The organism is Pseudomonas sp. MT3 (genome assembly GCF_054720805.1).
Map to the genome: position 1 here is coordinate 1 of NZ_JBTVPY010000016.1, position 111,990 is coordinate 111,990.

Genomic DNA, 111,990 nt, shown 5'->3' on the forward strand with positions numbered 1-111,990 from the left:
CTGAAAATAAGGGCGAAGGTGTAAACCTTATTCAGGACGGGACACTTGCTCGCGAAAGGCCTACCTCCGGGTATCAGGAACGCTTCGCGAGCAAGGACTGGGCGTCCCCCCTCGGTCCTACAAAAAGTACAGAGCCAGCCCTACTCGACAAGAAAAAACGTCCGTCGTATTCTGCACAGCGAAACATAATTCCGTTAAAACAATTCAAAACGGAGCACGACATGTCAGAAGCGGTACAGCTCGAACGCCGGGGCGAGATTGCCCTGGTGACGGTCGACAACCCACCGGTGAACGCCCTCGGACACTCCGTCCGCGCCGGGCTGCTCGCCGCCTTCCAGCAGGCCGAGGCCGATCCGCAGGTGCGTGCGGTAGTGCTAGTGTGCGCCGGACGCACCTTCATGGCCGGCGCGGATATCCGCGAGTTCGGCAAGCCGCCGCAGGCGCCGTCCCTGCCCGAGGTGGTCGACATCCTCGAAGGCGCCCGCAAGCCCAGCGTCGCCGTGATCCACGGCACCGCCCTGGGCGGCGGCCTGGAAGTCGCCCTGGCCTGCCACTACCGCATCGCCCGCCGCGACGCCCAGGTCGGCCTGCCGGAAGTGAAGCTCGGCCTGCTGCCCGGCGCCGGTGGCACCCAGCGCCTGCCGCGCCTGGTGGGTGTGGAGAAGGCCCTGGACATGATCGTCTCCGGCGCGCCGATTCGCGCGCCGCAGGCCCTGGAATGCAACGTCGTCGACGAGCTGTTCGACGGCGACCTGATCGACGCCGGCCTCGCCTTCGCCCAGCGCCTGCTGGCGGACGGCAAGGGCCCGCGGCGCACCGGCGAGCGCAACGAACGCGTGCAGGAAAGCGGCCTCGCCGAGTTGATCGCCCACAAGCGCGGCGAAGTGCAGAAGCGCCTGCCCGGCCAGTTCTCCCCGCAGCGCTGCATCGACGCGGTGGAAGCCACGACGCAATTGCCGCTGCGCGAAGGCCTGGCCCGCGAGCGCGAGCTGTTCATGCAGTGCATGGAATCGCCGCAGCGCGCCGCGCTGATCCACGCCTTCTTCGCCGAGCGCGAAGCTGCCCGGATCGACGGGTTGGCAACGGATGTACAGCCCAGGGACATCCACCGCGCCGCCGTCATCGGTGGCGGCACCATGGGCGTCGGCATCCTGCTGTGCTTCGCCAACGCCGGCATCCCGGTGCAACTGCTGGAAGTGAACGAAGACGCCCTGCAACGCGGCCTCGACCGCGCCCGCAGCCTGTACGCCGCCAGCGTGGCACGCGGCAGCCTGGGCGCTGAAGAGATGGAGCGGCGCCTGGGCCTGATCAGCGGCGTGCTCGACTACGCCGCGCTGGGCGACGCCGACGTGGTGGTCGAAGCCGTGTTCGAAAGCCTGGAGGTCAAGCGCCAGGTCTTCGAACGACTGGACGCCCACTGCAAGCCCGGCGCGATCCTCGCCAGCAACACCTCCTCGCTGGACCTCGACGAGATCGCCGCCTTCACGAAGCGTCCGCAGGACGTGGTCGGCCTGCATTTCTTCAGCCCGGCCAACGTCATGCGCCTGCTCGAAGTGGTGCGCGGCAAGGCCACCTCGGCCGCCGTGCTGGCCACCGGCATGCAACTGGGCAAGCGCTTGAAGAAGGTCCCGGTGGTGGTCGGCGTGTGCGACGGCTTCGTCGGCAACCGCATGATCTTCCAGTACGGCCGCCAGGCCGAATTCCTCCTGGAGGAGGGCGCCACCCCCGCGCAGGTGGACCGCGCGCTGCGCACCTTCGGCATGGCCATGGGACCGCTGGCGGTGCGCGACCTGTCCGGCCTCGACATCAGCCATGCGATCCGTTCGCGCCAGCGGCCGAACCTCAAGCCCGGCCAGACGCTGCCGACGGTGCTCGACCAGCTGATCGCCGCCGGCATGCTCGGGCAGAAGACCGGCACCGGCTTCTACCAGTACGGCGAGGGCGGCCGAGCCGCGCAGGACAACCCGGCACTGCCGGCCATGCTCGAACAGGCCGCCGCCGAGCGCGGCATCACCCGCGCGCCAGTGAGCGACGAAGAGATCGTCGAACGCTGCATTTACGCGCTGATCAACGAGGCCGCCAATATCCTCGACGAAGGCATCGCCCAGCGCGCCAGCGACGTCGATGTGATCTTCCTCAATGGCTACGGCTTCCCCGCCTGGCGCGGCGGCCCGCTGTTCCACGCCGACAGCGTCGGCCTTGCGCAAGTGCTCGAACGAATCCGCGCGTTCCACCAGCGCCTCGGCGCCTGGTGGCAACCCGCACCGCTGCTCGAACGCCTGGTGGCCGAAGGCCGCCGCTTCGCCGACCTCTGAGGACCCAGCATGGACATCCATTTCACCCCCGACGAACTCGCGTTCCGCGATGAAGTCCGCCACTTCCTCGACACGAAACTGCCCAAGGACATCGCCAGCAAGGTGCGCCTGGGCAAACACCTGAACAAGGGCGACCACCAGCGCTGGCAGCACGTGCTCGCCGAGCAGGGCTGGTACGCCACGCACTGGCCGGAGGCGTTCGGCGGCACCGGCTGGAACGCCGTGCAGAAGCACATCTTCGAAGAGGAATGCGCCGCTTTCGGCGCGCCGCGCACCATCCCCTTCGGCGTCAACATGGTCGCCCCGGTGATCATCAGGTTCGGCACGCCCGAGCAGCAGGCGCACTACCTGCCGCGCATCCTCGACGGCACCGACTGGTGGTGCCAGGGCTACTCCGAGCCGGGCGCCGGCTCCGACCTCGCTTCGCTGAAGACCCGCGCCGTGCGCGACGGCGACCATTATGTGGTGAACGGCCAGAAGACCTGGACCACCCTCGGCCAGCACGCCGACTGGATCTTCTGCCTGGTGCGCACCGACCCCGAGGCGCAGCAGCAGCGCGGTATCAGCTTCCTGCTGATCGACATGAAATCCCCCGGCATCACCGTGCGCCCGATCATCACCCTGGATGGCGAGCACGAGGTCAACGAAGTCTTCTTCGACAACGTGCGCGTGCCGGTGGCGAACCTGGTGGGCCGCGAGAACGAAGGCTGGACCTGCGCCAAGTACCTGCTGACCTACGAGCGCACTGGCCTCGCTGGTATCGGCGCATCCAAGGCGGTGCTCGCGCACCTGAAGCAGGTCGCCAGCCGTGAGCTGTGCGACGGCAAGCCGATGCTCGAGGACCCGCTGTTCCGCGCCCAGGTAGCGGAGGTGGAGATGCAGCTGATGGCCATCGAGATGAGCACCCTGCGCATCCTCGCCGCCGCCCGCGAAGGCGGGGTGCCGGGCGCGGAAAGCTCGATCCTGAAGGTGAAGGGCACGGAGATCCGCCAGGCCATCAGCCACCTGCTGCGCAAGGTGCTCGGCCCCTACGCGCTGCCCTTCATCGCCGAAGAGTTCGAGCTCGGCAGCGACGCACTGCACGCGGACTACGCGGCGGCGCCGGCCAGCCAGTACTTCAACCTGCGCAAGCTGTCGATCTTCGGCGGCTCCAACGAAATCCAGAAGAACATCGTCTCCAAGATGATTCTCGAGCTGTGAGGCCCCGATCATGGACTTCAAACTGAGCGAAGAGCAGCAGATGCTGCAGGACACCGCGGCCCGCCTGGTTCGCGACGCATACCCGTTCGACCAGCGCGAGGGCTTCGGCAGGAGCGAGCTTGGCTACAGCGCCGACTTCTGGCGCCAGCTGGGCGAGCTGGGGCTGACGGCGGTGTCGCTGCCCGAAGCCTACGGCGGCTTCGGCGGCGGCGTGGAAAGCCTGCTGGTGCTCACCGAGCTGGGTCGCGGCCTGTGCCTGGAACCCTACCTGCAATCGGTGGTGCACGGCGGCGGACTGATCGCCCAGCTGGGCAGCGAGACGCAGAAGGAGCACTGGCTGCCGCGCATCGCCAGCGGCGAAGCGCAACTGGCGGTCGCACTGGAAGAACCGCAGAGCCATTACCAGTTGCACGACGTGCAGACCCGCGCTGAGCAGGGCGCTGATGGCTGGAAGCTGAGCGGACGCAAGGCAGTGGTGATCGGCGGGCAGAGCGCCACGGCGATCCTGGTCTCGGCGCGGGTGTCCGGCCACGCGCGGGACGAGGCGGGGATCGGCCTGTTCCTCATCGATCCGCAGCAGGCCGGCGTGAGCCGCCGCGACTACCCGACGGTGGACGGCCAGCGCGCCTGCGAGCTGTTCCTCGACGGAGCCATCGGTGAGGCCATCGGTACTCCGGGCGAGGCGCTACCGGCGCTGCGTTACCAGCAGGGCCGTGCCATCGCCGCGCAGTGCGCCGAAGCCCTCGGCAGCCTGCAGGAAGCCTGCGCGCTGACCCTCGACTACCTGAAGACGCGCAAGCAGTTCGGCATCCCGATCGGCAAGTTCCAGGTGCTGCAGCACCGCATGGTGGACATGCGCAGCGAGCTGGAACAGGCCACCAGCATGGCGATCCTCGCCGCCTGCGTCGCCGACCGGCCCGACAGCGCCGAGCGCAGCCGCACCCTGGCGGCGGCCAAGTTCATCGTCACCCGCGCCGCGCGCTACGTCGCCGAGCAGGCGATCCAGCTGCATGGCGGCATCGGCATGACCTGGGAATACGTGCTGGCGCACCACGCCAAGCGGCTGGTGATGCTCAGCCATCAGCTGGGTGACGACGATCATCACCTGAAGGTTTATGCGGGGTTGATGGAAGTCGTCTGAGGCGCACCGCCGTCTCTTTGCAGGATCGAGCTTGCTCGCGAACGGATGTTCCGGTGACTCCGGCGCTGGGCGGTTCGCGAGCAAGCTCGCTCCTACGAACAGCCCTATCGCTCCAACCCCGGCTTTGGCTCTGACTCCCAAAAGGCTTCCAGAGAAATATCCGCACGCGCCGAATGCCCCGTTCAGGAGGCCTCGTTGAAGCGGAGTTTCAGGGGTTGAGCGACATGGATGTCGCGAGAGCGGCGATGGGCCAGGGATGGCCCTTCGACGCGTGCCCCTGAAACTTCGGTTCAACGAGGGAATTTTTCGCCTAAGCGAAAAACCGGATGATTGGGGCAAGACCTTTGCCTTCTTTGGGGCGTTTGCCAAAGAAGGTCGCCCGAGGGGGCGAAACAAGAAGCCCGCGCGCACGCCGAAGCGACGCGGGAAACAAGGCTTGAGGCTGACACATCGCGGACGGAGTCCGCTCCTACAAAAGCTCGAGGACGATCAGGCCCCGAGGCTCTCGATATCCCGCGCCAGGATTTCCAGCTCGTGGGCCAGCGACCCGCGCAGGGTCTCTTCACTGAGCTGGAACGACGGCGCCCCGCAGGTCAGCGCCATCAGCCCGCCGTCGGCCAGGCGCAGCGGCACGCCGGCGGCGCGCACGTTGCGGTCCCAGTCGCCGAGGGACAGGCAGAACCCATGCTGGCGGTACTCCTCGAAGGACGCCTCCAGCGATTCGCGCATCTCCTGCCAGTCGCCCTCATGGCGCGCCTCCAGCGCCGACAGCAGGTGCTCGCGCTCCTGCTCCGGGGTCGCGGCAAGGTAGGCGCGGCCGGCGGCGGTAGTCGCCAGCGGCAGGCGCACGCCGGCGCCCATGCGCAGGGACGTGGCGTCGGGCGGAAGGCAGTTCTCCACGTAGATCATCGACAGCCAGTCGCGGCAGGTCAGGCCGACCGTGGTGTTGGTGCGGCGGGCGAAGGCATCCATGTACGGCTTGGCCAGTTGGCGCACGCGCAGGTTGGAAACGTAGGCGTAGCCCAGCGCCAGCACGCCGGAATCCAGCTGGTACTTCTCGTGCTGCTGCGAGTAGCAGAGGTAACCGAGCCGGGTCAGGGTGTAGGTCATGCGCGACACGGTCGGCTTGGGCAGCCCGGTGATCCGCGCGATGTCCTGGTTGCCGAGCACCACCGAGCCGTGGGTGAAGGCCCGCAGCACGTCCAGCCCGCGGGCGAGAGCCTCGACGAACTTGCGGTCCTTGGGGGTGCTGCTGTCTTCGACGTCGTCGCTCATGAGGCCTCGGCAGGGAATCTGGTGGACAGGCGCCGCGGGCGGCGCGGGCGAACGATAGCAGATCGGCCCGCCGCCCCGCAGCGGTCCGAGCGTGCCCGTTGCAGGAAAATAGCCTATCGCATACCATCGATTTCGACACGCTGTTTCGCTGTGCAGAACAATAATTCAAGGCTCAGAGAAAAAGTACGGAGAAGTCGATGCCCGCTCAACCGACCGGTCACGTGGCCCGCGAGATCACCCGTCACGACTACCAGAACCTCCACGACCTGCTGCGCGACGCCTGTCGCGAATTCCCCGAGCGCCTCGCGTTCTCCTGCGGCGACAGCCACCTGAGCTTCGCCGAGCTGGAGCGCCAGGCCGATGCCTTCGCCCGCTACCTGCGCCACCGCGCCGGCCTGCAACCCGGCGACCGCCTGGCGCTGATGCTGCCCAACTCGCTGCAATACCCCATCGCCACCTTCGGCGCGCTGAAGGCCGGCGTGGTGCTGGTGAACACCAACCCGCAGTACACCGCCAGCGAACTGCACCACCAGCTGGCCGACTCCGGCGCCAGCGCCGTGCTCCTGCTCGACCGCCTGCTGCCGCTGCTGCGCGGGGTGCAGGCGCACAGCGCGGTGCGGCAGATCCTGCTGACCTCGGTGGACGACATCGAACGTCCGCAGTTCGACAGCGACGAGGCCGACTGCACGCGCTTTCAGCAGGCCCTGCGCCTGGGCGCCGAAGCGCCGCCGGTATGCGCCGAACCGGGCCTGGATCGCCTCGCGCTGCTGCAGTACACCGGCGGCACCACGGGCGTCTCCAAGGGCGCGATGCTCAGCCACCGCTGCCTGCTCGCCAACGTCATCCAGACCCTGGAACTGTTCCTGCGCCCCGGCCTGCTGGAGCCGGCCACCGACGTGCGTATCGCGCCGCTGCCGCTCTACCACATCATGGCCTTCGCCACGAACTGCCTGTCCTCGGTGGGCATGGGCCTGCACACCGTATTCATCCGCGACGGCCGCAACCTCGACGAGATCATCGGCGCGATGCGCCGCTATCCCTTCACCCTGATGAGCGGGATCAACACCCTGTTCGTCGGCCTGATGAACCACCCGGATTTCCCCGCCATCGACTTCAGCCACCTGAAGTGGGTGACCTCCGGCGGCGCACCGCTGAACCGCGAAGTGGGCCGGCGCTGGGAGGAACTGACCGGCGCGCCGGTGCGCGAAGGCTTCGGTCTCACCGAGGCCTCGCCGGTGGTCTCCACCGGCACGCTGCAGAGTCCGTACCGCGAGGGCTACGTCGGCCAGGCGCTGGTGGATACCGAACTGCGCACCGTGGACGAGGAGGGCAACGACACCGGCCCCGACCAGCCGGGCGAGCTGTGGTTGCGCGGCCCGCAGGTGATGCAGGGCTACTGGCGGCGCCCGGAGGAGAGCGCCCAGGTACTGACCGAAGACGGCTGGCTGAAGACCGGCGACATCGCCGAGCTGGACGCCGACGGCATGCTGAGGATCGTCGACCGCAAGAAGGACATGATCCTGGTCTCGGGCTTCAACGTGTTCCCCAACGAAGTGGAGGACGCGGTGATGCGCCACCCCGGTGTGCGCGAGTGCGTGGCCATCGGCGTGCCGGACGCGCGCAAGGGCGAGGCGGTGAAGCTGTTCGTCAGCCTCAGGGACGTCGCGCTGGAACCGGCGGCGATCATCGCCCACTGCCGCGAACACCTCACCGGCTACAAGGTGCCGAGCTTCGTCGAGGTGCTCGACGAGTTGCCCAAGACCAGCGTCGGCAAGCTGTTGCGGCGCCAACTGCGCGATCTCGAACTGGCCAGAAGGACCGCCCCGTGAACACAGCGTCTATGGTTGAAGCAGGTTCGCACGATGAGATCCGCAGCATGACCGAGTCCTTCACCCGCATCGGCGTGGTCGGCGCCGGGGCAATGGGCCGTGGCATCGCCCAGTTGTTCGCCACGGCCGGCCTGCCGGTGCGCCTGTACGACAGCAACCCGCAGACCGTGGAGCAGGCGCTGGCCTTCAACCGCGAGCTGCTGGAGCGCTCGGTGGCCAAGGGCAAGCTCAGCCCCGAGGCGCTGGCCGGGACGATGCAGCGCCTGCTGCCGACCCACAGCCTCGACGAGCTGGCCGACTGCGACCTGCTGATCGAAGCCATCATCGAGGACCTGGGCGCCAAGCAGGCGCTGCTGGCCGAGCTGGAAAAGCGCGTGGCGCCGGACGCCGTGCTGGCGAGCAATACCTCGTCGCTCTCGGTGACCCGCATCGCCGCGCGCTGCCAGCACCCACAGCGGGTCGCCGGCTTCCATTTCTTCAACCCGGTGCCGCTGATGCGTATCGTCGAGGTGGTGCGCGGCCAGCGTACCGACGAATCGGTGGTACGCCGCCTGGGCCGGCTGGCGGAGCAGGCCGGCCACTTCCCGGCGGTGTCGCCGGACAGCCCCGGTTTCATCGTCAACCATGCCGGCCGCGCCTTCGGCACCGAGGCGCTGCGCATCCTCGGCGAAGGCATCGCCACGCCGGCGCAGATCGACCGCATCCTGCGCGACGGTCCGGGCTTCCGCATGGGACCCTTCGAGTTGTTCGACCTGACCGGCCTGGACGTCTCCCACGCGGTGATGGAGTCGCTCTACCAGCAGTTCTACCAGGACCCGCGCTACACGCCCTCGCCGCTGGCCGCGCAGCGCGTCGCCGGTGGCCTGCTCGGGCGCAAGAGCGGCGAAGGCTTCTACCGCTACCGCGACGGCCAGGTGCTGCGCGAGGTGGAAGCGCAACCGGAACCGGTGCTGCTGAACCGCCCGTACTGGCTCGACAGCCAGGACCCGGAATTGCGCCACCGCATCGCCGCGATCCTCACCCAGGGCGGCGTGGTGCTGGAAACCAGCGAAGCGCCGTCATCCCGCGCCATCTGCCTGGTCACCCCGCTGGGGGTGGACGCCAGCACCTGCATCGATGCCCTGGGCCTGCCGCCCGAACGCAGCCTGGCGCTGGAAACCTTCACCGACCTGGACCGCCGCCGCGTGCTGATGCGCCAGCCGGCGCTCGATCCGGCGCTGGAAATCCAGGCACGGCAAGCGCTGGGCAGCGACGGGGTGCCGGTGGAAGTGATCAACGACTCGCCCGGCTTCATCAGCCAGCGGTTGATCGCCGGGATCGTCAACCTCGGTTGCGAGATCGCCCAGCGCGGCATCGCCAGCCCGGTGACGCTGGACCGCGCGGTGCAACTGGCGCTGGGGTATCCCTTCGGCCCGCTGGCCTTCGGCGAGCACTACGGTGCGGCGCGCATCCTCACCATTCTCCAGGGCCTGCAGGCCTGCTACGGCGAAGCGCGCTACCGGCCAAGCCCCTGGCTGCGTCGACGGGTACAGTTGGATTTGCCGCTGCACAGTCCCGATCGGGCGGAGTGATTCCGTGGGAACGATGCCCGAAATCGACGCCGGCGGCGGCCTGTAGGAGCGAGCTTGCTCGCGAACCGCCCAACACTGGAGCTGCCGGGCAGTCCGTTCGCGAGCGAGTTCGCTCCTACGAAAAGCGGCGGCGTCGTCAGAACGCCACGCGCTGCCCCGCCAGCAGCTTCTCCAGCGCCGCCGTGCGCTGCGCCTGTGGCATCGCCCCGAGCTTCTCCACCCGCGCATAGAACGCCGGCCAGTTGCCGCCGACCTGGGCGAACAGCGTGGCAAAGGCGGGCACCCACTGGTCGTAGAGGCCGAAGGGCAGCAGCTTGGCGTTGTTCAGCGGGCCGTTGATCCAGGCGTCGAAGGGCGCCTTGCCGCCCCAGTCGCGGTCGCACAGCTCGCGGTACTCGCGGCGCAGGCGCTCGAACTCGGCCGCCTTCCCGGCACGTTTCTCGGCATCGCTGCGCGGGCTGGCGTAGAGGGTCTGCAGCCGCTCACGGGTATCGAGCACCAGTTGGGTGAAGCGCTTGCGTTGCTCGGCCAGCAGCGGCGCCTCATCCGCCAGGCCGCGCGCGCTGCGCCAGCGACGGCCGCCCTCGGCTTCGACGAAGGAGGCGAAGGATTCGTTGAAGGCCGTGTCGCCGGGCAGGTAGAACTTCTGGTGCGCCAGCTCGTGGAAAAGGGTTTCCGCCAGGCGCTGGTCGCCCCAGCGCAGCATGCTGCTGAGGATCGGGTCGTTGAACCAGCCGAGGGTCGAGTAGGCCTCCACGCCACCGACGTAGACGTCCAGCCCATCCTCCTTCAGGCGCTTCGCCTCGGCCTGCGCGCCCGCCTCGCCGTAGTAGCCGCGGTAGGCCACGCAGCCGGCGATGGGGAAGCAGTGGGTCAGCGGCTGCAGCGACAGCTCCGGGGTGGCGAAGACGTTCCACACCACATTGGGCCGGTGGATATCCGCGTAGAGGCGGTAGCTCTGGTTGTCCGGCAGGCCCAGCTCGGCGCTGGCGAAGGCGCGCGCCTGCTGGGACAGCTCCAGGCGCTGGCGCAGGGCAGGGTCGCGGGCAGGGTCGGACACCACCTCGGACACCGGTTCGCGGGCGGCCAGCAGGCGCAGTTGCCCGTCGGCCAGTTGCCCGTAATAGCCCACCGTGGAACAACCGCTCAGCGCCCAGATCGCCAGGCAGGGAACCCAGCGGCACAGGCGGCGGTCGAGTGTCGGGATAAGAAGGCGGAAGGGCATGCGCGGAACATAGCACAGCGCCTGGTCCGCCCGCTGGCACGACGCAAACTACCCCAGGAGTCCCCCCGATGCGCGCCGTTCTCACAGCCATCAGCCTGCTCGCCCTGAGCGGCTGCTCCCTGCTGATGCCACAACCCGACCCGAACCGCGCGTGGATCGATCTGGACACCAACAGCCAGAGCGATCTTGCCGCCATGAAGGTGGATGACAAGGAGTGGCCCAGCTCGCGCTACTTCGAGGTCGATCCGGGGCAGCATGAGCTGCGCGTGCGCTTCCAGTTCCAGGTCGAGCCGGTGGATATCGGCCCGGTGAACGAAGCCCTCTGGCGCGATTGCGAGATGACGGTGAGGTACAAGGACTTCGCCGCCGGCCAGCGCTATCGCCTGGAAACCGGCAGCATCGGTTTCCGCCCGTGGGCCAAGCTGTACGACGCGCAATCCAACGAAATCGCGCGGGGCCGCGAACGCGGTTGCGATCGCGCCTGACGGCAGCGAGCCGGCGCGGGGTTATGCTGTGGCTATGGATCCTTTCGCCACGGTGAACCCTCATGCGCCTGTGTCTGCTCTTCGCGCTCGCCCTGCTGGGCGGCTGCGCCGGCCCGCTGCCCGCCCACGACCCGCAGATGGCCTGGGTCGATCTCTACACCACGCCCGGCAAGACTCTGATGGCTGAGCGCCTGGACGGCAAGTCGGTCAATGACGGCCGCTATTTCCAGGTGAGCCCGGGACGGCACGAGCTGCTGGTGCGCTTCCAGTACGAAGTGCCCAGCGGCGGCGGCATGGGCGCGCTGAGCGACCCGTCGGAGCTGACCTGCCGGGTCAAGGTGGTCTACGACCAGTTCGCCGCCGGCCAGCGCTATCAGCTGGAGCTGCGGCCGCAACTGCGCAGCGCCCTGGCGCTGCTGACCGACGCCGGCGGAACGCTGCTGGCGAAGACGGATTTCCAGGGGCCGGTGAGCTGCGGGTTGTTCTGAGGGAAGATCGGAAGGCTCTCGGGGACGACTCGTACTGCCGCCCCCTCGCGGCCCCATACCGATACACCTGTAGGAGCGAGCTTGCTCGCGAACCCTGCCAGCGCTGGCGTGGCCGGCTCATTCCGTTCGCGAGCAAGCTCGCTCCTGCAAGGAAAAGCGATCCGGCATTCGTCAGCTGTCGTTCTTCTGGTAGATGATCCGCCGCTTGCCGTTATCGCAGGTGCCGACCACCATGTTCGGGTCCTTCACCTCGGACTTGTCCACGATCTCCAGGGTGTAGGACGTCACCCCGGCGGCCTGGATCTTGGCCTCGATCTCCGCCTTGAGCTCCTCGCACGGCTTGGGCGCCGCCCAGCCCACCGGCGCCGCCAGCAGCAACGCAACGCTTGTCGCCACGGTCCATTTCATCGTCATCGCCGTCCCTCGTCATACCCCCATGCGGGGCACCCTATCCTAACGGTGGACCGCCTCCGGACGGCAGAGTGCCCAGCCCGGTTCTCCCCCGGCATGAAAAAGGCCGGGGCCCTTGCGGGCTCCCGGCCGGGTCATCCGCTGCGAAGCGCTTACTTCGAGTAGACGATTTCCTTGGTACCGCCGTCGCAGGTGCCCACGACCTTCTTGTCGGTGGCAGTGCCCTTGTCGACGATCTCCAGGGTGAACGAGGCGACGCCCTTGGCCTTGAGCTTCGCGTCGATCTCCGCCTTCAGCTCTTCGCACGGCTTGCCGGCAGCCAGGACATTGCCCGCCAGCGCGAAGACCCCCACGGCCAACAGAAACTTCTTCATCGTTAACGCTCCCTCGTCATGCTCAGGAAAAGGCCCAGCCGGGCCGAAAACCGGGCAGGCCCGGTGCACCGCTCACGGCGCGCCGCGAGCATCGCAGGCGCGCATGACAAACGTCCGAGGGTCGCTCGAGGTGGCCGCCGACCCTTAGCTGTCGGTGATCCGGAAACCGACCTTGATGGTCACCTGGTAGTGGCCGACCGCGCCGTTCTCGATATGCCCACGGGTTTCCAGCACCTCGAACCAGTCCAGGTGCTTGATGCTCTTGGACGCTTCGGCCAGGGCGTTGTTGATGGCGTCCTCGATGCTGGTGCGCGAGGAACCGACCAGCTCGATCTTCTTGTAGGTGTGATGGTTCGACATGCCCGCTCTCCTTCGTTCGCCGCGCCGCACAGGCAGAGTGCCAGCGCCTCCTAGGACACTAGTAGAGGGGTGGACTCAGGGCAAACGCGTCCGGTTCAGACTTTCGCCTCAGACGTTCAGCTCGCCCCGCAGCCAGTCCGCCAATTGCACGGCACGCCGGTCCGGCAGTCGCGCGGGTACCCACAGCGCCAGCCGCGCGCGGGTTTCGACGAAACCCCAGGGCGCGGCCAGACGGCCGGCAGCGAGGTCGTCGGCCACCACCTGCTGCGGCGCGATGGCCACTCCCAGACCGGCCACCGCCGCCTCCAGCAGGTAGTAGAGGTGCTCGAAGCCCTGCCCGAGCCGCAGCGCGCCGGCATCCAGGCCGCTGTTGGTCGCCCACGCCGGCCAGGCCTGCGGGCGCGAGGCGGTGTACAGCAGCGACTCGCCGAGCAGGACGGTGGCGGGCGCCGCACAGAGTTCGGCGAAACGCGCGTAGCGCGGGCTGAGCACCGGGCCGACGCGCTCCACCGCCAGTTCGTGCACCTGCATGTCGGCCGGCCAGGGCGGTTCGGCGAAGTACAGGGTGGCGTCGAGGCCGGCGCGGCGCGGGTCGAGTTCGCCCTCGCTGGCCGACAATTGCAGGCGCAGGCCGGGCAGGTCACGGTTCAGCCGGTCCAGCCGGGGGATGAACCAGCGCGCCAGCAGACTGCCCGGACAACCGAGCACGAAGGGCGCGTTGCCGTCGGCCTGGCGCTGCAGCTCGGCGCAGACGTTGCGCAGGCGCTCGAACGAGTCGCTGGCAACCTCGCTCAGGCGCTGGCCGGCATCGGTGAGTTTTACGCCACGTCCGTCCTTGACGAAGAGGGTGACGCCCAGTGCCTCCTCCAACTGCCGCACCTGCCGGCTTACCGCGCCGTGGGTGACATTCAGCTCGTCGGCCGCCGGACTCACGCCACGTAGACGCGCGGCCGCCTCGAAGGCGCGCAGGGCATTGAGTGGCGGAAGGTCTCGGCTCATGGCGTTCTATCCGTGAGTTTTTCTGACAGGTTGTGGCGATCTTATCGCTTTTCCCCGTCATCACACAGCCGTATCCTGAGCAGCATCTACAGGAGCGGGCCATGCCCGCGACCGCGCCCATCGGGCGCCCTGCGCCACGACACCCAAGGAGCCTTCCCATGTCCACACTGCGCACCGGTCCAGACGCCAAGGGCCTGTTCGGCCACTTCGGCGGCCAGTACGTCGCCGAGACCCTGATGCCGCTGATCCACGACCTGGCCCGCGAGTACGAGAAGGCCAAGGAAGATCCGCAGTTCCAGCAGGAGCTCGCCTACTTCCAGAGCGACTACGTCGGCCGTCCGAGCCCGCTGTACTTCGCCGAGCGCCTGACCGAGCACTGCGGCGGCGCGAAGATCTACCTGAAGCGCGAAGAGCTGAACCACACCGGCGCGCACAAGATCAACAACTGCATCGGCCAGATCCTGCTGGCCAAGCGCATGGGCAAGAAACGCATCATCGCCGAGACCGGCGCCGGCATGCACGGCGTGGCGACCGCCACCGTGGCCGCGCGCTTCGGCATGGAATGCGTAATCTTCATGGGCACCACCGACATCGATCGCCAGCAGGCCAACGTGTTCCGCATGAAGCTGCTGGGTGCCGAGGTGATCCCGGTCACCGCCGGCACCGGCACCCTGAAGGACGCGATGAACGAAGCGCTGCGCGACTGGGTCACCAACGTGCACAACACCTTCTACCTGATCGGCACCGTGGCCGGCCCGCACCCGTACCCGGCGATGGTCCGCGACTTCCAGGCCGTCATCGGCAAGGAAACCCGCGAACAGCTGGCCGAGAAGGAAGGGCGCCTGCCCGATTCGCTGGTCGCCTGCATCGGCGGCGGCTCCAACGCCATGGGCCTGTTCCACCCGTTCCTCGATGACGCCAGCGTGCAGATCATCGGCGTCGAAGCCGCCGGCCACGGCATCGAGACCGGCAAGCACGCGGCCAGCCTGAACGGCGGCGTGCCGGGCGTGCTGCACGGCAACCGCACCTTCCTGCTGCAGGACGAAGACGGCCAGATCATCGACGCGCACTCCATCTCCGCCGGCCTGGACTACCCCGGCATCGGCCCGGAACACGCCTGGCTGCACGACATCGGTCGCGTCGAGTACACCTCGATCACCGACCACGAGGCGCTGGAAGCCTTCCACCAGTGCTGCCGCCTGGAAGGCATCATTCCCGCGCTGGAGTCCTCCCACGCGCTGGCCGAGGTCTTCAAGCGCGCGCCGAACCTGCCCAAGGACCACATCATGGTGGTGAACCTGTCCGGTCGTGGCGACAAGGACATGCAGACCGTCATGCACCACATGCAACAGGAGCCGCAAGCATGAGCCGCCTGCAGACCCGCTTCGCCGAACTCAAGGAACAGAACCGCGCCGCCCTGGTGACCTTCATCACCGCTGGCGATCCGGGCTACTCGACCTCGCTGGACATTCTCAAGGGCCTGCCCGAAGCCGGCGCCGACGTGATCGAGCTGGGCATGCCGTTCACCGACCCGATGGCCGACGGCCCGGCGATCCAGCTGGCCAACATCCGCGCCCTGGGCAACGGCCAGAACCTGGTCAAGACGCTGAAGATGGTCCGCGAATTCCGCCAGGACAACAGCACCACGCCGCTGGTGCTGATGGGCTACTTCAACCCGATCCACTACTACGGCGTGGACAAGTTCATCGCCGACGCGAAAGAGGCCGGCGTCGACGGCCTGATCGTGGTGGACCTGCCGCCGGAGCACAACGAAGACCTCTGCGACCCGGCCCAGGCCGCCGGCCTGGACTTCATCCGCCTGACCACCCCGACCACCGATGATCAGCGCCTGCCGACCGTGCTCAACGGCAGCTCGGGCTTCGTCTACTACGTCTCGGTGGCCGGCGTGACCGGCGCGGGCGCGGCGACCCTGGACCACGTCGAGGAAGCCGTGGCGCGCCTGCGTCGCCACACCGACCTGCCGGTCTCCATCGGCTTCGGCATCCGCACCCCGGAGCATGCGGCAAGCATCGCGCGTCTCGCCGACGGCGTGGTGGTGGGCTCGGCGCTGGTGGACAAGATCGCCAACGCGGAAAGCTCCGCCGCTGCTGTGCAAGGCGTGCTCGGCCTGTGCCGCGAACTGGCCGACGGCGTCCGCAACGCTCGCTGATTGCGGCTCTACCGTAGGAGCGAGCTTGCTCGCGAACCCGCCCAGCCACGGAACTGCCGGGCAACTCTGTTCGCGAGCAAGCTCGCTCCTACAAGGTCCGCACCCGGCAAAAAGCCCGGCGAATGCCGGGGCTTTTTCGTTTCAGGCGAGGCTTACTCCACGCTCTCTTCCTGCGGCTCTTCTTCCGCGCCAGCGGCAGCCCCAGCGCCCAGCCCCAGCCCCTGCGCGGAGCCCACGGCAAAGGCGACGAACTCCTGGGAGGTCATGTCCTTGCCGTTGAACTTCACCTTGTCGTCGGCATAGGCCAGCGAGCTGCTCAGGCTGTTGCCGTCCAGTACCGCCCACTCCGATTGCAACGCCATGCCGCTGAACAGGTCGGTCATGGCGTCAGTCTGCTGCTTGAGCGCCACCGGGTCGATACCGCCGGCGTCCTCACCGCCCAGCGCAGCCTGCAACGCGACGACATCGCCGATCACCGCCTTGTCCACCTTCAGGTTGGCCGTCAGCGACGCCAGCACGCTGCGGGCGATCTCGTCCGGCGTCCGGGCGCTCTGGTCGGGCTTGCGCAGGTCCACGGCGACGGAGACCTTCGCCACGCCGTTGGCGGTCTGCAGCGACAGCTCATCCAGCGCCAGCTTCGGCGAACTGTCGAGCAGGCGCAGGAACTGGCCCTTGAGCGCGGCCTCCTGCTCCGGGGTCAGTTCCCCGGTATCGCCGACGCTGCTCATGCCGTACTGGCTGTAGGTTTCCTTGATGGACTGGAGGGTGCCTTCGTCCAGGTTGCGCAGGCTGGTGTCGAGCTTCAGGCCGCCGACTTCCTGCCCCTGCACCAGCAATTGGCCGACGCGGTAGGACAGCGTCTGGTCCAGGCCCTTCTCGCCCTGCGTGAGCACTTCCTCGCCAACGGTCTGGCGCAGCTCCACCTCCGGGCTGCCCGGTGCCTTCACGCGCAGGCTCCTGAGGCTGACCGAGCTGGGGCCGAGGGCGAAGCCGTTGGCGTTTTCCCTCTTGTCGCCCGCGATATCCAGGTCGCGCAGTTGAACCTGCACCGGCTGGCCGCTCTGCGGGTCGAAGAACACCAGGTCGGCCTCGGCCATCCGGCCGTCGGCGCGCACGTCCTTGCGGTCGCCGGACACACTGAAGTTCACCTTGGCCGGCGAGACGCGCAGGCTTTCACCGTCCTGGGCGAACTGCAGGGCGGCGCTCTCGAAGACGCCGTCCTGCCGCTGGTCGTAATGAATGGCCAACTCGCCGCTGATCGGCGTCTTGCCGCCGGCGGCGGCGAACAGCGGCGCGCTGGAATCGTTCTGCTCCAGGGCGAAATGACTCTGCGCCATGACCGGCGCCAGCTTGCCGGCGGCCAGGCGCGACAGCGGGAACGGGCCGTGCTCGAGGCGGTCGGTGAACACCAGGGTGGTGGGCGCCTCGCCTTCGTCGCCGGTGATGGTCACCTGGTAGCGCGCGCTGCTGGAGAGCAGGCCGCGCTCCATACCGAGCAGGGCGACGGTCATGCCCAGGTCGGGCGCGTCGGCCTGGAGGAGGGTGTTGGCCTGTTCGATGCCACGGGTGACTTCCTGCTCGACGCGCGAGCCGGTGTACCAGGCGCCGGCAACGGCAATGCCGACGACGGCCAGGGGGATGGCGATGGCCAGGGCGGTCTTCTTCATGGGGCTTCCTTTCGTGTGCGGCCGTACGGGGACATCCTGTCGACCGTTCAGGTGGGCGGCGCGATGCTAGCAGGCACAATGCCTACACTCCAGCCGACAGATTCACACAGCCCGCATTGACCCATGCAGTACCGCTGGCAGGATAGACCCGACCGACCACCCTCGGAAGCCGACCACCATGCCCCTGCTGCACAGCGTCCACCACATCGCCCTGATCTGCTCGGATTACCCACGTTCCAGGCACTTCTACACCGAGGTGCTGGGCCTGCGGGTGATCGCCGAGACCTACCGCGAAGCGCGCAACTCCTGGAAGCTCGACCTGGCGCTGGGCGATGCGCAACTGGAGCTGTTCTCCTTTCCCGGCGCGCCGCCGCGGCCGTCCTACCCCGAGGCGCAGGGGCTGCGCCACCTCGCCTTCGCCGTGGATGACCTGGACAGCGCCGTGGCCCACCTGCAGAGCCACGGCGTGGCCTGCGAAGCGATCCGCACTGATGAGCTGACCGGCAAGCGCTTCACCTTCTTCGCCGACCCGGACGACCTGCCGCTGGAGCTTTACCAGCGCTGATGCCGCGGCCTGGCATCTGCCGGATAGCCAACCCCCTGTAGGAGCGAGCTTGCTCGCGAACCCACCCAGCACCGGAGCTGCCGGCGAAAAAACTTTTCGCGAGCAAGCTCGCTCCTACAAATTCAGGCCGGCACGGCCTCGCTGCCCAGCGCCCCGCGCAGGCTCGCCAGGTCGCGCAGTGGCGGCGCACCGAACAGGCGGCTGTATTCGCGACTGAACTGCGAAGGGCTCTCATAGCCCACGCGGTGCCCGGCCACCGCCACTTCCAGCCCCTCCGACAGCATCAGCCGCCGCGCCTCCTGCAGGCGCAATTGCTTCTGGTACTGCAGCGGGCTCAGCGCGGTCACTTCCTTGAAGCGGTGGTGCAGGGTGGACACGCTGAGGTTCACCTCGCGGGCCAGTTCCTCGATGCGCAGTGACTTGTCGTAGTTGCGGTTGAGCCATTCGATGGCGCGGGTGACGCGGTGGGTCTGGCTGTCGGTCATCGCCAGGTCGTGCAGCAGATGGCCCTGGGGGCCACGCAGCAGGCGGTATAGGATTTCACGGACGAACAGCGGCGCCAGCATCGGGATATCGCGCGGCGTGTCGAGCAGGCGCATGAGCCGCAGCAGGGCGTCGAGCACGGTGCAATCCACGCGTTGCAGGTAGATGCCGCGGCCGGCCGGCCGTGGCGTGCTGCCGGCAAGGCCCGCTTCGGCGATCAGCCGGGTGAGTTCGCCCGGGTCGATGTCCAGGCGGATCGACAGGTAGGGCTTTTCTTCCGAGGCCTCGATCACCTGGCCGGACACCGGCAGGGTCACCGACACCACCAGCAGGTTGAGCTCGTCGTAGCGGTACACCTCGCTGCCCAGGCGAATTTCCTTGCTGCCCTGGGCGATGACGCACAGGGCAGGGCGGTAGAGGGTCGGCATCCGCCCCTCGCTGGGACAATCGCTGCGCGCCAGCAGCAGCGAATCGACGGCGGTTTCGAAGACGCCTTCAGCCTGGCAGTGGCGCTGGATGATGTCGGCCAGCTCCTGGCGGCCGGCGGCGACGGGATCGTAGGGCTGGGACATGCGGGACCTCCAGTGGCGGCGCTCGCAGCTTACGCCCGCGACGCCCGCGCGAGTGTGACAGTAAGGCAGCCGCTGGAGGATCAGGCAAGCAATCGGCAGGAATGGACAAGCCACGCCGGCTTCGGCTCGCGCACCGTGGCGGTGCAGGGGCTGGAAACACCCTGTTTCAGAACACGGCGAATGTTACGCAGGATCAGGCAAGAAGGCGGCAGCATCCGGATAACGTCCGGCCCTGGCCAGGCCGTAATCTTCCTGTCAGTCGTCCGAGGAGCCACCCCGGACTTCTTCGGCGTAATGCGGAGGGCAGGACATGCACTGGCAAACCCCCATCGAACACGAATTGCAGATCCACCCCCGGCTGGGGCACGAGGCGGAACTGGGCGCCCTGATCGACAACCTGGTCGACGGCGCACGCCGCGCGCCGGGGTGCCTGCGCTGCCAGCTGGTCGTCCGGGAGAACGGCCAGCCGTGGCTGCTGCAGGGCAGTTGGAAGGACGAGGAGGCGCTGCTGGACTACTTCGCCGAGCCCTCGTTGCAGCTGCTCGGCGAAGTGCTCTTGTGCCACTGCCGAAGCCTTGGCGGCGGCATAGTGGAAACCCTCGATCAGGCCACCGGAAAGGTGGCCTGAATCTTTTCAGCTCCTCAATACTCCAGGCTCCAGCCCAGGGTGAAGGTACGCCCGCGGCCCTGGTAGTCGTAGAGGTAGGCCGGCCCGTAGGTCGGCGAATAGAACAGCGCGGCGCGCTGGCCCCAGACGGTGCTGTACTGCTTGTCCAGCAGGTTCTGGATACCGGCGCTGAAGGTGCCGAAACCGGTCTTCTGCTCGCCCATCAGGTCGAAGGTGGTGTAGCCGTCGATCTCGTGGTCCGCATCATCCTTCAGGTTGAACGCGTGCTGGGCCTGCAGGCGGGCACTGCGCTCGCCATCGCCCCAGCCAACGAAGGCGGTGAATTTGGACAGCGACGCATAGCGCGCATCGCGCTTGATCCAGTCGCCGTCGGCATCTTCCTCTTCCGAACGCACCAGGTGCAGCGTGGTGCCGCCCTGCCAGCCATTCTCGAAGTAGCGGGTGACCGCGCCCTCGAAGCCGAAGTCGCGGCTCTTCTGGTCCTGCACGTCGATGGTCAGGGTCGCCTGGTCGGTGGTGATGATCTTGTCCGACCAGATGTAATAGACCGCCGCCTGAGCCTGCCACTGCAGGTCGCTGTAGCGCCAGCCGGTCTCGACCTGGCGGCTCTTGATGCCGGCCAGCGGGTTGTCGTCCACCGACAGGCCGGGCTTGCCGTAGTACTTGGCCGGGTCGGGCAGGTCGAAGCCTTCGCTGTAGTTGGTCCAGACCTGGTGGCCATTGCTGAAGTCGTAGATCGCGCCGAGGTTGAACAGGTTGACCTGGTAGTCGTTGCTGCCGCCGGGCACGCCTTTGAAGTCGTCCACCTCGACGTCCATCTTCTGGTGGCGCGCGCCGCCGGAAATGGTCAGGTGGTCGGTCACCTTCCAGTCCAGTTGGCCGTACACCGACAGGCCGTCGACGATGTAGCTGGGGTAGCGCGGCGCGCTGCTGGCGGTTTCCAGGTCCAGGCCGCCGCTCTCGGAGGACAGCCGCTGGTCGAAGACCTTCTGCTCGGCGTTGAAGCGCTCGTGGTCGAAGTCCACGCCGTAGGTGAACTTCAGCGAATCCCACTGCTTGCTGAAGAGGCCCTTCAGGCCGCTGACCTCGAAGTTCTGCTGCGAGGCGGCGAAGTACACGCCCTTGGAGCCGGTTGGCTTGCCGGGGTTGTAGTAGGGGAAGGGATAGAAGTTGTCGTCTTCCTTGCGGTAGTAAGCCTGCAGGTAGAAGTCCTGGTCCAGCAGGTTGCTGTGGTGGTAGTTGGCGTTGAGCAGCACGCGGCGGGTGCGCGGCTCGAGGTCGGTGTCCATGCCGCTGCGGATCTGCGCATCCTCCAGGTCCGACGGCGCCTGGTACTTCAGGTTGGGAAAGTAGATGCCGGTGCTGCCGTCGTTGCCCGAGTCGTAGTACTGCGCCAGCAGGTCGAGGCTCTGCTCGTCGGTGAACTGCGCGGTGAGGTTGCCCATCACGTCGACGGTGCGGTTGTACTGCAGGTCGGTCTGGGTGTTGTCGATGAAGATCTGGTTGCCGGCGCCGTCGTAGAAAGCCTCGTTCTTCTCCGCCGACACGCCCAGGCGGCCGACCACGCGATCGTTGCCGCCGCTGATGGACTGTGCGGCGCGGGTGGAGAGGTCGTCGCTGTTGTTGAAGCCGCTGCTGGCACCCAGTTGCGTCTCGAAGCGCGCATCGCCGGCCGCGCCCTTCTTGGTGATGATGTTGATGATGCCGCCGGTGGCGCCGCCGCCGTAGATGGCGCTGGCGCCGGAGAGCACTTCGATGCGCTCGACGTTGAACGGCGAGATGCTGTCGAACTGGCGCGACAGGCCGCGCGAGCTGTTCTGGCTGACGCCGTCGATCATCACCAGCACGTTGCGCCCGCGCATGTTCTGGCCGTAGTTGGTGCGGCCCTCGGGCGCCAGGTCGAGGCCGGGCACCAGCTTGCCCACGGCCTCCTTCAGGCTCACGCCGGTATCCAATTGCTCGCGCAGCTGGGTCTGCTCGACGACCCAGACGGTGCCGGGAATCGAGCTGATCTCGGTGGGCGTACGCGCCGCCACGCTGATCTGCATCGGCGCCAGGCTCAAGGCGGCGGAATCGTCCTGCTCGCGCTTGAGCAGCACGGTGCGCTCGTCGGTGAAACGCCAGCTCACGCCGCTGCCGGAGAGCAGCTGGTTGAGCGCTTCCTCGGTGCTGTAGGTACCGTCCAGCCCTTCGCTCTGCAGGCCCTGGATGTCCTCGGAGTTGAACAGCAGGTGCAGCCCGGCCTGATCGGCGAACTGGGTCAGCGCGCTGTCCAGGCTGCGCGGGGCGATGTGCAGCTCGACGGCGGCGGAGCCGGCCGCATGGGCCAGGGGCGCGGCGCCGAGCAGGGAAGCCAGCAACAGCGCGCGGTGCAGCGGGGAAGGACGGTAATGCATGCGGGTGAAATCCGTTCTTGTGTGGGCAGGGTCGCGTAGTGAGAATTCTTCGCGTTCCTGCCTACGACGAAACGGCCAGGCAAACCTTGCAGTGGCAAATGCAAAAAATTTTCATTTTCTTGTGTGAGAGGGCGGGAATCGCTTTCGTAGGGCGAATAACGCCGGGGGCGTTATTCGCCCTACGGCTCCACCGGCACAGGGCAGAGGTCCCTTGTAGGAGCGAGCTTGCTCGCGAACGGATTTCCCGGCCGCTCAGGAGTTGGGCGGCGGTTCGCGAGCAAGCTCGCTCCTACGAAGAGCTATCCAGCTTTGGCGCGGGGCGAATCAGCACCAGCCAGGGAATATGGGTGACGGTCACCGGCTGCAACCGCTCCAGGGTCTTGAGCAGAGCGCCGGGATCCTGCAGGTCGAACACGCCGCTGACCTTGTGCTGGCGCAGCGCGCTGTCGGTCAGCACGATGCGGCCGGGGACGTAGCGCTCCAGTTCATCGAGGACTTCGCCCAGCGGGCGCTGGTTGAAGATCAGCTTGCCGCGCTGCCAGGCGCTGGCGCTGGACAGGTCCAGCGACTGCACCGGCTCGGGCGCGGCGCTCTCTTGATAGCTCAGGCGCTCGCCAGCGGACAAACGCACCGGCTCGCTGCCGGCGCTGTTCACCTGCACGATGCCCTCGGTCACGTCCACGCGCACCTGCGGCCCGCGGCTGTCGACATCGAAGCGCGTACCCACGGCGCGCACTTCGCCGCCCCTGGCTTCGACGATGAACGGCCGTGCCGGGTCCTTGGCCACCTCGAACAACGCCTCGCCGCCATGCAGGCGCAGGCGCCGCTGCTGCGGGCTGAAGTCCACCGACAGCGCACTGTCGCTGTTGAGCCACACGCGGCTGCCGTCGGCCAGCTCCAGCATCCGCCGCTCGCCGGTGCGGGTGGCGTAATCGGCATACAGCCCGGCCAGCGGCTCGGGCAGGGCGAGCGTCACCGCGATAGCGGCAACGCACGCAGCCGCCGCCAGCGCCAGCAGGCGACGGGGACGCCGCGCGCGCTGGCGATAGCTTTCAGCACTGCGCGTTTCCGGCAGCGCACCCCACAGGGCTTCGGCCTCGCAGGCGGCGCGTTCGTGCTCGGCGCTCTGCCCGCGCCAGCGCAGGAAATCCATGCGCTCGGCGGGGCCGGCGCTGCCCGAATGCAGCTGCACCAGGCGCTCGATGGCCTCGTCCGAAAGGTCCACGCGGCTCATGGCGTGCCCTCCTGGCGCTGCGCCCAGTCACGGCAATGGCGCATGGCCTGGACGATGTACTTGCCCACCATGCTCTCGGACACGCCCAGGCGCAGGGCGATCTGCGCGTGGGTGAGGCCGTCGAGGCGGTTCATCAGCAGCGCCTCGCGGGCGTTCGCCGGCAACTGGTCGAGGGCGGCGTCCAGATGCTCCAGCGCCTCATGGGCGAGCAGGCGGTGCTCCAGCCCGGATGCGGGATCGCTCAGGTCGTTGGCGGCAGTTTCGTCGACGTGCAGCTCCGCCAGCCGGCCCTCGCGGCGCAGGTTGTCGATGGCGATGTTGCCGGCGACGCGGAACAGGTAGGCGCGCGGGTCCTGCACCTCGGCTTCGGCGGGGTGGTCGGCCAGGCGCAGCCAGGTGTCCTGGGCGACGTCGGCGGCGCGCTGGTGGTCCCCCAGCCTGCGGGCGAGGAAGCGCATCAGGTCCGCGTAGTGCGCCTGGAAGCTCTGCAGCAGGGAGGAGGAGGCGAAGCGCCGCATGATGGCCGAAATACCCCGAAAAACCGGCCAATGTCTGTCGAGCCGATGCGAAGGGCGGGCAGCATACACCGAATCGAGAATTATTATCGAATGCAAAAAAGTGTCAGCTCGTGAACTGCGAGAGGTCCAGCGGCCGCACTTCGCCCAGCCACATGGCGTAGTCGCGGTGATCGCGCAGATCGTTGCCGGTATTGGGGTGGACTAGGATCGCCAGGCCGTCGCGGTTCAGCGCCAGCCAGGGCACCAGGGTGGCGAAGGTGGCGTTGTCGAAGGCCAACTGGCAGCTCCAGTCCGGGTGCGGGCCGACCGGCCGTTCGTGGACGCGGCCCATCTTCGCGCCGAAGCGGCGCGCCGCCTCCTCGCACAGCGCGCGGGCGCGCTCGATGCTGCTCGCGTCGAAATAGACGTGGGCATGGAAGTCCTTGATCGCGGTATCAGTCATCGGTCCTGCTCCAGTTCCGCCTGCAGCCAGTCGACGAAACGCTGCACCAGGCGCATCCGCCGCTTGCGCTCGGGCAGCACGGCGTAATAGCCGAAGCGCGATTGCAGCGATCCGGCGAGGGGCCGGCACAGTAACCCCTGTTCCAGCAGTTCGTCGACCAGGTGCCGCCAGCCGATGGCCACGCCCTGCCCGGCGATGGCCGCCTGCACCAGCAGGGTGTAGTTGTCGAAGCGCAACCCGGCCGGTGCCGGTGCACCGTCGATACCCAGCGCGCGGTATACGCCGCCCCAGTCGAACCAGCGGCTGGAGGCCTCCGGCTTGAGGTGCAGCAGCGGCAGCTCGCTGAGCGCCTGCGGCGACAGCGGCAGCTCGCGGCCTTCGAGCAGGCGCGGGCTGCACACCGGGAAGACTTCCTCGCTGAACAGGCGCAACGCCTCGCCATGCTTGAAGCGCCCGTCGCCGAAGGCGATGGCCACGTCGATGTCGCTGCGCAGGGCAATCGGGCTGCGGTCGCTGCTGATCAGGCCGACGTCCAGCTCAGGATACGCCTGGCGGAAGCGCGGCAGGCGCGGCATCAGCCAGTACGCGGCGAAGGCGAAATCGGTGGCGACCTGCAGCACTTCGTGGGGATGTTTCGCGGTGACCGCGGCGATGCCGGCGTCGATGCTCTCCAAACCGGTCTGAACGTGCTGCTGCAGCACCTGTCCACTTTCGGTGAGCGCGATGCCCCGGTGGATGCGGTCGAACAGGCGCACGGCGAGGAGTTTCTCCAGGCGCTTGATCTGCTGGCTGACCGCCGGCTGGGTGGTACCCAGCTCGCCGGCCGCAGCGGTGAAGCTGAGCAGCCGGGCAGCGGATTCGAACACGCGCAGCAGTTCCAGCGGCACGCTCATGGCTTGCTCTCGCATAAGCAGGCGTTATCCGAAGCATGCTGCGCCATGCGCTTTACCCCTAATTCAGCAGCCAACAGACTCGTACCGCACAGCATCCCATAACAGCGCCAACAGGATAAACCCAACGCCATGAAGCGCCAGCGCCCGAATATTCTCTTCATCATGGCCGACCAGATGGCCGCGCCGCTCCTGCCCTTCTACGACGCCCAGTCGCCAATCAAGCTGCCCCACCTCTCGCGCCTCGCCGGTGAAGGCGTGGTCTTCGACTCGGCCTACTGCAACAGCCCGCTCTGCGCGCCCTCGCGCTTCACCCTGGTGAGCGGCCAGTTGCCGACGAAGATCGGCGCCTGGGACAACGCCGCCGACTTTGCCGCCGACGTCCCCACCTACGCGCACTACCTGCGCCGCCTCGGCTACCGCACCGCGCTGTCGGGCAAGATGCACTTCTGCGGCCCGGACCAGCTGCATGGCTACGAGGAACGCCTGACCAGCGACATCTACCCCGCCGACTACGGCTGGGCGGTGAACTGGGACGAGCCGGACGTACGCCCGAGCTGGTACCACAACATGTCTTCGGTGCTGCAGGCCGGCCCGTGCGTGCGCACCAACCAGCTGGATTTCGACGAGGAAGTGGTGTTCAAGGCGCGCCAGTACCTCTATGACCACGTGCGCGAACACGCCGGGCAGCCGTTCTGCCTGACCGTGTCCATGACCCACCCGCACGACCCCTACACCATTCCGCGCGAGTACTGGGACCTGTACCGCGACGAGGACATCCCGCTGCCCTCGGTACAGATCGCCCAGGACGAGCAGGACCCGCACTCCCGGCGGCTGCTCAAGGTGATCGACCTGTGGGGCCAGGAGATGCCCGAAGAGAAGGTGCGCGCCGCCCGCCGCGCCTACTTCGGCGCGTGCAGCTATGTCGACGCGCAGATCGGCGCGCTGCTGCGCACCCTGGAAGATTGCGGCCTGGCCGATGACACGCTGGTGGTGTTCTCCGGCGACCACGGCGACATGCTGGGCGAGCGCGGCCTCTGGTACAAGATGCACTGGTTCGAGATGGCCGCCCGCGTGCCGCTGCTGGTGCACGCGCCCAAGCGTTTCGCCGCGCATCGGGTCAGCCAGTCGGTGTCCACCGTCGACCTGCTGCCGACCCTCGTCGAGCTGGCCGGCGGGCAGGTCGAGCCCGGCGTCGATCTCGATGGCCGCTCGCTGCTGCCGCACCTGCAAGGCGTCGGCGGCCACGACGAAGTGATCGGCGAATACACCGCCGAAGGCACCGTCAGCCCGCTGATGATGATCCGTCGCGGCGACTTCAAGTTCATCTACTCCGAGCAGGACCCGTGCCTGCTGTTCGACGTCGCCAACGATCCGCGCGAGCTGCGGAACCTCATGGCGTCGCCGGCCCACGCCAACCTGGTACGCGACCTGCTGGGTGAAGCCCGCGCGCGCTGGGATGTGCCAGCCATCACCCGGCAAGTACTGGCCAGCCAGCGCCGCCGCCGACTGGTGGCCGACGCGCTGGCTCACGGCACGCTGAAAAGCTGGGATCACCAGCCCCTGGTCGACGCCAGCCAGCAGTACATGCGCAACCACATCGACCTCGACGATCTGGAGCGCCGCGCCCGCTATCCGCAACCGTAACGACAACCACAACACGCCGAAGGGGATGGGAGCATGAAGAAGCTAATCACCGTACGACGCTTCACCACACAAGAAGCAGCCGCATTATTGCTGGCCGGCGCGCTCGCGCTGGGCAACTCGCAGGCATGGGCCGAGGATGAAGCCTGCAGTACGGTGAAGCTGGCCGATCCGGGCTGGACCGACATCGCCGTGACCAACGGCGTGGCCGCCTTCCTGCTCGAAGGCCTGGGCTACACCGTGAAGATCGACACCCTCTCGGTGCCCATCACCTACGGCGGCCTGCGCGATGGCCAGGTGGATGCCTTCCTCGGCAACTGGATGCCGGCGCAGCAGGGCTTTTACGACCAGTTCATCGCCAGCAAACAGGTCACCCAACTGGCGAAGAACCTCCAGGGCACCGAGTTCACCCTGGCCGTGCCGACCTACGTGTGGAACGCCGGGGTGAAGACCTTCGCCGACCTCGACCAGCACGCCGAGCAGTTCAACAGGAAGGTCTACGGCATCGGCTCCGGCGCGCCGGCCAACCAGTCGATCCAGAAGATGATCGACGGCGACGAGTTCGGCCTGGGCGACTGGAAGCTGGTGGAGTCCAGCGAACAGGCGATGCTCGCCGAGGTCGGCCGCGCGGTGAAGCGCGAGCGCTGGGTGGTGTTCCTCGGCTGGACGCCGCACCCGATGAACGTGAAGGTCGACATGAAGTACCTCACCGGCGGCGAGAAGTACTTCGGCAGCACCGGCAGCGTGTTCACCGTGACCCGCAATGGCTACACCGAGCAGTGCCCGAACAGCGGCAAGCTGCTGGCCAACCTGTCCTTCGACCTGCCGATGGAGAACGCCATCATGGCCGAGGTGCTGGAGAACAACGTGAAGAACCCCGACGCGGTGAAGGCCTGGATCAAGGCCAACCCGCAGAGCCTCGACACCTGGCTGCAAGGCGTGAAGACCCGCGACGGCGGCGACGCGCTGGCCGCCGTGAAGGCCAGGCTGTAGGCCGTCGATGGAGCGCCTGATCCGCCTGCTGCCGTTCCTCGCCTGGCTACCCCAGGTCACCGGCCGCGATCTTCGCCGCGACCTGGGCGTCGGCCTCTCCGGCGCGGTGCTCGCCCTGCCGCAGTCCATGGCCTACGCGTTGATCGCCGGGTTGCCGGCGGAATACGGGCTCTACGCGGCGATGCTGCCGGTGCTGATCGCCTGCCTGTGGGGCTCGTCGAAGCACATGGTCGGCGGGCCGACGGCGGCGATCTCGGTGGTGCTGTTCACCGCCATCGCCCCGCTGGCGCCGCCGGGCAGCGCGCCGTTCATCCACTACGCGCTGCTGCTGACCTTCCTCGCCGGGCTGTTCCAGTGGCTGCTGGGCATGCTGCGCTTCGGCGTGCTGGTGAACTTCGTCTCGCACTCGGTGCTGCTCGGCTTCACCTGTGGCGCCGCGCTGGTGATCGTGATCGGCCAGTTGCCCTACCTGCTCGGCATCAGTGCAGCGGGGCAGGGGACGGCGCTGACCAGCGCTGCCGCGCTCTGGTGGAAGCTGCCGCAGTTCCACGGGCCATCGCTGCTGGTGGGACTGTTCAGCCTGGTGCTGAGTCTGCTCGTGAAGCGCCTGTGGCCGCGCGGTCCGGCATTGCTGGTCGGCCTGTTCGGCGCCGGCGCGCTGGTCTGGGCGATGCCGACGACCTTTGCCGAGGTGGCCAGGGTGGCTGCCTTCCGCAGCGCGCTGCCACCGTTCAGCGCATTGTCGTTCGACCTCTCCGCCCTCGCCCAGTTGCTCCCCGCCGCCGTGGCCTGCGGCATGCTCGGGCTGGTCACCAGCCTGTCGATTGCCCGCGCCCTGGCGGCGCGCTCGCACCAGGCGCTGGACGCCAACCAGGAAGTGCGCGCGCAGGGGCTGTCCAACCTGATCGGGCCGTGGCTGTCCGGCACCCTGTCCGCCGGCTCCTTCACCCGCTCCGGAGTGAATCAGGATGCCGGGGCGCGCACGCCGCTGGCCGGAGTCTTCTCGGCGCTGTGGGTCGCGCTGCTGGCAGTGGCCGGCGCCGGCCTGATCACCCATATCCCGCTGCCGGCGATGGCCGCCGGCATCCTGCTGATCTGCTGGAACCTGGTGGATCGCCCGGCCCTGCGCGCACTGTGGAAAGGCAGCCGCGCGGAATCCCTGGTGATGCTGCTGACCCTCGCCGCCACCCTGCTGCTGCCGCTGCAGAACGCCATCTACGCCGGCGTGCTGGCCTCGCTGTTCTTCTACCTCAAGCGCACCTCGCAGCCGCGCGTGCAGCAGTGGGAGAAGGAGGACGAGGCAGTGTTGCGCATCGAAGGCTCGATCTTCTTCGGCGCCTGCGACTACCTGCAGAAACTGATGCAGCACAGCCGTGGCGAACGCCTGGTGCTGGACGCCCACCACGTGAACTTCATCGATTTCGCCGGTGCGCAGATGCTCCAGCAGGAAGCCCGCCGCCTCGCCAGCGAAGGCCGCAGCCTGGTGCTGCGCAACGCCCGGCCACGGGTGCGCGCGGAGCTGGAAAAGCAGATGGGGAAGGGTGGGACGTTGCTGGTCGAGGAGTGAGGCACGATTGAGGGGTATTGCTGCGTTGCTCACCCTCCTGCGCAAAGCCTGACGGATCTTCGTAGGAGCGAGCTTGCTCGCGAACAGATACTCCGGGTGACGTCGCGGTTGGGCGTTGGTTCGCGAGCAAGCTCGCTCCTACAAGAGCCTGCGCGAAATCAGCCCTTGAGCTGACGGCGCAACTCGTCCAGCACCGGCGCCGAATCCGGGCGTACGCCGCGCCACAGCAGGAAGGCTTCCGCCGCCTGCTCGACCAGCATGCCCAGCCCGTCGATGCAGCGCGCCGCACCCTGTTCGGCGGCCCAGCGGTTGAAGGCCGTCACGTCCTTGCCGTACATCATGTCGTAGCAGACGGTATGCCCCGGCTTGATCAGCGAAGGATCGATGGGCGGCAGCTCGCCAGCCAGGGAAGCCGAGGTGCCGTTGACGATCAGGTCGAAGGGCTCGGCGCGCAGGTCGAAACCGCCACCGCTCACCGGGCCCAGGTCCTTGAAGGCTTCCGCCAGCTGTTCGGCCTTGGCCGCCGTGCGGTTGGCGATGACGATGCAGGCCGGCTGCTGGCCGAGGAAGGGTTCGAGGATGCCGCGCACCGCGCCACCGGCGCCCAGCACCAGGATGCGCGCGCCGCGCAGGGCGACGCCGTGGTTCACCGTGAGGTCGCGGGTCAGCCCGGCGCCGTCGGTGTTGTCGCCCAGCAGACCGCCGCCTTCGAGCTTCTTCAGGGTATTCACCGCACCCGCCCGGCGGGCGCGTTCGCTCAGCTCGGTGGCCAGGCGATAGGCCTCTTCCTTGAACGGCACGGTGACGTTGCCACCCAGCCCCTCGGCGAAGAACTCGCGGGCATTCCCGGCGAAGTCCTCCAGCGGCGCCAACCGCGCGTCATAGCTCAGCGCCTGGCCGGTCTGCTCGGCGAACAGACGGTGGATCTGCGGCGACTTGCTGTGGCCGATGGGGTTGCCGAAGACGCAGTAGCGGTCCATGGAAAGTCCTGGGACGAGAGGATCGGAAGGGCGGAGAGCTTGCCGGTTTTTCTGCCGTCGTGCCAGGCGGGTTCGCGAGCAAGCTCGCTCCTACGAAGAGCGACCCGGCTCGCAGGCTTTTTGTAGGAGCGAGCTTGCTCGCGAACCGCCTCGGGAACGAACGTCAGGCCTGGGCCAGCCAGTCCCGATCGGTGAGGAAATACTCGGTCAGACGCGCTTCCTCGCTGCCCGGCTCGGGTTTCCAGTCGTAGCCCCAGCGCACCTGCGGCGGCAGCGACATGAGGATCGACTCGGTGCGCCCGCCCGACTGCAGGCCGAACAGGGTGCCGCGGTCGTAGACCAGGTTGAACTCGACGTAGCGGCCGCGACGGAAGGCCTGGAACTCGCGCTGCTGCTCGGTGTAGGGGGTGTCCTTGCGCTTGCGCACGATGGGCAGGTAGGCGTCGATGTAGGCATCGCCGATGGCACGCAGGAAGGCGAAGCTGGTGTCGAAGTCCCACTGGTTCAGGTCGTCGAAGAACAGGCCGCCGACACCGCGCGGCTCGTTGCGGTGCTTGATGTGGAAGTAGCGGTCGCACCACTCCTTGTAGCGCGGGTAGACGTCCTCGCCGAAGGGCGCGCAGGCGTCGCGGGCGACCTGGTGCCAGAGCACGCAGTCTTCCTCGTGGGCGTAGTAGGGCGTCAGGTCGAAGCCGCCGCCGAACCACCAGACCGCATCCTCGCCTTCCTTCTCGGCGATGAAGAAGCGCACGTTGGCATGTGAGGTCGGCACGTGGGGGTTGGTCGGGTGGATCACCAACGACACGCCCAGCGCCTGGAAGCCGCGCCCGGCCAGTTCCGGGCGGTGCGCGCTGGCGCTCGGCGGCAGGCCGGCGCCGAACACGTGGGAGAAGTTCACGCCGCCCTTCTCGATCAGCGCGCCGTCACCGATCACCCGCGTCCGACCACCGCCGCCCGCTGGCCGCTGCCAGGCGTCCTCGACGAAACGGGCGCTGCCGTCCTCGGCTTCGAGTGCGGCGCAGATGCGGTCTTGCAGGTCGAGCAGGTAGGCCTTCACGGCCTCGATGCGGTCGGTCACGAGAATCACCTTGGAGCGGGAAAGCCACGCGTGGCGCGGGCCGGAGCGGGGTTCAGGTACGAAAACGGGGGCAAGCATACCATCGCCGCCGGCAAAGCTGGTCTTGACGCCCGTCATGCGTGCGGCTTGGATGAAAGTCTTTTCCCCGGCGAGGCAGCGCCTCGCGCCATCAGGAGAGCGACATGGCCAAACGTGTTCAATTCGCCAAGACCGGCGGCCCGGAAGTCCTCGAAATCGTCGACTACACCCCGGCCGAACCCGGCCCGAACGAGGTGCGGGTGCGCAACCGCGCCATCGGCCTGAACTTCATCGACACCTATTACCGCAGCGGCCTGTACCCCGCGCCGAGCCTGCCTTCCGGGGTCGGCACCGAAGGCGCCGGCGAGGTAGAAGCAGTGGGCAGCGCGGTGACCAACGTGAAGGTCGGCGACCGCGTCGGCTACGCCACCGGCCCGCTCGGCGCCTACAGCGAGCAGCACACGCTGCCCGCGGCCAGCGTGGTGAAGCTGCCGGATGCGATCACCTTCGAGCAGGCCGCCGCGGTCATGCTCAAGGGCCTGACCGTGCAGTACCTGCTGCGCCAGACCTATAACGTGCAGCCGGGCCAGACCATCCTCTGGCACGCGGCGGCCGGCGGCGTCGGGCTGATCGCCTGCCAGTGGGCGAAGGCCATCGGCGCGCACCTGATCGGCACCGTGAGCTCCGCCGCCAAGGCGGAGCTGGCGAAATCCCACGGCGCCTGGGAAACCATCGACTACAGCCACGAAAACGTGGTCGAGCGCGTGCTCGCACTCACCGACGGCAAGAAGTGCCCGGTGGTCTACGACTCGGTGGGCAAGGACACCTGGCTGACCTCGCTGGACTGCACCGCCCAGCGCGGCCTGGTGGTGAGCTTCGGCAACGCCTCCGGCCCGGTGGACGGGGTGAACCTGGGCATCCTCTCGCAGAAGGGCTCGCTCTATGTCACCCGGCCGACGCTGTTCGGCTACGCCAGCACGCCGGAGCGTCTGCAGGCGATGGCCGACGATCTGTTCGGCATGATCACCAGCGGCAAGGTGAAGGTGGAGATCAACCAGCGCTTTGCCCTGGCCGATGCGGCCAAGGCGCAGGCCGAGCTGGCCGCGCGGCGCACTACCGGGTCAACCATCCTGCTGCCCTGATCCGGAAAGCGTTCGCGAGCAAGCTCGCTCCTACAGGGTGCACCGGTACCGCTCTTCGTAGGAGCGAGCTTGCTCGCGAACCGCATTGCACCGCGTTATGGGACTTACGAAGGACGCACGGTCTCGCCGGTACGCAGATCGCGAATCAGGCTCGGATTGCGCCGCCCACCCAGGGCGCCGCCGAGCACACCGTCCAGTTCATCGTGGAAGTACTGCTCCACGCGCAGGCGGCTGCGGGCGGCCGGGCGGCCGGCCGGGTTGGCGGACGTGGAGATCAGCGGGCCGGTGTACTGGCACAGCTCGCGCACCAGCGGATGGTCGGTGACGCGCAGGGCAACGGTCTCGAACTGGCCTGTCACCCACTCGGGGAGACGGTCCTGGTGCGGCACCAGCCAGGTGTTCGGGCCGGGCCAACTGGCGGAGAGCTTCTCCTGCCAGGTTTCCGGAAGGTCTTCCAGCAGGAAGTCGAACTGCTGGATGTCGGCAGCCACCAGGATCAGGCCCTTCTCCACCGGACGGGCCTTGATCGCCAGCAGGCGGTACACCGCATCGGCGTTCCACGGGTCGCAGCCCAGGCCCCAGACGGCTTCGGTCGGATAAGCGATCACACCGCCATCGCGGACGACCTGGGCCACGCGCTGGGTACGCCAGTTGCTGTACATCGGGAATTCCTCGGATCTGCGAATGCGCGGCAGTTTACGTGCTCAGGGGGCACGATGCACCCAGACGCCGGCCTCGCAGGCCACCCGTCCATCCAGCTCCAGTTCGGTCAACGCCGCCAGCACCTCGGGCAGCTCCAGGCCGCTGCCCAGCGCCAGTTGCTCGCTGCTCTGCGGCGCGGCCCGCAGCAGGTCGACCAGCGGATGCGGCGGCCCTTCCGCCACGGTCCGCAGCGGCGCCCCGCCCTGGGTCCAGCCGCGCAGGCCTTCGAGGATGTGCTCGACACATTCCACCAACGTCGCGCCCTGGCGGATCAGTTCATGGCAGCCGCGCGCGCCGGGATGATGGATCGAACCCGGAATCGCATAGACCTCGCGGCCCTGCTCGACGGCCAGCCGCGCGGTGATCAGCGAACCGCTGGAGGGGCTGGCCTCCACCACCAGCACGCCCAGCGACAGACCGCTGATGATGCGATTGCGGCGAGGGAAGTTCGCCGCCTGGGGCGGGCACTGCAAGGGCAGTTCCGACACCAGCGCGCCGCCCTGTTCGACGATGCGCCGCGCCAGCCCGACGTGCCGGCGCGGGTAAAGGTGCTCGATGCCGGTGCCGAGTACCGCCACGGTGCCGCCCGCCGCCTCCAGTGCGCCTTCGTGGGCGGCGCCGTCGATGCCCAGCGCCAGGCCGCTGGTAATTACGAAGCCACCGCCCGCCAGGCTGCGGGCGAAGGCCCGCGCCGTGTCGAGCCCCGGCTTGCTGGCACGGCGGCTGCCCACCACGGCCAGTTGCGGACGCTCCAGCAACGCCACCGCGCCGGCCACGAACAACAGCGGCGGCGCATCCGCCAGCTCGGCCAGCAGGGCGGGGTAGGCGGGGTCGTCCCAGGCCAGCAGGTGATGGCTGGGGTCCTCCAGCCAGCGCAGCGCGGCGGCGGCCTGCTCGCGGATGCCGGCTTCCCTGCGCTGCTCGGCCGACGCCTGCGACAGGCCCAGCGAGCGCCAGGCAGCGGCGGGCGCGCTCAGGGCGGCGGAGGCGGAACCGAACGCCGACATCAAGCGCCGGAAGCGTCGGGGGCCCAGTTCGGGCAGCGCGTGCAGGCGCAGGCGCGCCTCGGATTCGGCGGGAGAGACATCGACGGGCATGGCGGCAGTCCTTTGCGGCGAACGGGAAGGGTTCGCCTGACTGTGCCGTTCGCGGCGCGCCACCGCAGTCGGACCGTTCCGAAACACGCCCATAAAAAACCCCGCCGAAGCGGGGTTTTCAGGCGCCGGGGCGAACTCAGGGGTTCTGCACCCGGTCGTTCACTTCCAGCGAACGGCTGGCGGTCAGCACCAGGCCGTAGCTCAGGCGGTTGTAGGTGCGGAAGACCATCACCAGGCCCGAGCGCTCGTCCGGGATCTTCACCATTTCATCGGTCACGCGGTCACGCACGGTTTCGCCCAGCTTGTAGATCGCCAGCACGTTGCCTTCGGCCAGGCCGTCGCGGGAGCCCTTGTCGATGGTCACCACATCGAACTTGCCGATCTGCGTCACGCCGCGCGGCACGTCGATGATGGTGCCCTTGACCGGCGTGCTCGGCTCGCTGGGCATGAAGGTCGAGGTGATGGCGCGTTCCTCGGTGGGGAACAGGCGGTCGCCCGGACGGACTTCCTGGGTGGTGCGGGTCAGGGCGAGGGTGGCGATGTCGTCTTCCTTCGCAGTGACGTTGGCGCCACCGACGTCCATCGCGTCGATGCCGAGCACTTCGTTGGTGTCCGGATCGGTGTAGACCTTGGCCTGGCGGAAGATGCCGTAGCTGTTCTCTTCGGTCAGCGACTCGCCGCGGGCATAGGCACGGTCGCCGGCGCCGCTGATCACACTCTCCTGGTCACCCGCCACCACGTAGGGGGCCTTGGTGAAGTCGTCGGCGCTGTCGACGATGCGGTTGGAGAGCAGGAAGGCGTTGATCTTGTCCAGCGGAATGGTCGGGATCGCTTCGGCGATCGGGGTGCTGCGTACCCGCGGCGACAGCTTGATGGTGCCGCGCGACTCGCCGCGGTTGAGCACCAGGCGTGGCTGGCCGTCGATGTACGTAAGACTCAGGACGTCACCCGGATAGATCAGGTGCGGGTTCTGAATCTGCGGATTCACGTGCCAGATTTCCGGCCACTTCCACGGCTTGCTGAGGAACTTGCCGGAGATGTCCCAGAGGGTGTCGCCCTTCACTACGGTGTAGCGATCCGGATGGCCTTCCTTGAGCTGCACGGCAGCCTGAGCCACCCCGCCTGCGGCCAGCAGCAGCAGGGCGAGTAGTGTTTTCCTCATGCGGTGAATCCCTTTATTATGTGTACACATGAAACGCCTGGAAGCCGCCCCTACCGCGCTTTCCAGCCGTTTTTCGATGCTGCTCAGCATATTAGCAGTCGATTTTGACTTTATTCCACAAGTGCATCACAAACGCATATGGCCATTCTGAACATTCTCGAATTTCCCGATCCGCGCCTGCGCACGATCGCCAAGCCGGTCTCGGAGGTCGATGACAGCGTTCGCCAGCTGATCGACGACATGTTCGAGACCATGTACGAGGCCCCCGGCATCGGTCTGGCCGCCACCCAGGTGAACGTGCACAAGCAGATCATCGTGATGGACCTGTCCGAGGACAAATCCGAGCCGCGCGTATTCATCAACCCCGAGCTGGAAGAGCTGACCGAAGAGAAAGGCCCTTACCAGGAAGGCTGTCTGTCGGTGCCCGGCTTCTACGAAAATGTAGATCGCCCCCTGCGCGTGCGCATCAAGGCGCTGGGCCGCGACGGCAAGCCGTTCGAGGAAATCGCCGAGGACCTGCTCGCGGTGTGCATCCAGCACGAGTGCGACCACCTGAACGGCAAGCTGTTCGTCGACTACCTGTCCAACCTCAAGCGCGACCGCATCCGCAAGAAGCTGGAAAAGCAGCACCGGCAACAGGCGTAACCCCCAATCCCCAAAGGCTTGCCCCGGCAAGCCTTTTGTTTTTTGTGAGCCCCATATGAGCCAAGCACTGCGCATCGTCTTCGCCGGTACCCCGGAATTTGCCGCCGAGCACCTCAAGGCCCTGCTGGACGGCCCCCACGAGCTGGTGGCCGTCTACACCCAGCCGGACCGCCCGGCCGGCCGCGGCCAGAAGCTGATGCCCAGCCCGGTCAAGCAGCTCGCCGTGGAGAACGGCCTGGCCGTGCTGCAGCCGCCGACCCTGCGCGATCCGGCTGCCCAGGCCGAACTGGCCGCGCTCAAGCCGGACCTGATGGTGGTGGTGGCCTATGGCCTGATCCTGCCGCAGGTGGTGCTGGATATCCCGCGCCTGGGCTGCATCAACAGCCACGCCTCGCTGCTGCCGCGCTGGCGCGGCGCGGCGCCGATCCAGCGCGCGGTGGAAGCCGGCGACGCCGAGAGCGGCGTCACCGTGATGCAGATGGAAGCGGGCCTGGACACCGGGCCGATGCTGCTCAAGGTCAGCACCCCGATCACCGCCGACGACACCGGCGGCAGCCTGCACGACCGCCTGGCCGAGCTGGGGCCCAAGGCCGTGGTCGAGGCCATCGCCGGTCTTGCCGCCGGCACGCTCAAGGGCGAGGTGCAGGACGACGCCCTGGCCACCTACGCACACAAGCTGAACAAGGAAGAGGCGCGCATCGACTGGGCGCGCCCGGCCGCCGAACTGGAGCGCCGCATCCGCGCCTTCACGCCGTGGCCGGTCTGCCACACCACCCTTGGCGACGCCGCCCTGAAGGTGCTCGGTGCCAAGCCGGCGCAAGGCAAAGGCGAGCCCGGCAGGATCCTCGACGCCAGCCGCGACGGTCTGCTGGTCGCCTGCGCTGAAGGCGCGTTGCTGCTGACCCGCCTGCAACTGCCCGGCGGCAAGCCGCTGGCCTTCGCCGACCTGTTCAACAGCCGCCGCGAGCAGTTCGCCGCCGGCCAGGTGCTTGGCCAGCAAGGGCAGGGTCAATGAGCACCAATCCCCGCCTCGCGGCGGCCCGCGCGCTGGCCGCCGTGCTCGCCGGCCGCGCCTCGCTGGGCAGCTCGCTGCCGACCCAACTGGAGAACGTCGAGCCGCGCGACCGTGGCCTGGTGCAGGAGCTGGCCTTCGGCGCCGCCCGCTGGCAGCCACGGCTGTCCACCCTCGCCGCGCGCCTGCTGCAGAAGCCGTTCAAAGCCGGCGACCGTGACGTCGAGGCGCTGCTGCTGGTCGGCCTGTACCAGCTGCTCTACACCCGCATTCCGCCGCACGCGGCCATCGGCGAAACCGTCGGCTGCGCGGACAAACTGAAGAAGCCCTGGGCCAAGGGCCTGCTCAACGCCGTGCTGCGCCGCGCCCAGCGCGAAAGCGAAACCCTGCTGGCCGAGGTCGACAAGGACCCGGCCGCGCGCCTGGCGCACCCGCGCTGGCTGCAGAAGGTACTGAAGAAAAACTGGCCGGAGCAGTTCGAAGCGATCTGCGCCGCCAACAACACCCACCCGCCGATGACCCTGCGGGTGAACCGCCGCCACGGCAGCCGCGATGCCTACCTGGAAGAGCTGAACCGCGTCGGTTTCGAAGCGACCGCCTGCCAGTTCAGCCGCGACGGCATCCAGCTGTTGCAGCCCTGCGATGTGCGCGAGCTGCCGGGCTTCGCCGAAGGCCGCGTCAGCGTGCAGGACGAGGCCGCGCAACTGGCCGCCGACCTGCTGGAACTGGCACCCAACCAGCGCGTGCTGGACGCCTGCTGCGCGCCCGGCGGCAAGACCTGCCACCTGATGGAAGCCGAGCCTGCGCTGGCCGGCGTGGTCGCCGTGGACCTGGAAGAGAGCCGCCTGGTGCGCGTGCGCGAGAACCTCGCGCGCCTGCAACTCGACGCCCAGCTGTTCGCCGCCGACGCCCGCGACACCGCCAAGTGGTGGGACGGCAAGGCGTTCCAGCGCATCCTGCTGGACGCGCCGTGCTCCGCCACCGGGGTGATCCGCCGCCACCCGGACATCAAGCTGACTCGCACCGCCGAGGACATCGAGGCGCTGGCTCAGCTGCAGGGCGAACTGCTCGACGCACTGTGGGCGACCCTCGAAGTCGGCGGCGTGATGGTCTACGCGACCTGCTCGGTGATGCCTCGGGAGAACAGCGAGCAGATCGCTGCGTTCCTCGGTCGCACCCCCGGCGCTCGCGAGCTGGACCTGCCCGGTCCCTGGGGCAGCAAGCAGCCCCACGGCCGCCAGCTGTTCCCCCGGGAGGGGGGGCATGACGGCTTCTACTATGCCAAGCTCATGAAGATTTCGGCCAAGTAACAGGCGCCGACTCCCAACGGATCGAAACGGAAAGCACGCCGCTCCATGAAGATCATCATCCTCGGTGCCGGCCAGGTCGGCGGCACTCTGGCCGAGCACCTGGCCAGCGAAGCCAACGACATCACGGTCGTCGACACCGACGGCGAACGCCTGCGCGACCTCAACGACCGCCTGGACATCCGCACCGTCCACGGCAAGGCCTCGTTCCCCACCGTGCTGCGCCAGGCCGGTGCCGACGACGCCGACATGCTGGTGGCGGTGACCAACAGCGACGAGGTGAACATGGTGGCCTGCCAGGTCGCCTACACCCTGTTCAACACCCCGACGCGGATCGCCCGCGTGCGCGAGTCGGCCTATCTGACCCGCGCCGGGCTGTTCGACAACGAGGCTATCCCGGTCGACGTGCTGATCAGCCCCGAACAGGTGGTGACCAACTACATCAAGCGCCTGGTGGAATACCCCGGCGCCCTGCAGGTGATCGACTTCGCCGAGGGCAAGGCGCAGTTGGTCGGCATCCGCGCCTACTACGGCGGCCCGCTGGTGGGCCAGGAGCTGCGCCAGCTGCGCGAGCACATGCCCAACGCCGAAACCCGCGTGGCGGCGATCTACCGGCGCAACCGGCCGATCATTCCCCAGGGCGACACGGTGATCGAGGCCGACGACGAGGTGTTCTTCATCGCCGCCAAGGCCCACATCCGCGCGGTGATGGGCGAGATGCGCCGCCTGGAGGACAGCTACAAGCGGATCATCATCGCCGGTGGCGGCAACATTGGCGAGCGCCTGGCGGAAGCCATCGAGAGCCGCTACCAGGTGAAGATCATCGAGATGAACCCGGCGCGCTGCCGGCACCTCTCCGAAAGCCTGGACAGCTCCATCGTGCTGCAGGGCAGCGCCTCGGACCGCGACCTGCTGATGGAAGAGAACATCGGCGACACCGACCTGTTCCTCGCCCTGACCAACGACGACGAGGCCAACATCATGTCCTCGCTGCTGGCCAAGCGGCTGGGCGCGCGCAAGGTGATGACGCTGATCAACAACCCCGCCTACGTCGACCTGGTGCAGGGTGGCGACATCGACATCGCCATCAGCCCGCAGCTGGCCACCATCGGTACCCTGCTGACCCACGTGCGCCGAGGCGACATCGAAAGCGTGCACTCGCTGCGCCGGGGTGCCGCCGAGGCCATCGAGGTGGTCGCCCACGGCGATGCCAAGTCGAGCAAGGTGATCGGCCGCAAGATCAACGACGTGCACCTGCCACCGGGTACCACCATCGGCGCGGTGATCCGCGACGACGACGTGCTGATCGCCCACGGCGAAACGGTGATCGAAGCCGGCGACCACGTGATCCTCTTCGTGGTCGACAAGAAACGTATCCGTGATGTCGAGCGGCTGTTCCAGGCCGGTCTGACGTTCTTCTGAGATAGGGAGGGCAGGCGATGCTCGAAGGCCTGGAAAAGATGCTCGCCAAAGGCGTGGACAACCCGCTGCTGCGCTTCGGCCTGGGCAAGGGCTACCTGGATGCCGGCGACGCCGTGAAGGCCGCCGGACACCTGCGCCGCTGCGTGGAGCAGGACCCGAAGTATTCCGCCGCCTGGAAGCTGCTGGGCAAGGCCCTGCAGGCCAGCGGCAACCCCGACGGCGCCCGACAGGCCTGGACCGACGGCATCGCCGCGGCGCAGGCGCATGGGGACAAGCAGGCGGAGAAGGAAATGACGGTGTTCCTGCGCAAGCTGGACAAGACAAAGGGCGCATAGGCGCCCTTTTTCATCCGCCTGCTTCGAAGTGCGAGATTACTTGTAGGAGCGAGGGGGACGCCTAGTCCTTGCTCGCGAACCGCATGACACCGGAGCTGCCGCGAGATGTTCGCGAGCAAGCTCGCTCCTACAGAAGAGCAGCCCGCGCGTTAAAGGACCTCGTCCGCCACCGCATCCACCGCCGCCTTGGCGATGCCGACGATCTCGTCCGCTTCGCCGCGGGTCAGCACCAGTGGCGGAGCGAAGCCGAGGATGTCGCCGTGGGGCATGGCGCGAGCGATCATGCCGCGTTCCAGGCAGGCCGCCGAGACCTTCGGGCCGACCTTCAGCGCCGCATCGAATGGCGTACGCGCCTCGCGGTCGGCCATGAACTCCAGCGCCGCCAGCATGCCGTCGCCACGCACCTCGCCCACCAGCGGATGGCCCTCGAAGGTCTGGCGCAGTTGCTGGTTGAGGTAGCCGCCGACCTCCGCCGCATTGGCGGTGATGTTTTCCCCTTCGAGGATGTTCAGGTTGGCCAGCGCCGCCGCCGCGCAGATCGGGTGGCCGGAGTAGGTCCAGCCGTGGCCCAGCGCGCCTTCCCGGGTGGATGCGCTATCGATCACGTCCCACACCTTCTCGCCGACGATCACCGCCGACAGCGGTGCGTAGGCGCTGGTCAGGCCCTTGGCGGTGGTGATCAGGTCCGGGCGCATGCCGTAGCGCTGGCTGCCCATCTTGTCACCGACGCGGCCAAAGGCGCAGACCACCTCGTCGGCGATCAGCAGCACGTCGTACTTGGCCAGCACCGCCTGGATCGCCTCCCAGTAGCCCTTGGGCGGGACGATGATGCCGCCGGTGCCCATCACCGGCTCACCAATGAAGGCCGCCACGCTGTCCGGGCCTTCGGCGAGGATCAGGTTCTCCAGCTCCTGGGCGCAGTGGCGGACGAAAGTGGCCTCGTCCATGCCCGCCGGCGCCTTGTAGAAGTGCGGGCAGAGCGTGTGCTTCACACCCTCCACCGGCAGGTCGAAATGCTGGTGGAAGCTGGCCAGCCCGGTGAGGCTGCCGGTGACGATGCCCGAGCCGTGGTAGCCGCGCTGGCGGGAGATGATCTTTTTCTTCTGCGGCCGGCCCAGCACGTTGTTGTAGTAGCGCACCAGCTTGACCTGGGTCTCGTTGGCGTCGGAGCCGGAGAGGCCGTAGTAGACCTTCTTCATGCCCGCCGGCGCCCAGTCGCGGATGATCCGCGCGGACAGCTCGATGATCGCTTCGGAGGAGTGGCCGACGTAGGTGTGGTAGTAGGCCAATTGCGTAGCCTGTGCATGGATGGCGTCGGCGACTTCGGTGCGGCCGTAGCCGATGTTCACGCAGTACAGGCCGGCGAAGGCATCCAGCAGCTCGCGGCCCTGGTGGTCGCGGATGCGCACACCGGAAGCGCCGGTGATGATCCGCCCCGGCAGTGCGCCGCTGACGTGGTCGTGGGCATGGGTCGAGGGGTGCATGAAGTGCGCGCGGTCGTCTTCGAACAGCTTGGCGTAGTCGGTCATGGCGATGGTCTCCCGGTCAGATGGCGCCGTGGTGCAAGGCGAAGTACTTGGTTTCGACGAAGGGCTCGAAGCCCTCGCTGCCGCCCTCGCGGCCCAGGCCCGAAGCCTTCATGCCGCCGAAGGGGATGGGGTGGCCGGTGAACTTGGCGCCGTTGACCGCCACCAGGGCGAACTCCAGGCGCCGCATCAGCGGCCAGATGTGGTCCAGGCGTTGCCCGCACAGGTAGGCGGCCAGGCCGTACTCGGTGTCATTGGCCTGCCGGACGGCTTCGTCCAGGTCGTCGTAGGCGCTCACCCCGGCAATCGGCGCGAAGTTTTCCTCGCGCCAGATGCGCATCCGCGGCGTGACGTCGGCCAGCACCGTCGGTTGATGGAACCAGCCGCCGAGGGCGTGGGGCTCGCCTCCGGCGAGCAAGCGCGCACCCTGGGCGATGGCGTCCTGCACCCGCTCGCAGGTGACGTCGAAGGCGCCCTGGTGCATCAGCGGGCCGATCTGGCTGCGCGAGTCGCTGGCCGGGCCGACGCGCAGCTCGCGCACGGCGCGGGCGAAGCGCTGCAGGAAGGGTTCGTAGAGTTCGCGGGCGACCAGGATGCGGTTGGCCGCGCAGCAGTCCTGCCCGGAAGTCTGGAACTTGGCGTCGATGGCGAACTGCACCGCCTGCTCCAGATCGGCATCCGGCAGCACGATGAAGGGCGCGTTGCCGCCCAGTTCCAGGGCGACTTTCTTCACGTCCTGGGCGGCGGCTTGCAGGACCAGTTTTCCTACGCGGGTCGAGCCGGTGAAGCTCACGGCGCGCACGCGGCTGTCGCCGACCAGGGTTTCCATGACCATCTGCGGCTCGCCCAGTACCACGTTGAATACCCCGGCGGGGAAGCCGGCTTCTTCGGCCAGTTGGGCCAGGGCGAAGGCGGAATAGGGCGTTTCGTGGGCCGGCTTGACCACCACGCTGCAACCGGCGGCCAGCGCGGCGGCGGCCTTGCGGGTGATCATCGCCGAGGGGAAGTTCCACGGCGTCAGCAGCGCGGCGACGCCGACCGGCTCGAGTACCGTGCCCAGGTGCGCGCCGGGGATGTGGCTGGGGATGTTGCGGCCGTTCAGGCGCCGCGCTTCCTCGGCGAACCAGGGAATGAAGCTGGCGGCGTAGTCGATCTCGCCCAGGGCTTCGGCCAGCGGCTTGCCCTGTTCCAGGCTGAGGATCTGCGCCAGATCCTCACGGTGCTGGCCAATCAGCTCGGCCCAGCGGCGCAGCAGCGCACCGCGCTCGTCCAGCGTGCGCGCACGCCAGGCGGGGAAGGCGGCAGCGGCGGCGTCCACCGCAGAGACGATCTGCTCGCGGTCGAGCAGCGGCACGTGGCCGATGGCTTCGCGGGTAGCGGGGTTGTCGACGGCGATGCTGGCGCCGCTGGCGCTATGCAGCCAGTGGCCGTTCACATAGCAGAGCGACTTGAACAGCAGGGGATGGACATAGGACATGACGGCGTCTCCCAGGCGATTGGCATGAGTCCATGCTAGGGGCCGGGAGCGCGCGATTTTTTCCTAAGCGGGGGATGGCGGCGGCAAATCTTTTCGCAGTTCTGCCGCCGCCGTTGGGCTTTTTCGGGTGGCGTCAGATGACGGCGGGTTGGCGGCGCAGATTACGGGTGATGGCGCTGAGCAACATGCCGTAGAGCGGCACGAAGAGCATCAGCATCACCGCCAGCTTCACGCCGTAGTCGACCCAGGCGATTTCCACCCAGTGCTCGGCCATGAAGGCGTTGTCGCTGTGCCAGAAGGCGATGGAGAAGAAGGTGAAGGTATCCAGCAGGTTGCCGAACAGGGTCGAGACTACCGGGGCGATCCACCACTGGCGCATGCGCCGCAGGCGGTCGAAGACCTGGATGTCGAGGATCTGGCCGAACACGTAGGCGAGGAAGCTGGCCAGGGAAATCCGCGCGACGAAGGTGTTGAATTCCCCCAGGGAGGCAAGCCCTCTGAAGGCGCCTTCCTGGAAGATTACCGAGATCACGTAGGACGCCAGCAGCGCCGGGATCATCACCCGCGCGATGACCAGCCGCGCCGGGCGCTTGCCGAGCAGGCGGACGGTGAGGTCGGTGGCCAGGAAGATGAACGGGAAGCTGAACGCGCCCCAGGTGGTGTGCCAGCCGAACAGGGTCATTGGCAACTGCACCAGGTAGTTGCTGGCGATGATGATCAGGATGTGGAACGCGACCAGGCCGGCGAGTGCGCCGCGCCGTGCCGCCGGAAGGGATGCCGACATGCTTTGGGCCTTTTTCGTCGATGGGGTGAGGGAACCCATGCCCGGCACCATGCCGAGCGGCGCGCATTGTATACGATCCGGACCGCGAAGTCAGGTTTTATTGGGCAAATTTTGTTCAGCGCCGACGTGTGCAATCCGTAGGAGCACCGGCCGGAGACTGTAGGAGCGAGCTTGCTCGCGAACGAATTTCCCGACGGCTTCGGTGCTGGGCGGGTTCGCGAGCAAGCTCGCTCCTACAGAAAACATCAGTGGCCCACCTCAAGAGCTTCGGCGGGGATCGCCGCATCCAGCGTCTTGATCACCTTGGTGACGATGTAGGTGAAGTAGCGCTCGATGCCGACGTCTTCCAGCAGCAGCTGGTCGATGAAGCGCTGGTAGTGGTCGATGTCACGCGCCTGGATCATCGCGATGTAGTCCACCCCGCCACCGGTGGCATAGCAGAAGCCCACCTCCGGCGCCTGCTGCAGGCGCTGTTCGAAGCGCTTCATGTCCTGCGCGGTGTGCCGCGCCAGGGTAATTTCCACCAGCACCTGCTGCTGCTTGAACAGCGCCGGCCAGTCGATCTGCGCGCGGTAGCCCTTGATCAACCCGGCCTCCTCCAGCTTGCGCACGCGCTCCCAGGCCGGGCTGACCGAGAGGTTGATCGCCTCGGCCAAGCTCGACTTGGTGATGCGCCCGTCGCCGGCGAGGATGCGCAGGATCTTCAGGTCGTAGCGGTCGAGCTTGATCATGGCGGGCTCCCGTTCAGTCCAGTACCTCGGCGACCACCGCCAGGGTGTCGCCACTCTGCACCAGGCCGGGGAAGTGCCGCGCGGCGAGAATGCCGCTGCGCTTGGCGCGGTACTCCACGGGCGCGGCGCCGGTGCGCAGCACGTCGTGCACCCGCGCCAGCACCTCCCCGCGCTCGACCCGCTCGCCCAGGTCGCGGCACATTTCCAGCAGGCCGCCGTGCTGGCTGGCGACGAAGCAGTCGCCGTCGGGCATGTCGAGCATCACCGACTGCGCCGGCTCCACGTCGCCACGCAGGATGCCGACCTGGATCAGCACATTGCGCACGCCGCGCCGGGCGATGGCGACCGTGCGCGCGCTGCTGCTGCCGCCGCCACCCAGTTCGGTGGTGAGGAACAGCTTGCCCTGCTCCTCGGCGGCGGTGTCGTACATGCCCACCGCGTCCAGTTCCAGCATGCGCATCGCGTAGGGCGCGGCGAAGGCACGCATCAGCGCCTCGCTGGCTTGCTGCTGGGCCTTGTCCGGCAGCACGTGGCAGGCGGCGAAGGGCAGGAAGTCCAGCGTCCGCCCGCCGGAGTGGATATCCAGCACCACGTCCGCCAGCGGCAGCAGGGTACGCTGGAAGTAGTCGGCGATCTTCTGCGTCACCGTGCCGTCCGGGCGGCCGGGGAAACTGCGGTTGAGATTGCCGGCGTCGATCGGCGAGGTGCGCTTGCCGGCGAGGAACGCCGGGGTGTTCATGAACGGCACGATGATCACCCGGCCGCGCACATCCTCGGCGCGCAGTTCCTGGGCCAGGCGGCTGAGCGCCACCGGGCCTTCGTACTCGTCGCCGTGGTTGCCACCGGTGAGCAGCGCAGTGGGGCCATCGCCGTTCTTCACCACGCAGATGGGGATCATCACCGCGCCCCAGGCCGAATCGTCCCGCGAGTAGGGCAGCTTGAGATGGCCGTGCTGCACGCCGTCGCGCTGGAAGTCGACGCTGGCGGAGATGGGGTTCTCGCGCAGCGGCTTGTCGAGTGCATGAGTCATCGTCTCACTCCTTCACGAACAGCTGGCGCGGGTAGTCGCAGAAGGTCTCCACGCCGCGCTCGGTGATGAGGATGCTTTCGGTGATCTCCAGGCCCCAGTCGTCCATCCACAGGCCGGGCATGAAGTGGAAGGTCATGCCCGGTTCCAGCACGCTGTTGTCGCTCGGGCGCAGGCTCATGGTGCGTTCGCCCCAGTCCGGCGGGTAGCTGATACCGATGGGGTAGCCGCAGCGGCTGTCCTTGTGGATGCCGAACTTCTCCAGCACGCCGAAGAAGGCGCGGGCGATGTCGCCGGTGGTGTTGCCGGGTTTCGCCGCGTCGAGGCCGGCGGAAATGCCTTCGACCACCGCCTTCTCGGCGTCGAGGAAGTGCTGAGGCGGCTTGCCGAGGTAGACGGTGCGCGACAGCGGGCAGTGGTAGCGCCGGTAGCAGCCGGCGATCTCGAAGAAGGTGCCGGCGCCGCGCTGGAACGGCGTGTCGTCCCAGGTCAGGTGCGGCGCGCTGGCGTCGGCGCCGGTGGGCAGCAGCGGGACGATGGCCGGATAGTCGCCACCGTGGCCGTCGGCGCCAAGGATGCCGGTGCTGTAGATCTCCGCGACCAGCTCGTTCTTGCGCATGCCCGGTTCGATGCGTTCGACAATGTGCGCATGCATCTTCTCGACGATGCGCGCGGCAACCCGCATGTACTCGATCTCGCGGGGCGACTTCACTGCGCGCTGCCAGTTGACCAGCGCGGTGGCGTCGACGAAGCGTGCCACCGGCAGATGGGCCTGCAACGAGCGGAAGGCGGCGGCGCTGAAGTAGTAGTTGTCCATCTCCACGCCGAGGGTCAGGCGCTCCCAGCCGCGCGCGGCGATGACCTCACGGGACAGGTAGTCCATCGGATGGCGCTCGGTGGACTGCACGTAATGGTCGGGGTAGCCGACGATGTTGTCGGGCGCCATGAACACGGTGCGGCGCGCGCCGTTGGCGTCCTGGCCGCGGCCGAACCATACCGGCTCGCCTTCCCGCGCCAGCAGTACGCACTGGTGCACGTAGAAGGACCAGCCGTCATAGCCGGTCAGCCAGGCCATGTTCGACGGGTCGGTGACCAGCAGCAGTTCGATGCCGCGCTCAAGCATGCTGGCACGGACCTTGGCGATCCGCTGGGCATATTCCTCCCGGCTGAAGGGGAGGTTGACGACGATTTCGGACATGCGGAAATCCTCTCTCGGGGTGTTCTACTTGTAGGAGCGAGCTTGCTCGCGAATGGCCCCGCAGCGAGGGCTGGTTCGCGAGCAAGCTCGCTCCTACAGGGTTTGTTCTGCCTGAATCGGAGTCGCGGGCTCAGGTGCTGAAACGGAACCCCTTGCCCATCCGCTGCGCCCGCTGGAAGGCCAGGCCGGCGATGGCGGTGTCCTGCGCACCGGTGCCGGTGAGGTCGCAGAGGGTGATGTCCTCGGCGCGGCGGCGACCTTCGCGTTGCCCGGCGATGACCTGGCCCAACTCGGCGAAGTCGGCATCCAGGCTGACGTTGCCGGCCGCCACCGCGTGGTGCAGTTCGCCCAGCACCAGGGTCTGGCTGAGGCGGTCGGCGACGTAGCAGTCCACCGCCGCCAGCGCGTCGGCGGCGATCTCGTTCTTGTGCTCGGCGTCCGAGCCCATCGCCGTGATGTGCAAACCGGGGCGCAGGTGCCGCTTGTGGATCAGCGGCTCACGGCTGGGCGTGGTGGTGATGGCGATGTCGGCGCCTTCCAGCGCTTCGTCGATGCTGGCGCAGGCGGTCACCGCAATGCCCAGGCTCATGCTCAGGTCGCTGGCGCACTGCCGGGCCTTGTCGATGTCCCGCGCCCAGACGCTGGCGGCTTCGATGGGCCGCACCAGGCACAGTGCCTTGAGTTGCAGCCGCGCCTGTTCGCCGGCGCCGATCAGCGCGACCTGACGGGAATCCTCGCGGGCCAGCCACTTGGCCGCCACGGCGCCGGCACAGGCGGTGCGCACGGCGGTGAGGTAGCCGTTGTCCAGCAGCAGCGCATCCAGCAGGCCGGTGCGCGAGGAGAGCAGCATCATCATGCCGTTGAGGCTGGGCAGGCCGAGCTTGGGGTTGTCGAAGAAGCCGGGGCTGACCTTGATGGCGAAGCGCGGCAGGCCGGGCAGGTAGGCGGTCTTCACGTCGACTTCGCCGTTGTGCTCGGGCACGTCCAGGCGAAGGATCGGCGGCATCGCCACCGGTGCGGTGGCGAGCAGGCGGAAGGCGTGTTCGACCGCGTCGAGGCTTTCGTGGTCGAGTGCCACGCAGGCGCGCAGGTCGGCTTCGCTGAGCAGGGTGACGTCAGCCATGAGCGGATTCCTCAAGAATGCGTTGGTGTTGTTCGATGTCGATGTTGCGGCCGCTGACGATCACCACCAGCGGACCGACCGGGGCGATCAGGCCATCCAGCAACGCCGCGATGCCGACAGCGGCGGCGCCTTCCACCACCTGCCGCTCCTCGCGGTAGGCGTGGCGGATGCCGGCGGCGATGGCGTCTTCGTCGAGCAGGTGCAACTGATCGCAGTAGTCGCGGGCCAGGGCGAAGGTGTAGCGGTTGTCCAGGCCGATGCCGCCGCCGAGGGAGTCGGCCAGGGTCGGCAGTTCTTCCACGTCCACCGGGTGGCCGGCGGCGAGGCTGGCGGCCATCGCCGCGCCACGGCGCATGCTGATGCCGTGGACGCGGATGCCCGGGTCGGCGTGCTTCATCGCCAGGGCGACGCCGCCGAACAGGCCGCCGCCGGAGAGCGGGATCAGCACCTGGCGCACGTCCGGCAGCTGTTCGAGGATTTCCAGGCCGAGGGTGCCCTGGCCGGCGATGATCTGCGGGTGGTCGAAGGGCGGTAGCAGCGCGGCGCCGTGGTCACGGGCGAGGCGTTCGGCCTCGGCCTGGGCGTCATCCTGGCTGCGGCCGACGATGCGCACCTCGGCACCGAGTTCGCGGATCGCCTGGACCTTGTTCGCCGGCACCAGCTGCGACAGGCAGATGGTCGCGTGCACGCCAAGCATGCGGGCAGCGTGGGCGAGGGCACGGCCGTGATTGCCGGTGGAGGCGGCGACCACGCCGTTGGCCTTCTGTGCATCGCTCAGCTGTGCAATGGCGTTGCTGGCGCCGCGCAGCTTGAAGCTGCCGGTGATCTGCTGCGATTCGAGCTTGAGGTACACCGGCGCGCCGAGGAGATTGGACAGGCTGGGCGAATGCGCCAGCGGCGTCTGCCGCACCAGGCCCTGGATGCGTTGGCGTGCGCGGTACAACTCGACGAGGGGAATCGGGTCCATCTCGGCCTCCGGGATTGCAGTTGGGGCCGAGTGTAGGGGCGCGAAATTGTCGCGATGAATGTACTAGGACGATGTATTTCTCGGAGGTGCTTTTCGTAGGAGCAAGCTCGCTCGCGAACCCGTCCGCCCCCGAGGTCGCCGGGAAATCCATTCGCGAGCAAGCTCGCTCCTACAAGGGGAAATCGGTGTTAGAAATCGTGGATCTTCGGGTACTGCCCGAACAGTTCGCGCATGTCCTCCAGGGCGTTGGCCATACGCTCGTCGCTGCATTCGGCGCCCATGCACAGGCGTATCGCGCGCGGTCGCGGGGTGCCGCGTACCATGAACGGATCGGGCGGCGTGACGGCGATATGCCGATGGCGCAATTCACGCACCAGGCTGTCCAGTTCCCAGTGCTCGGGAATGCCGATCCAGGCGCTCAGCGAATGCGGATCGCAACCGCGCAGATGCTCGCCCAGCCACTCGCGCACCCGTGCCTGGCGCGTCTCCAGCACGCGACGTTGCAGGCCGATCAGCGCCTGGGCATTGCCGTTGTGGACCCAGCGCGAAGCGACTTCCGCCAGCAGTGGCGTGGCCATCCAGCTGTTCACCCGCAGGATGCTCTCGGTACGCAGCGCCAGCCGCCGGGGCATGGCCAGGTAGCCGATGCGCAGACCGGTGAGCACGCTCTTGGTGAAGCTGGTGCAGTAGAACGACAGGTCCGGCAGGTAGTGGCTGAGCGGTGGCGGGCGGCGCTCGCCGAGCAGCGGGCCGTAGACGTCGTCCTCGATGACGTGCACGCCGTAGCGCTGGGCGATGGCGGCGATCTCGCGGCGGCGCGAGTCGGGCATCAGGCAGGAGGTCGGGTTGTTCAGGTTCGGCGTGCAGACCAGCGCGGTGATGCGCTCGTTGGCGCAGAGGTCTTCGAAGTGCTCCGGGTCGATGCCTTCCTTGTCGATCTCCACGCCCTTCAAGGTGAAGCCGAGCACCTGGGAGTTGCCGATCACGCCGTGGTCGGTGAGCTGTTCGCAGAGCACCACGTCGTCCGGTCCGGCGAGGGAGGCAAGGGCGAGGAAGATGCCGTGGGCGGCGCCATTGGTGATCAGCACGTCGTCGCGTTCGCGCTGCAATCCCAGTTGCGCCAGCCATTGCACGCCGGCGTCGCGGTGCGCGTCGAAGCCGGCCACCGGGCGGCAGGCGCGCATCCACGGCTGGTCGCTTTCCTGCGCCAGCGCGCGGCAGGTGTCCTGCCACAGGCGGTCGTGCTCGCGGGTATGGACGATGCTGGCGATGGAGAAGTCCACCAGGGCGCGCTCGGGGTGGTCGACCATGTAGTGGGCCATGCCCTCGGTCATGCGCCGCGTGACGAAACTGCCGCGCCCCACCTCGCAACGCACCAGGCCCTGGCGTTCCAGTTCCTTGTAGGCGTTGGTCACGGTCTGCACACTGATGCCCAGGCCATCGGCCACGTGGCGCTGCGGCGGCAGGCGCTGGCCATCGCTCAGGCGACCCTGCTCGATGTCGCCGGCAATGGCCTGCACCAGGGTCTTGTACTTGGATTCGCCGACCCGCAGGTCGGCCAGGGCGCGACGCCAGGCTTCCATCTTCAGCGCTCCGTCTGGTCAGGCGTCCAGAGTGACCGACCAGCACACCGGCGGCAATTGTCCTAGTGCAATGTTGGCGCGCAGACCCCTTTTGTATGCTCGGGTGCAGGACACCGGGCCGCATTGTCAGGCCCGCGCAGAAAAAACCGCCGGATGCGTTCGTCGCGACGGTGGCTTTTTCCCGCCGAGGGGTTGTCGATCGGTAAGAGCCGCAAGGCAGCCGGGCTTAGTCTGGCGTCGTTGCACCATCACCTCGCCTGGCGAGTGAACTTCGGAAGGCCCCCGCAGGGGCCCTGCCAACAAGAACAATAGTCGTACGACATTGCTACCTGCCATCCAGAGCCGCGCGCCGAACGCGTACGGCAAGAGAAGATCAGGAGATCCGAAGATGAGTACCGCCCCTGTTTTGCTGCACCGCCTAAGCCTCGCCTGTACCCTCGTCGCCTGTGCGCTGGCCAGTGCCGGCAGCTATGCCGAGACCACCCTCGAACGCATCCAGAGCACCGGCACGGTGCGCATCGGCTACGCCAACGAAGCGCCGTTCGCCTACACCGAGACCTCCGGCAAGGTCACCGGCGAGTCCCCGGAAATCGCCACGCAAATCTTCACCAAGATGGGTGTGAAGAAGATCGAGCCGGTGCTCACCGAATGGGGCGCGCTGATCCCCGGCCTGCGCGCCGGGCGCTTCGACGTGATCGCCGCCGGCATGTACATCACCCCGCCGCGCTGCCAGCAGGTGATCTTCACCGACCCGCACTACCAGATTCCCGACACCCTGCTGGTGAAGAAGGGCAACCCGAAGAACCTGCACAGCTACGCCGACGTGAAGAACGCCCCGGACGTGAAGCTGGCGATCATGTCCGGCACCGCTGAACTCGGCTACGCCCGCGCCGAGGGCGTGGCGGAGGAGCAGATCGTCCAGGTACCCGACACCACCGCCCAGCTGCAGGCCGTGCGCGCCGGCCGCGCCGACGCCAGCGTCGGCACCGCGCTGACCATGAAGGGGCTCGCGGCGAAAGGTGGCGATTCGGTGGAAGCCATCGCCGACTTCAAGGACGACCCCTCGCACATCGGTTACGGCGCCCTGGCCTTCCGCCCGGACGACAAGGACCTGCGCGATGCGGTGAATGCGCAGCTCAAGCAGTGGCTGGGCAGCGCCGAGCACCTGGCGACGGTCAAGCCGTTCGGCTTCGACAAGTCCAACGTCACCGACAAGACCGCCGCCGAGCTCTGCAAACAATGACCGGGCCGGGTGCGTCTCTGGCCTAGAGCGCGCCCGCCTGGCCGTTCCGTCGAACCTGTCGTTACGGGATGCGCATCATGGGTGAATTGCTTCCTCTGCTGCTGGAGGGCGCCTGGGTCACCGTCCAGGTGACCGCCTTCGGCTCCCTGCTGGCGGTCATCGCCGCCATCATCGCTGCGCTCGGCCGGCTCTCGCCGTGGCCTGCGGTACGCTGGCTGGCGATCAGCTACATCGAGCTGTTCCGCGGTACCTCGCTGCTGGTGCAGCTGTTCTGGCTGTACTTCGTGCTGCCGCTGCCGCCGTTCAATCTGGAGATGAGCGCCTACAGCGTGGCGATCATCGGCCTGGGCCTGCACATCGGCGCCTATGGGGCCGAGGTGATGCGCGGCGCCATCGGCTCGGTACCCAAGGGGCAGTACGAGGCGGCGCTGGCGCTGAACATGACGCCGTTCACGCGCTTTCGCCGGATCATCCTGCCGCAGGCGCTGCTCTGTGCGATTCCGCCGGGCACCAACCTGCTGATCGAGCTGCTGAAGAACACCTCGCTGGTGTCGCTGATCACCCTTTCCGACCTGACCTTCCGCGCCCGCCAGCTCGACCAGGCGACCTTCGAAACGCTGAAGATCTTCGTCCTCACCCTGGTGCTGTATTTCGTCATGGCCCAGATCATCGTCTTCCTCATGCGGCGCGTGGAACGCTGGCTGGGGCATGGCCGAATCCGCGGAGGCCTGTGATGAAATTCTTCGACTGGGACTTCGCCTGGCAGATCATCCCGCAACTGCTGCACGCCTCGCTGCGCACCATCGCCATCACCCTGGTGGGCTTCGCCCTGGCGGTGGTATTCGGCCTGCTGTTCGCCATCGCCCGCCGCAGCCGGCACTTCTGGCTGTCGTGGCCGGCGGCCTGGCTGATCGAGTTCATCCGCAGCACACCGCTGCTGATCCAGGTGTACTTCCTGTTCTACGTGCTGCCGACCTACGGGCTGAACATGACCGCCCTGGTGGCCGGCACCCTCGGCATCGCCCTGCACTATGCCTGCTACACCGCCGAGGTGTACCGCGCCGGTCTCGAAGCGGTGCCGCGCGGGCAGTGGGAGGCGGTCACCGCGCTGAACTTCTCGCCGCTCAAGGCCTACCGCGAGGTGATCCTGCCCCAGGCGATCCGCCCGGTGCTGCCGGCGCTGGGCAACTACCTGATCGCCATGTTCAAGGACACCCCGGTGCTCTCCGCGATCACCGTGGTGGAAATCATGCAGCAGGCCAAGAACATCGGCTCCGACAGCTTCCGCTACCTGGAGCCGATCACCCTGGTCGGGGTGTTCTTCCTGCTCATTTCCATCGGCCTGGCGAGCGTGGTACGCCAGGTGGAAAAACGTACGGCGCTGCCATGACTGATTCTCCCGGAGGAAAACCGATGTCCGTCCACTCCCTACAAGCAACTGGGGCCATGTCCTCCCGCACGACCAACCAGGATGCCCCGGCCGCGCGCGCCGAAACCGCCCAGCCAATGGTGAGCTTTCGCAATGTGTGCAAGAGCTACGGCAGCTTCAGCGTGCTCAAGGACCTCAACCTGGAAGTCGGCGCCAACGAAAAGGTCGCCATCATCGGCCCCAGCGGCTCGGGCAAGTCGACCCTGCTGCGCGCGCTGATGACCCTGGAAACCATCGACAGCGGCGTGATCGAGGTCGACGGCGAGCCGCTGACGCACCTCAAGCGCAACGACACCCTGGTGCGCGCGCCGGAAAGCCACGTGCGCAAGGTGCGCAGCAAGATCGGCATGGTCTTCCAGAGCTTCAACCTGTTCCCGCACATGACGTCGCTGCGCAACGTGATGGAGGCGCCGGTGCAGGTGCTCGGCCTGCCGCGCAATGAGGCGCGCGAACGTGCCGTCGAGTTGCTGGAGATGGTCGGCCTGGGCAACAAGCTCGACCACTATCCGTCACAGCTTTCCGGCGGCCAGCAGCAGCGCGTGGCCATCGCCCGCGCGCTGGCGATGCGGCCGAAGGTGATGCTGTTCGACGAGGTGACCTCGGCGCTGGACCCGGAGCTGTGCGGCGAGGTGCTCAACGTGGTGCGCAGGCTGGGCACCGAGCATAACCTGACCATGCTGATGGTCACCCACCAGATGGGCTTCGCCCGCGAGTTCGCCGACCGCGTGTGCTTCTTCCACCAGGGCAACATCCTCGAACAGGGCAGCCCGCAGCAGCTGTTCGGCCACCCGCAGCATGAACGGACGCGGGCCTTCCTGAGTGCGGTGAACGAGGCGAATTAATAGCCCAGGGGCTTTGCCTTACCTGTAGGAACGAGGGGGGCGCCTAGCCCTTGCTCGCGAACAGTCCCCACTGCGGGGCCAGGGTTCGCGAGCAAGCTCGCTCCTACAAAAAACGGTGCAGCGGGAATCAGCCGTTGCCGATGAAGCGGAAGCCCGCGCCTTCGGCATCGGTGCGCATCACTTCCATCTCCAGGATCGGCGCGTCGAAGGGCAGGTCCTGCACCTGGCCGCTGACCCGCGCGCCGGAGGGCAATCCGGCCAACGTTTCATGGCGCACATAGACGCCGCCGTCGGACAGATCACGGGTATGCCCGAACACGTCGCCGAAGCTGGGATGGCTGATCTTGATCCGGCACTTCATCGGAGTGCGCGGGTATTGCCGTTGGTTGGACATGGCGTGGCATCCGTCCTGAATGTCAGCGCACTAATGGGCCTGAAAGCAGGGGGCCGGGTCAAGCCAGCAACTGCAATAACAACCAAAGGTTGGCGGCGCTGATGACGCCGAACAACGCCCACGCCAGCACACGGGTGCCGATGCCGTTGACGAACTCGCCCATCAGCGCGCGATCGCTGGTGAAGCGGATCAGCGGCCAGAGCGCGAACGGCAGTTGCAGGCTGAGCACCACCTGGCTGAACACCAGCAGCTTGCCCACCGCCTTGTCGCCCAGCATCACCACGCCGATCAGCGCCGGGATCAGCGCCAGCGCGCGGGTGATCAGGCGGCGCTGCCAGCAGGGAATCTTCATCTGCAGGAAGCCGTCCATGATCACCTGCCCGGCGATGGTGCCGGTGAAGGTGGAGCTCTGCCCGGAGGCGAGCAGGGCGACGCCGAAGAGGATCGCCGCAAGGCCGGCACCCACCAGCGGTTCGAGCAGGCGATAGGCATCCTGGATCTCGGTGACGCCGGTGTGGCCGGTCTCGTGGAAGGCCGCGGCGGCGAGGATCAGGATCGCCGCGTTGACCAGCAGCGCGAGGCTCAGCGAGACCACGGTGTCGATGCGCGTCAGGCGGATCGCCGCGGCCTTGCCGTTGCTGCCGCTGACCTGCCTTGTCTGCACGATGGAGGAGTGCAGGTAGAGGTTGTGCGGCATCACCGTGGCGCCGAGGATGCCGATCGCCAGGTACAGCGGCTCGCGCTGGGTCACCGCGTCCCAACTGGGCAGGAAGCCGGCGGCGACGTCCGGCCAGTAGGGTTTGATCAGGATCAGCTCGACCAGGTAGCAGCCGCTGATGGTGACGATCAGGCCGAGCATGATCGCTTCCAGGTGGCGGAAGCGCTGGCCCTTGAGGCCGAGCACGATGAGCGTGTCGAAGGCGGTGAGGATCACCCCGGTGACCAGGTCGACGCCCAGCAGCAGGTGGAAGGCCAGGGCGCAGCCGAGCACTTCGGCGAGGTCCGTGGCGACGATAGACAGCTCCGCCAGCAGCCATTGCAGGCGCGCCGTGCCCAGGCTGTAGCGGCTGCGCGAGAGCTGCGCCAGGTCCTGGCCGGTGACGATGCCCAGGCGCATCGCCAGGCATTGCAGGACCATCCCCGCGAGGCTGGAGAGCAGCACCACGAACAGCAGCTGGTAGCCGAAGCCCGAGCCGGCCTCGATGGCGGTGGCCCAGTTACCCGGGTCCATGTAGCCGATGGAGACCAGCAGGCCGGGGCCGGCGAACTGCAGGATGCGCTTGAACAACGGCGCGCCGGCCGCGACCTGGATGCTGCCTTTGACTTCCGAGGGACAGAACGGCGCGGTGGCGGTGGTCGGCAGGCCAAGCATGCTGGTTATTCCTGGCTTATGAGCGGGAGCCATGCCCTTCCCCGAAGGGAGGGGATTTTCTCACTGACTTTCTCACTGCAGAGGGCGGCTTCGCGAGCAAGCTCGCTCCTACCGGTCGACGCCGATGCGCTCTGTGTAGGAGCGAGCTTGCTCGCGAACCGCACGGCGACCGGCTACGCAATCCCGGCTTGGCTCAGTACCACCTGGCCTCGCCCTCGGGGCGCTTCTTGAAGCGCTTCATGGTCCACATGTACTGGCTCGGATAGGCGCGCACATACTTGGCCAGTTCGCGGCTGAGCGCGGCCACCGACACGTCCATGTCCTTGTCGTACATATCCGCCGGCGCGGCTTCGAGGATCACCTTGTAGCCGCTGCCATCGGGCAGGCGCACCGCATGGAAGAACACCCCACGGGCCTTGCCGCGCGCGAGCAGCGAGGGCACGAACTTGCTGGTCAGCGCGGTGGTGCCCAGGTAGGGCACGAACAGGCCCGAGCCCAGGTCCGGCTCCGGGTCGCAGGGGATACCGACGCAGCCGCCGTTCCTCACTTCCTTGATCACGCTCTTGATGCCCTCGGGAGTGGAGGGCGCAACGCGGTTGCCCAGTTGCACACGCTGCTTCTTCAGCAATTCATCCACGGCCTTGAGCTTCGGCGGGCGGTAGAAAATGATCGGCTTGGCGTAGGAGCAGTAGAAGTGATTGAGCACCTCCCAGTTGCCCAGGTGGCTGGTGATGCCCACCAGGCCGTCGCCGGAGGCCAGCGCTTCCTCCAGCACGTCCATGCCTTCCACTTCGAGGATGTACTGCAGCGACTTCTGCGGCGACCACATCCAGGCGCAGGCGCTCTCGGTGAGCGTGCGACCGATGTCCATCAGGCTCCGGCCGAGCAGCGTCTCCAGCTCAGCCTGCGACAGCTCCGGGAAGCAGTGCGCCAGGTTGGTCCGCGCCACCTCGCGGGAGCGGTTGGGAATCTTCCACATCAGCCAGCCGATGCCCGCGCCCAAGGCCCCCACCGCGCGCCACGGCAGCATGGCGAACAGACGCAGGAAGCCCACCACCAGTGCGCCCTTGAATTTCTCCACGGGAAACTCCTTCATTCAGAGGCGCACATTCTAACCAGCGGTGAAGAGCGAAGGCGAAAGCACATCTCAATCGGTGCGATGATCATCCTGAATCAGCCCACCCTGCTGATCCCCTGTAGGAGCGAGCTTGCTCGCGAATAGCCCAACGCCGATGTCGCCGGGAAACGCTGTTCGCGAGCAAGCTCGCTCCTACAAGTGACTTCTCCGGCCGTGATCAAGAGAGCTCGGTATAACGGTCACAGTCGGTGGTGTGGTCCATCACCATGCCGGTGGCCTGCATGAAGGCGTAGCAGATGGTCGGGCCGACGAAGTTGAAACCGGCCTTGCGCAGGGCCTTGCTCATGGCCTCGGCCTCGGGCGTCACCGCCGGCACGTCGCCGCGCTCGCGGAAGTGATTGACCTTGGGCTGGCCGCCGACGAAGGACCAGAGGAAGGTCACCGGGTCTTCCAGCTTCAGCCAGGCCCGGGCGTTCTGCCGTGCCGCCTTGAGCTTGGCGAAGTTGCGGATGATGCCCGGGTCCTGCATGCGCTCCTCGATTTCCTCGTCGGTCATGCGCGCCAGGCGCTCGGGGTCGAAGCCGAACAGCACCTCGCGGTAACGCTCGCGCTTCTTCAGTACGGTGATCCACGACAGGCCCGCCTGGGCCCCCTCGAGGATGATCATCTCGAACAGCGCGCGGGCGTCGCGCTGGGGCACGCCCCACTCGGTGTCGTGGTAGGCGATGTACAGCGGGTCGTCGTTACACCAGAAGCAGCGGGGCATGGCGGTCGTCCTTGGAAACGGGAAGGTTCTGACTATAGACAAATAGCTGTACAAAAATACAGTTATCGATCCGTTTTTTTGCCCCTTCGAGGACCTACGAACGGTCGCGCAAAAAACGCTGTGAAGCCCAAGCTGCAAGCGTCTTGGGGTATACTGCCGGGTTTTAGTCGCATATCCAGCACAGGTGATTTTCGTGAGCCAGACTACGCCCGCCGTGCCCACCTTCCAGGACCTGATCCTCGCCCTGCAAAAATACTGGGCCGATCAGGGCTGCGTGGTGCTGCAGCCCTACGACATGGAAGTAGGCGCCGGCACCTTCCACACCGCCACCTTCCTCCGCGCCGTGGGCCCGGAAACCTGGAACGCGGCCTATGTGCAGCCCAGCCGCCGCCCCACCGACGGCCGCTACGGCGAGAACCCCAACCGCCTGCAGCATTACTACCAGTTCCAGGTGGTACTCAAACCCAACCCGGAGAACTTCCAGGAGCTGTACCTGGGTTCGCTTCAGGCCATCGGCATCGACCCGCTGGTGCACGACATCCGTTTCGTCGAGGACAACTGGGAATCGCCGACCCTCGGCGCGTGGGGCCTGGGCTGGGAAATCTGGCTGAACGGCATGGAAGTCACCCAGTTCACCTACTTCCAGCAGGTCGGCGGCATCGAGTGCTACCCGGTCACCGGTGAGATCACCTACGGCCTGGAACGCCTGGCCATGTACATCCAGGGCGTCGACTCGGTGTACGACCTGGTGTGGGCCGACGGCCCGTTCGGCAAGGTCACCTACGGCGATGTTTTCCACCAGAACGAGGTGGAGCAGTCGACCTACAACTTCGAACACGCCAACGTCGAGAAGCTGTTCGAGCTGTTCGACTTCTACGAAAGCGAAGCCAACCGTCTGATCGAACTGCAGCTGCCGCTGCCGACCTACGAGATGGTCCTCAAGGCCTCGCATACCTTCAACCTGCTGGACGCCCGCCGCGCCATCTCGGTGACCGAGCGTCAGCGCTACATCCTGCGCGTGCGCACCCTGGCCCGCGCCGTGGCGCAGAGCTACCTGCAGGCCCGCGCCCGCCTCGGCTTCCCGATGGCCACACCCGAATTGCGTGACGAAGTACTGGCCAAGCTGAAGGAGGCCGAATAATGAGCGCGAAGGATTTCCTCGTCGAACTGGGTACCGAAGAGCTGCCACCCAAGGCGCTGAGAAGCCTCGGTGAAGCCTTCCTGGCCGGCATCGAGAAGGGCCTCAAGGCTGCCGGCCTGACCTACGCCGCCGCGCGCTGCTACGCCGCGCCGCGCCGCCTAGCCGTGCAGATCGACCAACTCGCCGTGCAGCAGCCGGACCGCACCGTGAACCTCGACGGCCCGCCGCTGCAGGCTGCCTTCGACGCCAGCGGCAACCCGACCCAGGCCGCCCTCGGCTTCGCCAAGAAATGCGGCGTGGACCTGGAGCAGATCGACAAGAGCGGCCCGAAACTCAGGTTCAGCCAGAGCATCGCCGGCCAGCCGGCCGTGGGCCTGCTGCCGGGCATCGTCGAAGCCTCGCTGAACGAGCTGCCGATTCCCAAGCGCATGCGCTGGGCAGCCCGTCGTGAAGAGTTCGTGCGTCCGACCCAGTGGCTGGTGATGCTGTTCGGCGACGAGGTCGTCGACTGCGAGATCCTGACCAAGAAGGCCGGCCGCGAATCCCGTGGCCATCGCTTCCACAACCCGGCCAACGTGCGCATCTCGGCTCCGGCCAACTACCTGGAAGACCTGCGCAGCGCCCATGTGCTGGCCGACTTCGCCGAGCGCCGCGAGATCATCTCCAAGCGCGTGGCCGAACTGGCCGCCGAGCAGAAGGGCAGCGCCATCGTTCCGGCCGATCTGCTGGATGAAGTGACCGCGCTGGTCGAGTGGCCGGTGCCGCTGGTGTGCTCCTTCGAGGAGCGTTTCCTCGCCGTTCCGCAGGAAGCGCTGATTACCACCATGCAGGACAACCAGAAGTACTTCTGCCTGCTGGACGCCAACGGCAAGCTGCTGCCGCGCTTCATCACCGTGGCCAACGTCGAGAGCAAGGCGCCGGAGCACATCGTTTCCGGCAACGAGAAAGTCGTGCGCCCACGCCTGACCGACGCCGAGTTCTTCTTCAAGCAGGACCAGAAGCAGCCGCTGGAAGCCTTCAACGCCCGCCTGAAGAACGTGGTGTTCCAGGCCCAGCTGGGCACTGTCTACGAGAAAGCCGAGCGGGTTTCCAAGCTGGCCGCCTACATCGCTGCCCGCATCGGCGGTGACTCGACCAACGCTGCCCGTGCCGGCATCCTCTCCAAGTGCGACCTGGCCACCGAGATGGTCGGCGAGTTCCCGGAGATGCAGGGCATCGCCGGTTACTACTACGCCACCGCCGGTGGCGAGGCCAAGGACGTCGCCCTGGCGCTGAACGAGCAGTACATGCCGCGCGGCGCCGGTGCCGAGCTGCCGGGCACCCTGACCGGTGCCGCGGTGGCCGTGGCCGACAAGCTCGACACCCTGGTCGGCATCTTCGGCATCGGCATGCTGCCCACCGGTAGCAAGGACCCGTACGCCCTGCGCCGTGCCGCCCTGGGCGTGCTGCGCATCCTCATCGAGAAGCAGCTGGACCTGGACCTGGCCAATGCCATCGGTGTCGCCGTGGCCCAGTACGGCGACAAGGTGAAGGCCGACGGTCTGTCCGAGCAGGTGCAGGAGTTCGTCTTCGACCGTCTGCGTGCCCGTTACGAAGACGAAGGCGTGGACGTCGCCGTGTACCAGGCCGTGCGTGCCCTCAAGCCGACCGCTCCGCTGGACTTCGACCAGCGCGTGCAGGCCGTGCAGGCCTTCCGTCAGTTGCCCGAAGCCGAAGCACTGGCCGCCGCCAACAAGCGCGTGTCGAACATCCTGGCCAAGGCCGAAGGCGAGGTGCCTGCCGCCGTCAATGCCAGTCTGTTCACCGAGACCGCCGAGAAGGCCCTTGGCAGCGCCGTGGCGACCGCCGAGAGTGAAGTGGCTCCGCTGGCCGCGGCTCGCGACTATCGCGCCGCCCTGGCCCGCCTGGCGGCCTTGCGCGCGCCGGTGGATGCCTTCTTCGAGGAAGTACTGGTCAACGCGGACGACAACGCCGTGAAGGCCAACCGCTACGCACTGCTGGCCAAGCTGCGCGGATTGTTCCTCGGCGTCGCCGACATCTCGCTGCTGGGTTGATGCCCGCCTGAAAGCCGGGAGTTCGCAACGGTTTGCCGTAACGGACTCCCGGCTTTTTCATTTCCGACTGATCGAAGTGCGTGACTTATCGAAGCATGAAGCTACTGATCCTCGACCGCGACGGTGTCATCAACCAGGACTCCGACGCCTATATCAAATCCCTCGACGAGTGGATTCCGATCCCCAGCGCCATCAGCGCCATCGCCCAACTGAGCAAGGCCGGCTGGACCGTGGCGGTGGCCACCAACCAGTCGGGCATCGCTCGCGGCTACTACGACCTGGCGACGCTGGAAAGCATGCACCAGCGCCTGCGCGAACTGGTAGCGGAGCAGGGCGGTGAACTCGGCGTGGTCGTCTACTGCCCCCACGGTCCCGACGAGGGTTGCGACTGCCGCAAGCCGAAACCCGGTATGCTGCTGCAGATCGCCCGGCACTACGGTGTGGACCTTCACGGCATCTGGTTCGTGGGCGACAGCCGGGGTGACCTGGACGCCGCGTTGGCCGTCGATTGTCAGCCCGTGTTGGTGAAGACCGGCAAAGGCGAGCGCACCCTGGGCAAGGCCCTGCCCGAGGGCACCCTGGTATTCGACGATCTGGCGGCGGTCGCTGCCCATCTACTTTCCTGAGGATTCATCACAGTGCAGGCCATCAGAACCGTTCTCTTCTACCTGCTGCTGTCGTTCAGCGCCTTCGTCTGGGGCACCCTCAGCCTGCTCATCGCACCCTTCCTGCCGTTCCGCGCACGCTACCGCTTCATCGCCCAGGCCTGGTGCAAGTTCGCCGTCTGGCTGGCCACCTGGATGGTGGGTGTGCGCTACGAGCTCAAGGGCGTGGAGAACATCCCGGATCAGCCCTGTGTGATCCTGGCCAAGCACCAGAGCACCTGGGAAACCTTCTTCCTCACCGGCTACTTCGCGCCTCTGAGCCAGGTGCTCAAGCGCGAACTGCTGTTCGTTCCCTTCTTCGGCTGGGCGATGGCGCTGCTCAAGCCCATCGCCATCAACCGTGACCAACCCAAGCTGGCCCTCAAGCAGATGGCCAAGCAGGGCGACGAGCGCCTGAAGCAGGGTGCCTGGGTACTGATCTTCCCGGAAGGCACCCGCGTTCCCACCGGCCAGATCGGCAAGTTCTCCCGTGGCGGCGCCGCCCTCGCCGTGAACGCCAACCTGCCGGTGCTGCCGATTGCGCACAACGCCGGGCACTGCTGGCCGAAGAACGGCTGGGCGAAGTACCCCGGTACCATCCAGGTGGTGATCGGCCCGGCGATGTATGCCGAAGGGGAGGGTGCACGGGCTATCACCGAGCTCAACCAGCGCGCCGAAAGCTGGGTCACGCAGACCCTGCGCGACATGGGCGAACTGCCACCCAAGGCCACGCCCCAGGCCGTCGCCGAAGCCTCCTGAGGCTTGCACCGACGAAAAGAAAAAGGGCCCCGAAGGGCCCTTTCTTTTTGCCTGCTACTTTGCTGGCTCAGATGTCCAGGTTGGACACCGCCAGGGCGTTGCTTTCGATGAAGTCGCGGCGTGGCTCCACGGCATCGCCCATCAGGGTGTTGAACAGCTGGTCGGCGGCGATGGCGTCCTCGATGGTTACCTTCAGCATGCGGCGCACGTTCGGGTCCATCGTGGTTTCCCATAGCTGGTCCGGGTTCATCTCGCCCAGCCCCTTGTATCGCTGGATGCTGTGACGCTTGGTGCCTTCGGCCATCAGCCAGTCCAGGGCTTCCTTGAAGCTCGAGACGATCTTCTTGCGCTCGCCTTTCTGCACGTAGGCGCCTTCTTCCATCAGGCTGTTCAGCTTGGCGCCCAGCTCGGTTACCGCGCGGTAATCGTTGCTGGCGAAGAAGTCGCGGTTGAAGGTGACGTAGCTCGACAGACCGTGGGCAACCATCTCGACTTCCGGCAGCCACAGGTGGCGCTCGCGGTCCTCACGCAGGCTGACCTTGTAGACCAGGCCGGACTTCTCGGAGGCCTTCAGGCGCGCCTGGTATTGGTCCAGCCAGCCCTGCATGGCGGCCTGCTCACCCAACTGGTCGACCTCGATACGCGGCAGGTAGACGAAGTGCTCGGTCAGGTCCTGCGGGTACAGACGAGACAGGCGGGAGAGGGTACGCATGACGCCACGGTACTCGTTGACCAGCTTCTCCAGCGCTTCGCCGGACAGGCCCGGAGCGCTTTCGTTGACGTGCACGCTGGCGTCCTCGAGGGCCGACTGGGTCATGTACTCCTCCATGGCCACGTCGTCCTTGATGTACTGCTCCTGCTTGCCGCGCTTCACCTTGTACAGCGGCGGCTGGGCGATGTAGATGTAGCCGCGCTCGACCAGCTCCGGCAACTGACGGAAGAAAAAGGTCAGCAGCAGGGTACGGATGTGCGAACCGTCGACGTCGGCATCGGTCATGATGATGATGTTGTGGTAACGCAGCTTGTCGATGTTGTACTCCTCGCGACCGATACCGCAGCCCAGCGCGGTGATCAGCGTGCCGACCTCCTGGGAGGACAGCATCTTGTCGAAGCGAGCCTTCTCGACGTTGAGGATCTTGCCCTTGAGCGGCAGGATCGCCTGGGTCTTGCGGTTACGACCCTGCTTCGCAGAACCGCCCGCGGAGTCACCTTCCACGATGTACAGTTCGGAGAGGGCGGGATCCTTCTCCTGGCAGTCGGCGAGCTTGCCCGGCAGGCCGGCGATGTCCAGCGCGCCCTTGCGGCGGGTCATCTCGCGAGCCTTGCGCGCGGCCTCACGGGCACGGGCGGCGTCGATCATCTTGCCGACCACGGCCTTGGCTTCGTTCGGGTTCTCCAGCAGGAAGTCGGCGAAGTACTTGCCCATCTCCTGTTCCACGGCGGTCTTAACCTCCGAGGAAACCAGCTTGTCCTTGGTCTGAGAGCTGAACTTCGGATCCGGCACCTTCACCGAAATGATCGCGGTCAGACCTTCACGGGCGTCGTCGCCGGTGGTAGCGATCTTGAACTTCTTCGCCAGGCCTTCCTGCTCGATGTAGTTGTTCAGGTGACGGGTGAGGGCGGAGCGGAAGCCCGCCAGGTGGGTACCACCGTCACGCTGGGGAATGTTGTTGGTGAAGCAGAGGATGTTCTCGTTGAAGCTGTCGTTCCACTGCAAGGCGACTTCGACCCCGACGCCATCTTCTTCGCGCTGGCAGTTGAAGTGGAAGACCTGGTTCACCGCGGTCTTGTTGGTGTTCAGGTACTCGACGAAAGCCCGCAGGCCGCCTTCGTACTTGAACAGCTCTTCCTTGCCGGCACGCTCGTCACGCAGAACGATGCCGACGCCGGAGTTCAGGAACGACAGCTCGCGAATCCGCTTGGCCAGGATGTCCCAGCTGAAGTGGATGTTGTGGAAGGTTTCCGGAGACGGCTTGAAGTGCACCTCGGTACCCGAGCCATCGGTGTCACCCACCGGGCACAGCGGGAACTGCGGTACGCCGTGGTGGTAGACCTGTTCCCAGACCTTGCCTTCACGGCGAATGGTCAGACGCAGCTCGTGGGAGAGGGCGTTCACCACCGACACACCCACGCCGTGCAGACCGCCGGAGACCTTGTAGCTGTTGTCGTCAAACTTACCGCCGGCGTGAAGGACGGTCATGATGACCTCGGCCGCGGAGACCCCTTCTTCCTTGTGGATATCCACCGGGATGCCGCGACCGTTGTCGCGCACGGTGATGGATTCATCGGTGTGAATGGTGATGCTGATCTCGCTGCAGTAGCCCGCCAGCGCTTCGTCGATCGAGTTGTCCACGACCTCGAAGACCATGTGGTGCAGGCCAGTGCCGTCGTCGGTATCACCGATGTACATGCCCGGACGCTTACGTACCGCGTCCAGCCCCTTCAGTACCTTGATACTGGAAGAGTCGTAGGTGTTCTCGCTCATTCTTCACTCCCGATGGTAGTGTCCTGAGAGACGCGCCCATGTTCCACGTGGAACATCGACACCGGCGTTTCCGTTTGCCAGCCGTCTTTCAATAAGTGCGGGTCGACGCAGGTGATGAATACCTGGCAACCCAGATCTTCGAGAAGCCGGCACAAAGACAACCGATGCTTCTCATCCAATTCGGAGGGGAGATCATCCACCAGGTAGACGCATTGCCCGCGCTTGGCCTGGTTGATCAGGTGCCCCTGGGCGATCCGCAACGCGCAGACCACCAGTTTCTGTTGGCCGCGGGACAGTATCTCCGCGGCATTGTGTCCCCCCAGGCGAATCCTCAGATCCGCCCGCTGCGGTCCTGCCTGGGTGTGCCCCATCTGCTGATCGCGGAGCAGGCTGGAAGACAGCACCTCACTCAGGTCACGCTCCTTGTCCCACCCCCGGTAATAGCTGAGCGTCAGGTCATCGAGCTGGATCAGCTCGGCCAGGGTACGCTCGAACTGGGGCTTGAGAGCTTGGATATAGGACCTTCGATACGCGTCGATCTCATCGCTCGCGGCACATAATTCTCGGTCCCACGCAGCCTGCGAAGCACCGTCCAGTTTACCATGTCGGAGCCACGAGTTCCGCTGCCGCAGGGCCTTCTGCAATCTTTGCCAGGCGACCATGAAGCGTTGTTCCACGTGGAACACTCCCCAGTCGAGGAACTGCCGGCGAATCTTAGGCGCACCTTCCAGCAGGCGGAAGCTGTCCGGATTGATCAACTGCAACGGCAAGGTTTCCGCCAGCTGAGCAGCGCTACGCGCGTTCTGCCCGTCGATACGAATCTGGAACTCGCCCTGGCGATCTCGAGAAACCCCGAGGCTGCTGTCAAAGCCATTGCCCAGGCGCACCTGTCCGAACACCGTGCAAGCCGGTTCTTCGTACTGGATGACAGGTTGCAGGCGCATGCTGCGGAAGGAGCGCGCAAGACCGAGCAGGTAGATGGCTTCCAGCACGCTGGTCTTGCCGCTGCCGTTTTCGCCGTAGAGGATGTTGATGCGGGGGGAGGGGGAGAAAGTCACCGGGTGCAGGTTGCGCACCGCGGTGACCGAAAGGCGGGTAAGGGACATCGATACGCGTCAGAGGCGCATCGGCATGACGACGTAGGCGGAATCGTCGTTGTCCGCTTCCTGCACCAGCGCACTGCTATTGGAGTCGGAGAGGATCATGCGCACCTGCTCGGTACCCATGACACCCAGGACGTCCAGCAGGTAGCTGACGTTGAAGCCGATTTCCAGGCTGCCGCCGTTGTAGTCGACCTGCACTTCTTCTTCCGCTTCTTCCTGCTCAGGGTTGTTCGCCTGGATTTTCAGGAGGCCGTTGGAGAGTTGCAGACGGATACCACGGTACTTCTCGTTCGACAGGATAGCGGTGCGGCTGAAGGCTTCGCGCAGTACCTGGCGATCACCGAGCACCAGCTTGTCGCCGCCCTTGGGCAGTACGCGTTCGTAGTCGGGGAACTTGCCGTCTACCAGCTTGGAAGTGAAGGTGAACTCACCGGTGGTCGCACGGATGTGGTGCTGACCAAGAACGATGGACACTTCGCCGTCCTGCTCGGTGAGCAGACGGGCCAGTTCCAGGATGCCCTTGCGCGGCACGATCACCTGGTGGCGGTCCTGCGCTTCCGGCACCGCGTTACTCAAGGAGCACATGGCCAGGCGGTGACCGTCGGTAGCGACTGCGCGCAGGGTGCCGCCACCCACTTCCAGCAACATGCCATTGAGGTAGTAACGCACGTCCTGCTGCGCCATCGCGAAGCTGGTGCGGTCGATCAGACGGCGCAGCTTGCTCTGCACCAGACTGAATGTCAGCGAACCCGGACCTTCTTCCACGGTGGGGAAATCGTTCGCCGGCAAGGTGGAGAGGGTGAAACGGCTGCGGCCGGCCTTCACCACCAGTTTCTGCTCGTCGACGCGGATATCGATCAACGCATCGCTGGGCAGGCTTTTGCAGATGTCCATCAGCTTGCGCGCGGGAACGGTGATCTCGCCTGGTTCGGCGGCCTCCTCCAGAGCGACGCGGCCAACCAGTTCGACTTCCAGGTCGGTACCGGTCAGCGACAGTTGCTGGCCTTCGACGACCAGCAGGACGTTGGAAAGAACCGGCAGCGTCTGGCGGCGCTCGACAACGCCAGCGACCAGTTGCAGGGGTTTCAACAGAGCTTCGCGTTGAATAGTGAAATGCATGGTCTAGTCCCTTGCCTCGTGAGGCTGCGTCAGGTGGTCAGAGTACGCAGCAGGTTCTTGTAGTCCTCGCGGATATCCGCGTCGGATTCCTTGAGTTGAGCGATCTTACGACAGGCGTGCAGCACCGTGGTGTGATCCCGACCGCCGAAGGCCACGCCGATCTCCGGCAGGCTGTGGTTGGTCAGTTCCTTGGAGAGTGCCATAGCAACCTGACGCGGACGCGCCACCGAGCGCGAACGGCGCTTGGACAGCAGGTCGGCGATCTTGATCTTGTAGTACTCGGCGACGGTACGCTGGATGTTGTCGATGCTGACCAGTTTGTCCTGCAGTGCCAGCAGGTCCTTCAGCGACTCGCGGATCAGCTCGATGGTGATCGGCCGCCCCATGAAGTGGGAATGGGCGATCACACGCTTGAGTGCACCTTCCAGCTCGCGCACGTTGGAACGAATGCGCTGGGCGATGAAGAATGCAGCGTCGTGCGGCAGCTCGACCTTGGCCTGTTCGGCCTTCTTCATCAGGATCGCCACACGGGTTTCCAGTTCCGGCGGCTCCACGGCCACGGTCAGGCCCCAGCCAAAGCGCGACTTCAGGCGCTCTTCCAGGCCTTCGATCTCCTTCGGATAGCGGTCGCTGGTCAGGATGACCTGCTGGCCGCCTTCGAGAAGGGCGTTGAAGGTGTGGAAGAACTCTTCCTGGGAACGCTCCTTGCGGGCAAAGAACTGGATATCGTCGATCAGCAGCGCGTCCACCGAACGGTAGAAACGCTTGAATTCGTTGATGGCGTTCAGCTGCAGCGCTTTCACCATGTCCGCGACGAAACGCTCCGAATGCAGGTACACGACCTTGGCATTGGGGTTCTTCTTCAGCAGATGGTTACCCACAGCGTGCATCAGGTGGGTCTTGCCCAGGCCGACGCCACCATAAAGGAACAGCGGGTTGTAGCCGTGCTTGAGATTGTCCGCCACCTGCCAGGCCGCCGCTCGGGCCAGCTGGTTGGATTTACCTTCGACGAAGTTCTCGAAGGTGAAGGTGCGGTTGAGGTAACTGGTGTGCTTGAGCGCACCTTCTACCTGCACGTTGCGCTCGGTACGCACCGACGTTGCCGGCATCGCGGCCGCCAGTGGATCGATTCCCGGGCTGGATTCGTCCAGGTCAGGCAGCGGCTGGGCAACGACCTGCACCGGCTGCGGCTCCGGAATCACCGGAGCAACCGCCACCGGCACGACAGGGGGCGGCGCAACCACTACGGTGGGCGCGGGAGTCGGCTGCACGCTGACATGGCTCTGCGGAACCAGCGCCGGGCGCGGAGTACGGCTGCGGCGACTGCCGATCAGCAGCGACAGGGCAGGGATCTGGCCGTTGCCACGCTCACTGAGCAGCTCGAGCATGCGCCCCATGTACTTCTCGTTGACCCAATCGAGTACGAAACGATTGGGTGCGTACACGCGCAGCTCCTCACCCTCAGCCTCGACCTGCAGAGGTCGGATCCAGGTATTGAATTGCTGGGACGGCAGCTCGTCGCGCAGAAGCTCCACGCACTGCTGCCAAAGTTCCACGGACACGGATATCCCCCAAAGAAGGCGCAAAGCGAAATAGGCCGATATTGTAGCCGCGCCTGAACAACTTATCCACATGAGATGCGGCTACGGACACAAGCAAAATCAAGATGTTAATGACTGTGCCGATTGTCGGATAAGCGCGCCGCGAGCCTTGTGGATAACAGCTGGATGACCCAGGGGATGAGCCTGGTGATCAGCCTATGGAAAAATCGGCTGTGGAAAAACAACCATCCTGTCCCCAGCTTTCCAACCGTCGGGACACAAGCCACCCACCAGTTCCAGACAGGGTTTTCATTCTCCAGGAACCTGATTGCCCGTGGCCTCCAGCAAGTTATTCACAGGCAACGCGCTCAACAGTCATAATCAAAGCATCTATCTCTCAAAAGAGAATTTCGCCTTTTCTCTATTCAATTTGTATCCGGTGCTGGTTGGAAATTGACCTGACCGCCTGATTTCACTAAAATCGCCGGTCTCTTTAAACGGGGTCACTGCGACCTCATGTCGTCAAACCCAGGTACCGAATCATGAAACGTACTTTCCAACCCAGCACCCTCAAGCGCGCTCGCGTCCACGGTTTCCGCGCTCGCATGGCCACCAAGAACGGTCGTCAGGTTCTGTCGCGTCGCCGCGCCAAGGGCCGCAAGCGTCTGACCGTCTGATTTGTCCGACACAGGTGGTGAGTCAAGGCTTCGACCGGGATAAGCGTCTTCTGACAGCCCGGCAATTCACCGCAGTCTTCGACTCCCCCACCTCCAAGGTTCCCGGCAAGCACATCCTGCTGCTGGCGCGCGAAAACGGTCTCGATCATCCCCGCCTCGGCCTGGTGATCGGCAAGAAGAACGTCAAGCTCGCCGTCGAGCGTAACCGCCTCAAACGCCTTCTCCGCGAATCCTTCCGCCATCACCAGCAGAAGCTGGCCGGCCTGGATATCGTGGTCATCGCGCGCAAGGGCCTCGGCGATCTGGAGAATCCGGAACTGCACCAGCAGTTCGGTAAGCTCTGGAAGCGCCTGTTACGCAATCGGCCCAGCCCGGAACCCACGACAGAATCTCCGGGAGTGGCCGACAGTTCCCATGCGTAGACTGGCGCTGTTACTGATCCAGTTTTACCGCTACGCCATCAGTCCCATGATGGGCAGGCACTGTCGTTTCTACCCCAGCTGTTCCTGCTACGCGCAGGAAGCCATCGAAACCCATGGCTTTCTGCGTGGTGGCTGGCTGGCCGCTCGTCGCCTCGGCCGCTGCCACCCCTGGCACCCCGGTGGTTATGATCCGGTACCGCCAGACCCATCCAAGCCCGCCCCTTCCTCGACGGCCGAGTAACCATGGACATCAAACGTTCAATCCTATTCGTCGCCCTGGCAATCGTGTCCTACGCGCTGGTCCTCCAGTGGAACAAGGACTACGGCCAGCCTGAACTGCCAGCGCAGACCGCGACCTTCAACCAGACCGAAGGCCTGCCGGACACGTCAGTACCTGCCGGCGGCGCGACCAATGCCGACGTACCGACCGCCCAGAATGCCCAGGCGACCCTGCCCACCGAGCAGAAACCGGCGGCCGTCAGCGACCAGCTGATCCGCGTGAAGACCGACGTGCTGGACCTGGCCATCGACCCGCGCGGCGGTGATGTGGTGAAACTGGGCCTGACCCAGTACCCGTTGCGCCAGGACCGCCCGGACGTGCCGTTCCCGCTGTTCGAGCGTGATCAGCAACGCACCTACCTGGCCCAGAGCGGGCTGACCGGCGCCAATGGCCCGGATGCCGCCGCCGGTGGCCGCCCGCTCTACGCCTCTGCCAAGCCCGTCTACGAACTGGCCGACGGCCAGGAGCAGATGGTGGTCGACCTGACTTATGCACAGGACGGCATCAGCTACATCAAGCGCTTTACCTTCCATCGCGGCCTGAAAGGCGACTGCACCGAGAAGGAAAAAGCCCAGAAGAAGCTCGAGTGCATCAACCCCGATGCCTATCAGGTCGGCGTGAGCTACCTGATCGACAACCAGAGCGACAAGCCGTGGAACGCTTCGCTGTTCGCCCAGCTCAAGCGTGACGCCAGCGTCGATCCGTCCTCCACCACTGCCACCGGTGTGTCGACCTACCTTGGCGCCGCGGTCTGGACTCCTGAAAAGCCCTACGTGAAAGTGTCCATGAAGGACATGGACAAGGAGCAGTTCAAGGAATCCGTCCAGGGCGGCTGGGTTGCCTGGCTGCAGCACTACTTCGTGACCGCCTGGGTGCCCGCCAAGGGCGACACCCACAACGTGATGACCCGCAAGGACGCCCAGGGCAACTATATCGTCGGCTACACCGGTCCCAACCTGACCGTTGCCCCCGGTGCCAAGGGCGAAACCAGCATGACCCTGTATGCCGGTCCCAAGCTGCAGAAGTACCTGGGCGAGCTGTCCCCGGGCCTGGAGCTGACCGTCGATTACGGCCCGCTGTGGTTCATTGCCCAACCGATCTTCTGGCTGCTGCAACATATCCACAACCTGGTCGGTAACTGGGGCTGGTCGATCATCCTGCTGACCGTCGTCATCAAGCTGGCCTTCTTCCCGTTGTCCGCCGCCAGCTACCGCTCGATGGCCCGCATGCGTGCCGTGTCGCCGAAGATGCAGGCACTGAAGGAACAGCACGGCGACGATCGCCAGAAGATGTCCCAGGCGATGATGGAGCTGTACAAGAAGGAGAAGATCAATCCGCTGGGCGGCTGCCTGCCGATCCTGGTGCAGATGCCGGTCTTCCTGTCCCTCTACTGGGTACTGCTGGAAAGCGTCGAGATGCGCCAGGCGCCGTGGCTGGGCTGGATCGTCGACCTCTCGGTGAAGGATCCGTTCTTCATCCTGCCGATCATCATGGGCGCCACCATGCTGGTCCAGCAGATGCTCAACCCGACGCCTCCGGACCCCATGCAGGCGAAGGTCATGAAGCTGATGCCGATCATCTTCACCTTCTTCTTCCTGTGGTTCCCGGCCGGTCTGGTGCTGTACTGGGTTGTGAACAACTGTCTGTCCATTGCACAGCAGTGGTACATTACCCGCCGGATCGAAGCTGCGACAAAGAAGGCTTCCGCCTGATACCGCGACCGTAGACGATCGACAAGACGCCCCCTCGTGGGGCGTTTTGCTATGTGGATAACTTTGCTTTCCCGCGAGCCACGAACACAACCGCGAGACCGCCGACATGAATGCAGCCCGTGAAACCATCGCCGCCGTCGCCACCGCCCAGGGCCGTGGTGGGGTCGGCATCGTCCGCGTCTCCGGTCCCCGCGCCCGTGCTATGGCCATCACCCTGAGCGGCCGCGAACCACAGCCACGCTACGCCCACTACGGACCGTTCCACGCAGACGATGGCGATGTCATCGACGAAGGGCTGCTGCTGTTCTTCCCTGGGCCGAACTCTTTTACCGGCGAAGACGTGCTGGAACTGCAGGGCCACGGCGGCCCGGTGGTAATGGACATGCTCCTGCAGCGCTGCCTGGAACTGGGCGCCCGCCAGGCCCGCCCTGGCGAGTTCAGCGAACGCGCCTTCCTCAACGACAAGCTCGACCTGGCCCAGGCCGAGGCCATCGCCGACCTGATCGAGGCCAGTTCGGCCCAGGCTGCACGCAACGCCGTGCGTTCGCTGCAGGGCGAGTTCTCGCGCCGCGTACACCACCTGACCGACCAACTCATCCAGCTGCGCATGTACGTCGAGGCAGCCATCGACTTCCCCGAGGAAGAGATCGACTTCCTCGCCGACGGCCACGTTCTTTCGCAACTGGATGGCGTACGTGCCGAACTGGCGACCGTGCTGCGCGAAGCCGGCCAGGGCGCGCTGCTGCGCGATGGCATGAGCGTGGTGATCGCCGGACGTCCCAACGCCGGCAAATCGAGCCTGCTGAACGCCCTGGCGGGCCGTGAAGCGGCCATCGTCACCGATATCGCCGGTACCACCCGCGATGTATTGCGCGAACATATCCACATCGACGGCATGCCGCTGCACATCATCGATACCGCCGGCCTGCGCAGTACCGACGACCATGTGGAAAAAATCGGTGTGGAACGCGCGTTGAAGGCCATCAACGAGGCAGATCGCGTTCTACTGGTGGTGGACTCCACCGCCCCCGAGGCCTGCGATCCCTTCGCACTCTGGCCGGAGTTCCTCGACAGCCGGCCTGATCCCACCCACGTGACCCTGATCCGTAACAAGGCTGATTTATCCACAGAGAGCATCGGCCTTGAGGAGAGCGCCGATGGCCACGTCACCATCACCCTGTCCGCCCGCTCGGGCAATGGCCTGGACCTGCTGCGCGAGCACCTGAAAGCCTGCATGGGCTTCGAACAGACCGCGGAAAGCAGCTTCAGCGCCCGTCGGCGCCATCTGGAAGCCCTGCGCCAGGCCGGTAGCAGCCTCGAACACGGTCGCGCCCAGCTCACCCTGAGCGGCGCCGGCGAACTGCTGGCTGAGGACCTGCGCCAGGCTCAACAGGCCCTGGGGGAAATCACCGGAGCCTTCACACCTGACGATCTGCTGGGCCGCATCTTCTCCAGTTTCTGCATCGGCAAGTAATCCACAGCACAGACTTTCGACACCGGTGACGGATTCATTCCGTCGCCGCGACTGCTCCTGCCCGATGACTTTCTTCCAGAACGGCTATCCACAGCCATGAAATGCGGGCAAGCCCCGTCATTGCTGTCTTTCAAAGCATTCCCGATGTATTTCACAGGCATCCGCGAACCCTGTGGAAAACTAACGTACAGCTACGTTGACAACCCCCCTCTCAAGCCGTGGATAAATCCACCTGTTGATAACGTGATGCTTAATCCACAGGCTAGAAACCGGAGATCCCCCGTCGCCTGACAGCATCGACACAGGGTTGTTATGCCGTGAAAGACTGATGGAACATGGCCTCAAGATGGTTATCCACAGAAATCGGCTTCACCATACATAAACACAAGCTCTAAAAAGATTTAAAAAAGTTCCTCTCTTTTATTTTCTATAGAAGCCTTCAGTACCGATTGGCTATTTTTTGTTCAGGTGCCTTCAATCGAAAGCCCTTAACCCCTATACTGTCCGGCTCTCTCTATTTCTCCTTGATCGACAGGCACGAGGTGCGTGGTGGATTTCCCTTCCCGTTTTGACGTGATCGTGATCGGCGGCGGCCATGCCGGCACTGAGGCCGCACTCGCGGCCGCACGCATGGGCGTGAAGACGCTGCTGCTCACCCACAATGTGGAAACCCTTGGCCAGATGAGCTGCAACCCCGCCATCGGTGGGATCGGCAAAAGCCATCTGGTCAAGGAAATCGATGCGCTGGGCGGTGCCATGGCACTGGCCACCGATAAAGGCGGCATCCAGTTCCGCGTGTTGAACAGCCGCAAGGGCCCGGCAGTCCGTGCCACTCGCGCCCAGGCTGACCGCGTTCTCTACAAGGCCGCCGTGCGTGAGATCCTGGAGAACCAGCCGAACCTGTGGATATTCCAGCAGGCCTGCGATGACCTGATCGTCGAACAGGATCAGGTGCGCGGCGTCGTGACCCAGATGGGTCTGAAATTCCATGCGGATAACGTCGTCCTCACCGCCGGCACTTTCCTTGGCGGACTTATCCACATCGGTCTGGAGAACTACTCCGGTGGCCGTGCCGGTGATCCGCCCTCGATCGCCCTGGCGCGCCGCCTGCGCGAGCTGCCACTGCGTGTCGGCCGTCTGAAGACCGGTACTCCGCCGCGTATCGACGGCCGCAGTGTCGATTTCAGCGTGATGACCGAGCAGCCCGGCGATACGCCGATCCCGGTGATGTCCTTTCTGGGCAACAAGGAAATGCATCCGCGCCAGGTCAGCTGCTGGATCACCCATACCAACTCGCGGACCCACGAGATCATCGCCTCCAACCTCGATCGCTCGCCGATGTATTCCGGCGTGATCGAAGGGGTCGGCCCGCGCTACTGCCCATCGATCGAAGACAAGATCCATCGCTTCGCCGACAAGGACAGCCATCAGGTCTTCCTCGAGCCGGAAGGCCTGACCACCCATGAGCTGTATCCGAACGGCATCTCCACTTCGCTGCCCTTCGACGTGCAGCTGGATATCGTCCGTTCCATTCGGGGCATGGAGAACGCCCATATCGTTCGCCCCGGCTACGCCATCGAGTACGACTACTTCGATCCGCGCGACCTGAAGTACAGCCTGGAGACCAAGGTCATCGGCGGCCTGTTCTTCGCCGGCCAGATCAACGGCACCACCGGCTACGAAGAAGCCGGCGCCCAGGGCCTGCTCGCCGGTACCAACGCCGCATTGCGCTCGCAAGGCCGTGACAGCTGGTGCCCGCGCCGCGACGAGGCCTACATCGGCGTGCTGGTCGACGACCTGATTACCCTCGGCACCCAGGAGCCGTACCGCATGTTCACGTCGCGCGCCGAATATCGGCTGATTCTGCGCGAAGACAACGCGGACCTTCGCCTGACCGAGAAGGGCCGCGAGCTGGGCCTGATCGACGATGCCCGCTGGGCGGTGTTCGAAGCCAAACGCGAAGGCATCGAGCGTGAAGAACAGCGCCTGAAGAGCACCTGGGTTCGCCCGAACACGCCCCAGGGCGACGCCATCGCCGAGCGCTTCGGTACTCCGCTGGCCCATGAATACAACCTGCTGAACCTGCTGGCCCGCCCGGAAATCGACTACCTCAGCCTGGCCGAAGTGACCGGTGCTGGCGCGGAAGATCCGCAGGTCGCCGAGCAAGTGGAAATCCGCACCAAGTACGCCGGCTACATCGACCGCCAGCAGGAAGAGATCGCTCGCCTGCGTGCCAGCGAAGACACCCAGTTGCCTGTGGATATCGATTACCAGACCATTTCCGGTCTCTCCAAGGAGATCCAGCTGAAGCTGGGCAATGCCCGTCCGCAAACCCTGGGACAGGCCGGGCGCATCCCCGGCGTCACGCCGGCGGCGATCTCCCTGCTGCTGATCCATCTGAAGAAGCGCTCCTCCGGTCGTCAACTGGAGCAAAGCGCCTGATGTCCCTGGTCACTGCCCGCCATGCCGACGAACTCGCGCGTGGCATCCAGACGCTCGGCCTGGATATCGACGCTGCCGCCCAGCAGCGCCTGCTGGATTACCTGGCCCTGCTGGCCAAGTGGAACAAGGCCTACAACCTCACTGCCGTGCGCGATGTGGATGAAATGGTTTCCCGCCACCTGCTCGACAGCCTGAGCATCGTTCCGCAGTTCGAAGCGGCCGGCGGCGAGCGCTGGCTGGACGTAGGCAGCGGCGGCGGCATGCCCGGCATCCCGCTGGCCATCCTGTTCCCCGGCAAATCCCTGACCCTGCTGGACAGCAACGGCAAGAAGACCCGCTTCCTCACCCAGGTGAAGCTGGAGCTCAAGCTCGACAACCTGCAGGTTATCCACAGCCGGGTGGAAGCCTTCCAGCCCGAGCAGCCGTTCAACGGTATCGTCTCCCGGGCTTTCAGCAGCCTCGAGGACTTCACCAACTGGACACGTCACCTCGGCGACACCCAGACCAACTGGCTGGCCATGAAAGGCGTACACCCCAGCGACGAGCTCGCGGCACTCCCGGAAGATTTCCGGGTCGAAGCCGAACACGCTCTGGCGGTGCCGGGTTGCCAAGGCCAGCGCCATCTGCTGATACTGCGCCGCATTGCATGACGGGGAGTGGGGAAAACCATGGCTAAGGTATTCGCGATCGCCAACCAGAAAGGCGGCGTCGGCAAGACCACGACCTGCATCAACCTCGCCGCATCGCTGGTAGCCACCAAGCGCCGCGTGTTGCTGCTCGACCTCGATCCACAGGGCAACGCCACCACCGGCAGCGGTGTGGATAAGTTGTCATTGGAGCATTCCATCTATGACGTGCTGACCGGCGAATGCGATCTGGCCCAGGCCATGCAGTTCTCCGAGCACGGCGGCTACCAGCTGCTGCCCGCCAACCGCGACCTCACCGCTGCGGAAGTGGTACTGCTGGAGATGGACATGAAGGAGCATCGCCTGCGCCAAGCGCTGGCGCCGATCCGCGAGAACTACGATTACATCCTCATCGACTGTCCGCCGTCGCTGTCGATGCTGACCGTCAACGCCCTGTCCGCCGCGGATGGCGTGATCATTCCGATGCAGTGCGAGTACTACGCGCTGGAAGGTCTGACCGACCTGATGAACAGCATCCAGCGCATCGCCGAGCGGCTGAACCCGGCGCTGAAGATCGAAGGCCTGCTGCGGACCATGTACGACCCGCGCATCAGCCTGACCAACGATGTCAGCGCGCAACTGCAGGAACACTTCGGCGACAAGCTCTATACCACCGTGATCCCGCGCAACGTGCGACTGGCCGAGGCACCCAGCTTCGGCATGCCGGCGCTGGTCTACGACAAGCAATCCCGCGGTGCCCTCGCCTACCTGGCGCTGGCCGGCGAGCTGGTGCGTCGCCAGCGCGCCGCCCGCACCACCGCCCCCGCCTAAGATTAAGGAACCCGCATGGCCGCCAAGAAACGAGGTCTCGGACGCGGGCTGGACGCCCTGCTCAGTGGCTCCAGCGCCGCTACCCTGCAGGAAGAAGCCGTTCAGGTCGACGACAAGGAACTCCAGCACCTGCCGCTGGACCTGATCCAGCGCGGCAAGTACCAGCCGCGCCGCGACATGGATCCCCAGGCCCTGGAAGAACTCGCCCAGTCCATCAAGGCCCAGGGCGTGATGCAACCGATCGTGGTGCGCCCGATTGACAAGGGCCGCTACGAGATCATCGCCGGCGAGCGCCGCTGGCGTGCCAGCCAGCAGGCCGGCCTGGACAAGATCCCGGCGATGGTTCGCGAAGTGCCGGACGAAGCCGCCATCGCCATGGCGCTGATCGAGAACATCCAGCGCGAGGACCTCAACCCCATCGAGGAAGCCGCCGCGCTGCAACGGCTGCAGCAGGAGTTCCAGCTGACCCAGCAGCAAGTCGCCGACGCCGTGGGCAAATCCCGCGTGACCGTGGCCAACCTGCTGCGCCTGATCGCCCTGCCGGACGAGATCAAGACTCTGCTGTCCCACGGCGACCTGGAAATGGGCCATGCCCGCGCCCTGCTCGGATTGCCCGAGAATCGGCAGGTCGAGGGTGCGCGACATGTTGTCGCACGCGGCCTCACCGTGCGCCAGACCGAAGCCCTGGTGCGCCAATGGCTCAATGCCCCGACGGAACCTGTCAAACCGGTCAAGAGCGACCCGGACATCAGCCGTCTGGAACAGCGCCTGGCCGAGCGCCTGGGCGCTCCGGTGCAGATTCGCCACGGACAGAAGGGCAAGGGCCAGTTGGTGATCCGCTACAACTCCCTCGATGAACTCCAGGGTGTTCTCGCCCACATACGCTGATACGAACGTAGCATGTAGGGGTCGTCGGAAATCACTACCTGACGGTTGAACGGGTATGCCGCGCCCCCTATACTCTGCGCGCAATTTTGTCGGCACAAAGTATGCCAAGTTGTTGATTTGCGAAGCCGACGCCAGAGGACTGTGAGACAGATGGAACCCCGCAAGCCCGATCGCCTGCCCTTCCATCAACAACCGGCTTTTCGCCTGTTGCTCGTCCAACTGGTGGTGCTGCTGCTCGGTGCAGCGACCCTGTGGTTCGTCCAGGGATCGGTCGCAGGCTATTCCGGCCTGTTGGGTGGCCTGATTGCGTGGTTGCCGAATCTGTACTTTGCTCGCAAGGCGTTCCGTTACAGCGGCGCCCGCTCTGCCCAGCTGATCGTCCGGTCTTTCTATGCCGGTGAAGCCGGGAAACTGATTCTGACGGCAGTGCTCTTTGCACTGGCGTTCGCAGGTGTGAAGCCGCTGGCGCCCCTGGCGCTGTTCGGCCTCTACCTGCTGACCCTCGCGGTCAGCTGGTTTGCACCCCTGCTGATGCGAAACACATTTACAAGACCTTAGAGCGATTGAGGCAAACATGGCAGCAGAAAGCGCTTCGGGTTACATCCAGCACCACTTGCAGAACCTGACCCTGGGTCGTCTGCCGGATGGTTCCTGGGGGTTCGCCCACACCGCCGAACAAGCCAAGGAAATGGGCTTTTGGGCATTCCACGTTGATACCCTGGGTTGGTCCGTATTCCTCGGCCTGGTGTTCATCCTTATCTTCCGCATGGCGGCCAAGAAGGCTACCAGCGGTCAACCCGGCGGCCTGCAGAACTTCGTTGAAGTTATGGTGGAGTTCGTCGACGGCAGCGTGAAGGACACCTTCCACGGCCGTAACCCGCTCATCGCACCGCTGGCGTTGACCGTGTTCGTCTGGATCTTCCTGATGAACCTGATCGACCTGGTGCCCGTGGACTTCCTGCCGCTGGCGGCTCAGGCGGTCACCGGCAACGAGCACCTGTTCTTCCGCGCCGTGGCCACCACCGACCCGAATGCCACCTTCGGCATGTCGATCGCGGTGTTCGCGCTGATCATCTTCTACAGCATCAAGGTCAAGGGTATCGGCGGCTTCCTCGGCGAACTGACCCTGCACCCGTTCCACAGCAGCAACATGGTGGTCCAGATCATCCTGATCCCGGTGAACTTCCTGCTCGAGTTCGTGACCCTGATCGCCAAGCCGGTATCCCTGGCACTGCGTCTGTTCGGCAACATGTACGCCGGCGAGCTGATCTTCATCCTGATCGCCGTGATGTTCGGTTCCGGCATCCTCTGGCTGGGCGGCATGGGCGTCGTGCTGAACTGGGCGTGGGCCGTGTTCCACATCCTGATCATCACCCTGCAGGCCTTCATCTTCATGATGCTGACCATCGTCTACCTGTCGATGGCCCACGAAGACAGCCACTGATCCAAAAGATTCTGTACGCCCCCTCTCCTGGTGGGAGGGGGTGAAAGAAGTTTCACCACTTAACTTGCTTCACCTTTAACCAACACGACAAAAAGTCGGGAGGAAAAATGGAAACTGTAGTTGGACTCACTGCTATCGCCGTTGCTCTGCTGATCGGTCTGGGCGCTCTGGGTACCGCCATCGGCTTCGGCCTGCTGGGCGGCAAGTTCCTGGAAGGCGCTGCTCGCCAGCCGGAAATGGTTCCGATGCTGCAGGTGAAAATGTTCATCGTCGCCGGTCTGCTCGACGCCGTGACCATGATCGGTGTTGGTATCGCTCTGTTCTTCACCTTCGCTAACCCGTTCATTGCTCAGGTTGCCCAGTAATTTCCGCAGTGCGGAAATCTGTGACTGAACAACGAACGAGCGAGGTATTGGCGTGAACATTAATGCAACTCTGATCGGCCAGGCCATCGCGTTCGCCATCTTCGTCATCTTCTGCATGAAGTTCGTATGGCCGCCGGTCATCGCGGCTCTGCACGAGCGTCAGAAGAAGATCGCCGACGGCCTGGACGCTGCCAACCGCGCGGCTCGTGACCTGGAACTGGCCCACGAGAAAGCGGGTCAGCAACTGCGCGAAGCCAAGGCTCAGGCAGCCGAAATCATCGAGCAGGCGAAGAAGAGCGCTAACCAGATCGTTGACGAAGCCCGTGATCAGGCCCGTGCCGAAGGTGATCGCATGATTACCCAGGCCAAGGCTCAGATCGAGCAGGAACTCAACAGCGTCAAGGACGCCCTGCGTGCCCAAGTGGGTGCCCTGGCTGTCTCCGGCGCCGAGAAGATCCTGGGTGCTTCGATCGATGCCAACGCGCAAAAGCAGCTGGTTGATCAACTGGCCGCCGAGATCTAAGCAGAGGGCGATATGGCAGAACTGACCACATTGGCTCGTCCATACGCGAAGGCGGCTTTCGAGTACGCCCAGGCTCATCAGCAACTGGCCGACTGGTCCGCTGCTCTGGGTGTGCTGGCTGCAGTGTCGCGGGACGACACCGTGCGCCAGCTGCTCAAGGAGCCCCAGCTGACCGCGGCAGCCAAGGCTGACGCGCTGATCGACGTGTGTGGCGACAAGCTCAATGCTCCGGCCCAGAACTTCGTCCGGACTGTGGCTGAAAACAAGCGGCTCGACCTGCTGCCGACCATCTTCGTGATGTTCGAGCAACTCAAGGCCGAGCAGGAAAAGCTGGTCGAGGTCGAGGTCACCAGTGCCTTCGTCCTGGACCAGGAACAGCAGGACAAACTCGCCAAGGCTCTCAGCGCCCGGCTCAGTCGCGAAGTGCGACTTCATGCGTCGGAAGACGCGAGCCTGATCGGCGGCGTGGTGATCCGCGCCGGTGACTTGGTAATCGATGGCTCGGTGCGCGGCAAGCTCGCGAAACTGGCCGAAGCGTTGAAATCTTGAGTTTGAAGGGGCAGCGGCATGCAGCAACTCAATCCTTCCGAAATTAGTGAAATCATCAAGGGGCGCATCGAGAAACTCGACGTCGCCTCGCAAGCGCGCAACGAAGGCACCATCGTCAGTGTTTCCGATGGCATCGTGCGCATCTTCGGTCTGGCCGACGTCATGTACGGCGAGATGATCGAATTCCCGGGCGGCGTCTACGGTATGGCGCTGAACTTGGAGCAAGACTCCGTCGGTGCTGTGGTACTGGGTGAATACCAGGACCTCAAAGAAGGCATGAACGCCAAGTGCACCGGCCGCATCCTGGAAGTACCGGTTGGTCCGGAACTGCTGGGTCGCGTCGTCGATGCCCTGGGTAACCCGATCGATGGCAAAGGCCCGATCGATGCCAAGCTGACCGACGCCGTCGAGAAAGTGGCGCCGGGCGTGATCTGGCGTAAGTCGGTAGACCAGCCGGTTCAGACCGGTTACAAGTCGGTCGACGCCATGATCCCGGTAGGCCGTGGCCAGCGCGAGCTGATCATCGGTGACCGTCAGATCGGTAAGACCGCCCTGGCCGTCGACGCCATCATCAACCAGAAAGACAGCGGCATCCGCTGCGTCTACGTTGCCATCGGTCAGAAGCAATCGACCATCGCCAACGTCGTACGCAAGCTGGAAGAGAACGGTGCCCTGGCCAACACCATCGTGGTCGTTGCCAGCGCCTCCGAATCCGCTGCTCTGCAGTACCTGGCGCCGTACTCCGGCTGCACCATGGGCGAATACTTCCGCGACCGCGGTGAAGACGCCCTGATCGTGTACGACGACCTGTCCAAGCAGGCCGTTGCCTACCGCCAGATCTCCCTGCTGCTGCGCCGTCCGCCGGGCCGTGAAGCCTACCCGGGCGACGTGTTCTATCTCCACAGCCGTCTGCTGGAGCGCGCTTCCCGCGTTTCCGAAGAGTACGTCGAGAAGTTCACCAACGGCGAAGTGAAAGGCAAGACCGGTTCTCTGACCGCCCTGCCGATCATCGAAACCCAGGCCGGTGACGTTTCCGCGTTCGTACCGACCAACGTGATCTCCATCACCGACGGTCAGATCTTCCTGGAAACCTCCATGTTCAACTCGGGTATCCGTCCGGCCGTCAACGCCGGTATCTCGGTATCCCGTGTGGGCGGCGCGGCCCAGACCAAGATCATCAAGAAGCTGTCCGGCGGCATCCGTACCGCGCTGGCCCAGTACCGTGAACTGGCGGCCTTCGCCCAGTTCGCCTCGGACCTGGACGACGCGACCCGCAAGCAGCTCGAGCATGGTCAGCGCGTTACCGAGCTGATGAAGCAGAAGCAGTACGCGCCGATGTCCATCGCCGAGATGTCGCTGTCCCTGTATGCCGCCGAGCGTGGCTTCCTGCAGGACATCGAGATCGCCAAAGTGGGCGCCTTCGAACAGGCGTTGATCGCCTTCTTCCAGCGCGAGCATGCTGCTCTGCTGGCGAAGATCAACGAGAAGGGTGACTTCAACGACGAAATCGACGCAGGCATCAAGGCCGGCATCGAGAAGTTCAAGGCCACCCAAACCTGGTAAGCCGCAGCGGGGGTCGGTAACGACCCCCGCCTGCTAACCCGATAGGTGTGAAATGGCAGGCGCAAAAGAGATTCGCAGCAAGATTGCGAGCATCAAAAGCACGCAAAAAATCACCAATGCCATGGAAAAGGTGGCGGTGAGCAAAATGCGCAAGGCACAACTGCGCATGGCGGCCGGCCGTCCCTACGCGGAGCGCATTCGCCAGGTGATCGGCCATCTGGCCAACGCCAACCCCGAGTACCGTCATCCGTTCATGGTCGAGCGTGAAGTCAAGCGCGTCGGCTACATCGTGGTGAGCTCCGACCGTGGTCTGGCCGGCGGCCTGAACATCAACCTGTTCAAGGCGCTCGTCAAGGACATGGCAGCCCAGCGCGATCGTGGCGCGGAGATCGACCTCTGCGTGATCGGTGCCAAGGGCGCATCCTTCTTCAAGAACTATGGCGGCAACGTGGTTGCAGCCATCAGTCACCTGGGCGAAGAGCCGTCGATCAACGATCTGATCGGCAGCGTCAAGGTCATGCTGGATGCCTACCTGGAAGGGCGTATCGATCGCCTGTACGTGGTTTCCAACAAGTTCGTCAACACCATGACCCAGAAGCCGACCGTGGAGCAGATGATTCCGCTGGTGGCCGAGGACAACGCAGACCTGAAACACCACTGGGACTACCTCTACGAGCCCGACGCCAAGGCCCTTCTCGATGGCCTGCTGGTGCGCTACGTGGAATCCCAGGTGTATCAGGCGGTGGTTGAGAACAACGCCTGTGAGCAGGCGGCCCGGATGATTGCAATGAAGAACGCTACCGACAACGCCGGTGATCTGATCAGCGAACTCCAGCTGGTCTACAACAAGGCGCGTCAGGCGGCGATCACCCAGGAAATCTCGGAAATCGTCGGCGGCGCTGCCGCGGTGTAAGAACAGGTTCAAAATTCAGAGGAACCAGACATGAGTAGCGGACGTATCGTTCAAATCATCGGCGCCGTGATCGACGTGGAATTCCCGCGCGATGCCGTGCCGAGCATCTACGAGGCCCTGAAGGTTCAGGGCGTCGAAACCACCCTCGAAGTTCAGCAGCAGCTGGGCGACGGTGTGGTTCGTTCCATTGCAATGGGTTCCACCGAAGGCCTCAAGCGTGGCCTGAACGTGGAAAGCACCGGCGCAGCCATCTCCGTACCGGTCGGTAAAGCGACCCTGGGCCGGATCATGGACGTACTGGGCAACCCGATCGACGAAGCCGGTCCCATCGGCGAAGAAGAGCGTTGGGGTATCCACCGCGAAGCTCCCTCCTATGCCGATCAGGCCGGCGGCAACGAGCTGCTGGAAACCGGCATCAAGGTAATCGACCTGGTCTGCCCGTTCGCCAAGGGCGGTAAGGTCGGTCTGTTCGGTGGCGCCGGTGTAGGCAAGACCGTAAACATGATGGAGCTGATCCGTAACATCGCCATCGAGCACAGCGGTTATTCCGTGTTCGCTGGTGTGGGCGAGCGTACCCGTGAGGGTAACGACTTCTACCACGAGATGAAGGACTCCAACGTTCTGGACAAAGTGGCCCTGGTATACGGCCAGATGAACGAGCCGCCGGGCAACCGTCTGCGCGTTGCACTGACCGGCCTGACCATGGCCGAGAAGTTCCGTGACGAAGGTCGTGACGTACTGCTGTTCATCGACAACATCTACCGTTACACCCTTGCCGGTACCGAAGTGTCCGCACTGCTGGGCCGTATGCCGTCCGCGGTAGGTTATCAGCCGACCCTGGCCGAAGAGATGGGCGTTCTGCAGGAGCGCATCACCTCCACCAAGCAAGGCTCGATCACCTCGATCCAGGCCGTATACGTTCCCGCGGACGACCTGACCGACCCGAGCCCGGCGACCACCTTCGCCCACCTCGACGCTACCGTGGTACTGTCCCGTGACATCGCCTCGCTGGGTATCTACCCGGCCGTGGACCCGCTGGACTCCACCTCCCGTCAGCTGGACCCGCTGGTCATCGGCCAGGATCACTACGACACCGCTCGTGGCGTGCAGTACATCCTGCAGCGCTACAAGGAGCTGAAGGACATCATCGCGATCCTCGGCATGGACGAACTGTCCGAGTCCGACAAGCTGCTGGTGGCCCGTGCTCGTAAGATCCAGCGCTTCCTGTCCCAGCCGTTCTTCGTGGCAGAAGTCTTCACCGGTTCGCCGGGCAAGTACGTCTCCCTGAAGGAAACCATCGCTGGCTTCAAAGGCATCCTCAACGGCGACTACGACCACCTGCCCGAGCAGGCGTTCTACATGGTCGGCGGCATCGAAGAAGCCATCGAGAAAGCGAAGAAGCTGTAATCCGTGCGCCCGGCAACGGGCGCGCCAAGGCCGTCGAGGAGCGTCGCGAGCGACGGCCAGGCAAGGCGGAATCGATCGAAGAAGCGTAGTTTACGTTGGTAAACGAGCATTCTGAGATCGATTCCAACGCCGCCTGGTCTGGCGCAGCAGTTCATCGGCAGCCTATTACGTGAGGCAAGGGTATGGCTATTACAGTCCACTGCGACATCGTCAGCGCCGAAGCGGAGATCTTCTCCGGTCTGGTCGAGCTGGTCGTTGCGCACGGCTCCCTGGGTGATCTGGGTATCGCTCCGGGCCACGCGCCGCTGATCACCGAGCTCAAGCCGGGTCCGATCCGCCTGGTGAAGCAGGGTGGCGAGCAGGAGGTGTACTACATCTCCGGCGGCTTCCTCGAAGTGCAGCCGAGCATGGTAAAGGTTCTCGCCGACACCGTGATTCGCGCCGGCGACCTCGACGAAGCGGCTGCCCAGACCGCACTGAAGGAAGCTGAGAAGGCTCTGCACAGCAAAGGTGCCGAGTTCGACTACAGCTCCGCCGCAGCCCGCCTGGCCGAAGCCGCAGCGCAACTGCGCACGGTCCAGCAGGTTCGCAAGAAGTTCGGCGGCTGAGCCGCGCGAAGCTCCCCTAGGGGCTTCAGCGATAAAATGGAAAAGGGTAGCCTTGGCTACCCTTTTTCTTTTTCTACATTCGGGGCCTGCCCCGCTCACCAGGACGGTCTGTCATCCATGTCCCTCGAAATCGTCATTCTCGCCGCTGGCCAGGGCACGCGCATGCGTTCGGCCCTGCCGAAGGTCCTGCATCCGGTCGCTGGCAAGCCCATGCTTGCCCACGTAATCGATACCGCTCGCACGCTCAGCCCTTCCCGCATCCATGTGGTGATCGGGCACGGCGCGGAACTCGTGCGTGAACGGTTGCAGGCGGATGACCTGAATTTCGTGATCCAGGAACAGCAACTGGGTACCGGCCACGCCGTGGCCCAGGCCGCGCCGTTCCTGAGCGCGGACAAGGTGCTGATCCTCTACGGCGACGTCCCGCTGATCGAACAGCCGACCCTGGAGTGCCTGATGGCCCAGGCCACTGCCGAACAACTGGCGCTGCTCACTGTCGAGCTGGATGATCCGACCGGTTACGGCCGTATCATCCGTGACGCGGCCGGCGAGGTTCAGGCCATCGTCGAGCAGAAGGATGCGTCCTCCGAACAGCGCGCCATCCGTGAAGGCAACACCGGCATTCTCGCCGTGCCGCGCGAACGCCTGGCTGGTTGGCTATCGCGCCTGTCCAATTCCAACGCCCAGGGCGAGTACTACCTCACCGACGTGATCGCCATGGCCGTGGCCGATAGCCTGCGCGTTGCCACCGCACAGCCGCAGGCGGCGATGGAAGTTCAGGGGGCCAACGACCGCCTGCAGCTCTCCGAGCTGGAGCGCTTCTTCCAGCAGCGCGTGGCGCGCCGTCTGATGGCCCAGGGTGTGACCCTGATCGATCCGGCACGCTTCGACGTGCGCGGCGAGGTCAGCGTCGGCCGCGACGTGACCATCGACATCAACGTCATCCTCGAAGGCCAGGTGGAGATCGAGGACGATGTGCTGATCGGCCCGAACTGCTACATCAAGGACAGTACCCTGCGCCGTGGCGCCATCATCAAGGCCAATTCGCACCTGGAAGGCGCCCACGTCGGCCCGGACAGCGACGTCGGCCCGTTTGCCCGCCTGCGTCCGGGCAGCGTGCTGGAGCGCAAGGTGCATGTGGGTAACTTCGTCGAACTGAAGAACGCCCATCTGCAGGATGGCGTGAAGGTTGGCCACCTCACCTACCTGGGCGACAGCGAAGTCGGTGCGCGCACCAACATCGGCGCCGGCACCATCACCTGCAACTACGATGGCGCCAACAAGTGGCGCACCAGCATTGGCGAAGACGTCTTCATCGGCTCCAACAACTCCCTGGTGGCGCCTGTGGATATCGGCGCGGGTGCCACGACTGGTGCGGGCTCCACCATCACCACCGAGGTTCCGTCCGGCACCCTGGCGGTCGGTCGCGCCAAGCAGCGGGTGATCGAAGGCTGGAAGCGCCCGGAAAAGATCAAGAAATCCTGATGCTGTTTTCTCCCGCCTGTGGGTAAGTTGTTATTCACAGGTGGGAGCTATGCTTGTCGTTATCCACAGACGCTTCCTGACCCACGCTGCCATCCAGCCAGGGGCGTTCTTCCTGCCGGAGTCTCTCGATCATGCTCGGCGTCGCCGTCCTGATCTTTCTGATCACCGATCCGTTTGGCAACATCGCGGTGTTTCTCGCCGCCCTGAAATCCGTTCCGGCCGAGCGCCGGCTCAAGGTCGCCCTGCGTGAGCTGCTGCTCGCGCTCGGCCTGTTGCTGATCTTCCTCACGCTCGGCGAGCACATCCTCACCGGCCTTGGCCTGTCGAAGGAAGCCACCGGGATCGCCGGCGGCATCATTCTCTTCGTGGTCGCCATGCGCCTGATTTTCCCGACTCCGCAGGGCGTGCTGGGCGACATGCCGGACAGCGAGCCGCTGCTGGTGCCGCTGGCGACGCCGGCGGTGGCCGGCCCTTCGGCGCTGGCCATGCTGATTACCCTGCGCACCACCTACACAGGGCCGTTGTGGGAGTTGTACCTGGCGGTGATTCTGGCCTGGGCGGCGACGGCACTGATCCTGCTGCAGGCCTCGTTCCTGCAGCGCTTCCTCGGCCCTCGCGGGCTGACCGCGGTGGAGCGCCTGGCCGGTATGCTGCTGATCATGCTCAGCGTGAACATGCTCCTGCAGAACCTACGCAGCGTGCTGCACATCGCAGCGTGAGTGACCTCATGACCCTCCGCGCACTCAGCCTTGTCCTGTCCGCCCTGTTGCTCGCCGGCTGCGCCGAAAAAGGGCTGCAGATCGACCATGAGCATGTCTCGCGCAACCAGGACAGCCGCATCCAGTACGTCATCATCCACTACACGTCGGAGAACCTGCCGCGTTCGCTGGAGATACTGACCCGCGGCGAGGTCAGCGCCCATTACCTGATCGGCGACCAGCCACCGACCATCTACCAGTTGGTGGACGAAAACCGCCGCGCCTGGCATGCCGGGCAGAGCGAATGGCAGGGCCGCACCTGGCTGAACTCCACGTCGATCGGTATCGAACTGGTCAATCCCGGTTACCGCGAAACTCCCAGCGGCAAGATCTGGTACCCCTACCCGGACGGGCAGATCGACGCGCTGATCGCCCTGCTCAAGGACATCGGCAAGCGCCAGGGCATCACGCCCGAACACATCCTCGGCCACAGCGACATCGCCCCGCAGCGCAAGGTCGATCCGGGCCCGCTGTTCCCCTGGAAGAAACTCGCCGATGCCGGCCTGATTCCCTGGCCCAAGCCGGGCGAGATGGCCCGCCGCCTGGGCGAGCTGAACGGCCAACTGCCGGCGCCGGGCTGGTTCCAGCAGCAGCTGGCGCGCCACGGTTACGCGGTGCCGCTCAACGGGGTGATGGACGAGGAAACCCGCAATGTGATCGCGGCCTTCCAGATGCGCTTCCGTCCGCAGCGTTTCGATGGCGAGCCGGATCTGGAGACCGCGGCGCTGCTGCTGGCCGTACCGACCAGCTAAAGGGGCAGCAGCAGGTAGAAGCGCGACCCCTTGCCCGCCTGCGAGTGCAGGACGATGCGCCCGCCGTGCAACTGAACGATCTCCTTGCACAGGGCCAGGCCCAGGCCGGCGCCACCCTTCTTGTGCCCGACCTGGACGAAGGGCTCGAAGATGCGGCTTTGCTGGCTGAAGGGAACCCCGTCTCCGTTGTCTTCCACGGCGATGGCGACCCGTTCTTCATGGCAACGCGCCTGCAGCCGTATCACCCCGCCATCGGGGGTGTGGCGCAAGGCGTTGCTGATCAGGTTGTCGATGACCCGCTCGATCTGCAGGCGATCGAGGTTGATGGGGGGGACGTCGGCGGCGGTTTCCAGTTCGATGGCGATGTTCTGGCTGCGCGCCTGCCCTTCGAAGCGTTGCCTGGCCTGCGCCAGGATCTCGACGATGTCGCAGGGCTGCAGGTCGAGTTTCTGCGTGCCGCTCTGGTAGCGGGAGAAATTCAGCAGGTCGCCGATCAGCAGCACCAGGCGGCGCATCTCTTCGTCGACCGTGGTGATCAGGTCGTGCTCGCGGGAACCTTCGGGGAAAGCCAGGCGCTCGGATAGCAGCCCGAAGGCCATGTGCATGCCGGTCACCGGGGTGCGCAGCTCATGGGAGGCGCGCAGGACGAAATCGTTGCGCACCCGTTCGAAGGCGCGCTGCTCGGTGACATCGCGGACAACCATCACTGCACCGATGTTGCGTCCGTCGTCGTGAGTGACCGGGGACATGCCCCAGGTCAGCAGCCGGCTCTCCCCGCCCACCTCCACCACCAGGTCCTGGGGCGTTTCTTCCAGGAGGTTTCCCGCCAGCACCCTCCGGGTGGCCTGGGTCAGCTCCGGGTTATCCAGCAACGTGCCCAGTTCCTTGCCGTGGGGATCGCTGCTGGAGAACAGCTGGCGGCTGGCGACGGGATTGGCGTGTTCGACACGGCCATCGCGGTCGAGGATCACCAGGCCGTCATCGATGCTGTCGAGCACCGCCTGCAAGCGCCGGCGCCCGTAGCCGATGGCCTCGGTGTTGGTTTCCCTGTACACGCGCAGGGCTTCCGCCATCAGGCCGAAGCGGCGGCTCAGGGAGGCCATCTCGGTTACGGGAGAAATGGGCAGGGTGAGGTCGAAGTCACCGCGTCCGATCTTGTCCGCGGCCTTGGTCAGCGCTTCGATGGGTGCGCCGAAACGTCGGGCGATGCTGTGGGCGGTGATGAAGCCGATCAGCAGAATCGCTACGCCCACCAGCCCGAGCAACCCGCTGATCAGCAGCGTCCGGGTGCGGGCGTCGCTTTCCTGCGTGTCGATGTTGCGCATGGCAAATTCATGCAGGGCGAGCAACTGCTGCCGAAGCTCGTCCAGGTTCCGGCTGAGGTCGTTGTCGTCGAGCAGCTCGGGGCGCCCGGGGCCCGGACTCTCCGAGGCATTGACGAATTGCCGGTGGGCGTCGGCGATCTGCCGCAGCAACTGCTGTTCCGTATCGCTGGCGGCACGTCCCTGGCCACGCTCCAGTGCGTCGCGGAAGTGTCGGCGCGCGGCTTCCAGGCGTTCGTTGTCCGGTTCCGCGCTGAGTATCTGGACCAACTGGTCGCCCAGGGCCTGGCGCAATTCCTGGCTGACTTCGATGGTGTCGAAATTGCGTTGGATGAGTTCCGCCTGTTCGCGCCCGGTGAGCACCACGCTGAACAGCCCCAGCAGCAACCCCAGCAGGGCCACCGTCATGAGCGCCGAGATGCTCAGGAAGAGCTGCGTGCGCAATGTCAGCGGCAGGTGCAGTTTCACAGGCTGTATTGCTTGCGCTTGCGATACAGCGTGGAGGCGTCGATACCCAGGGTCTTGGCCGCTTGGTCGAGGGTTGCGCTGGAGGCCATCACGGCGGCGATATGGGCTTTTTCCAGCTCTTCCAGGCTGAGTGCTTCGCCGATACGGGGCGTGGCGTTCGTCGAGTGCTCGCCGGGTGCGAGGTGTTCGATGCCGATCATCTCCTGATTGCAGATGATGCTCGCGCGTTCGATCACGTTTCTCAGCTCGCGAACATTGCCGGGCCAGCTGTAGCGGCGCAGCAGGTCGCGGGCTTCGTCGGTGAAGCCACGGGCCGGGCGACCGTAATCCTTGACGAAGCGGGCGAGGAAGGGTTCGGCGAGGCTGAGGATGTCCTCGGCGCGCTCGCGCAATGGCGGCAGGTTCAGCACGATGACGTTCAGGCGGTACAGCAGGTCCTCGCGAAAGCTGCCCTGGGTGACCATGCCGGCCAGATCGCGGTTGGTCGCGGCGAGGATGCGTACGTCGGCATTGCGCGTCACCGGGTCGCCGACTCGTTCGTACTCCTTGTCCTGAATGAAGCGCAGCAGCTTGGGCTGCAGGAGCAGGGGGAAGTCGCCGATCTCGTCGAGGAACAGCGTGCCGCCATCGGCCTGGCTGATCCGCCCGAGGGTATTTTCGGTCGCGCCGGTGAATGCGCCACGGCTGTGCCCGAACAGTTCGCTTTCGGTCAGTTCGGCGTTCAGCGACGGACAGTTGATGGTCACGCAGGATTTCTTCGCCCGTTTGCTCCAGCCGTGGATGGCCCGCGCCAGCTCTCCCTTGCCGGAGCCGGATTCCCCCAGGATAAGGATGTTGGCGTCGGTGGCGGCCACCTGGCGGGCGGTTTCCAGTACGGCGGCCATTGCCGGGCTCTGCGATTCGAGTACATCGCCCTGCCTGCGCATCTCGCCTTCCAGCGCCTCGATGCGGGCCGTGAGCTGATGGACTTCCAACTGCTTGGCCGCGGCCAGGCGCAGCTGGTCGGGGCTGCAGGGTTTGACCAGATAGTCGGCGGCGCCGGCCTGCATGGCGTTCACCGCGGTGTCCACGGCGGAATGCGCGGTGACGATCACCACCCGCATCCAGGGCGCCTGCACGCGCATCTGGGCGAGCACGTCCAGGCCGTTGTCCTCGCCCAGGCGCAGGTCGAGGAAACACAGGTCGAACACCTGGTGTTGCAGCAGCGTTTCGGCCTGGGAGGCGCTGCTGGCGGTCGCCACGCCATAGCCTTCGTCCTCCAGGCAATAGCGGAACGAGCGCAGGATCGCGGGCTCGTCATCGACCAGAAGGATGCGGCCTTGTTGTTCAGGCGGAGCGTCCATTCGGGGTGTTCCTCATAATCTGTCTCAGGTTATTTCTTAGTCCCGGAAATTTCGTGCAAGTTGCAAAGGCTCTGCCCGGGGCATCGGGCGGGGTGCATGGACAGTGTTATCCACAGAACGTGTAACGCATTGAAATAAAAGGGTTTATCAACAGGATGGCACTGATGGGGATATTCTGCTGTCTCTACTGGCAGTACAGAAAAACGCCAAGGAGCGCACCATGCCCATTCCGAAGCTGCTTGTCCTGGCCCTCGGCAGCGTGTTGCTGGCCACTCAACCGTTGGTCGGCCAGGCTGAAGAATCCAGCCTTACCGAACAGTTGGCCGAGGCGCGCCAGGAGGGATCGATCTGGACCGCCATCAACCTCAACCGCGACCTGAAGCCCTTCAAGCTCAGCGTGGATGTGGAAAAGGGTCGTGCCGTGCTGGGCGGCAAGGTCGCCAGTGAGGAGCAGCGCGAACTGGCCGCGCAGGTCGCGATGAGCATTGAAGGCATCACGTCTGTGGATAACCAGATTACCGTCGATCCGGCGCTGGCCAGCGGCGAGGCGCCGCGCAGCGATGCGGTGCAGCGCTGGGACGACGCGGCGCTGGCCGCTCGGGTCAAGGCCAAGCTGCTGCTGGACAAGCCTGCCGAAGGGCTGGATATCAAGGTATCCAGCAAGGGGGATGCGGTCACCCTGGAAGGTACGGCGCCCAGCGAGGAGGCCAGTCAGCGGGCGTCTCACCTCGCCGCGCAGACCGAAGGGGTCGCCTCTGTGGATAACCGCCTGAAGGTGGTGCCGGAAGGCTCGTCGACCAAGAAGCTGGAAGACTCCGTGAACGATGCACAGGCGGCGGTCAGCGATGCCTGGATCACCAGCCAGATCAAGGCCGACGTGCTGGCGCGCCACGCGTTGGGCGGGCTGTCCATCGGTGTGTCCACCCGCGATGGCGTGGTCAGCCTCAGTGGCGTGGTGCCCAGCGACGCCGAGCGCCAGCAACTGATCGAAAGCGCGCGCAAGACCCGTGGCGTACGGGAGGTGGATGCCAGCGCGCTGAAAGTGGCCGGACAGGCCGCCAGTCGGTATCGAGCGTCCCCTGACGGGATCCGCGCATGAACCACACGACGCGCCAGCTCAATGAACTCATCGAGATCACCCGGGATGGCGAGCGCTTCTACCGGCATGCGATCTGCGAGGTGCGGGACGTTCGCCTGCAGCAACTGTTCGAGTCCATGCTCCAGGCCAAGATCGGGTTGATTGCCGATCTGTCCCGCCAGGTGGCGACCAACCACGACGAGCCAGCCGCCAGTGGAACCCTGCGGGGAAAGCTGATCCGGATGTATGCCGATGCGCGGGCGCGTCTTGCCAGCGATCCGGGTGCGACGTACGTGGCGCAGCTGGAGGAGGCCGAGGACCGCATCCTGCAAGCGTTCGAGGACGCCTTGCAGGACGCTGCGCCGGAAATCCAGGCCCTGCTGCGGGCGGAGTTGCCCAAGGTGCGGGCCTGCCACGACCAGATGAGTGCGCTCAAGCACTCGCTCGGGTGAGCGTTCGCCGAGGGTTGCAGAATGCACGGTGAAGGCCCGGCCATCGTGCAGGATGCGGGCGGAAGGGTTCGTTATTGATAATCCAACTGCTTGTTTTTAAAGGATAAAAATATAAGAAAAGCCCTGGCATGTGGCATGCAGGCTCCTTGGGAAACCAGCCCATGCCGCCTGTACTGGCAGGGAGGCCGCGACGGCCAGGAGAGTCGGGATGAACAGCCCTGAAATGCGTGTCGATGCCTGGAGCCGGGTCTTGCTGGCCATCGCGCTGCTGCTGTTACTGATCCACCAGATGCAACAGGTGTCGCCAATCTTGGTCGATCCCGACGTACTTATCCCCAGAGTATCCGGCGCGCTGCCGGATGCGTTGCGTTATCCACAGCCGCTTCCGGCCTGGGATCGGGATCACGCCAGCCGGCGCTGGGCCGCGCCGCCCCTGGAATCGCGGGCGATCCCCCGTCACGGTGGCTGGGTGTTCTGAATCCACGGTGTTCCTGCGGCGTGTCCATCCTGCGGGATCGGCGGAACGACCGTCACGACGATCGCTCCGAGCACGGCGTCGAATCGACAACGAGAAGAGGAGAAATCCCATGCTCAGTTGGGCCCTGACATTCCTGATCATCGCCATCATCGCCGGAGTCCTGGGTTTCGGCGGCATCGCCGGCGCGGCGACCAGTATTGCCAAGATCTTGTTCGTACTGTTCCTGGTGCTGTTCGTCGTGTCGTTCATCCTCGGACGCCGGCGAGGCTGACGCCTTTTCTCACAGTTGGAGAAGGAGCTTGGCGATGGACTTCATCCGCAACCTGCTGATCGGCGTCCTGTTGCTGGGCGGTTTCGGGGCCCAGGTCCTGGCGGCGGGGCCGGACACGATCGCCCGCTACCGGGTCGACCAGTTGATGGCCGCCGATCAGCGCTACCGGCAAGCCTGGCACTCGCTGGTGAAGGACGCCCCCCCGCTGCCCGACTGGGTGATGCATCTCACTGGCACCTCGATGCCGATGCACTCGGTGGACGAACTGAGCGGCAAGTACCTGGTGGGCGAGCTGTGCGAAGCGTACGACTGCTCCAAGCACCGGCTCTACGTGGCGTTTACCTGGGACAAGCAGAAAGCCTATGCCCTTTATGTGACGGTGCCCGAAGGGCTGCCGCCGGACCAGGCGCCGAGCCGGCACGCCAGCCTTCGCTGGCTGGGGGAACCGAACGACACGGTGAAAGGCATTCTGGATGAGGAACTCAAGAGCGATCCGAACTGGTTCTAGTAGTGCGTGGCCGATGCTGGCCGGCGCATGACCAGGGGGCCGGGATGTTCGAGGCGATTCAGGCCTTGAGCGACCCAGGGGTACAGGGGGTACCTCCGCAACGGCGGACCGGGTCAGGGTGGAAAGGCTGCGGCGGAACCGGGGGTGAGACGCCTGTCTCGTCCTCACACCGGTTCCGCAGAGCCGGAGCGGTTACGGCTTGAAGTTGGCGGCGTCGCGCGCCCAGCCGTCGAGCACCGGTTTCAGGTCGTTGAGCGTCAGGTGCGTGCTGGAGTTCTCCAGCGTCTCGCCAGCCCCCTTGCGCACCACCTTGGCCACCGGCTTGCTGGTGGCGCCGTCCAACGCTTCCATTTCCACATAGACCTCGGTGTCCTGGTCCCGCGTGCCGATGGCGGTGGTGGTGGCTGCGACCACCAGGGCGATCGGAATCACCTCGTAGGCGTGCAGCCCCTCGGTGGAAACGTTCACGCCAGTGATCGCCGTCTTCAGCACCAGGGTGTCGCGGTCGGCCTGCTGGACTATCCGGTAGCGGCTGCTCAGTTGCTGCTCGATCTGCTGCTTCAGGTAATCGGGAATCGCATTCAGGGTCGTCTGATCGATGGTCTCGCTCGGTTTGGGTTGGGGGTAATACACCGGCCGTTCCACCAGCACCGAGCTGTAGTTGTTCAGTTTCAGATTCGGGTCCACCCAGCGCAGCACCGGTTGCCCGCTGGGCGAGGTTGCGGGTTTGAGCTGGGAGTAGTCGTCCAGGAAGCCGGAGTACTGCGAGGCATCGGGTTTCTGGCTGGAGCAACCGCCCAGCGCCAGGGCGCCGGCCAACAGCAGGGTGGGTACTACCGAGAGTCGTGTCATAGAGGGTCCTGTATCTGAAGGTTTACCGCGTCGTTCACTGGTTCGGCTGGCGCGGTCCCAGCGGCGGCAGGGTAGCCGTACGCTGTTTCGAACCCGCTCGAACTTCACTGATATCGATCAATCCGAAGTGGTTGGGAAACGTCCTACAATGCCCCGCCGATTCCCGTCGGCAAATCTACCGCAACAATGAAGAGCGGATTCCGGCGACTTATCCACAAGCGCCCGCGATCCTGCCAGCCTCGTAATCCATCGGCCTTCTTCCACGGCCGTAGCCCTCCGTGACGGTCCTTCGATGTGACCGTACATCCGGTAACAGGAAAAACCGGGTGTCTCGCTTCCGGATGGCTCATCCGTTCAATCCGCGCCATTGATGGCATGAATGCAACAAGCCTAGCCGGCTTTGCAGACCGCTGCGTGACAGGTGTTGAGGAACCTGCCTCATGCAATAAATCAAGGGTCGAAAGACCTGGAACCAAGGTTTCAGATGCATTTTCCTATGCCGATTGTGCATGGGGTAGGCATCTCCGGCATTAGACGGAGGAGGGGTGGCTCGGAATCATGCGCCCCTTTTTTCGCTGGCCGTCGGCATCCCGATGGCTCGGCGACCCCGACTTCCACAAGAATCAAGGGTGACTCACTATGGGCAAAGCCAAGCTCAGCCTCGCCTGGCAGATCCTCATCGGCCTGGTACTCGGAATTGCACTGGGCGCCGCGCTCAATCATTTCAGCGCGGACAAGGCCTGGTGGATCAGCAACATCCTCCAGCCGGCCGGTGACATCTTCATCCGGCTGATCAAGATGATCGTCGTACCGATCGTGATTTCCTCGCTCATCGTCGGCATTGCCGGCATGGGAGATGCGAAGAAACTCGGTCGGATCGGCCTGAAGACCATCGTCTACTTCGAAATCATCACCACCGTCGCCATCGTGGTCGGCCTGCTGCTGGCGAACGTGTTCCAGCCGGGCTCCGGCATCGACATGAGTACCCTGGGCACTGTGGATATCTCCCAGTACACGCAGACCGCCAAGGAAGTCGAGCATCACCACGCATTCATCGAGACGATCCTCAACCTGATCCCGTCGAACATCTTCGCGGCGATGGCCCGTGGCGAGATGCTGCCGATCATCTTCTTCTCGGTGATGTTCGGCCTGGGGCTTTCCTCCCTGCCGGCGCCGACCCGCGAGCCGCTGGTGAAGATGTTCCAGGGCGTGGCCGAGGCCATGTTCCGCGTCACCCACATGATCATGCGCTACGCCCCTGTCGGCGTGTTCGCGCTGATCGCGGTGACGGTCGCCAACTTCGGCTTCGCCTCCCTGCTGCCGCTGGCCAAGCTGGTGGTGCTGGTGTACTTCGCCATCGCCTTCTTCGCCTTCATGGTGCTGGGCCTGGTCGCGCGCCTGTTCGGTTTCTCCGTCGTCAAGCTGATGCGCATCTTCAAGGACGAGCTGATCCTGGCGTACTCCACCGCCAGCTCGGAAACCGTGCTGCCGCGCATCATCGAGAAGATGGAAGCCTACGGCGCACCCAAGGCGGTCAGCAGCTTCGTGGTGCCCACCGGCTATTCCTTCAACCTCGATGGCTCGACCCTGTACCAGAGCATCGCGGCGATCTTCATCGCCCAGCTCTACGGCATCGACCTGTCCATCGGCCAGCAACTGATGCTGGTGTTGACCCTGATGGTCACCTCCAAGGGCATCGCCGGCGTACCGGGCGTTTCCTTCGTGGTGCTGCTGGCGACCCTGGGCAGCGTGGGCATCCCGCTGGAAGGCCTGGCCTTCATCGCCGGCGTCGACCGCATCATGGACATGGCGCGCACCGCGCTGAACGTGATCGGCAACGCCCTCGCGGTACTGGTGATCTCCAGGTGGGAAGGCGTCTACGATGCGCAGAAGGGCGCCCGCTACTGGGATGCGATGCAGAACGGCCGTGTCGAGGCCTTCCTCGAAGGGAAGGGGCTCGACGGCAAGGAAAGCCCCGCCACCCGCTGACCCACAAGGGTTATCCACAAGGCCCCGGCAGTGTCCGGGGCCTTGTCGTTTCTGGCGCCGGGTGCGCCGGTGCCGCTATCATCCCGGCCATTCCAAGGGGGACTTTCCATGCTCAACGGCCTGTGGCTGGGCTTTTTCATCGTCGCGGCGATCACCGCGCTTTCCCGCTGGCTGCTCGGAGGCGAGGCGACGGTCTTCGCCGCTATGGTGGAAAGCCTGTTCGCGATGGCCAAGCTATCGGTGGACGTGATGGTGCTCCTGTTCGGCACCCTGACCCTCTGGCTGGGCTTCCTGCGCATCGCCGAGAAAGCCGGCCTGGTGGAAAAGCTGGCGGTAGTGCTCGGCCCGCTGTTCCGCCGCCTGATGCCGGACGTGCCCGCCGGCCATCCGGCCATCGGCCTGATCACCCTGAACTTCGCCGCCAACGGCCTGGGCCTGGACAACGCCGCCACGCCCATCGGCCTGAAGGCCATGAAGGCCCTGCAGGAGCTCAATCCCAGCAGTACCACCGCGAGCAACGCGCAGATCCTTTTCCTGGTGCTCAACGCCTCGTCCCTGACCCTGCTGCCGGTGACCATCTTCATGTACCGCGCGCAGCAGGGCGCGGTGGACCCGACCCTGGTATTCCTGCCGGTCCTGCTGGCCACCAGCGCATCGACCCTGGTCGGCCTGCTCAGCGTCGCGGTGATGCAGCGCCTGCGCCTGTGGGACCCGGTGGTGCTGGCCTACCTGATTCCCGGCGCGCTGGCGCTGGGCGCCTTCATGGCCCTGCTGGCGGGGCTGTCCGCCACCGCCCTGGCGCAGTTGTCCTCGCTGCTGGGCAACCTGACGCTGTTCGGCATCATCCTGCTGTTCCTGGTCGTCGGCTGGCTGAAGAAGGTGCCGGTCTACGAAGCCTTCGTCGAAGGCGCGAAGGAAGGATTCGATGTCGCCAAGAGCCTGCTGCCCTACCTGGTGGCGATGCTCTGCGCGATCGGCGTGCTGCGCGCCTCCGGCGCGCTGGAAATGGCGCTGGACGGCATCCGCTGGGCTGTCGAAGGCCTGGGCTGGGACACCCGTTTCGTCGACGCCCTGCCCACCGCGCTGGTCAAGCCGTTCTCCGGCAGCGCGGCGCGGGCCATGCTGCTGGAAACCATGCAGTCCCACGGTGTGGACAGCTTCCCGGCGCTGGTCGCCGCCACGGTACAGGGCAGCACGGAAACCACCTTCTACGTGCTGGCGGTGTACTTCGGCGCGGTGGGTATCCAGCGTGCCCGCCATGCGGTGGGCTGCGCGCTGCTGGCCGACCTTGCCGGGGTGCTGGCGTCCATCGGTGTGTGCTACTGGTTCTTCGCCTGATGCGACCTCCGGACGCAGCCATGCCCCCGGAAATATGACGCCTGCTTTTTGTCATTGATGGCACATTGCCGTATCATCGCCGCCTGACTCTGGTATCACAGCGTTTTCGACCAGGGCCGCTGGAAGACCGAAGGGATGCGGTGCACGTGGCAACAGGATGCCAGGCTGTCTTCATTTCCCCTGTGTGATCGTTCGTTCCCCGAATCGTCCCGCCGCTGCGTGGAGACGCCAGGCGGGGACCACTCCTGATCGATTCCCTGGTCATGCCCGCCGGTTCTGGCACGGATTCAATTCGTCCAATTGACCGAACAGGGGAATCCCTCATGAACAAACTGCTGCAGGCATCCATGCTGGGCCTGGCGATCTCCGGTGCCCTGCTGTCCGGCGGCTGTGCCACGGAAAGCTCCCGCGCCATGCCGGTGGAACAGGTGGAAAGCGTCAGCCGGCCCTATTCCGGTCCGCGCGCGCCGATCGCCGTAGGCAAGTTCGACAACCGCTCCAGCTACATGCGCGGGGTGTTCTCCGATGGCGTCGATCGCCTCGGTGGCCAGGCCAAGACCATCCTCATCACCCACCTGCAGCAGGCCAACCGCTTCAATGTGCTGGACCGCGACAACATGAGCGAGATCCAGCAGGAAGCCGCCATCAAGGGCCAGGCCCAGCGCCTGAAGGGCGCCGATTACGTGGTCACGGGCGACGTCACTGAGTTCGGCCGCAAGGAAGTCGGCGATCGCCAGCTGTTCGGCATCCTCGGCCGCGGAAAGACCCAGGTGGCCTACGCCAAGGTCGCGCTGAACATTGTCGATATCTCGACTTCCGAGGTGGTGTATTCCAGCCAGGGTGCCGGCGAGTACGCGCTCTCCAACCGCGAAATCATCGGTTTCGGCGGCACCGCGAGTTACGACTCCACCCTCAACGGCAAGGTACTCGACCTGGCCATGCGCGAGGCGGTCAACCGCCTGGTCAGCGCGGTGGAAAGCGGGGCCTGGACGCCCAGCAAACACTGAATCCTGAACTGCAAGGAACAATGCAAAGATGACGGAAGTGATGAGCACATCGCGTGTGCTGCGTGGCCTGGGCCTGTTCGCGGCGCTGCTGCTGGCCGGTTGCCAGACGCAGAAGCCACTGTACCAGTGGGAAAGCTACCAGCCGCAGGTCCACGAATACCTCACCGGCGAGTCGAAGGAGGCGCAGCTGGAGGCGCTGGAGCGCGACCTGCAGAAGATCAAGGCTGACAACGGCGCCGTTCCGCCGGGCTATCACGCCCAGCTCGGCCTGCTCTACCTCAGCCTGGGCAAGGACGATCAGATGATGCAGCAGTTCCAGACGGAGAAAGCGCTGTTTCCCGAGTCGGCGACCTACATGGATTTCCTGATGAAGAACGCCCGGGGAGGCAAGTGAGATGATGCATAGGATCAAGGTTCTCGCCGGTCTGTTCGCCCTGGCCCTGCTCGCGGGTTGTGCACCGCAGAAGACCGTGGACTACTCCGCCTTCAAGCAGAGCCGCCCGAAGTCGATCCTGGTGCTGCCGCCGCTCAACGAGTCGCCGGACGTGAAGGCTTCCTACGGCATGCTTTCGCAGATCACCTACCCGCTGGCCGAGGCGGGATACTACGTGCTGCCGGTTGCCCTTGTGGATGAAACCTTCCGCCAGAACGGCGTGAGCACTCCCGCTGACATCCACCAGTTGCCCGCCGGCAAACTGCGCGAAATCTTCGGCGCCGATGCCGGGCTCTACGTCACCGTCACCGAGTACGGCACCAGCTACATGGTGCTGAGCAGCGCAAGCATCGTTACCGCGAGCGCCCGCCTGGTCGACCTGCGTTCCGGAACCACCCTCTGGACCGGTACCGCCACCGCTTCCAGCGAGGAGGGCAGCCAGAACAGCGGCGGCCTGGTCGGCATGCTGATCAGCGCTGCAGTGAAGCAGATCATCTCCAGCGCCCAGGAAGACGCCAGCTACCCGATCGCCGGTATCACCGGTGCCCGCCTGTTGTCCGCCGGACACAACGGGGGACTGCTGTACGGTCCACGCTCGCCCAAGTACGGTACCGACTGACCGGAGGTGGCCGTGGTGTTTGCCGGCCTGCTCGCCACCCGGGTTCTGTTCAAGGGTGCCCGCGTGCGGGACGGCTCACTGGCGGCCGTCGGCAACGGACGCCACTGCGGCGTTCTGCCTCACGGCTGACCTGGATGACCTTGACTCAAGTCAGGCCCGCTCGGGAGGAGAGGGAGAAGGATAGGGTCAACCCAATCCCTCTTCGTCAGCGGAGACCGCGTCATGATTACCCACAGCAACCCTGCGGAGCTTGCAGCCCTCGCGGCTGTCGGCGCCGATCACTGGATAGAGACCCTCGATGACGGCAGCCATGTGCTGATCCGCCCGCTGCGCTCGGAGGACCGTGAGCGTGAGCGCCTGTTCCTCGAGCGCCTGTCGCCCATGACCCGCAAATTCCGCTTCCACGGCGAAGTGAAGATCGACGACAAGCTGCTCGATCGCCTGATGGATGTGGATTACCAGCGCACTATGGCGTTCATTGCGCTGACGCATGTGGACGGTGAACTGCGGGAAGTCGGCATCAGTCGTTATGCGGCGGTGGACGGTCAGTTGTGCGAGTGCGCGGTGACCATCGCCGACGAGTGGAAGCAAATGGGCCTGGATGTCGCGCTGATGCGCCACCTGATCGACGTCGCCAAGCGCAACGGCTTCCGCCAGATGTACTCGATCGACTCCTCTATGGATCGTGATATCCGTGACATGTCCCGTGAATTGGGCTTCCACGCCCAACTCGATCCAGACGATGCCTGCCAGGTGATTCGCCGCCTGGCCCTGTAAGTCCTCTGCTCCGGCGGGGCGTCAGCCTCGCCGGCGCCACAATGCCAGGCCCAGCAATACGGCGATCAGCAGCGCGGCCACGGCTGCCAGTGGATAGATCGCATCGTCGTCCAGCAGCGGTTTCTCGATGCGCAGGTAGCCGTCGTCCTTGAACAGCCGCTGCGCCAGGGTGTTCACCTGCGGCAGGCTGACTTTCGCCAGGCGTTTGTCCTCGTCGGGGAAGCGGCCGTCATCGAAGTCGCCCAGCGCGCCCCAGTAATAATCCGCCAGCGTCGCGTTGCCGGGTGTGCTCCAGGCCAACTGGGCTCGCGCCACGCGCTGGATGCGACTGAAACGCGCCGGGTCCAGCCCGTCGTGGCGAATCCTGTCCACCACCCCGTGCAACGCCTTGAGCGTGGCGTCCTGATCGTCACGCTCGATGTCCGCGTTGAGGCTGAGGAAACCCTGGTTGGCCCATGCACTGCGCTCGCTCCACGGACCGTACGACAGCTCGCGACGAACCCGCAGTTCGGTGTATAGCGCGTCGTTCAGGTAGGCCTGCAGGAGGTCCAGGGATGCGCCATCGGCATCCCCGGGTTCGGGGAATATCCAGTGCAGCACCACGCTCTCGCCGAACAGGCGGGTGGTCAGCGTGCGCTGGCGCTCGGCCGCCCCCTTCATCTCCGGCAGCTCGCGGCGCTCGGGGGTGTCGTGATCGACCAGGGCGCCGTAGGTGCGGCCCAGGTACACCGGCAGGCGCGGGTCGAGGTCGCCGACGATGATCAGCGTCATGTTGCTCGGCACGTACCAGTCCTTGCGCACCTGATCCAGCTGGGCCTGGTTCAGGTGCTCGAGCGGAGCGCGTTCGGCGCAGGCCAGCCCCAGCTCCACGGCAAGCTGTTCCTGGCCGGCGCGGCTGACGTTCTGGTGATCGAGCCAGCGCTGCAGGTGCGAATAGTGGCCGCCGTCCTCGCGCACCAGTACTTGCTTGGCCGATGCGATCTTGCGGGCGTCCAGTCGAGTGCGGGTGATGGCTTCCAGCAGCAGGTCGAGTACCTGGCGCTGGGTGGCGGCCGGCGACTCGACGACAAAGGCGGTATCGCCTTCACTGGTATAGGCATTCCACTGTCCGCCCAGGGCCTGCATGCGGGCTTCCAGATCGGCCTCGTCGCCGCCGTCCAGGCCGCTGAAGAACAGGTGTTCCATCAGGTGCGGCAACTGGCGGTCATGGCAGGAGAAATCGCTGAAACCGACGCCGACGATCAGCCGGATGGAGACGTGACCCTTCTCGCGGGTGGGCTTGAACAGCACGCCCATGCCGTTTTCCAGCTGATAGGCCTCGACCGTCTGGCGCTGGTCGGCGGATGACCAGCCAGCAAGCAGCAGGGACAGCAGGGGGAACAACAACCAACGCATGGGCGGGAGCCTGGACGCAAAGCGACGAGAATAGCGGATTGACTGGCTCGAACCCACCCGTAATCCGCCCTACGGCTGGCCTCTTGCATCATCGCCCACGGCTTCTATCGTCACTGAGGGCGTTCGCGAGGCGGAATTACCCTCTGGCGACGGCGGAACAGGCCGTTCGTAGTGGCAGCAGCGATTCGGAGGCTCCATGCGTGTCCTGATTACCGGTGCGGCCGGTTTCCTTGGTCAGAGCCTGCTCAATGAGCTGGCCGTGCAGCATCTCGACTGGACGCTGATCGCCGCCGATGTCCGTTGCCTGAGTTCGCAGGGCCTGCGCCCGAACATCGAACCGTTGCAACTGGACGTCAGCGTGCCCGCCAAAGTGCGGTACTGCATGGAGAAATGGCGTCCCGAGGCCATCGTGCATCTTGCCGCGGTGATCAATCCGCCGCGGGAGATGTCCGAGGCGCAGCGGTATGCCGTCGAGGTCGGCGGCACCAAGGCGTTGATCGAAGCCGCCTGCGAGGCCGGCGTGCAACAACTGATCGTTACCAGTTCCGGCGCCGCTTACGGCTATCACCCCGACAACGCCGAATGGATCGACGAGAGCCAGCCGCTGCGGGGCCATCCGCGCTTCCTCCATGTCCGCCACAAGCAGGAGATCGAGCAGTTGCTGGCCGATATGCGGCAACGTTATCCACAGCTCAAGCAACTGATCCTGAGGCCGGGCACCATTCTCGGCCGGCGTGTGCATAACCCGCTCATCGAGCTGTTCGACCAGCGCAAGCTGCTGGGCGTCACCGGCCATTCCAGCCGTTTCGTATTCATCTGGGACCAGGATGTGGTGAACGTCATTCGCCAGGGCCTGGAGCAGGGCAGCGAGGGCATCTACAACCTGGCGGGCGATGGCGCGCTGTCGCTGCGCGAGATCGCCGAACTGCTCGGCAAGCCCTACCGATCCTGGCCGGCACCGCTGCTGCGCGCCGGGCTTGGGCTGCTCAAGCCGCTGGGACTGTCGAGCTACGGCCCGGAACAGGTGGACTTCCTGCGCTACCGGCCGGTGCTGGACAACCGGCGGCTCAAGGAGGTGTTCGGGTACCAGCCGCGCTATTCCAGCCGGGAGGCGTTCCTGGCCTTCCTCGATGCCCGTGGGATGAAAGGCTGACCCCCAGCCTATCCGCCAAAGCCTGTGGATAGGCTGTAGACAAGCCTGTGGAAAGCCAGTCCTGGAGAAGGTCTCAGCTGTTGTCCGAGCGGCGGCGGAGCTGGCGGTACTCGCCCGGGGTCAGCCTCGTCCAATTGCGGAAGGCGCGGAAGAACACGCTGGGTTCGGAGTAGCCGAGCAACGCGGCGATATCGGTGGCCGGCAGGTTGCCTTCGCTGAGATAACGCTCCGCCAGTTGCCGGCGAGTGTCGGCGAGCAGTTGTTGATAACTGCTGCCTTCCTCGGCCAGGCGCCGTTGCAGGGTGCGTTCGCTCAGGCCCAGTTCGCTGGCCACCGCCGCGCGGCCCGGTTCGCCTCGGGTGAGTTGTTCGCCGAGCAGCGCCACCACCCGGCCGCTGACGCTGGCGCTGGGCAGGCGGGCCAGCAGCCCTTCGGCGTGCTGGCGCAGCAGGTCGCGCAGTGAGGCATTGGCCTGCGGCAGGGCGACGCCGGCCATCGCCTTGGGCAGGCCCAGGGCATAGTCCTGGGTATCGAAGTGCAGCGGACAGGCGAAGGCCGTTGCGTAGTCATCCAGGTGCTCCGGCTGGCGGTGCATGAAACGGCAGCCGGCGAGCTGCAGGCCGGGCAGCAACGCCTTGAGCTGGCGCGCCCAGAAACTCAGCAGGGCCAGCGCCCGGGCGCGGGTGGCCGGTTGCTCGGGATTGAGCGGGCGATAGGCAACCCAGATGACTTCGGCTTGCGGCTCGATCGTTACCTGGCCGCCTTCGCCGACCAGACGCTGATAGCGCAGCCCCGACTCGAGGGCTTCGCCCAGGGTCGTGCTGCTCTGCAGCAGATAGCCCAACGCGCTGAAGGAGGCCGACGACAGTGCGCGGCCCAGCGCCAGGCCTGGTTCGTGGCTGGGCAGGCGGGACTGGATCGCTCCCCAGAGCGATTCCTGGCGGGGAAAGTCGATGCGCGCGTCGGGGTCGCCGAGCTGGGCTTCCTGCAGGCCGCTGGCGGCGAGCAGGGATTCGCGGTCGAGTCCGAGGCGGACTGCGGCGAGCAGCACGGCCTGAGTCAGGCTGACGCTGACCGAGGGCGTACGTTGTGTTTGAGAGCATGCGTCCATGACGGCGGATTCTGCCCTAACCCTGGGCTTGGGGGGTAACCTGTTGTGCGCGGCGCCCAATGAGCGCCGCGCATAACGATCCGGGTGTCGGCGGGTTTCAACTCGCCGCGCGGGAGCCCGGTGTCGAGGGCTGCTGCTCCTGTGCCGGCGCGCCGTCGCGCAGGGCGAGGTCCTCGTCTTCGCCGGCATTGCCGGTGCTGGCGTCCGGGTTGTCCAGCACAGCGTAGGCGATGGCGCAGAACAGCGAGTTCAGGCGCTTCATGTCGCTGATCAGGTCCAGGTGCAGCGAGCTGGTCTCGATACTCTGCACCACCTGCTGGCGCAGGCGGTCGACATGGGCGTGGGCGTAGTGGCGCTCCTGCAGGCGGAAGCGCTGCTTGGCGCGCCGCAGGCGCCGGGCGCCTTCCTGGTCGCCGTTGAGGAACACCGACAGGGAAAGGCGCAGGTTGCTGACCAGTTGTCCATGCAGCGTGGTGATCTCTTCCAGGCCGTTGTCGGAGAACGAGCGACTGCGCGACGTCTTCTTGTCCTGCACGGCGCCGAGCATGTGCTCGATGATGTCGCCGGCCTGCTCCAGATTGATCGCCAGTTCGATGATCTCGGCCCAGCGGCGACTGTCCGGCTCGCTCAGGTCTTCGCGGGGCATGCGCGCCAGGTACAGCTTGATCGCGGTGTAGAGCGCGTCGACGTCGTCATCCTGCTTGCGGATCTGCTTGGCCAGCAGCGGATCGCCGCTGTGGATAACCTGCATCAGGTGGTTCAGCATCTGTTCGACGATGTCGCCCATGCGCAGGGTCTCGCGCACCGCGTTGATCAGCGCCAGGCTCGGCGTGTCCAGTGCCGCCGGGTCGAGGTGGCGGGGGCGCACGGTGTCTTCGGGTGACTGCCGGTCGGGCATCAGCCGGGTGCACAACTGTGCCATCTGCTCGGTGAGCGGCAGGCAGGCCAGGCAGCGGGTAGCGTTGTAGAGCACATGGAAGGCGATCACCAGCTCCTGGGTGCGGAACGGCCAATCGTCCATCCAGTGGGCCACCGGCCCCACCAGCGGCAGCGCCAGCAGGCAGCCGGCGAACTTGAACAGCAGGCTGCCCAGGGCCACGCGCCGGCCGGCGGCATTCTGCGAGGCCGAGCTGATCAGGGCGAGGATGCCGCTGCCAAGGTTGGCGCCGACCACCAGGCACAGCGCGACCTGCAGCGAGATCACCTTGGAGGTGGCGAGGGTTGCGGCGAGCAGCACGGCGGCCAGGCTGGAATAGGAAATCATGGCAAACAGCGCGCCGGTCAGCGCATCGAGCATCACATCGCCGGTCAGGCTGGAGAACAGCACCTTCACGCCCTTGGCTTGGGTCATGGGCTCGGCGGCGGCGACGATCAGTTGCAGCGCCAGGATGATCAGCCCCAGGCCGATGAACACCCGACCGAGCTGGCCGGCGCGGGTCTGCTTGCGGCTGAGGAAAAGGATCACCCCGAAGAAGATCAGCAGCGGCGAGAGCCACGACAGGTCCAGTGTCAGCACCCGCGCCATCAGCGCCGTACCGACGTCCGCGCCGAGCATGATCGCCAGGGCCGGAGCCAGTGCCATCAGGCCGGTGGCGACGAACGAGGTCGCCAACAGCGCAGTGGCGTTGCTGCTCTGCACCAGCGCCGTCACGCCGATGCCGGCGGCGAAGGCCAGCGGCCGTTTCTGTACGCTGTGGCTCAGCACGCGGCGCAGATGGGTGCCGTAGACCCTGAGGATGCCGGTGCGGACGATATGTGTGCCCCACACCAACAGGGCGACGGCGGAGAGCAGATCGAGCAGTTTGAGCATGTCGGGCCCCCTCGCACATTCCGGGGCCGCTGACCTCAACAGCCCCTGACGACCTCGCCCGCAACCCGATAGTGCGGAAGGCCGATAAGGACACGGCAGCATTCAGGCGTTGTCATCCAACTGTCTGGGTAGACCCCCGTTTTTCCCTGAGGGTTCGCCAAATGCCTGATTCGCTGGGGTTCCTGTGCTTGAGTAAAGCTGATCCGGCGCCATCGTGCGGCATGATGTGAGAGGTAGGCGGTGAACTGTCCACAGCGCGTGGTCTGACCTGGAACAGAAGGAATGCCGCGCCCTGTGGATAAGATGACCGGGAGCGCAAGCGCTGTCGGGCATCCGCCCCGGCGGGTAGGGCATTCATCAGCGAGGAGTGGGCATGCGAGGTATTCGAGAGATCGTTCGGCGGGGCAGCCTGATCGCCCTGCTGCTGGCGCTGGGGGCGTGCAGCAGCCTGTTCGGTCTGCGCGATCCGCTGCGGGTCGAGCTAGTCGGCCTGGAGCCCATCGCCGGACAGGGCATGGAGGCGCGTTTCGCCGTGAAGCTGCGGGTGCAGAACCCCAACGACAATGCCATCGACTACAACGGCATCGCCCTGGACCTGGCGGTCAACGGCCAGCCGCTGGCCAGCGGGGTGAGCGATGCCAGCGGGCAGGTGCCGCGCTTTGGCGAAAAAGTGATCAGCGTGCCGGTGAGCATCTCGGCCTTCTCCGCCTTCCGCCAGGCCTGGGGCCTGTCCGGCGGGCCCCCGCGCCAGGGCATGCCCTACGAGATCAACGGCAAGCTGGCCGGCGGTCTGTTCGGTACGGTGCGCTTCAACGACAAGGGCGTGCTGAACTGGCCGGAGCCGGTCGCACGTCCTTGAGGCGGGCCTACGTGTCGTGGATAAACCGGGCTGTGGATAGCCCGGTTTTTATTGCCTGGCTGTTATTCACTGCCGGCGGATAGCACTTGTGAATTACTGCCCCGGAATGTCCTTGCGCAGTTTCACCGGATCTTCCTTCTTGCCGCGCGCGGTGCGCATGCGGATGTTCAGCGCTTCCACCGCCAGCGAGAAGGCCATCGCGAAGTAGACGTAGCCCTTGGGCACGTGGACTTCGAAGGCTTCGGCGATCAGCACGGTGCCGACCACGATGAGGAACGACAGCGCGAGCATCTTCAGCGACGGGTGCTTGTCGATGAAATCGCTGATGGCGCCGGCCGCCAGCATCATCACCAGTACGGCGACGACGATCGCGGCGACCATCACCGGCACGTTGGAGACCATGCCCACGGCGGTGATCACCGAGTCCAGGGAGAACACGATGTCGATGATGGCGATCTGGATGATGGTGCCGATGAAGCCGCCCATCATGCTCTTGGGTTCGCCCTCGGTTTCGTCTTCGCCTTCCAGGCCGTGGTAGATCTCGCTGCTGCTTTTCCACAGGAGGAACAGGCCGCCGAAGAACAGGATCAGGTCGCGCCCGGAAATGCCCTGGCCGAGCACCTGGAAGAGGTCGGCGGTCAGGCGCATCACCCAGGTGATCGACAGCAGCAGCAGGATGCGCGTGACCATCGCCAGCGCCAGCCCGAAGAAGCGCGTGCGCGGCTGCATGTGCTTGGGCATGCGGCCGACCAGGATGGAAATCATGATGATGTTGTCGATGCCCAGGACGATCTCCAGGGCGGTCAGGGTGAAGAACGCAATCCAGATTTCAGGGCTCGTCAGCCATTCCATTACGGGTTACTCGAATCAGTCGTTGAACAGGGGAAACAGGCCCAGAACCAGCGCGGCAGCCAGGATCGCCAGGCAGACCAGCACGGCCCACTTGAGGGTGAAGCGCTGATGGTCGCCGAAGTCCACCTTGGCCAGGCCTACCAGCAGGTAGGTCGAGGGCACCAGTGGGCTGAGCAAGTGTACCGGCTGGCCGACGATGGAGGCGCGGGCCATTTCCACCGGGGTGATGCCGTACTGCGCGGCGGCCTGGGAGAGTACCGGGAGCACGCCGTAGTAGAAAGCGTCATTCGACATGAAGAAGGTGAACGGCATGCTCACCAGTGCCGTGATGGTCGCCAGATACGGCCCCATCGACGGCGGAATCACCGCCAGCAGGCCCTTGGACATCGCTTCGACCATGCCGGTGCCCTGCAGGATGCCGGTGAACACCCCGGCGGCGAAGATCAGCGAAACCACCGCCAGGACGTTTTCGGCGTGGGCGCCGATGCGCTTTTTCTGCTCCATGATGCAGGGATAGTTCACGATCATCGCGATACCGAAGGCGATCATGAACAGAACCGGCATCGGCAGCAGGCCGGCGATCAGCGTGGCCATCAGCACCAGCGTGAGGGCGCCGTTGAACCACAGCAGCTTCGGCCGGCGCGCCTCGGGGTACTGCGAGACGCTGACGTCGGCCAGCGACTCATGGTCGGTCGGCAGGTGCAGCTCGCCCAGGCGTGCGCGCTCGCGTTTGCCATAGACCCAGGCGATGGCGAAGATCGCGACGATGCCGGCGAGCATGGCCGGAATCATCGGCACGAAGATGTCCGCCGGGTCCACGTGCAGGGCGCTGGCGGCGCGGGCCGTGGGGCCGCCCCAGGGCGTCATGTTCAGCACGCCGCTGGAAAGCATGATCAGGCACGCCATCAGCAGTGGGCTCATGCCCAGCCGGCCGTACAGCGGCAGCACGGCGGCCACGCAGATCATGTAGGTGGTCGAACCGTCGCCGTCCAGCGAGACGATCATCGCCAGCGCGGCGGTGCCCATCGAGACCTTCAGCGGGTCGCCCTTCACCAGCTTGAGGATCTTGCGTACCGCCGGATCGAACAGACCCGAGTCGATCATGATGGCGAAGTAGAGGATGGCGAACATCAGCATCACGCCGGTGGGCGCCAGGGTGCGGATGCCGTCCAGCATCATCGGCCCCAGGCCCGCGGCGAAGCCACCGAGCAGGGCGAAGGAGATCGGGACCAGGATCAGCGCGATCAGCGCCGACAACCGCTTGGTCATGATCAGGAACATGAAGGTCGCCACCATGGCGAAGGCGAGGAAAGTCAGCATGGGGATAACTCCGTATCGGCGCGGATGTCAGCGATGGCTGCGAAGGAATGGGCGCGGCGCGAGCGGAGCGGGGGAGGACAGGGAACGGAACATGGCAATCACCGATTGTTGTTTTTGTGCGAAACCTGGCCGGGGGGCCGAGGAGGCGATGCTAGGGGGTCAAGCTTTCAGCAGGCTTTCGCCGGAGGATGCCGTTGATCGGAGCAGATTTTCGTAGGAACGGTGCGTCATGTGGATAAGTTTTCGGCCTTTGCGGGAGCGGGTCAGCCGAGCGCCTGGATCGCCCCCATCACCAGCAGCAGGCTGGCGCCCGCCAGCAACGTCTGCAGGGTGATGATCCCCGCCATCAGGTGGCTCTCGCCGCCCAGTTGGCGGGTGAGCACATAGGCCGTCGGCGCGGTAGGCAGGGCGAAGAACAGCACCAGCAGCGCGCTTTCCAGCGTCGGCAGGGCGAGCAGGCGGGCGATGGCGAAAGCCAGCAACGGCATGGCCAGCAGGCGGATCGCGCAGTTCCAGCCCAGCGCCGGGACCTCCGCGCGCAGCTCCTGCGGCTGCAACGCCGCACCCACGCAGAGCAGGCCCAGCGGCAGGCTGGCCACCGCCAGCAGGTTGAACAGCCGGTCGCTGCCGCCGGGCAGCCCGATACTCGTCACATTGAGCAGCGCGCCGGCCACGCAGGCGAGGATCAACGGATTCTTCGCGATCGGCAGCAGCAGCGCGCGCAGGCTGATGCCGCGCTCGGCGGTCAGCGCCCACACCGACATCACGTTCACCGTCGGCACCATCAGCGCCAGCATCAGCGCGGCCAGGGTCAGGCCCGGCTTGCCGTACAGGCTGCCCACCGCAGCTAGCCCCAGGTAGGTGTTGAAGCGCAGCACGCCCTGGGCGATGGCGCCGAAGCGCGGCGCATGCCAGCCGCGCAGGCGTTTGGCGATCAGCAGGACGGCCCAGGCGCTGCCCAGGCCGAGCATCACCGCCAGCGCCTGGCGGGCCAGGCCCGGATCGCTCAGCGGCGCATTGGCCAGGCTGCTGGCCAGTAGCGCGGGGAAGAGGATGAAATAGTTGAGTCGCTCGGCGGCGGGCCAGAACGCCTCGCCGGGGAACCCCTTGCGACGCAGTACGTAGCCGCCGACGATCAGTGCGAACAATGGCCAGAGGGCCTGGAACAGAGCGGTCACGGCGACCCCGCAAGATGGCTGTAAGCGGGCATCTTGCCGAGCTGCCGAGGGAGAGGGCAAGGCGTGTGGATAAGTTTTTCAGCCCTGCCCGGCGGATTTTCCACAGCCTGTCGCGCTGTGGAAAACCTTGTCCACAGCGTCAGCGGCGGAATCCTCCTCCACCGAAGTGACCACCGCCGAAATGTCCGCCACCGAACCCGCCACTGCCCCATTGGCGCTGGGTCTGGCCGAAACGCTGCTGGCCCAGTTGGCGGGACTGCCGTTGCTGGTCGAGCTGGCTGCGCACGGTGTCCTGGCTCGGTTGGACGGGTTGCCAGCCCGTATCGGTGTGCTTCTGCCAGCCTCCGCCCTGGGTGTGCTGGTAGACGTTGCCGTCGTGGCCGGCGTAGACGTCGCCATTCTTCCAGGCCACGGCGTTGCCGGTGCGGCGGTTGTAGGTGATGCCCTGGTTCTGGCGGTCGTAGCTGCCGCGACCGTCGTCCACGTCCCCGGAGATGCCGCGTTCGGCGATGGTGGTCCGGCCGGTCTGGGCGTTGTGCTTGATGCCCTGCTGGCCCGCCTCGAAGTCGCCCGAGTCGCGGTCATAGGCGACACCGCTGCGGCCCGCACCGGACATGCCGGTGGAAGCATTGGCGTAAGCGCCGCGGCGGCCGGCGGCGCCGCGGTCGGTGTAGGGGTTGAAGGCCGCGCCCTGGGCGCCCTGGAAGCGCGTGCCGGTGCGCGGGTTGTAGCCGATGGCCGAGCTACCCTGCCACTGGGTGCCGGTCCAGCCGTTATAGCCGTAGGCGTGGGTGACGGAGCCCTGGCCCCAGCGGCCGTAGAAGTTCGCCTGGTTGATGTTGGTGTAGCTCCAGCCGCCGGCCGGGTAGGGGCCCCAGTACGGTCCCCAGTAGGGCTCGGGCGCCCCCCACCAGGCGCCGGCGGCGAAGC

At 65.7% G+C, this 111,990-nt stretch carries 106 protein-coding genes and 1 pseudogene (1 of these 107 only partly in view); 62 read left to right on the forward strand and 45 right to left on the reverse strand.

The genetic code is table 11. From position 1 onward, the window contains the following. Positions 1-221: 221 nt before the first annotated feature. From ACYCAX_RS17130 to ACYCAX_RS17140, 3 genes are read left to right on the forward strand one after another with little or no spacing between them, the layout of a single operon-like run. Positions 222-2,315, forward strand: coding sequence for a 3-hydroxyacyl-CoA dehydrogenase NAD-binding domain-containing protein (locus ACYCAX_RS17130; protein WP_460248455.1), 2,094 nt, complete (start codon positions 222-224; stop codon positions 2,313-2,315). Positions 2,316-2,324: 9 nt separating this feature from the next. Continuing rightward, positions 2,325-3,515: an acyl-CoA dehydrogenase family protein gene (locus ACYCAX_RS17135; RefSeq protein WP_460248456.1), complete on the forward strand. Its 1,191-nt coding sequence runs from the start codon at positions 2,325-2,327 to the stop codon at positions 3,513-3,515. Between the two features lie 10 nt (positions 3,516-3,525). Further along, positions 3,526-4,656, forward strand: a complete 1,131-nt coding sequence (locus ACYCAX_RS17140) for an acyl-CoA dehydrogenase family protein (RefSeq protein ID WP_294976309.1) — start codon at positions 3,526-3,528, stop codon at positions 4,654-4,656. A 489-nt stretch (positions 4,657-5,145) separates the two neighbouring features. Here the strand turns inward: ACYCAX_RS17140 and ACYCAX_RS17145 are convergent, their stop codons facing one another. Then, positions 5,146-5,931, reverse strand: coding sequence for an IclR family transcriptional regulator (locus ACYCAX_RS17145; RefSeq protein ID WP_015474861.1), 786 nt, complete (start codon positions 5,929-5,931; stop codon positions 5,146-5,148). Positions 5,932-6,128: 197 nt separating this feature from the next. Here ACYCAX_RS17145 and ACYCAX_RS17150 point away from each other — a divergent pair, with 197 nt between their 5' ends. Both ACYCAX_RS17150 and ACYCAX_RS17155 read left to right on the forward strand, forming a co-directional pair. Further along, positions 6,129-7,760 carry an AMP-binding protein gene (locus tag ACYCAX_RS17150; RefSeq protein WP_460248457.1) on the forward strand — a complete coding sequence of 544 codons (1,632 nt, stop codon included), beginning with the start codon at positions 6,129-6,131 and terminating at the stop codon, positions 7,758-7,760. A gap of 47 nt (positions 7,761-7,807) precedes the next feature. Then, positions 7,808-9,331, forward strand: coding sequence for a 3-hydroxyacyl-CoA dehydrogenase (locus ACYCAX_RS17155; protein ID WP_460248458.1), 1,524 nt, complete (start codon positions 7,808-7,810; stop codon positions 9,329-9,331). A gap of 136 nt (positions 9,332-9,467) precedes the next feature. Here ACYCAX_RS17155 and ACYCAX_RS17160 read toward each other — a convergent pair whose 3' ends face one another. After that, positions 9,468-10,556, reverse strand: coding sequence for an aminopeptidase (locus ACYCAX_RS17160; RefSeq protein ID WP_460248459.1), 1,089 nt, complete (start codon positions 10,554-10,556; stop codon positions 9,468-9,470). Positions 10,557-10,624: 68 nt separating this feature from the next. Here ACYCAX_RS17160 and ACYCAX_RS17165 point away from each other — a divergent pair, with 68 nt between their 5' ends. Both ACYCAX_RS17165 and ACYCAX_RS17170 read left to right on the forward strand, forming a co-directional pair. Further along, entirely contained in the window at positions 10,625-11,041 is a 417-nt protein-coding gene (locus tag ACYCAX_RS17165) for a PA0061/PA0062 family lipoprotein (RefSeq protein ID WP_015474857.1), read from the forward strand. Positions 11,042-11,103: 62 nt separating this feature from the next. After that, a complete protein-coding gene (locus ACYCAX_RS17170; RefSeq protein WP_294976293.1) occupies positions 11,104-11,529 on the forward strand; it encodes a PA0061/PA0062 family lipoprotein in 426 nt (141 codons plus the stop codon). A 171-nt stretch (positions 11,530-11,700) separates the two neighbouring features. On the opposite strand, the gene ACYCAX_RS17175 is transcribed toward ACYCAX_RS17170, so the two are convergent. From ACYCAX_RS17175 to ACYCAX_RS17190, 4 genes are all read right to left on the reverse strand, one after another. Further along, positions 11,701-11,937, reverse strand: coding sequence for a DUF1161 domain-containing protein (locus ACYCAX_RS17175; RefSeq protein ID WP_460248506.1), 237 nt, complete (start codon positions 11,935-11,937; stop codon positions 11,701-11,703). 155 nt (positions 11,938-12,092) lie between these two features. After that, positions 12,093-12,314 (reverse strand): DUF1161 domain-containing protein, encoded by a 222-nt coding sequence (locus tag ACYCAX_RS17180; protein ID WP_015474854.1) that lies wholly within the window; start codon positions 12,312-12,314, stop codon positions 12,093-12,095. Positions 12,315-12,458: 144 nt separating this feature from the next. Continuing rightward, a complete protein-coding gene (locus tag ACYCAX_RS17185; protein ID WP_015474853.1) occupies positions 12,459-12,674 on the reverse strand; it encodes a dodecin in 216 nt (71 codons plus the stop codon). A 108-nt stretch (positions 12,675-12,782) separates the two neighbouring features. After that, positions 12,783-13,673 carry a LysR family transcriptional regulator gene (locus tag ACYCAX_RS17190; RefSeq protein WP_460248460.1) on the reverse strand — a complete coding sequence of 297 codons (891 nt, stop codon included), beginning with the start codon at positions 13,671-13,673 and terminating at the stop codon, positions 12,783-12,785. Between the two features lie 158 nt (positions 13,674-13,831). On the opposite strand from ACYCAX_RS17190, the gene trpB reads away from it, so the two are divergent. Together trpB and trpA are read left to right on the forward strand one after the other, a co-directional pair. Beyond that, a complete protein-coding gene (trpB, locus tag ACYCAX_RS17195) occupies positions 13,832-15,040 on the forward strand; it encodes a tryptophan synthase subunit beta (RefSeq protein WP_460248461.1) in 1,209 nt (402 codons plus the stop codon). Continuing rightward, entirely contained in the window at positions 15,037-15,843 is an 807-nt protein-coding gene (trpA, locus tag ACYCAX_RS17200; protein WP_460248462.1) for a tryptophan synthase subunit alpha, read from the forward strand. Before trpB ends, trpA begins: the two co-directional genes overlap by 4 nt. Before the next feature lie 152 nt (positions 15,844-15,995). Here trpA and ACYCAX_RS17205 read toward each other — a convergent pair whose 3' ends face one another. Further along, positions 15,996-17,510 (reverse strand): YdgA family protein, encoded by a 1,515-nt coding sequence (locus ACYCAX_RS17205; protein WP_460248463.1) that lies wholly within the window; start codon positions 17,508-17,510, stop codon positions 15,996-15,998. A 178-nt stretch (positions 17,511-17,688) separates the two neighbouring features. Between ACYCAX_RS17205 and gloA2 the strand changes: the two genes are divergently transcribed. Then, positions 17,689-18,075: an SMU1112c/YaeR family gloxylase I-like metalloprotein gene (gloA2, locus tag ACYCAX_RS17210; RefSeq protein ID WP_015474848.1), complete on the forward strand. Its 387-nt coding sequence runs from the start codon at positions 17,689-17,691 to the stop codon at positions 18,073-18,075. Positions 18,076-18,197: 122 nt separating this feature from the next. Here the strand turns inward: gloA2 and ACYCAX_RS17215 are convergent, their stop codons facing one another. After that, a complete protein-coding gene (locus ACYCAX_RS17215) occupies positions 18,198-19,130 on the reverse strand; it encodes an AraC family transcriptional regulator (RefSeq protein ID WP_015474847.1) in 933 nt (310 codons plus the stop codon). A 310-nt stretch (positions 19,131-19,440) separates the two neighbouring features. Here ACYCAX_RS17215 and ACYCAX_RS17220 point away from each other — a divergent pair, with 310 nt between their 5' ends. After that, positions 19,441-19,758: an antibiotic biosynthesis monooxygenase family protein gene (locus ACYCAX_RS17220; RefSeq protein ID WP_015474846.1), complete on the forward strand. Its 318-nt coding sequence runs from the start codon at positions 19,441-19,443 to the stop codon at positions 19,756-19,758. Positions 19,759-19,772: 14 nt separating this feature from the next. Here ACYCAX_RS17220 and ACYCAX_RS17225 read toward each other — a convergent pair whose 3' ends face one another. The 5 genes from ACYCAX_RS17225 to ACYCAX_RS17245 all read right to left on the reverse strand — a co-directional run bounded on the left by ACYCAX_RS17225 (position 19,773) and on the right by ACYCAX_RS17245 (position 25,241). Then, complete coding sequence (locus ACYCAX_RS17225; RefSeq protein ID WP_460248464.1) at positions 19,773-22,154, reverse strand: TonB-dependent receptor; 2,382 nt, start codon at positions 22,152-22,154, stop codon at positions 19,773-19,775. A 289-nt stretch (positions 22,155-22,443) separates the two neighbouring features. Further along, the gene (locus ACYCAX_RS17230) at positions 22,444-23,388 is read right to left on the reverse strand and encodes a FecR family protein (protein ID WP_015474844.1); all 945 of its coding nucleotides are present in this window, start codon (positions 23,386-23,388) and stop codon (positions 22,444-22,446) included. Next, positions 23,385-23,906: a sigma-70 family RNA polymerase sigma factor gene (locus tag ACYCAX_RS17235; RefSeq protein WP_460248465.1), complete on the reverse strand. Its 522-nt coding sequence runs from the start codon at positions 23,904-23,906 to the stop codon at positions 23,385-23,387. The genes ACYCAX_RS17230 and ACYCAX_RS17235 overlap by 4 nt, the downstream gene beginning before the upstream one ends. 103 nt (positions 23,907-24,009) lie before the next feature. Continuing rightward, positions 24,010-24,348 (reverse strand): DOPA 4,5-dioxygenase family protein, encoded by a 339-nt coding sequence (locus ACYCAX_RS17240; RefSeq protein WP_294976259.1) that lies wholly within the window; start codon positions 24,346-24,348, stop codon positions 24,010-24,012. Then, on the reverse strand, positions 24,345-25,241 hold the full coding sequence (locus ACYCAX_RS17245; RefSeq protein WP_460248466.1) for a choline sulfate utilization transcriptional regulator: 897 nt from the start codon (positions 25,239-25,241) through the stop codon (positions 24,345-24,347). Before ACYCAX_RS17245 ends, ACYCAX_RS17240 begins: the two co-directional genes overlap by 4 nt. A 129-nt stretch (positions 25,242-25,370) precedes the next feature. Between ACYCAX_RS17245 and betC the strand changes: the two genes are divergently transcribed. The 3 genes from betC to ACYCAX_RS17260 are packed head-to-tail and all read left to right on the forward strand — an operon-like array spanning position 25,371 to position 29,442. Next, the gene (gene betC / locus ACYCAX_RS17250; RefSeq protein ID WP_460248467.1) at positions 25,371-26,885 is read left to right on the forward strand and encodes a choline-sulfatase; all 1,515 of its coding nucleotides are present in this window, start codon (positions 25,371-25,373) and stop codon (positions 26,883-26,885) included. A gap of 33 nt (positions 26,886-26,918) precedes the next feature. After that, a complete protein-coding gene (locus ACYCAX_RS17255; RefSeq protein ID WP_460248468.1) occupies positions 26,919-27,875 on the forward strand; it encodes a choline ABC transporter substrate-binding protein in 957 nt (318 codons plus the stop codon). 7 nt (positions 27,876-27,882) lie between these two features. Beyond that, the gene (locus tag ACYCAX_RS17260; protein WP_460248469.1) at positions 27,883-29,442 is read left to right on the forward strand and encodes a SulP family inorganic anion transporter; all 1,560 of its coding nucleotides are present in this window, start codon (positions 27,883-27,885) and stop codon (positions 29,440-29,442) included. Between the two features lie 158 nt (positions 29,443-29,600). Here the strand turns inward: ACYCAX_RS17260 and aroE are convergent, their stop codons facing one another. Together aroE and hemF are read right to left on the reverse strand one after the other, a co-directional pair. Then, positions 29,601-30,422, reverse strand: a complete 822-nt coding sequence (aroE, locus tag ACYCAX_RS17265) for a shikimate dehydrogenase (protein ID WP_460248470.1) — start codon at positions 30,420-30,422, stop codon at positions 29,601-29,603. A gap of 163 nt (positions 30,423-30,585) precedes the next feature. Beyond that, positions 30,586-31,500, reverse strand: a complete 915-nt coding sequence (hemF, locus tag ACYCAX_RS17270) for an oxygen-dependent coproporphyrinogen oxidase (protein WP_460248471.1) — start codon at positions 31,498-31,500, stop codon at positions 30,586-30,588. A 182-nt stretch (positions 31,501-31,682) separates the two neighbouring features. On the opposite strand from hemF, the gene ACYCAX_RS17275 reads away from it, so the two are divergent. Then, entirely contained in the window at positions 31,683-32,660 is a 978-nt protein-coding gene (locus ACYCAX_RS17275) for an NADPH:quinone reductase (RefSeq protein WP_460248472.1), read from the forward strand. Between the two features lie 104 nt (positions 32,661-32,764). Here ACYCAX_RS17275 and ACYCAX_RS17280 read toward each other — a convergent pair whose 3' ends face one another. The 3 genes from ACYCAX_RS17280 to ACYCAX_RS17290 all read right to left on the reverse strand — a co-directional run bounded on the left by ACYCAX_RS17280 (position 32,765) and on the right by ACYCAX_RS17290 (position 35,621). Then, positions 32,765-33,322, reverse strand: coding sequence for an L-threonylcarbamoyladenylate synthase type 1 TsaC (locus tag ACYCAX_RS17280; protein ID WP_015474834.1), 558 nt, complete (start codon positions 33,320-33,322; stop codon positions 32,765-32,767). A 42-nt stretch (positions 33,323-33,364) separates the two neighbouring features. Continuing rightward, positions 33,365-34,459 carry a DNA-processing protein DprA gene (gene dprA, locus ACYCAX_RS17285; protein WP_460248473.1) on the reverse strand — a complete coding sequence of 365 codons (1,095 nt, stop codon included), beginning with the start codon at positions 34,457-34,459 and terminating at the stop codon, positions 33,365-33,367. Positions 34,460-34,595: 136 nt separating this feature from the next. Further along, positions 34,596-35,621: a LysM peptidoglycan-binding domain-containing protein gene (locus tag ACYCAX_RS17290; protein WP_015474832.1), complete on the reverse strand. Its 1,026-nt coding sequence runs from the start codon at positions 35,619-35,621 to the stop codon at positions 34,596-34,598. A 138-nt stretch (positions 35,622-35,759) separates the two neighbouring features. Between ACYCAX_RS17290 and def the strand changes: the two genes are divergently transcribed. From def to ACYCAX_RS17315, 5 genes are read left to right on the forward strand one after another with little or no spacing between them, the layout of a single operon-like run. Beyond that, positions 35,760-36,266, forward strand: a complete 507-nt coding sequence (def, locus tag ACYCAX_RS17295) for a peptide deformylase (protein ID WP_015474831.1) — start codon at positions 35,760-35,762, stop codon at positions 36,264-36,266. 55 nt (positions 36,267-36,321) lie between these two features. Continuing rightward, positions 36,322-37,281 carry a methionyl-tRNA formyltransferase gene (gene fmt / locus ACYCAX_RS17300; RefSeq protein WP_460248474.1) on the forward strand — a complete coding sequence of 320 codons (960 nt, stop codon included), beginning with the start codon at positions 36,322-36,324 and terminating at the stop codon, positions 37,279-37,281. After that, the gene (gene rsmB, locus ACYCAX_RS17305; RefSeq protein WP_460248475.1) at positions 37,278-38,588 is read left to right on the forward strand and encodes a 16S rRNA (cytosine(967)-C(5))-methyltransferase RsmB; all 1,311 of its coding nucleotides are present in this window, start codon (positions 37,278-37,280) and stop codon (positions 38,586-38,588) included. Before fmt ends, rsmB begins: the two co-directional genes overlap by 4 nt. Before the next feature lie 45 nt (positions 38,589-38,633). Then, positions 38,634-40,007 (forward strand): Trk system potassium transporter TrkA, encoded by a 1,374-nt coding sequence (trkA, locus tag ACYCAX_RS17310; RefSeq protein ID WP_015474828.1) that lies wholly within the window; start codon positions 38,634-38,636, stop codon positions 40,005-40,007. A 17-nt stretch (positions 40,008-40,024) separates the two neighbouring features. Beyond that, positions 40,025-40,342, forward strand: coding sequence for a tetratricopeptide repeat protein (locus tag ACYCAX_RS17315; RefSeq protein ID WP_294978603.1), 318 nt, complete (start codon positions 40,025-40,027; stop codon positions 40,340-40,342). Positions 40,343-40,491: 149 nt separating this feature from the next. Here ACYCAX_RS17315 and ACYCAX_RS17320 read toward each other — a convergent pair whose 3' ends face one another. The 9 genes from ACYCAX_RS17320 to ehuR form a co-directional block, all read right to left on the reverse strand. Then, on the reverse strand, positions 40,492-41,871 hold the full coding sequence (locus ACYCAX_RS17320; RefSeq protein ID WP_015474826.1) for an aminotransferase: 1,380 nt from the start codon (positions 41,869-41,871) through the stop codon (positions 40,492-40,494). A 16-nt stretch (positions 41,872-41,887) separates the two neighbouring features. Further along, a complete protein-coding gene (locus ACYCAX_RS17325; protein WP_294978598.1) occupies positions 41,888-43,345 on the reverse strand; it encodes an NAD-dependent succinate-semialdehyde dehydrogenase in 1,458 nt (485 codons plus the stop codon). 133 nt (positions 43,346-43,478) lie between these two features. Next, positions 43,479-44,129: a 7-cyano-7-deazaguanine/7-aminomethyl-7-deazaguanine transporter gene (locus tag ACYCAX_RS17330; protein ID WP_015474824.1), complete on the reverse strand. Its 651-nt coding sequence runs from the start codon at positions 44,127-44,129 to the stop codon at positions 43,479-43,481. A 245-nt stretch (positions 44,130-44,374) separates the two neighbouring features. Then, entirely contained in the window at positions 44,375-44,860 is a 486-nt protein-coding gene (locus tag ACYCAX_RS17335) for an Lrp/AsnC family transcriptional regulator (protein ID WP_294978594.1), read from the reverse strand. Positions 44,861-44,873: 13 nt separating this feature from the next. Next, complete coding sequence (doeB, locus tag ACYCAX_RS17340; RefSeq protein ID WP_294978591.1) at positions 44,874-45,890, reverse strand: N(2)-acetyl-L-2,4-diaminobutanoate deacetylase DoeB; 1,017 nt, start codon at positions 45,888-45,890, stop codon at positions 44,874-44,876. Positions 45,891-45,894: 4 nt separating this feature from the next. Then, positions 45,895-47,085, reverse strand: coding sequence for an ectoine hydrolase DoeA (gene doeA, locus ACYCAX_RS17345; protein WP_294978588.1), 1,191 nt, complete (start codon positions 47,083-47,085; stop codon positions 45,895-45,897). 130 nt (positions 47,086-47,215) lie between these two features. Then, on the reverse strand, positions 47,216-48,208 hold the full coding sequence (locus ACYCAX_RS17350; protein WP_294978585.1) for a cyclodeaminase: 993 nt from the start codon (positions 48,206-48,208) through the stop codon (positions 47,216-47,218). Continuing rightward, entirely contained in the window at positions 48,201-49,175 is a 975-nt protein-coding gene (gene eutB, locus ACYCAX_RS17355) for a hydroxyectoine utilization dehydratase EutB (protein ID WP_294978582.1), read from the reverse strand. The genes ACYCAX_RS17350 and eutB overlap by 8 nt, the downstream gene beginning before the upstream one ends. A gap of 188 nt (positions 49,176-49,363) precedes the next feature. Next, a complete protein-coding gene (gene ehuR, locus ACYCAX_RS17360; RefSeq protein ID WP_460248476.1) occupies positions 49,364-50,758 on the reverse strand; it encodes a MocR-like ectoine utilization transcription factor EhuR in 1,395 nt (464 codons plus the stop codon). A 388-nt stretch (positions 50,759-51,146) separates the two neighbouring features. Between ehuR and ehuB the strand changes: the two genes are divergently transcribed. The 4 genes from ehuB (at position 51,147) to ehuA (ending at position 54,272) form a co-directional block, all read left to right on the forward strand. Further along, complete coding sequence (gene ehuB / locus ACYCAX_RS17365; protein WP_015474817.1) at positions 51,147-52,001, forward strand: ectoine/hydroxyectoine ABC transporter substrate-binding protein EhuB; 855 nt, start codon at positions 51,147-51,149, stop codon at positions 51,999-52,001. A gap of 77 nt (positions 52,002-52,078) precedes the next feature. Next, positions 52,079-52,735, forward strand: a complete 657-nt coding sequence (ehuC, locus tag ACYCAX_RS17370; RefSeq protein ID WP_015474816.1) for an ectoine/hydroxyectoine ABC transporter permease subunit EhuC — start codon at positions 52,079-52,081, stop codon at positions 52,733-52,735. After that, positions 52,735-53,391 carry an ectoine/hydroxyectoine ABC transporter permease subunit EhuD gene (gene ehuD, locus ACYCAX_RS17375; protein WP_015474815.1) on the forward strand — a complete coding sequence of 219 codons (657 nt, stop codon included), beginning with the start codon at positions 52,735-52,737 and terminating at the stop codon, positions 53,389-53,391. The genes ehuC and ehuD overlap by 1 nt, the downstream gene beginning before the upstream one ends. A 56-nt stretch (positions 53,392-53,447) precedes the next feature. Next, positions 53,448-54,272, forward strand: a complete 825-nt coding sequence (ehuA, locus tag ACYCAX_RS17380) for an ectoine/hydroxyectoine ABC transporter ATP-binding protein EhuA (RefSeq protein ID WP_460248477.1) — start codon at positions 53,448-53,450, stop codon at positions 54,270-54,272. Positions 54,273-54,399: 127 nt separating this feature from the next. On the opposite strand, the gene ACYCAX_RS17385 is transcribed toward ehuA, so the two are convergent. The 4 genes from ACYCAX_RS17385 to ACYCAX_RS17400 all read right to left on the reverse strand — a co-directional run bounded on the left by ACYCAX_RS17385 (position 54,400) and on the right by ACYCAX_RS17400 (position 57,882). Then, a complete protein-coding gene (locus tag ACYCAX_RS17385) occupies positions 54,400-54,666 on the reverse strand; it encodes a PilZ domain-containing protein (protein ID WP_015474813.1) in 267 nt (88 codons plus the stop codon). Between the two features lie 58 nt (positions 54,667-54,724). After that, positions 54,725-56,038: an Nramp family divalent metal transporter gene (locus tag ACYCAX_RS17390; protein WP_294978571.1), complete on the reverse strand. Its 1,314-nt coding sequence runs from the start codon at positions 56,036-56,038 to the stop codon at positions 54,725-54,727. Between the two features lie 193 nt (positions 56,039-56,231). Next, entirely contained in the window at positions 56,232-57,119 is an 888-nt protein-coding gene (locus tag ACYCAX_RS17395) for a lysophospholipid acyltransferase (RefSeq protein ID WP_294978568.1), read from the reverse strand. 214 nt (positions 57,120-57,333) lie between these two features. After that, positions 57,334-57,882, reverse strand: coding sequence for a DNA-3-methyladenine glycosylase I (locus ACYCAX_RS17400; protein ID WP_460248478.1), 549 nt, complete (start codon positions 57,880-57,882; stop codon positions 57,334-57,336). A 193-nt stretch (positions 57,883-58,075) separates the two neighbouring features. Here ACYCAX_RS17400 and glyQ point away from each other — a divergent pair, with 193 nt between their 5' ends. The 4 genes from glyQ (at position 58,076) to ACYCAX_RS17420 (ending at position 62,480) form a co-directional block, all read left to right on the forward strand. After that, positions 58,076-59,023, forward strand: coding sequence for a glycine--tRNA ligase subunit alpha (gene glyQ, locus ACYCAX_RS17405; protein WP_015474809.1), 948 nt, complete (start codon positions 58,076-58,078; stop codon positions 59,021-59,023). Next, complete coding sequence (gene glyS / locus ACYCAX_RS17410) at positions 59,023-61,077, forward strand: glycine--tRNA ligase subunit beta (RefSeq protein WP_460248479.1); 2,055 nt, start codon at positions 59,023-59,025, stop codon at positions 61,075-61,077. The genes glyQ and glyS overlap by 1 nt, the downstream gene beginning before the upstream one ends. 95 nt (positions 61,078-61,172) lie before the next feature. Further along, positions 61,173-61,703, forward strand: a complete 531-nt coding sequence (gene gmhB / locus ACYCAX_RS17415) for a D-glycero-beta-D-manno-heptose 1,7-bisphosphate 7-phosphatase (RefSeq protein WP_015474807.1) — start codon at positions 61,173-61,175, stop codon at positions 61,701-61,703. Positions 61,704-61,709: 6 nt separating this feature from the next. Continuing rightward, a complete protein-coding gene (locus ACYCAX_RS17420; RefSeq protein WP_460248507.1) occupies positions 61,710-62,480 on the forward strand; it encodes a lysophospholipid acyltransferase family protein in 771 nt (256 codons plus the stop codon). Between the two features lie 67 nt (positions 62,481-62,547). Here the strand turns inward: ACYCAX_RS17420 and gyrB are convergent, their stop codons facing one another. The 4 genes and pseudogenes from gyrB to dnaA all read right to left on the reverse strand — a co-directional run bounded on the left by gyrB (position 62,548) and on the right by dnaA (position 68,749). Next, entirely contained in the window at positions 62,548-64,965 is a 2,418-nt protein-coding gene (gene gyrB, locus ACYCAX_RS17425) for a DNA topoisomerase (ATP-hydrolyzing) subunit B (RefSeq protein ID WP_460248480.1), read from the reverse strand. Positions 64,966-64,968: 3 nt separating this feature from the next. Continuing rightward, positions 64,969-66,071, reverse strand: a pseudogene (recF, locus tag ACYCAX_RS17430) (DNA replication/repair protein RecF). A 9-nt stretch (positions 66,072-66,080) separates the two neighbouring features. Beyond that, the gene (gene dnaN / locus ACYCAX_RS17435; protein ID WP_015474772.1) at positions 66,081-67,187 is read right to left on the reverse strand and encodes a DNA polymerase III subunit beta; all 1,107 of its coding nucleotides are present in this window, start codon (positions 67,185-67,187) and stop codon (positions 66,081-66,083) included. A 29-nt stretch (positions 67,188-67,216) separates the two neighbouring features. Continuing rightward, positions 67,217-68,749: a chromosomal replication initiator protein DnaA gene (gene dnaA, locus ACYCAX_RS17440; RefSeq protein ID WP_015474771.1), complete on the reverse strand. Its 1,533-nt coding sequence runs from the start codon at positions 68,747-68,749 to the stop codon at positions 67,217-67,219. A gap of 521 nt (positions 68,750-69,270) precedes the next feature. Between dnaA and rpmH the strand changes: the two genes are divergently transcribed. From rpmH to ACYCAX_RS17545, 21 genes are all read left to right on the forward strand, one after another. Further along, positions 69,271-69,405, forward strand: coding sequence for a 50S ribosomal protein L34 (gene rpmH, locus ACYCAX_RS17445; protein WP_003100258.1), 135 nt, complete (start codon positions 69,271-69,273; stop codon positions 69,403-69,405). Between the two features lie 14 nt (positions 69,406-69,419). Continuing rightward, positions 69,420-69,827: a ribonuclease P protein component gene (rnpA, locus tag ACYCAX_RS17450; RefSeq protein ID WP_015479780.1), complete on the forward strand. Its 408-nt coding sequence runs from the start codon at positions 69,420-69,422 to the stop codon at positions 69,825-69,827. Further along, complete coding sequence (gene yidD, locus ACYCAX_RS17455) at positions 69,820-70,068, forward strand: membrane protein insertion efficiency factor YidD (protein ID WP_015479779.1); 249 nt, start codon at positions 69,820-69,822, stop codon at positions 70,066-70,068. Before rnpA ends, yidD begins: the two co-directional genes overlap by 8 nt. Positions 70,069-70,070: 2 nt before the next feature. Beyond that, positions 70,071-71,819 carry a membrane protein insertase YidC gene (gene yidC / locus ACYCAX_RS17460; RefSeq protein WP_015479778.1) on the forward strand — a complete coding sequence of 583 codons (1,749 nt, stop codon included), beginning with the start codon at positions 70,071-70,073 and terminating at the stop codon, positions 71,817-71,819. Between the two features lie 106 nt (positions 71,820-71,925). After that, positions 71,926-73,293, forward strand: coding sequence for a tRNA uridine-5-carboxymethylaminomethyl(34) synthesis GTPase MnmE (mnmE, locus tag ACYCAX_RS17465; protein WP_460248481.1), 1,368 nt, complete (start codon positions 71,926-71,928; stop codon positions 73,291-73,293). Positions 73,294-73,842: 549 nt separating this feature from the next. Beyond that, entirely contained in the window at positions 73,843-75,735 is a 1,893-nt protein-coding gene (gene mnmG / locus ACYCAX_RS17470) for a tRNA uridine-5-carboxymethylaminomethyl(34) synthesis enzyme MnmG (RefSeq protein ID WP_460248482.1), read from the forward strand. Next, on the forward strand, positions 75,735-76,385 hold the full coding sequence (gene rsmG / locus ACYCAX_RS17475) for a 16S rRNA (guanine(527)-N(7))-methyltransferase RsmG (protein ID WP_015479775.1): 651 nt from the start codon (positions 75,735-75,737) through the stop codon (positions 76,383-76,385). The genes mnmG and rsmG overlap by 1 nt, the downstream gene beginning before the upstream one ends. Before the next feature lie 18 nt (positions 76,386-76,403). Then, the gene (locus ACYCAX_RS17480) at positions 76,404-77,192 is read left to right on the forward strand and encodes a ParA family protein (RefSeq protein ID WP_015479774.1); all 789 of its coding nucleotides are present in this window, start codon (positions 76,404-76,406) and stop codon (positions 77,190-77,192) included. A gap of 15 nt (positions 77,193-77,207) precedes the next feature. Beyond that, entirely contained in the window at positions 77,208-78,080 is an 873-nt protein-coding gene (locus ACYCAX_RS17485) for a ParB/RepB/Spo0J family partition protein (protein ID WP_294981288.1), read from the forward strand. Positions 78,081-78,230: 150 nt separating this feature from the next. Next, the gene (locus ACYCAX_RS17490; RefSeq protein WP_015479772.1) at positions 78,231-78,638 is read left to right on the forward strand and encodes a F0F1 ATP synthase subunit I; all 408 of its coding nucleotides are present in this window, start codon (positions 78,231-78,233) and stop codon (positions 78,636-78,638) included. A gap of 16 nt (positions 78,639-78,654) precedes the next feature. Beyond that, on the forward strand, positions 78,655-79,524 hold the full coding sequence (gene atpB, locus ACYCAX_RS17495) for a F0F1 ATP synthase subunit A (protein WP_015479771.1): 870 nt from the start codon (positions 78,655-78,657) through the stop codon (positions 79,522-79,524). A 107-nt stretch (positions 79,525-79,631) separates the two neighbouring features. Next, complete coding sequence (atpE, locus tag ACYCAX_RS17500) at positions 79,632-79,889, forward strand: F0F1 ATP synthase subunit C (protein WP_003457994.1); 258 nt, start codon at positions 79,632-79,634, stop codon at positions 79,887-79,889. Positions 79,890-79,941: 52 nt separating this feature from the next. Further along, positions 79,942-80,412, forward strand: a complete 471-nt coding sequence (locus ACYCAX_RS17505; RefSeq protein ID WP_015479770.1) for a F0F1 ATP synthase subunit B — start codon at positions 79,942-79,944, stop codon at positions 80,410-80,412. Between the two features lie 12 nt (positions 80,413-80,424). Beyond that, entirely contained in the window at positions 80,425-80,961 is a 537-nt protein-coding gene (locus tag ACYCAX_RS17510) for a F0F1 ATP synthase subunit delta (RefSeq protein WP_015479769.1), read from the forward strand. An 18-nt stretch (positions 80,962-80,979) separates the two neighbouring features. Next, complete coding sequence (gene atpA / locus ACYCAX_RS17515; RefSeq protein WP_015479768.1) at positions 80,980-82,524, forward strand: F0F1 ATP synthase subunit alpha; 1,545 nt, start codon at positions 80,980-80,982, stop codon at positions 82,522-82,524. A gap of 52 nt (positions 82,525-82,576) precedes the next feature. Then, positions 82,577-83,437, forward strand: coding sequence for a F0F1 ATP synthase subunit gamma (atpG, locus tag ACYCAX_RS17520; protein WP_015479767.1), 861 nt, complete (start codon positions 82,577-82,579; stop codon positions 83,435-83,437). A gap of 30 nt (positions 83,438-83,467) precedes the next feature. Beyond that, positions 83,468-84,844 (forward strand): F0F1 ATP synthase subunit beta, encoded by a 1,377-nt coding sequence (gene atpD, locus ACYCAX_RS17525; protein ID WP_015479766.1) that lies wholly within the window; start codon positions 83,468-83,470, stop codon positions 84,842-84,844. Positions 84,845-85,026: 182 nt separating this feature from the next. Further along, a complete protein-coding gene (locus ACYCAX_RS17530) occupies positions 85,027-85,452 on the forward strand; it encodes a F0F1 ATP synthase subunit epsilon (RefSeq protein ID WP_015479765.1) in 426 nt (141 codons plus the stop codon). Between the two features lie 117 nt (positions 85,453-85,569). Further along, a complete protein-coding gene (glmU, locus tag ACYCAX_RS17535) occupies positions 85,570-86,937 on the forward strand; it encodes a bifunctional UDP-N-acetylglucosamine diphosphorylase/glucosamine-1-phosphate N-acetyltransferase GlmU (protein WP_460248483.1) in 1,368 nt (455 codons plus the stop codon). A gap of 131 nt (positions 86,938-87,068) precedes the next feature. Continuing rightward, positions 87,069-87,656, forward strand: a complete 588-nt coding sequence (locus ACYCAX_RS17540) for a MarC family protein (RefSeq protein ID WP_015479763.1) — start codon at positions 87,069-87,071, stop codon at positions 87,654-87,656. A gap of 8 nt (positions 87,657-87,664) precedes the next feature. Next, complete coding sequence (locus ACYCAX_RS17545) at positions 87,665-88,447, forward strand: N-acetylmuramoyl-L-alanine amidase (protein WP_015479762.1); 783 nt, start codon at positions 87,665-87,667, stop codon at positions 88,445-88,447. On the opposite strand, the gene ACYCAX_RS17550 is transcribed toward ACYCAX_RS17545, so the two are convergent. Both ACYCAX_RS17550 and algB read right to left on the reverse strand, forming a co-directional pair. Continuing rightward, positions 88,444-90,237, reverse strand: coding sequence for a KinB sensor domain-containing domain (locus ACYCAX_RS17550; protein WP_015479761.1), 1,794 nt, complete (start codon positions 90,235-90,237; stop codon positions 88,444-88,446). The two genes, ACYCAX_RS17545 and ACYCAX_RS17550, sit on opposite strands and share 4 nt — an antisense overlap. Then, positions 90,234-91,580, reverse strand: coding sequence for a sigma-54-dependent response regulator transcription factor AlgB (gene algB, locus ACYCAX_RS17555; protein ID WP_015479760.1), 1,347 nt, complete (start codon positions 91,578-91,580; stop codon positions 90,234-90,236). The genes ACYCAX_RS17550 and algB overlap by 4 nt, the downstream gene beginning before the upstream one ends. 220 nt (positions 91,581-91,800) lie before the next feature. Between algB and ACYCAX_RS17560 the strand changes: the two genes are divergently transcribed. The 5 genes from ACYCAX_RS17560 to ACYCAX_RS17580 all read left to right on the forward strand — a co-directional run bounded on the left by ACYCAX_RS17560 (position 91,801) and on the right by ACYCAX_RS17580 (position 94,367). After that, positions 91,801-92,679 carry a BON domain-containing protein gene (locus tag ACYCAX_RS17560; RefSeq protein ID WP_294973951.1) on the forward strand — a complete coding sequence of 293 codons (879 nt, stop codon included), beginning with the start codon at positions 91,801-91,803 and terminating at the stop codon, positions 92,677-92,679. After that, on the forward strand, positions 92,676-93,110 hold the full coding sequence (locus ACYCAX_RS17565) for a PA2169 family four-helix-bundle protein (protein WP_460248484.1): 435 nt from the start codon (positions 92,676-92,678) through the stop codon (positions 93,108-93,110). Before ACYCAX_RS17560 ends, ACYCAX_RS17565 begins: the two co-directional genes overlap by 4 nt. 208 nt (positions 93,111-93,318) lie before the next feature. Beyond that, positions 93,319-93,588, forward strand: coding sequence for a hypothetical protein (locus ACYCAX_RS17570; RefSeq protein ID WP_460248485.1), 270 nt, complete (start codon positions 93,319-93,321; stop codon positions 93,586-93,588). A 109-nt stretch (positions 93,589-93,697) separates the two neighbouring features. Then, complete coding sequence (locus ACYCAX_RS17575; protein ID WP_015479756.1) at positions 93,698-93,859, forward strand: DUF1328 domain-containing protein; 162 nt, start codon at positions 93,698-93,700, stop codon at positions 93,857-93,859. A gap of 34 nt (positions 93,860-93,893) precedes the next feature. Further along, on the forward strand, positions 93,894-94,367 hold the full coding sequence (locus tag ACYCAX_RS17580) for an inhibitor of vertebrate lysozyme family protein (RefSeq protein WP_460248486.1): 474 nt from the start codon (positions 93,894-93,896) through the stop codon (positions 94,365-94,367). A gap of 192 nt (positions 94,368-94,559) precedes the next feature. Here ACYCAX_RS17580 and ACYCAX_RS17585 read toward each other — a convergent pair whose 3' ends face one another. After that, on the reverse strand, positions 94,560-95,219 hold the full coding sequence (locus tag ACYCAX_RS17585; protein ID WP_460248487.1) for a DUF3313 domain-containing protein: 660 nt from the start codon (positions 95,217-95,219) through the stop codon (positions 94,560-94,562). A 639-nt stretch (positions 95,220-95,858) separates the two neighbouring features. Here ACYCAX_RS17585 and gltP point away from each other — a divergent pair. The 6 genes from gltP to ACYCAX_RS17615 all read left to right on the forward strand — a co-directional run bounded on the left by gltP (position 95,859) and on the right by ACYCAX_RS17615 (position 101,382). Then, on the forward strand, positions 95,859-97,208 hold the full coding sequence (gene gltP / locus ACYCAX_RS17590; protein ID WP_015479753.1) for a glutamate/aspartate:proton symporter GltP: 1,350 nt from the start codon (positions 95,859-95,861) through the stop codon (positions 97,206-97,208). A 108-nt stretch (positions 97,209-97,316) separates the two neighbouring features. Continuing rightward, positions 97,317-98,546 (forward strand): nucleoside recognition domain-containing protein, encoded by a 1,230-nt coding sequence (locus ACYCAX_RS17595; RefSeq protein WP_460248488.1) that lies wholly within the window; start codon positions 97,317-97,319, stop codon positions 98,544-98,546. Between the two features lie 263 nt (positions 98,547-98,809). Next, the gene (locus ACYCAX_RS17600) at positions 98,810-99,553 is read left to right on the forward strand and encodes a CsgG/HfaB family protein (RefSeq protein WP_460248489.1); all 744 of its coding nucleotides are present in this window, start codon (positions 98,810-98,812) and stop codon (positions 99,551-99,553) included. 40 nt (positions 99,554-99,593) lie between these two features. Further along, positions 99,594-99,947, forward strand: a complete 354-nt coding sequence (locus tag ACYCAX_RS17605; RefSeq protein WP_370600376.1) for a DUF4810 domain-containing protein — start codon at positions 99,594-99,596, stop codon at positions 99,945-99,947. A gap of 4 nt (positions 99,948-99,951) precedes the next feature. Continuing rightward, positions 99,952-100,605 (forward strand): DUF799 domain-containing protein, encoded by a 654-nt coding sequence (locus ACYCAX_RS17610; protein WP_015479749.1) that lies wholly within the window; start codon positions 99,952-99,954, stop codon positions 100,603-100,605. 222 nt (positions 100,606-100,827) lie between these two features. Continuing rightward, positions 100,828-101,382, forward strand: coding sequence for a GNAT family N-acetyltransferase (locus ACYCAX_RS17615; RefSeq protein ID WP_015479748.1), 555 nt, complete (start codon positions 100,828-100,830; stop codon positions 101,380-101,382). Between the two features lie 21 nt (positions 101,383-101,403). On the opposite strand, the gene ACYCAX_RS17620 is transcribed toward ACYCAX_RS17615, so the two are convergent. Further along, the gene (locus ACYCAX_RS17620) at positions 101,404-102,777 is read right to left on the reverse strand and encodes a M16 family metallopeptidase (RefSeq protein ID WP_460248490.1); all 1,374 of its coding nucleotides are present in this window, start codon (positions 102,775-102,777) and stop codon (positions 101,404-101,406) included. Positions 102,778-102,973: 196 nt separating this feature from the next. On the opposite strand from ACYCAX_RS17620, the gene ACYCAX_RS17625 reads away from it, so the two are divergent. Beyond that, positions 102,974-103,930 (forward strand): NAD-dependent epimerase/dehydratase family protein, encoded by a 957-nt coding sequence (locus ACYCAX_RS17625; protein ID WP_015479746.1) that lies wholly within the window; start codon positions 102,974-102,976, stop codon positions 103,928-103,930. Between the two features lie 73 nt (positions 103,931-104,003). Here ACYCAX_RS17625 and ACYCAX_RS17630 read toward each other — a convergent pair whose 3' ends face one another. Both ACYCAX_RS17630 and ACYCAX_RS17635 read right to left on the reverse strand, forming a co-directional pair. After that, complete coding sequence (locus ACYCAX_RS17630) at positions 104,004-105,041, reverse strand: AraC family transcriptional regulator (protein ID WP_041712282.1); 1,038 nt, start codon at positions 105,039-105,041, stop codon at positions 104,004-104,006. Between the two features lie 97 nt (positions 105,042-105,138). Further along, complete coding sequence (locus ACYCAX_RS17635; protein ID WP_015479744.1) at positions 105,139-106,851, reverse strand: Na/Pi cotransporter family protein; 1,713 nt, start codon at positions 106,849-106,851, stop codon at positions 105,139-105,141. A 373-nt stretch (positions 106,852-107,224) separates the two neighbouring features. Between ACYCAX_RS17635 and ACYCAX_RS17640 the strand changes: the two genes are divergently transcribed. After that, positions 107,225-107,710, forward strand: a complete 486-nt coding sequence (locus ACYCAX_RS17640) for an LEA/WHy family protein (protein ID WP_294973920.1) — start codon at positions 107,225-107,227, stop codon at positions 107,708-107,710. A 93-nt stretch (positions 107,711-107,803) separates the two neighbouring features. On the opposite strand, the gene ACYCAX_RS17645 is transcribed toward ACYCAX_RS17640, so the two are convergent. The 4 genes from ACYCAX_RS17645 to ACYCAX_RS17660 form a co-directional block, all read right to left on the reverse strand. Next, on the reverse strand, positions 107,804-108,562 hold the full coding sequence (locus ACYCAX_RS17645) for a TerC family protein (RefSeq protein ID WP_015479742.1): 759 nt from the start codon (positions 108,560-108,562) through the stop codon (positions 107,804-107,806). A 15-nt stretch (positions 108,563-108,577) separates the two neighbouring features. Next, positions 108,578-109,882 (reverse strand): CitMHS family transporter, encoded by a 1,305-nt coding sequence (locus ACYCAX_RS17650; RefSeq protein WP_294973915.1) that lies wholly within the window; start codon positions 109,880-109,882, stop codon positions 108,578-108,580. A gap of 263 nt (positions 109,883-110,145) precedes the next feature. After that, a complete protein-coding gene (locus ACYCAX_RS17655) occupies positions 110,146-111,120 on the reverse strand; it encodes an AEC family transporter (RefSeq protein WP_460248491.1) in 975 nt (324 codons plus the stop codon). Positions 111,121-111,199: 79 nt separating this feature from the next. Further along, positions 111,200-111,990: the 3' portion of a carbohydrate-binding family V/XII gene (locus ACYCAX_RS17660; RefSeq protein ID WP_460248492.1), read on the reverse strand. 1,603 nt of this gene lie beyond the right edge of the window; 791 of the gene's 2,394 nt are visible here — the last part of the coding sequence; its start codon lies off the right edge, out of view — the gene reads right to left on this strand; its stop codon occupies positions 111,200-111,202.

Bases quoted from the DNA above. Each gene is read 5' to 3' on its own strand.
- ACYCAX_RS17650 (WP_294973915.1), bottom strand. From the start codon at position 109,882: ATGCTGACTTTCCTCGCCTTCGCCATGGTGGCGACCTTCATGTTCCTG.
- trkA (WP_015474828.1), top strand. From the start codon at position 38,634: ATGAAGATCATCATCCTCGGTGCCGGCCAGGTCGGCGGCACTCTGGCC.
- ACYCAX_RS17135 (WP_460248456.1), top strand. From the start codon at position 2,325: ATGGACATCCATTTCACCCCCGACGAACTCGCGTTCCGCGATGAAGTC.
- dprA (WP_460248473.1), bottom strand. From the start codon at position 34,459: ATGCCCGTCGATGTCTCTCCCGCCGAATCCGAGGCGCGCCTGCGCCTG.
- ACYCAX_RS17255 (WP_460248468.1), top strand. From the start codon at position 26,919: ATGAAGAAGCTAATCACCGTACGACGCTTCACCACACAAGAAGCAGCC.
- ACYCAX_RS17605 (WP_370600376.1), top strand. From the start codon at position 99,594: ATGAGCACATCGCGTGTGCTGCGTGGCCTGGGCCTGTTCGCGGCGCTG.
- ACYCAX_RS17400 (WP_460248478.1), bottom strand. From the start codon at position 57,882: ATGCCCCGCTGCTTCTGGTGTAACGACGACCCGCTGTACATCGCCTAC.
- trpA (WP_460248462.1), top strand. From the start codon at position 15,037: ATGAGCCGCCTGCAGACCCGCTTCGCCGAACTCAAGGAACAGAACCGC.
- ACYCAX_RS17140 (WP_294976309.1), top strand. From the start codon at position 3,526: ATGGACTTCAAACTGAGCGAAGAGCAGCAGATGCTGCAGGACACCGCG.
- ACYCAX_RS17230 (WP_015474844.1), bottom strand. From the start codon at position 23,388: ATGAGCCGCGTGGACCTTTCGGACGAGGCCATCGAGCGCCTGGTGCAG.
- ACYCAX_RS17640 (WP_294973920.1), top strand. From the start codon at position 107,225: ATGCGAGGTATTCGAGAGATCGTTCGGCGGGGCAGCCTGATCGCCCTG.
- ACYCAX_RS17620 (WP_460248490.1), bottom strand. From the start codon at position 102,777: ATGCGTTGGTTGTTGTTCCCCCTGCTGTCCCTGCTGCTTGCTGGCTGG.
- ACYCAX_RS17615 (WP_015479748.1), top strand. From the start codon at position 100,828: ATGATTACCCACAGCAACCCTGCGGAGCTTGCAGCCCTCGCGGCTGTC.
- gyrB (WP_460248480.1), bottom strand. From the start codon at position 64,965: ATGAGCGAGAACACCTACGACTCTTCCAGTATCAAGGTACTGAAGGGG.
- glyS (WP_460248479.1), top strand. From the start codon at position 59,023: ATGAGCGCGAAGGATTTCCTCGTCGAACTGGGTACCGAAGAGCTGCCA.
- ACYCAX_RS17170 (WP_294976293.1), top strand. From the start codon at position 11,104: ATGCGCCTGTGTCTGCTCTTCGCGCTCGCCCTGCTGGGCGGCTGCGCC.
- mnmE (WP_460248481.1), top strand. From the start codon at position 71,926: ATGAATGCAGCCCGTGAAACCATCGCCGCCGTCGCCACCGCCCAGGGC.
- ACYCAX_RS17225 (WP_460248464.1), bottom strand. From the start codon at position 22,154: ATGCATTACCGTCCTTCCCCGCTGCACCGCGCGCTGTTGCTGGCTTCC.
- ACYCAX_RS17215 (WP_015474847.1), bottom strand. From the start codon at position 19,130: ATGTCCCAGCCCTACGATCCCGTCGCCGCCGGCCGCCAGGAGCTGGCC.
- gloA2 (WP_015474848.1), top strand. From the start codon at position 17,689: ATGCCCCTGCTGCACAGCGTCCACCACATCGCCCTGATCTGCTCGGAT.
- atpA (WP_015479768.1), top strand. From the start codon at position 80,980: ATGCAGCAACTCAATCCTTCCGAAATTAGTGAAATCATCAAGGGGCGC.
- atpE (WP_003457994.1), top strand. From the start codon at position 79,632: ATGGAAACTGTAGTTGGACTCACTGCTATCGCCGTTGCTCTGCTGATC.
- ehuB (WP_015474817.1), top strand. From the start codon at position 51,147: ATGAGTACCGCCCCTGTTTTGCTGCACCGCCTAAGCCTCGCCTGTACC.
- ACYCAX_RS17190 (WP_460248460.1), bottom strand. From the start codon at position 13,673: ATGAGCCGAGACCTTCCGCCACTCAATGCCCTGCGCGCCTTCGAGGCG.
- doeA (WP_294978588.1), bottom strand. From the start codon at position 47,085: ATGTCCGAAATCGTCGTCAACCTCCCCTTCAGCCGGGAGGAATATGCC.
- ACYCAX_RS17155 (WP_460248458.1), top strand. From the start codon at position 7,808: ATGACCGAGTCCTTCACCCGCATCGGCGTGGTCGGCGCCGGGGCAATG.
- gmhB (WP_015474807.1), top strand. From the start codon at position 61,173: ATGAAGCTACTGATCCTCGACCGCGACGGTGTCATCAACCAGGACTCC.
- ACYCAX_RS17280 (WP_015474834.1), bottom strand. From the start codon at position 33,322: ATGTACAGCAACTGGCGTACCCAGCGCGTGGCCCAGGTCGTCCGCGAT.
- ACYCAX_RS17480 (WP_015479774.1), top strand. From the start codon at position 76,404: ATGGCTAAGGTATTCGCGATCGCCAACCAGAAAGGCGGCGTCGGCAAG.
- ACYCAX_RS17315 (WP_294978603.1), top strand. From the start codon at position 40,025: ATGCTCGAAGGCCTGGAAAAGATGCTCGCCAAAGGCGTGGACAACCCG.
- ACYCAX_RS17275 (WP_460248472.1), top strand. From the start codon at position 31,683: ATGGCCAAACGTGTTCAATTCGCCAAGACCGGCGGCCCGGAAGTCCTC.
- ACYCAX_RS17240 (WP_294976259.1), bottom strand. From the start codon at position 24,348: ATGACTGATACCGCGATCAAGGACTTCCATGCCCACGTCTATTTCGAC.
- ACYCAX_RS17570 (WP_460248485.1), top strand. From the start codon at position 93,319: ATGAACAGCCCTGAAATGCGTGTCGATGCCTGGAGCCGGGTCTTGCTG.
- gltP (WP_015479753.1), top strand. From the start codon at position 95,859: ATGGGCAAAGCCAAGCTCAGCCTCGCCTGGCAGATCCTCATCGGCCTG.
- betC (WP_460248467.1), top strand. From the start codon at position 25,371: ATGAAGCGCCAGCGCCCGAATATTCTCTTCATCATGGCCGACCAGATG.
- ehuR (WP_460248476.1), bottom strand. From the start codon at position 50,758: ATGGAAGCCTGGCGTCGCGCCCTGGCCGACCTGCGGGTCGGCGAATCC.
- ACYCAX_RS17545 (WP_015479762.1), top strand. From the start codon at position 87,665: ATGACCCTCCGCGCACTCAGCCTTGTCCTGTCCGCCCTGTTGCTCGCC.
- dnaN (WP_015474772.1), bottom strand. From the start codon at position 67,187: ATGCATTTCACTATTCAACGCGAAGCTCTGTTGAAACCCCTGCAACTG.
- ACYCAX_RS17385 (WP_015474813.1), bottom strand. From the start codon at position 54,666: ATGTCCAACCAACGGCAATACCCGCGCACTCCGATGAAGTGCCGGATC.
- ACYCAX_RS17630 (WP_041712282.1), bottom strand. From the start codon at position 105,041: ATGGACGCATGCTCTCAAACACAACGTACGCCCTCGGTCAGCGTCAGC.
- rsmB (WP_460248475.1), top strand. From the start codon at position 37,278: ATGAGCACCAATCCCCGCCTCGCGGCGGCCCGCGCGCTGGCCGCCGTG.
- ACYCAX_RS17625 (WP_015479746.1), top strand. From the start codon at position 102,974: ATGCGTGTCCTGATTACCGGTGCGGCCGGTTTCCTTGGTCAGAGCCTG.
- ACYCAX_RS17180 (WP_015474854.1), bottom strand. From the start codon at position 12,314: ATGAAGAAGTTTCTGTTGGCCGTGGGGGTCTTCGCGCTGGCGGGCAAT.
- ehuC (WP_015474816.1), top strand. From the start codon at position 52,079: ATGGGTGAATTGCTTCCTCTGCTGCTGGAGGGCGCCTGGGTCACCGTC.
- fmt (WP_460248474.1), top strand. From the start codon at position 36,322: ATGAGCCAAGCACTGCGCATCGTCTTCGCCGGTACCCCGGAATTTGCC.
- ACYCAX_RS17260 (WP_460248469.1), top strand. From the start codon at position 27,883: ATGGAGCGCCTGATCCGCCTGCTGCCGTTCCTCGCCTGGCTACCCCAG.
- ACYCAX_RS17325 (WP_294978598.1), bottom strand. From the start codon at position 43,345: ATGTCCTATGTCCATCCCCTGCTGTTCAAGTCGCTCTGCTATGTGAAC.
- ACYCAX_RS17530 (WP_015479765.1), top strand. From the start codon at position 85,027: ATGGCTATTACAGTCCACTGCGACATCGTCAGCGCCGAAGCGGAGATC.
- atpB (WP_015479771.1), top strand. From the start codon at position 78,655: ATGGCAGCAGAAAGCGCTTCGGGTTACATCCAGCACCACTTGCAGAAC.
- yidC (WP_015479778.1), top strand. From the start codon at position 70,071: ATGGACATCAAACGTTCAATCCTATTCGTCGCCCTGGCAATCGTGTCC.
- aroE (WP_460248470.1), bottom strand. From the start codon at position 30,422: ATGGACCGCTACTGCGTCTTCGGCAACCCCATCGGCCACAGCAAGTCG.
- ACYCAX_RS17165 (WP_015474857.1), top strand. From the start codon at position 10,625: ATGCGCGCCGTTCTCACAGCCATCAGCCTGCTCGCCCTGAGCGGCTGC.
- def (WP_015474831.1), top strand. From the start codon at position 35,760: ATGGCCATTCTGAACATTCTCGAATTTCCCGATCCGCGCCTGCGCACG.
- ACYCAX_RS17185 (WP_015474853.1), bottom strand. From the start codon at position 12,674: ATGTCGAACCATCACACCTACAAGAAGATCGAGCTGGTCGGTTCCTCG.
- ACYCAX_RS17585 (WP_460248487.1), bottom strand. From the start codon at position 95,219: ATGACACGACTCTCGGTAGTACCCACCCTGCTGTTGGCCGGCGCCCTG.
- ACYCAX_RS17220 (WP_015474846.1), top strand. From the start codon at position 19,441: ATGCACTGGCAAACCCCCATCGAACACGAATTGCAGATCCACCCCCGG.
- ACYCAX_RS17350 (WP_294978585.1), bottom strand. From the start codon at position 48,208: ATGGCTGACGTCACCCTGCTCAGCGAAGCCGACCTGCGCGCCTGCGTG.
- ACYCAX_RS17235 (WP_460248465.1), bottom strand. From the start codon at position 23,906: ATGCGGCGCTTCGCCTCCTCCTCCCTGCTGCAGAGCTTCCAGGCGCAC.
- ACYCAX_RS17595 (WP_460248488.1), top strand. From the start codon at position 97,317: ATGCTCAACGGCCTGTGGCTGGGCTTTTTCATCGTCGCGGCGATCACC.
- atpD (WP_015479766.1), top strand. From the start codon at position 83,468: ATGAGTAGCGGACGTATCGTTCAAATCATCGGCGCCGTGATCGACGTG.
- ACYCAX_RS17565 (WP_460248484.1), top strand. From the start codon at position 92,676: ATGAACCACACGACGCGCCAGCTCAATGAACTCATCGAGATCACCCGG.
- glmU (WP_460248483.1), top strand. From the start codon at position 85,570: ATGTCCCTCGAAATCGTCATTCTCGCCGCTGGCCAGGGCACGCGCATG.
- ACYCAX_RS17330 (WP_015474824.1), bottom strand. From the start codon at position 44,129: ATGTCGGCATCCCTTCCGGCGGCACGGCGCGGCGCACTCGCCGGCCTG.
- doeB (WP_294978591.1), bottom strand. From the start codon at position 45,890: ATGACTCATGCACTCGACAAGCCGCTGCGCGAGAACCCCATCTCCGCC.
- ACYCAX_RS17560 (WP_294973951.1), top strand. From the start codon at position 91,801: ATGCCCATTCCGAAGCTGCTTGTCCTGGCCCTCGGCAGCGTGTTGCTG.
- eutB (WP_294978582.1), bottom strand. From the start codon at position 49,175: ATGGACCCGATTCCCCTCGTCGAGTTGTACCGCGCACGCCAACGCATC.
- ACYCAX_RS17150 (WP_460248457.1), top strand. From the start codon at position 6,129: ATGCCCGCTCAACCGACCGGTCACGTGGCCCGCGAGATCACCCGTCAC.
- rsmG (WP_015479775.1), top strand. From the start codon at position 75,735: ATGTCCCTGGTCACTGCCCGCCATGCCGACGAACTCGCGCGTGGCATC.
- ACYCAX_RS17175 (WP_460248506.1), bottom strand. From the start codon at position 11,937: ATGAAATGGACCGTGGCGACAAGCGTTGCGTTGCTGCTGGCGGCGCCG.
- ACYCAX_RS17205 (WP_460248463.1), bottom strand. From the start codon at position 17,510: ATGAAGAAGACCGCCCTGGCCATCGCCATCCCCCTGGCCGTCGTCGGC.
- rpmH (WP_003100258.1), top strand. From the start codon at position 69,271: ATGAAACGTACTTTCCAACCCAGCACCCTCAAGCGCGCTCGCGTCCAC.
- ACYCAX_RS17600 (WP_460248489.1), top strand. From the start codon at position 98,810: ATGCCCGCCGGTTCTGGCACGGATTCAATTCGTCCAATTGACCGAACA.
- ACYCAX_RS17320 (WP_015474826.1), bottom strand. From the start codon at position 41,871: ATGACCGACTACGCCAAGCTGTTCGAAGACGACCGCGCGCACTTCATG.
- ACYCAX_RS17575 (WP_015479756.1), top strand. From the start codon at position 93,698: ATGCTCAGTTGGGCCCTGACATTCCTGATCATCGCCATCATCGCCGGA.
- yidD (WP_015479779.1), top strand. From the start codon at position 69,820: ATGCGTAGACTGGCGCTGTTACTGATCCAGTTTTACCGCTACGCCATC.
- ACYCAX_RS17145 (WP_015474861.1), bottom strand. From the start codon at position 5,931: ATGAGCGACGACGTCGAAGACAGCAGCACCCCCAAGGACCGCAAGTTC.
- ACYCAX_RS17335 (WP_294978594.1), bottom strand. From the start codon at position 44,860: ATGATCAAGCTCGACCGCTACGACCTGAAGATCCTGCGCATCCTCGCC.
- algB (WP_015479760.1), bottom strand. From the start codon at position 91,580: ATGGACGCTCCGCCTGAACAACAAGGCCGCATCCTTCTGGTCGATGAC.
- ACYCAX_RS17245 (WP_460248466.1), bottom strand. From the start codon at position 25,241: ATGAGCGTGCCGCTGGAACTGCTGCGCGTGTTCGAATCCGCTGCCCGG.
- ACYCAX_RS17390 (WP_294978571.1), bottom strand. From the start codon at position 56,038: ATGCTTGGCCTGCCGACCACCGCCACCGCGCCGTTCTGTCCCTCGGAA.
- atpG (WP_015479767.1), top strand. From the start codon at position 82,577: ATGGCAGGCGCAAAAGAGATTCGCAGCAAGATTGCGAGCATCAAAAGC.
- ACYCAX_RS17510 (WP_015479769.1), top strand. From the start codon at position 80,425: ATGGCAGAACTGACCACATTGGCTCGTCCATACGCGAAGGCGGCTTTC.
- ACYCAX_RS17610 (WP_015479749.1), top strand. From the start codon at position 99,952: ATGCATAGGATCAAGGTTCTCGCCGGTCTGTTCGCCCTGGCCCTGCTC.
- ACYCAX_RS17130 (WP_460248455.1), top strand. From the start codon at position 222: ATGTCAGAAGCGGTACAGCTCGAACGCCGGGGCGAGATTGCCCTGGTG.
- ehuD (WP_015474815.1), top strand. From the start codon at position 52,735: ATGAAATTCTTCGACTGGGACTTCGCCTGGCAGATCATCCCGCAACTG.
- ACYCAX_RS17635 (WP_015479744.1), bottom strand. From the start codon at position 106,851: ATGCTCAAACTGCTCGATCTGCTCTCCGCCGTCGCCCTGTTGGTGTGG.
- ACYCAX_RS17645 (WP_015479742.1), bottom strand. From the start codon at position 108,562: ATGGAATGGCTGACGAGCCCTGAAATCTGGATTGCGTTCTTCACCCTG.
- ACYCAX_RS17485 (WP_294981288.1), top strand. From the start codon at position 77,208: ATGGCCGCCAAGAAACGAGGTCTCGGACGCGGGCTGGACGCCCTGCTC.
- ACYCAX_RS17290 (WP_015474832.1), bottom strand. From the start codon at position 35,621: ATGAGGAAAACACTACTCGCCCTGCTGCTGCTGGCCGCAGGCGGGGTG.
- ACYCAX_RS17490 (WP_015479772.1), top strand. From the start codon at position 78,231: ATGGAACCCCGCAAGCCCGATCGCCTGCCCTTCCATCAACAACCGGCT.
- ehuA (WP_460248477.1), top strand. From the start codon at position 53,448: ATGTCCTCCCGCACGACCAACCAGGATGCCCCGGCCGCGCGCGCCGAA.
- ACYCAX_RS17580 (WP_460248486.1), top strand. From the start codon at position 93,894: ATGGACTTCATCCGCAACCTGCTGATCGGCGTCCTGTTGCTGGGCGGT.
- trpB (WP_460248461.1), top strand. From the start codon at position 13,832: ATGTCCACACTGCGCACCGGTCCAGACGCCAAGGGCCTGTTCGGCCAC.
- ACYCAX_RS17540 (WP_015479763.1), top strand. From the start codon at position 87,069: ATGCTCGGCGTCGCCGTCCTGATCTTTCTGATCACCGATCCGTTTGGC.
- ACYCAX_RS17160 (WP_460248459.1), bottom strand. From the start codon at position 10,556: ATGCCCTTCCGCCTTCTTATCCCGACACTCGACCGCCGCCTGTGCCGC.